Below are 115343 nucleotides of genomic sequence, written 5' to 3' on the forward strand. Positions count from 1 at the left end.
ATCAACCCCAAACCTTGCAATACACTGGATGAATATTATAACATAAAGTAGGGTTATAAAAGAAATAGCAATTAATGAACTCTTAAGTGCCTTATCAGGCCTTCTTATAAAGGGAAAGAGCAAAAACAAAACCTCAAAGCCCGACAGCGAAAAAGACTATCGCTAACCGATTTAATTAATTTTAATGGTTCAACCTTTAAAATAGGCAAAAGATTAGAATAGTCGCTCTTTGGAAGGTAGATTAATATAACTAAAACTAGTGTGAAGGCAATCAGGAAAAAGGTCGCCTCAAAAACCTTGCTATGGGTTCTATACCATTTCGAGTAAGAATCATTGCCAAAATCAATATTGGAACCATGATATATTCAAGAGGTGTTTTAAAAAGAAGATACATTTTAGTAGTTTCACCAAATATCCTTATCTCCATCGCAGTAAAAACTATATAGTAAATAAATACCGGAAAGGCAAGAATGGTTCCTAAAACCTTTCCAAATAAAAACTTTAAAGTTTCAACCAAGCCAAGATTTGAATATTTTTTTCCAACATCACAGATAAAATAAATTATCAACATGCAAAATAATCCGCCTAAAATTAAACTGATCCATCCGTTTGTTTCAACATCCTTTGCAAGGGTAGCCGGTAAAGTAAAAATTCCAACCCCAATAGGAGTTAAATAAACAATAAGACCTACCTGAAATGCAGATATTTTATCATCATTGGGAACCATCTTCATCACCCTGCCTTATTAAATCATTAGGGTCAAAATGCATTGGCCTTCGCTTTAAATACTTAAGAGGAAGCTTAATCGTAGAATCCTGCATGTCTTCAAAGTAAAAGGGAGCCATCGGTGCAAGAAATGGTGTTCCAAAGCTTTTTATGTTAACTGTATAAATTAAAGTCCCTATATAAGCAAGAACTATTCCGTAAAGGCCATAAATTGACGCTGCTATCATGAATATAAACCTCAAAAGCCTAAGACCCGTTGCAAGCTCATAGTTAGTTATACTAAAGCTTGAAATTGCAGTTATCGCAACTACTATGACCATAATAGGGCTTACTATTCCTGCAGATACTGCCGCCTGACCAATTACAAGACCACCAACAATGCCTATTGTTGAACCTATAGGCCTTGGCAGCCTAACTCCAGCCTCCCTTAAAAGTTCAAAGGTGATTTCCATTAATATTGCCTCAATAAAAGCTGGAAAAGGAACTCCCTCCCTCGTTGCTGCAATGGATAGGGCAAGTTTTGCAGGTATTATCTGTGGATGAAAGGAAGTTATAGCTATGTATAAAGCTGGTGACAATATAGATAATCCGCCAGCTAAAAGCCTTATAAACCTTACAAAGCTTGAGATAACTGGTCTTGAATAATAATCCTCCCCTGACTGAAAAAAGCATTCATAGTAACAGGAATGATTAGGGCAAAGGGGAATTGTCAACTAAAATCCCTACCCTCCCCTCATAAATTGCCGCTGCAACAACATCTGGTCTTTCCGTCGTTTGAGCCTGAGGGAAAATAGAAAAGGCCCTCTCTTCTATAAGCTGCTGCAGATACCCGCTATCTATAATGGCATCTATATTTATTTTATCAAGCCTTCTATTTAGCTCATCCAAAACCCTTTTGTCTACGATATCATCTATATACATTATTGCAATATCCGTCTTTGATCTTACCCCAAGCCTCGTTTGCTTTATTTTAAACCTTGGATCCCTTACCCTTCTTCTTATGAGGGCGGTATTTATTCTAATAGTTTCAGTAAAACCATCCCTTGGACCCCTTATTACCGTTTCTGCTGAAGGTTCTGCAACGCCTCTTGTTGGAAAGGCCTTAGTTGCAATTAATAGGGCCTTCTCTGTATAATCTATTAAAAGCCCTGTATCACCGCTTAAAACCTCCATAATAAGGTCTTCAACAATGTCAACCTCTTTAAAGTCAGTAACAGCCATCGCATTGTCCTTTGTAACCTCAAAAAGCTTACTTTTAATCTCATCAAAGCTTGGCGGAACTTCCCTTGAAGATATCATAAGGGGCATTAGGACAAATTCATCTAAAAGGAGCTTATCTGCCATCCCATCAACGTAAAACAAAAACATCCTTATCTTATCGTCTCCACCCACTTCAAATTCCCTAAAAACAACATCATCGCAATCCTTAAGGATGGTTTTTATAATCTCTATATTTTCATTTAAGTTTTTACTAATCTTTGTCTTAGAATCAGGGGTATATGTATATGTAACTTCCCTTTTTCTTCTCATAAAAATCACTCCATCAAGGAAGTATTTTGGTTACAATATAAAGGATAATTGCTATTGCTATAGAAAAAATAGCACAATACTTTGCAAATTTTGCTTCATAATGCAAGGCTTTTTGTTATAATCCAAACTGTCATAATATAAAAAACACTTGAAATTAAAAATAAGACAAAAGTATTAAAATTAAATTGGTCTTTAATAAATTCTATAACCGCCTTCACGTTATCATCTCCCTCTTTTAGTTTTCCAAACTACACAAAAATATGCAAAAAGCTGATGGCAAAAGCCATCAGCTTATGTATCTATTTACAAAATCTATATCCTCTTTTTATCAACATCATTCCCTATCTCGGGGTATTTTGTAAATATTGCCCTTCCTTTAACCTCAAACATATCACAAATCTTTTTTCAACAGCAGGAATTGTTAGAATGCCAAGGGCAAGCCTTAGTAAAAAGGATAATCCTAAAACTTTTCCCATCTTCAAGGGCTTTTTCTAAAGGCTATAAGCTCCTCCGCCTTTTTGTTGCCCTTTCAACAACGTTTGGGTTTAAAAAAACTATGTTTCCTCCTGTAAAGATTCCCTCCTTCATCTTTACATAGGTTCTTTTAACATCCGGATATTTTTCATCATTAAGGCTTTTATCTATTATAGGGTATCCAACATCTAAATTTTCTTTACTACACTCTAAAACAAAATCCCTAACCGCATCCCCCTTTATTAAAGGTATATCCGATGTGCAAACTAAAAGGGGCCTTTCGTAATCGCCTATTGACTTTACGCTATATTTTATGTTATCCAACATTTCGCCGTTGGATTTAATAAAACCATCAACAACATGCCCTATTTTATCCTTTAATATCTCATCTCCAACAACATATATATTGTCAACAACACCTGAATCCCTCAAGGCATCTATCACATATTCTATCATAAAACGTCCCTTAATCTCTAAAAGGGCCTTTGGTTTTCCATCCTCACCCTTATCCCCCGCAAGAATTAAAGCATTAACCATTAATTACACCCCTTCATTTACCGTTTTAACTAAAAATACATCCTTAATGTAATCCCTTAATCTATTATAACAAACCTTAGCCTTTTCTTCATCCTCAAAAACACCTATAACTGCTGAGCCGCTTCCCGTCATTATGCTTCCTTCTGCCTCAAACTCCATCATTATATTTTTAATTTCTAACAATATAGGGTATTCATTTAAAGTAACAGTTTCAAGGACGTTTACCATATTAGATGCCATCATCTTGTAATTCTTATTTCTTATGTATTCTACCATTTTATCTATGTTAGGCCTTTTATTGATTTCATCTAGTCTAAGCTTAGAATAAACTTCCTTTGTTGATATATTTATATTAGGTTTTGCAATGACTATATGTAGATTTTCTATCTTTTCAATAGGGCTTATGATCTCTCCTATCCCCTCCACAAGGCTTGTTCTGTTTACTATTGAGAAGGGAACATCAGCACCAACCTTAAGCCCTATTTCCATCATCTGCTCCTTGCTCATTTTAAGGTCATAAAGTTCATTTAAAGCCTTAATAACCCCGCTGCGTCTGAGCTTCCCCTCCAAGGCCTGCACCGTGGGGAATATTCTTTTAAGATGAATTTTGACTCCGTAGTCTACCCCAAATTTTTTAAAGATTAAATCCGCTGCCCTATAGCAGGTGTTAGACTCATCAAGGGGAATATCATTTTTATCGGAAATTATGATGATTCCGCTTTTTATTTTTTCTATAGTTAAATAATCATATAAGGATACGCTCTGATTTATCATCCTTAAAAGGTGATATCCATCATCCCTTTTACCAACAACATCGAGGGACAAATTAACCTTTGCAGGGCACTTTATTTCTATCCTCTCCACACCATCACCTCGCTTAGTTTAAAAAATTATATATTATTTTCTAAATAACTTCAAGGGACGGTTCATTACAAATTCGTCTTTAACAAATTTATAATAGTAATGAACCGTCCCTCAAATTATTTCATAAATGTCTTTTTAGGAACTATAATTTTCATTCCTGGTTCTATATAATCCGGATTTTCGATGTCATTTAGCTTTACTATATCCTCTACTTTAGTTCCATATTTCTTTGCTATCTTCCAAAGGGTGTCATGGGGCTGAACAGTATATATAACAAGGCTTGGCATGTTCTTTATCATTTCAGTTATGTCGATTTCATTTAAGGATTTTAATATATCATAAGCATTTTTCTTGTAAAGCTTCATATGGCATACAAGGTTAGCCTTTACGTTAACTTCCTTATCGGCAAACTTTTCATAGTTTAGGCTCTCAAGTTTAACCAAGCAGGTTGGAAGCATATCTATTTTTGCCATAGGAATATCTAAAGTAAACTTAAAGGGGAGTTCCTCTTCATATCCTTCAAATTCTGGCTCTTCCTTTGCCTTTATATAAACAAGATTGCATCTTAAAACACCTTCACAGGTAGCTTTATCCTCTAAAACCTTAACCTCGGTTATCACTGGCTTTGCATCGACATATTTAACTTCAACAATCGCTTCATCCTCAGGAACTGTTATTCTATCCTTTAAAACCTGTGAATCCGTAGCCTCATCATGGTATGAAAAGCATTTTATATTTTCCTTCTCAAATTCATACCTTGAATCAGACGAGTAGGCATCCAATATATTTTGTAGCTGCCTCGTTGAATAAACTTTAACATAAATTTCTACATTTGCCTGAACTGAAACTACCTTTCTTTCCCCTTCTTCGTTTTCTTGAACTTCAGCATAAACCTCTTTAACTTTACACATAACATCGATCTTCATATTTGGTTTTACTTCTTCAGCTACAACTTCATGGCTAAAGGGGATATCTTGCTCTAACATGAAGTATTCTCCATCCTTACTCTTTACAAGCATCCTTGCCTTTGCCGTTGCGTTGATTAAAACTTTGCCATCAAGAACTTGATATTCCCTCTTATAAACGAAAACCCCTGTTTTAACTATTTCTTCTATTTCCTTTTCAGAAGTTATTTCTGCCTTTATCATGGATTCTTCCTTTACATCCCTTAAATATTCGTCTATTTCTACGCTTTCCCTTAGCATCTGAACATCCTGTCCCTTGATGTCTACAATAGTTTCCTTTGTAGCTCTATTATAAACATGTCCTTTAAGATTAATAACAGCATTAACCCTTATTTTTTTATTTGTAGTAACCTGATATTCCATATGTTCTATTTCTGCTTCTACTTTTGGGCTGTGTTCATTTCTTGCGCCTGGAATTTGGATATTATGGGTAAAATTTGAGGATGCTTCAACTTTATATATGTTCCTTGTATCGTTAGAGGAATAATAAACTCTAAAGTTCATCCTCCCTTCAACTATTACCCTATCCTCCACAACCTGACAATTTAAAACTACAGCCTCGCCATCACAATAAAGAACTTTAGAAACATCTCCATCCCTTTCGGATATTACTATATCCCCATTAACCATAGTCTGGGATTGGCCTTCTCCTATAAGTTCCTCGTAATTTATTACATCCTTTACATATTCAACTGACAATTTAATCCCTCCCACCCTAATTTACCTAATATAATATATATTCGTAAAATTAAAAATATTACTTCTTTCTTTAAAAATGTTGACATAAAATTTTATTTCTTTATAATAATATTTTGTCGATAACCTTTGTTTATCCCCCTAAAAAATAGCTGCCAAACCCATAACCCCACAGAAAAGCCGCCTTTTGGCGGCTTTTCTGTTACAAAATAAAAAGAAGGCCAAAAGGCCTTCTTTTTATTTTTACATTGCTACATTTTTATTCTTGAATATTATCTGGACTGTTTGCGTCAATATATCTGAATAGCTGTAGGATATCGTTCGAGTTGTATTATCGCTTCCTTCGACTTTTACTATGAATATATGAGGATATGTTTTCTCAAGGATGCCTTCTTTTACGTAAACTTTTTGCGACCGTTGTTAGCCTTAACAACGACCCTCTCTCCAACATGCTCATCAATATCTTTTTTGATGGCATTTAAAAGATCTCTTCCTCTCATAAGAAACACCCTCTTTCCACTACAATATTTTACACCATTGAGGGTGTTTCGTCAATAATTAATTTAATTATTTTAACAAGTTTTTTACAATGTGTCAACAAAAGAATTAATGTCTTTTTCTACAATCATTCAAATATAACTCTCTTTTTTCTCTTTATTATTCATTTAATCTTTTTATTATTATCAACTATAGAGTTTGACAAGGATTCTATTAGAAATTTATCCCGTAAAACCCACAAAGGGCCTTATATATACAATCCGCGATTTTTTTATAACCATCCTCATTCAAAATGCCTCTATCCTCCCTGCCTGTCATATACAGGCATTCTAATATAATCCCGCTAACCTTGGATTCCCTTAAAATAAAATAGTCCCCAACCCTTACCCCTCTGTTTTTTAAGTTAATATCCTTATTAAGATTTTTTAATATAAGATTTGCAAGTTCTATAGCCTCCTCATCATCCTTATAACAATAGGCCTCACTTCCATTTACTGTGTCGTTATAAAAATGATTCATGTGAATTGAGATAAAAAATTTGGCCTTTCCTTGTTGATGATATCAACCCTTTTTGTAGGGATAGGTATTCATCCTTATCCCTCGTCATAACTACACTACAGGACTTTTTTCTAAATATTCTTTAAGATAAAGTGAAACTTTAAGATTTATATCCTTTTCAGCTATATCGGATATATTTCCCGTATCATCTCCACCGTGTCCTGGGTCGATTAGTATTTTTTTATCATTAAAGTTATTTAAGATATAATCCTTATTCAGTTTAAAAAGCTCTATCCCTGTATAATAGTATTTTAAAATATCCTCATAATTTTTCCCCATCTTTGCCATTGCATCAGCACCATCAAGACATAACCCAAGTCCAAGGCCCTCCCTATTTCTTTAACTCCGATGCTTTTTGTAGAAAATACAGCCTATTGCTTTTTAAATTCAATCCTTCTACAAAATCCTTACCACTTAAATCTTTGTTCATAAACTTTAACTTTTTTATTCTCCCCATGTCGTCCCTTTCAACCTCTTCTATAAGTCCCTCTACTTTTTCCTTATAGCTAGAAGAGGAAAGGTTAAAAAGCTCCATAATCCTTTTAACTTCAACTTCCACTTCATCCTTCTTTGCCCTGCACAAATCGCAAAAACCCTCCTTAAATATCCTATATGGTATCCTAAAACATCCTCTGAATTTGCAGTTGCTCCAGAACAATTTTTAGTATAATATAGGTCAACTATCCTGCCATTATATTTTGCAATTATTCCAGCAGTTTCTTTAATAGCCTCTATAAGCTTATTCTTTAACTTATCATCAAGTTTATCGAATTCACCTTTATTTAAACTTAAATCCTCCTTGCACCCCTCTAAATTCCTTATATTCCTTGCAATTTTGCTCCTTATTAAAACAGCAAGGGCCTTTAGGGTTTCCCTTTCATATTCATATAGTTCTTTAATTTTAGCAAATAAATATAAAGCTGCTTCTTCAAGTCCATAAACTTCATCTTTAACTTTAACTTTAATATCCTCCATATGACCACCCCTAAATCTTGTGGGAAGATTCTCTGTATTTTCCTCTGGTTTCTAAACCACCTATACCCTTTTCGCCGGTTATGGTGCTCTCTAAAACTTCATTTGGGGATAAAAACTTTGTTATACTGGAAAAGGCGATTTTTTCGCAGACAAAAACAGGATCCATCGCATGGATTAAAACCCTTGATGGGGAACTTGCAAAGTTGGCACCTGCCTCAATTAACACTTCATAATAGGATTGGCAGGCCCCTGCGAATATAACAAGGTCGTCATAGGAGGGTTCATAATCCCTTGCCCTTTTTACCGCCTCAGCAAAATATCTTGAATTTCTATAATTGTTTATATCCTTAAAATTCTGTGTCCCCTTTGCTATGCTGTCATGTCCTGTTAAAACCAATATGTCGGGTTTTACTTCCCTTAAAGGTCTATAACCACGTTAGGCTGCTCTGCTTCTGGAACAAACCTTCCAACGACATTTATACCAAGCTTTTTATAACCTCTAAGGCAAATATTTAGATATTCCTCATCCCCATCGATGTGCAAAACCCTTCCTGGCCTTCCTACTATCCCCTTTTCTTCTTTAACTTCCCCCTTTTGCCTTTAAAGGGAACTTTCCTGTTTAAAAGAATCTTTTTAATCTTTGCGTTAACCTTTCTATTAAATACCTCATCATATTCTGCAATCTTGTTAAGATCAGGCCTTAAAGGTCCTCCCCAAGGGCATCTGCAATTATCCTCAGCTCTATTCCTTTTAAAATATAAAGCTTTGTTCCATCCTCTCTTTTTACGATTTGAGTTATTTTAAAATACACATCCCCACCATAGGATTTTCTAACTACTATATCCCCTACATTTAACTCCTCCATAAACATACTCCAAAGATTTCTATAATACCATAATATGTAACAATCCTTTCTTTTGACAAAAAATCCGGGAAATTTCCCGGATCAAAAACTTTCTAAAAAGCTTATATACTTATCCTTCTCATCCAAAATCTCCCTTAGCTTCTTAATAAAGCTTGCCTCGCTCCAGCCTGGTTCTTTATAATAATACCTATTTGCAATCCTCCAAAATCTCTGCGGGAAGGCAAGTAGTGCCTTTAATACTTTTAATTCATCAACGCTAATAGGCTTTACGGCATTGTAGTTATCCACTATTAAATTAGCCTTTTCAAGGCTCCAATCTACCCTCTTTAGAGCCTTCACCATTAATGTTGCAAGGTCATATATTTGAATTTCCTCCTTGCAGTAATCAAAATCGACGATGTAAACATCCCCATTGTCTTTTATAAGTATATTGTGATAGGTAAAATCATGATGGCAAAGGACTTTATCGTTTAAGTCCTTCTGACATACCCTATTATAGGCATCAAGGTCTAATTTTTCTATCGCCTTTTTTGCAAGTTCTATATAAAAGTCTACGTTATCAAGATATAAAATATCGAACTCCGTCTTTTTCTTGTTTTTCCTTGCGATATCCTTCATCTTGTTTAAAGTTGTAAGCCTTTTTCAAAGGTATAGGGAAGTTTGCCAATATCATTTCTTGCCTTTAAATTATCCTCTGGAACAAAATTCCTTGCAGCAAGATGAAATTTTGCTAAAGTTTTTGCTGCAATCTTTAAATCCTCATCATTTCTAAAATCGCATTCCCTTCCATCTATCCATTCAGTAACCACATAAAGATCTTCATTTACTATGGCATAGGGAAGGCCCTTTAGGGATAATTCGTTTTTATCAATTTTATCAAAACCGTTCTTTATAATATGTTCCTTAGCCTTATATATATACATAAGCTTATGCGGACCGTAATTTACCTTCTTTAAGCATTTGTTTCCCTTATTTGTTTTAATCAGATATACTCCCCTTTGGGGAATAAGATCCCTAATCTCAAATCCAAACTGTGTAGAAATTTCAGTTTCCCTAACCATTTTACCACCCCCTACTAATGTTTATGTTTTTTAACTTTTTTATGTATATTCACCAAATCAAAGATTTCTTCATAATATAAACTGTATATAATTAATAGGTGATCCTATGAAAATCGGAATAGACTCAAGAGCTTCAATTTGGTATAGAGGAACGGGGATTGGCACCTACACTTATCAGCTAATTAAAAATATATGCTTAATAGACAAAGAAAATGACTATCTTTTATTTCTTCCAAAGGACAAACTTGATTTTGAGCTTGATGAAAATTTTAAGGTTAAACATATTGAAAAAGCGATAAGGAAACCTTTTGGGAGGAGGTTGACGTTCCAAACATTTTAACCGATACGGGTATAGAAATTTATCATGTTCCCCAAAATGGAATAGGCCTTCCTTATGAGAAAACTTGTAAATTTGTAATAACCCTTCATGATGTAATTCCTTATAAAATGCCTGAAACCGTCGGACCCCAATATCTTAAAATATATCTTCAGGAGATCCCTAAAATAGTTCCCCTTTGTGATGGGATAATAACTGTATCAGAATACTCTAAGATGGACATCCATAAAACATTGGGCTATCCTTTAGACAAAATATATGTAACCTATCTTGCTGCAGAGGATATTTATAAACCAATTAATAAGGAATATTGCAGGAAAATTATTAAAGAAAAATATAGCCTTGAGGGGGACTTTATCCTATATGTTGGTGGATTTAGTCCAAGGAAAAATATAAAGGGACTAATTCAAGCCTTTAGCCTTATAAAAAATAAGATAAAGGGATTTAAGCTTTTGATCCTCGGCAAAAAGGGCGCTCCTACTACGATTACAGGGACCTTGCCCTTAGCCTCGGACTTAAAAATGAATGCCTTTTCCCAGGATTTATCCCTGTTGAGGATTTACCACTTTTTATAATGCCTCCTATATGCTAATTTACCCTTCCTTTTATGAGGGATTTGGCCTTCCGCCCCTTGAGGCTATGGCCTGCGGAACTCCTGTAATTGCTTCAAACACCACATCCATTCCTGAAGTTTTAAAGGAAGATGCCCTTTATATAAATCCTCAAAATCCCTATGAAATAGCAGAGAACATTTTAAAATTAATTGAGGATAAAAAGCTTTATGAAGATTTAAAACTTAGGGGACTATTAAGAAGCTCCTCCTACTCATGGAAGAAAACTGCAGTGGAGACATTGACGATTTATAGCAAATTGTCGAAATAAGGCTCTAAATTTAGGGCCTTTTTTTGTTTTGTAATTGAGGACAGAGCCAAAATATGCTATTATTATACTTAGATTTTAGGGCGGGGGATATTAATGGACCTTACATTAGTTCAAGAAACGATAAATAGGATAGAAGGAGTTTTAAATTGTAAGGTAGTTTTTGAAAATGATGAAATAAGTGAAATTCATGTCCTTGCAAACAGCTCAAGATCCCCAAAGCAGATAGCAAGGGACATAGAATCCACTTTATTTGCAAAGTATGATTATAAGATAGATAAGAACAAAATAAGCATTGCGGTAATTCAATCGGATGATATGGTAAGCCCTAAGAGGGTTAAGCTACATAGCGTATTGGTAAAAACTTTGCTAAATAAGATTGAATATAGCGTTATTTTAACCTATGATGGCATTGAATATTCCGTAGAAGGTTCAGGAATAAACACTCAAGCAAATAGAAAAAGCTCATCGCAAAGGCAACCTTAGAGGCTGTAGAAAAGATTATTGGACAAGAATACCTATTCGATGTGCAGGATGTTTTAGTCAACACAACAAACACTGTAACTGTGGTTACGGTAATAGTTAATGCGCTTGTTACAGGCAACGAAGAAGCACTTGTAGGATCTGCTATAGTAAGAAAGGATTTAAACGAAGCAATTGCAAGGGCAACACTGGATGCAATAAACAGACGAATTGAAAAGATAACTCAATAGTGTGCAAAAAGGCCGATTATATTTATCCTTTTCCTCTTTAGCGGAGCAACGCAACAGGCAATAGCGGAGCCCTGTTAGCCAAAACGCAAAGGGGTAATCTGCATGAAGAAAATATTACCTGCAATCATAGCTCTTTTAACACTTGCTTTAGCAGGTGGATCAGTGGTTACTTGGTGGTAAAATATAATCGGCCTTTTGTTTTAGGAGGGATAAAAGTGTTAAATAAAAAATCAATTATATATATAGTATCTGTTTTTTACTAAACATATATTGTTATTATTACGCTTATAAAATTAGTAGTTTTGTTGAAATAGACATATATGGAATAATAATTTTTTCAATTTTGGCTATTTTAACAGAGTCTTTATTGGTTACATACAAAAAACCGCAATAAGTTCTAGCTTTGCAGTATTTTTTGCCTCAATTTTATTATTTAACGTTTTTGGGCAATGGTTATAGTAAGCATTGGAGTTGCATTTAAAATTGTAAAAAAGATGATAAATATTACCATGTATTTAATATACCATTTTATAAAACTATATTTAATATATCTGCAATTTCATTATCAACATTTTGTTCTTCTTTTGTATTAAATTTTTTTCAAAATACCAATTATACTTCAATTTTATTATCAAGCATTCAATTTATATCAATAATTTTAACTTTTTCTTTAACAAACACATTACTTATGTGCCTTCTTCTTACATTGTTAAGCAATGATAATGTTTTTAAAACTTTCATTAATGTTTTAAAACTAGTTATCCTCGGCGTAATCCCCATGGCACCCTTTGGCTACCTTATAGCCTACTTATATACACGCTATAATTTACTTGGCATACTTCTTCTTATGATCCCTGTGTTATTTGCCCGATATACATATATTCTTTATGTTGAAACAAAAATTAAATACATGGAAACCATCGAAGTTTTGATGCACGCCCTTGAATCAAGGGACAAATATACAGAGGGGCACTCAAGAAATGTAGCAAGGATTGTTGAAATGATTGCAAGGGAGCTTAAGTTTAGTGAAAGCAAGATAGAAGAATTAAAGCTTGCTGCATATCTTCATGATGTTGGAAAAATTGGAATAAGCGACGCCATCCTTAACAAACCAGGTAAATTAACTGAAGAAGAATATAACATAATAAAGCAGCATCCTGAAATAGGATACCAAATAGTAAAGGACATTAAAGACCTTGGAAGAATACCGGAAATTATAAGATATCACCACGAAAGATATGACGGCAAAGGATATCCGGCGGGTAAAAAGGGCGAGGAGCTTGGAATTGACGTTTTCATCCTCCAACTTGCCGACTCCATAGATGCCATGATGACGGACAGGGTTTACAGAAAGGCCCTTTCACCAGAGGAGATTATGAAGGAACTTATGAAGAACAATGGCACTCAGTTTCATCCAAAGGTTGTTGAGGCCTATCTTAGAGCCTGTGAAAAGCAAAAATCCTGCAAAGAAAGAGGTTAGAATATGTTATTCATTCTTTCTGCCATCTTAGGAATTATAATTGGTCTTTTACTTAAGGGAGATATTAAAAGACTTGATGGTTCAGATTTAAAGGGAATATATATCCCAATCATAGCCTTTTCAATTGAAATAGTTTTATTTACCCTTGTAAGGAAGGGGATTATTGAAAGAGGACTCATAACCTACATATTTTATCTTCTGCAATTTATATTGATTTTCATATTTGCTTATTTGAATAGGCAAAACAAAGCCATCGTCACGATTGCCATTGGATTTTTATTAAACGCCCTTGCGATATTCCTAAACGGCGGTGCAATGCCAGTAAACCCAGATTCTGCCGTTGCAGCAGGTCTTTATCCATCAAAGGATAATATAAACATTACAAAGGAAGGTTTATACGTTCTTCAAAATGAGAAAACCTTGTTTTGGTTTTTAGGAGACATTATCCCCGTTAAATTTATAAGAAGTTATGTTGTTAGCATAGGCGATGTGTTTATATGCATTGGAGTTATATATTATATAATAAAAAGCATGAAAAGGGCTGAGTAATCAGCCCTATAACCATATCTTTTTAAAGCTTTTTAAAACCCTATCCTTATCATCCTTATATGCTGCCTTTCTGATAAGCTTTTCTACATATTCATCCTCATCCCATCGTTTTGTCCTTAGGTAGTAATCCCTTGAAATATCATAAAAATCCTTAGGGAAAAGAAGATAAGCATAAAGAATGTTTATTTCCTCCTTAGTTAATTTGCTTATTTTGTTATAATTATCCAATATTATATTAATCGTTTCGATTGTAAAGGCGTTATCCTTTAGAGCCTTATTTATAAAATTAGCAAGATCGTGAACCCTTGTGTCCAAAATACAAAGGTCAAAATCTAAAAAATAAACATTATCATCGTTTCCCATCAAAACATTATGATGGGCAAGATCATGGTGGCAGAATACATAGTCCTTTATATGCCTGCCCTGTGTCCCTTTTAAATAATCCACAGCCTCCTTAGATTTTTCAATATTTATATCCACATTTTCCAAAAATATTTTATCAAATTCGGTTTTATAATAGTGCATGTTAGCTATTTCCTTAAACTTTTCAAGATCCTTTATTCTATTTAATAATCTTTCCACCATTTTGCCAACCAAGCTTTTTTATCATAATAGCCTATATCCTTTGAGGCCTCATGAAACTTAGCAAGGGCCATCGCCACATTTTTTAAATCCAATGGGTTTTGATAAAGAGCCTCTCTACCTTCAACGCAGTCTAATACAACATACACCTCATCGTTATATATTAAATATGGCTTCCCTCCTTTGTAAGTCTAAAATTTATAACGTAGGGATAATTTTCTCTAATTTTATTTAGGGAATTATATATAAACTCTAAATCCTCTAAAGGATACTTAACCTTTTTAATATCTTTATCCCCTGATTCGTCGTAAGAACAAATACTGACCTTACGGGATGTGCCTCATCAACTTTTAAATTAAACTCATCAAACATCCTGTCATCTAAAAAAAGTCAGCAAGGAATTTTTGTCCTTTGGCATTAAATCCACCCCTTACACCCCCAAAGGTTGCATTGATTATCCCTTAAAAGCGCCTTTTCAAGTTTCTTTTCGTAATCTTTCTCCTTGCCCTTTAAATATTTTGAAACAAGCTTTAGGGTATTATATGGGAAGGACACATAGGCCTTGATATATTCAATTGAATTTGAGTTCAATGCCCTATACTTTTCATATTCAGATACTACTATATCAAAAATCTCTTTTTGCCTGTCTTTTGAATTCCCCTTTTATAAGCTTTGCTATATCCTCTTCTATCATATTGTAGCCTGAATCAAATATTTCAAATAAATATATTCCTCTTTTTGTTTTTATCGCTGTATTCTTTGAAATGGTATTAAGGCAAACTTCCCTTTTTTCATGCTCTCCTCTAATGCTGAAAGATACTGAATACTTCTAAAGGTTTTCATGACTTCCTTTGCCCTTTTATAAAATTCCTCCCAATATGGTTCAAGAGCAGCTTCAAAGGAGGTTTTATTTTCACTATCCTTGATTCTTTCAAAATCCTTTAAATACCTTTTATATCGCTCTGTTAATTTTCCCCACCTTACATTTATCTTAACCCCTGGGGTGGAACAAAGCCCTCCGAAGCTCCATGGAATTCAGAAAGGACTTTACAAAATTCCTTAATATTTTTCTCCCCATCTATCTCAAAGGGTCTTCCTTCAACCTTTTCCGTATCGATATATAGCTTTTTATTCTTTATGGTATATAGTTTTCCTTCCTTGTTATATCGAATTTCAATTAAATTTTTGAAACCCTTTTTATACAAGTATTCCTGCAAAGTCCTTACAAAAACAATCTGCCACTCTTTGCAATCAACTTCCCTTAACATCATCCCACCCCTAATGCCTTTTTTCTTTTCTTTATTTTGTCTTTCCATCATCCTTTGAATTTCCCTTTCTATCTCTTCCTTTTCTCTTTTTAATTTTTCATACTTTTTCTCAAGCTTTTTAAGTTCCTTTAGTTTTTTAATGTCTTCCTTAATATCCTTTATCCTTTTTTCCATTTCCTCACTCATACCATCACCTTAAAATATTGATTTAAAATTATTTAAAAATCTAAATCTTTCCTTATGGTCATCGGTAACCTTTAAAAGTTTTTTTAAGAAAAACTCCTCATTCCAGGGCTGCTTTTCAACATAATATTGAAGCCCTACCTGCCAAAAATCCTGAGGAAATTCCATAAAGCAATATATTAAATAAAGTTCATCCTTATTTATGGGGGTAAAATTTGAATAAATCGAAATTATATATTCTAATGTTTCCATACTCCAATTGCCGTATCTTAAACTTCTTATTATGATGCTTGCAAGGTCATGGAGATGGGAATCCATTATGCAGTAGTCAAAGTCGATAATATATATATTTAAAAAATTATCTATTAAAAAATTATGATTTGCACCTGTCATGATGGCAAAATTCCTTTAAAGCCTTATGGCTCTCCATTATCTCAAAATACTTTGATTCTTTGAGATTTTTTATAGCATCAAGGGCTTGTTTGTAATGGACATCGATATGTTTAAGATAAATGTCATCAAACTGGGTCCTTTCAACCTTTGAAACTATTATGGATTTAAAAAGTAATAGCTGATTTAGCCTTTTTTCAAACTTTTCAATCCATCTACCATAAAGGTTTCTTCCCTTAACCTTTTTATATTGAAAATTTCTTGATTTTATATGCAGCTCCCCTAATGTTTCAACAGCCCTTTTAAGTTCCACTAAATTTTTAAAATCAATATGCCTTGAGTTAGCCCAATCCGTTAAAAATGCAAAGCCTTCATTTAGTTCAATATAGTCATCACCATCCTTTGTTTTTATTATTGGAAGAACTTTTTTAAACCCATTGCTTATAAGGTGCATAATACAGGCGATAATAAACTCAAATTGTTCCTTGTCATACTTTGAGACCTTTAAGCAATACTCCCTCTCGCCTGAGGTTATTTTATAAACATTTTTGTATTTTTCTATATTTGAAACTTTAATACTATATTTATTTTCTATTAGCCTAATTAATTCTTCCATAAAGCTCACTCTCAAAAGCAATTCTATTTTATAATATGTAAATATTTAACTTGTGTGATTAAATCCATGCACAAAATTAACCTTATTGTAATATAAATAAAATATAAGCATAATAGGAGTGATTAAATGAGGATTGCAATAGATGCAAGGGGATATAATTGGTATGCTGGAACCGGCATTGGAACATATATTCAAAATATAATTAAGTATATATCGATTTTGGACCATGAAAATGAGTATCTTCTCTATTGGCATGGCGGAAACTATGATAAGGTTGTTAAGGAAAATATAAGGGCATGCATAACCTCAAGAAGGGGCACCGTTTTTTGAGGAACACTTTATCCCCCAAAACTTAGTAAAAAACAAAATTGACGTGTATCATCTTCCCCAAAATGGAATAGGATTTCCCGAAGAAAAAAACAAAAATAATAACCACCATCCATGATCTCATTCCTTATATAATGCCTGAGGCTGTAGGAAAGGGTTATCTTAAAAAGTTCCTAACGGAGATGCCCAAAATCATCCAAAAATCCGATCTTATAATAACCGTATCCAATTACTCCAAAAAAGATATCATAAGATTTTTTAACGTCGACGAATCAAAGGTTAAAGTGACCTACCTTGCAGCAGAAAAATATTTTAAGCCCCTTGATAAGGAGCTTTGCAGAAACTATCTTAAATCAAAATACAACATAAACTTTGATTTTCTTCTTTACCTTGGTGGATTTAGCAAAAGAAAAAACGTAAAATCCATAATTTTAGCCTATTCAAATCTTTTGAAAAATTTAAGCAAGGACATAAGGCTTGTAATATTAGGACAGGCAAAGGATGAAAAGGATGAGCTCGAGAAAATGTGTTTTGATCTTAATTTAATTGATAGAGTTGTATTTACAGGATATGTCCCCTACGAGGACCTTCCCTATTTTTATAACGCCTCAACTATTTTTTATACCCTTCCCTTTACGAAGGATTTGGCCTTCCACCCCTTGAGGCAATGTCCTGTAAAACTCCTGTAATAACATCTAATGTAACATCCATCCCAGAAATCGTAGGCGATGGAGCCCTTTTAATTGATCCTAAAGATATATACGCCCTTCAGAAAGCTATAGAAGAACTCCTTTCCAATGATAAACTTCGAGAGGATATTGCAAATAAAGGATATGACAGAAGTAAGCTTTTCACATGGGAAAAACCGTTAAAGAAACCTTAAATATATATGGTGCCTGTCACTTGACTTTTTGACATTTGGACATTTCTATTATTTTCCAATAAAAAGCACCAATTACTACATTAAGCAATTGGTGCTTTTATCATTTCTTTTCTTCATCTAACACATTTTTAACATCAAAAACCCCGGCCTTAATAAGCCTAAATATAATTTCCGAACGACATTCTATAATATCCTCAAGCTTATCTGCAACCTTTCTCATATCAAAAACTATATCTAAAAATTCTTTAACTTCATGAGTTTCATTTATAGTTATATTCTTTATTATACTTGCCGTATTGGCAAAGTTTACACATATATATGACAATTTTAAAAGAACATCCGTTAAGGGAGTCAACTCACATTCCAAAAGATTTTTCGTATTTTCATATTTTAAAATAAACCCTGCCTTTTCTAAATCTTCCCCCATAATTTACACCACAATTTTGCTATACTATATTTTATTCAAGGAGTGCCTGCCACTTGACTTTTTGACATTTGGACATTTTCATATTTTTCCAATTAATTTGATCCTAAATTTATAACTTCAATATATTATCTATTGATATTCCTGCTGAGATAACTCCCTTTTCATCCTCCCTTTTATGGCTATAAATTTATAAAGTTCGCCTGTATCTAGTCTTCTTGTTAAGGGATATATTTCATAGCCCTTATTGGATCTTACAAAGTCCATATATCTTTTATCTATCTCAAAGATATTAAGACCAATTGCATCTTTTGTAGTCCCGTATTCAAATATCCCCTTTTCATTAGCAAAATAAACATCGTTTATCCCAAGTTCCCTGCACAGTTTCTTGAGTGAATCGGCATCCTTAGAACCTTTATACTCCTTAATCTTTATTGCTATCTCCTGTAACTTTTTTGTTTGTCTTCGTCTATTGAATCTTCTAAAAAATTGTTGCTAAGATTTGATATATCAGTCATTACCTTATTTAAATTCTCAACCATCTCCCTTTGTTTTTGGAGCATTTTAGCAGTTAATTTTATATACTCCAAAGTTTTATCATGGGAGGTTTTTAATACATTTATCCTTTCCTTTGTAATTTCTACCGAATTCCTTACACCCTTTGAACCCTCTTTTATTTCATCAACCTTAACATCAAGGTTGTTTGATGCATCAAATATATCATTAAGAGCATCATCAACCTTTATGATAACTTCATTCATATTTTTCATTTTCTCATTGCTGCTATAGCTTATCTTCTGCATTTTTTCTATAGATTCTTTAATATCATTAGTTAAACTTTTTATATTCATATTAAAGCTTTTTACTTGATCCGATAGTTTTCTAACCTCATTGGCAACAACTAAAAAACCTCTACCATATTCTCCTGCTCTTGCAGCTTCGATACTTGCGTTCAATGATAAAAGATTTGTTTGATTTGCAATATCATCTATGCTTTTTGAAATTTCAAAAATGCTCTCCGATGTTTTTGTAAGTTCATCTGTAATGCTTAAATATTCTTTATATATTCCCACGATATCATTGAAATTCTTGATTATGTCCTTAATAGTTCTACTGCTTTCTTCGATAACCCTCATATTTTTATTTGAAAGTTCCTTAGTTTCATTTGAAATCCCTTCAATTATATCTATATTATTTATGATATTTCTTGACTCATCATCAATAAGATTTATACTTTTGTCATCTTCTTCCACAAGTTTTACTATCTCCTTTGAAAAATTTACTGTTTCATTTGATGAATTATTAATTTCGTTGGTTGAAATATATAAGTTCTTACTTGCTTCAGCAAGGTTTTTGATGTTTCCTTTAAATCCAACTTGGCATCAGAAATAACCGTCTTCTCAATAATCTTTTCCCTTCTCATTAATGAAAAAGTTAGCATAGTAGCAAAGACACAGGCAAATACAATGGCAGGGAAAGGTTCAGTAAAGAATAACATCATTTTAGCAAAGATACTTGTTAAAACAATTATTCCAACTAGTTTTACAAGCTCCATCCATCCCACCCTTTTCTTTTTAATGTAATATAATTATTCTACAAAAAGTAAAAATCCTTCTCAAAAAACTTAAACTTAGGTGCCAGGCACCTAAGTTTAAGTTTACATGTTTTTCCCTAAGGTTAACACTTTATTCATAAGAAAATCATAGTTCTTTTGTATTGCCCTTTGTATCAAATCATTTTCTTCCTTTGAAAGATGGTGCTTGTGATTTTCTGCAAAATAGTCTGCTGTTACCATAAACCAAGCTATATAAGGGATTTCTTTGGCATCATTTTTAATTGTAACATCTGTAAACTTCGTATCATGAATTATTGCAAATGCATCAATATGATTTTTAATTGAATTGATTAGCATGTTCTTTGCCAACATAACGTTCTTTGAATGCACACCTATAAAACTTGTAAATTGGCTTTCATTCCATTTCATAAATCCATATAAGAATTGATGTAATCTTCCGGTGTTTATCTCATCCCTTGAAGCACTAACTACACCGTTTACCACAGCTATTTCCCTTGCTATTCCCTCATTTTTATATGTTACATCCTTTACAATCACCTTATTAACCATCTTTGTAGTCTTTAACATTAAGTTTGCTGCTTCAATTCCATATCCATTTTGAATCAATATTGTTGAAAGTTCCTTAGCTCCCCAAAGGAACATTCCAAAATCCTTTAAATCAAATTTAACATTTTGTCTATCTCCCGAAAATACAAAAACATCATATTCTTCATCATAGGAGGCATTTATATAATCATAAACTTCCTTTGCTATTTGTGTTAATCTTTGCTTATCACTAGTTCCTGATAGATTCCATTGAACATTTAAAGCTAAAAGACCATTTCCCATAGTTCCATAATTTATACTTTGTAGGGACGGATCATTATAAAATTTTCCTTCTTTATAAAGGTTGTTTAAAACATAGCTTGAAGTTGAAAGGGCATTTTTGTAGCTCAAATCCTTAACATTCTTTTGGAAAGTTGCTGCATTCTGAACTATTTTCTTGTATCTTGCAAGATCAGCTACAGCTTTTTTATACTTTGCTGTTCTTCTTTCTGCCTTTTTAGCTGTTTTTATGTATCTTTCTAAATTATTAAGCGTAGATTTATATGATAAACCATAATTAAATTTTACATTATTTACATAGGCATCATAAAAGGCAATGCTCATTTGAGCGATTGAAGCAATATCTGCCTTATTTTGATTGTGATATTCATTATCAGTATAATCATAAGAAGAAACTATTGATCCATCTTCATTGAAAAATAAGTTTTGTGTAGTTTTAGCAAGTTCAACATAATAGGAAGCTACTTTGCTTCTTAACGCTAAGTTATTATCTTGAACATTATTTATAGATTTTAAAATTGATGCATAATCCGTAGCTGTAATTTTACCTTCTATAGGCAATAGTCCATCCTTTGTTACTGCATGGGGAAAAATATATTTTACATCCTTACCTTTAAAGTGTGCTGGTGGTGCAGCAAATACAACATTAAATACTAAAGTAAATATTAAAAGCGTTGATAAAACAATTTTTCTCATATTATCCCTCCATTTGTGATAATGATTTTCATATTCATATATTATCATTTTAATTTTATTATGTCAATATGATAATGATTATTATTTTGAATTATTTGCCCCTTCCAAAGCATTACTAATTGCCCTAATGAGCCCATTGCTAGTTAAAGTTGCACCGGAAACTATTTCAACCTCCGCTGATTGCTTTTCATATACTGCACTGATTATTTTTTTATAAACAATTTCAAATAGATTTTCTGTATCACTATGAGATAATATTTCAATATTATGAATTCTTCCATCCTTTACTGTAACCTTAACTTTAATTTCACCGTTTTTCCCTTCAGAACTTCCAATGTAAATTCCATCTTTATAGGTAATTTTCTGTTGAGTTTCTATTTGTTTCGTTTCTTTCTTATCGTCTTCCTTTACAACATTCTTTTGAATATTATTTTCCTTACCATTTTTTGTTTTTGTGCCTGCCTTTTCTTTTGTGTTGTTTATATTATTAGAATTATTAACTTTTTTATTATCGATTTTACTTGTATTGTTTATCTCCTTAGGATTATTGTTGGAAACAGGTTCATTTACTTTTTCCCTATTATTTTTTCTTCCATCACTTCTGTCTTTTTTGAATTTTCAACACTTATAACTTCCTCCTTTAATGTTTCATTTTTATATGATTCCTTTTTGAGCAGGCTAAATTGGTTATAAGGCTTAAGATTAAAACCATAATGATTCCTAATTTTTTAAACCTCAACCTTAATCATCCTCCTTTATTGTATATTTACTTAAATTATAAACAAAAATAAATTCATTGTAAATGATTATTATTATCATTATTAGTGAATTATATAACGGCTGCGTGTGCAACCGTTATATGAACCTTTCTAGCTCTTCCATATTTGAAATCTTCTTTACAAGGTCCTTTATGCTCTGGCTTCTATCCTTTGGACAAATTAAAACAACATCATCAGTATCAACGATAAGCATATCCTTAACGCCTATAGCTGCAATAAGCCTCTTTTCTCCTATAATCGTTGTATTCCTTACATCCAATACTGCAGCCTCGCAGTTGGATATTACATTGCCGTGTTCATCCCTATTTAAGAATCTTTCAAGGGAGGTAAAGCTTCCTATGTCGTCCCAAACAAAATTAGTTGGAATTACAACTGCCCTATGGGTTCTTTGCATAACGCCAAAATCTATTGAAATTCCGTCAATCTTTTCATACTCCTCCCTAATTACCCTCTCTTCATCAGGTGTCCCAATATATTCATAAATCCTCATAAGATTCTTATAAAGATCAGGAAGATATTTTTTATTTCCCTAAGCAGCCTATCACCACTTTTTACCAAAGTTGGTCAAACTTTCTTATGTTTCTATTGTTATTATAACACAATTTTTTAAATTAATAATATATGCGGTAATAATTTAATTTTTGTCGTATATATTTATAGTGAATAATTTTATGGAGGTATTAATAGTGAAATTCAACTCAAATTATTATGATAATTTTAAACCAACAGAAATTAGGCTTCTTCCTCTAAGCAACAAAGTTGAAGATGCACTGCCTGATATGGATATATTTGAAATTCAACAAAAGTATATTTTAGGAGAGTTAAAAAATCAAAAAATGGTGCCTTCTTATACCTAAATCAGGGAATTAATGCTAAAATTCGTTCTTTAGTCCTTTTTCAATGTAAAGCCTATATTATTGGTATGGGAGTAATAGAAGATGTAATTAAATATAAAGAGAAAAAGATGGTAAATATAGTGGAGAAATTAGATTTATTCCTGAATCATTGGTCGTTTTTTATCCATTAGATTTAGAGGAATTAAATAAGTTTTGGCCAGATTTAAAAGGGTTTTCTAGAGCAAAACAACATCTAGATGAAAATAACTTCTATCCATTTTATTTATATCTCCAAACTAGACATTTATTTTATTAACAACATTGGATTATAATTATTTATAAAGCCTGACCTAAATTCTGAATTAGGCCAGGCTATTAATTTAATTAATCAATCAACAACCCCATCATCAAAGAATTTCTTATTATTAATACTTTCTATTTAGAACATATAAAAGGGAACTTTAATCATAGTTCCCTTTTATAATCGCTATTTTTTATTTATCCTCATCAATGAATATATTAAAATCAAAAATATGCTAACATAAACCGACCAATCAAAATATGCTTTAAAAAGCTCAACGCTCCAATTATCATCGCCAATTATCAGCCTTGCTAAAAAATTATGAATAGCTATTCCATCATTAAGGCTAGGAATAGCAGAAGCTACAAAATTTACACCAAGGCATATTGCTGTAATAATGCTAAATAAAATTAAAGGGATTAGCGTTTCGAAAAATCTAAACTCATCCTTATATTGTCTTTTCATACAAAATACATATAATCCCCAAACTATCAGGGTCAAAATTATAAACCACATAATAATCTCCCTATACAATATACTCATACAAACTCAAGTCAGCTCAAAATATCATCCAATTTAAACTCTAGACCTTTAAATACATTACAGCATATACGCTCAGTGAACTACCCCCACTTATAGAAGTGGTGGCTTCGTGGTCAAGGTAACTTCTGTTACCAGATTACCCACGCTCAAAGGGCTGTTCCTTCCCCATATATACCAATCACATGGCTAATTTTAGCAAATTCTTGCTTGCATTTATATCTCTATCATGAACTGCACCACACTTTGGACATTTCCATTCTCTCAATGCTAAATTCTTTACATCAGGATTTTTATATCCACATTCACTGCATATTTGACTTGATGCATAATTTTGTGGTGCTATTATTATTTCTCTGCCATACCATCTTGCTTTGTATTCTAACATCCTTCTAAATTCTGCCCATGATACTTCTGTTATTGCTTTAGCTAATTTATGATTTTGTTGCATATTTTTTACCTGTAAATCTTCTAAAACTATCACTTGGTTTTCGTGTATAATTTTAGAAGATAATTTGTGAAGAAAATCTTTTCTTTGATTTGATATTTTTTCGTATAATTTTGCAAGTTTTTGTCTTGTCCTTTCATAGTTTTTACTTTGCTTTTGCTTTCTTGATAATGATTTTTGTATAATTTTAATTCTTTTTTCTGTTTTTCTTAACCATTTTGGATTTTCTACCTTTGTTCCATCAGATAAAATAGCAAATTCTTTAATTCCTAAATCTATACCTACTTTTTATCTATTTTAGGTAATTCTTTAATTTCTTCTTCTACAAGTATAGAAGCATAATATTTGCCTGTTGGCGTTTTTGATATAGTTACGGATTTAATTCTTCCTTCAAATTGTTTGTGTTGTTTTATTTTTATTTTTGTCTTTAACTTTGGAACTTTTAGATAACTACCTTCAAGTGTTACTGTTCCATTTTGATTATTTGTAGTATAAGACTGGTAACCTTTCTTTTTCTTGAACTTTGGAAATCCTATTTTTTATCTCTAAAGAAATTTTTATATGCTTTTTCTAAATTAAGTTGTGCGTTGGAAAGTGCAAGACTATCTACTTCTTTTAGAAAAGAATATTCTTTTTATATTGTGCAGGTGTATTGTTTAGCATTTCTCCTGTTTTTTATAGTATTCTATTTTGTCATGTAGCATTTTGTTGTATATAAATCTTACACAACCAAATACTTTAGCAAAATATTCTTCTTGTTCTTTTGTTGGATATATCCTGTATTTATAAGCCTTTAGCAAAATTACACCTCCTTCCTTTAATACTGATTATATCATAAAAAAGAATTTATCAATCAACATTCATCACCCACTTATAGAAGTGGGCGACTTCTGTTACTCTTTAGTTAAATGTATATTTCTGAGGTTCACCATATTGCCCTTCTTCATTTAATGTATATACAAATACGTTTTTAGATTCGGGATTAACTATCCAATACTCTTTAACCTTAAACCTTTCATATAAATAAAGCTTTTTACATAGTCAATTGAAGCATTTGATGGTGAAACAACCTCTATTATAAAATCTGGTGCTCCTTTGCAACCCCTATCATCTAATTTGTTTTTATCACACACCACTGAAATATCTGGTTGAACAACATTTTTACAGGAATATTCATTTTCACCTTCTTCAATCAATCTTACATCAAACGGTGCAACATATACTTCACAATTAAGACCCTTTTCAGCTAAAAAATTTCCTATAATCCTTGCCCCTTCGGTAACTATTTTTGATGTGCCCTTGAAAGTTCTAGTGCCATCGCAAAAATTGTCCATCTATAAGCTCTACCCTTGTATCTTTATCAAAACTCAAATAATCTCTATAGGTATGTATATCATTTCTTTCAGGAATTGCCATATAACCACCCCTAAAATGTTCTTTATATAATTTTACCACAACATCCCAACAAGCAAACAAGTATTTTTATATATAAAATGTCAAGTCAAAGGGCTAGCACTTATTGCATATAAATAAATAAGCATGTCTTTTGGTGATTTGATTATGCATCAAAAATTGTTGTTAAATCAAAAACGATGCGATTTTAATAAAGAAATTATATACTCAAGCAGTTCTCAATCTTATCAAATTAAAGCTTTCCCCAAATGCAGATGAAGTGGATTATATTATTAAACTTTTAAATGATGCAAAGGATTAGGAGGAAATATAGATGAAGGTTGCAGCAATATATTCAAGAAAGTCAAAGTTTACTGGAAAGGGCGAATCTATCGATAATCAAATCTCTATTTGTAAAGAATACCTTGAAAGAATGGGAATAACGGAATACTTAATATATGAAGATGAAGGCTTTTCGGGTAAAAACATAAAAAGGCCTGAATTTCAAAGGATGCTAAAGGATGCAAAGGCTAAAAAATTCGATGTCCTTATATGCTACAGGCTAGATAGGGTCAGCAGAAACATCGCAGATTTTGCCCACCTTATAGAGCTTTTATCAAAGCTTGGAATTGAATTTATCTCGGTTTCAGAGCAGTTTGATACCTCAACTCCAATGGGCAGGGCAATGATGTATATAGCCAGCGTATTTGCTCAGCTTGAAAGGGAAACTATAGCCGAAAGAATAAAGGATAATATGCTTGAGCTTGCAAAGAGCGGAAGGTGGCTTGGAGGGAAACCCCTACAGGATTTAAAAGCGTCCCTATTATATATACCGATAAAGACGGCAAACAGAGGAAGATGTTTAAACTTGAACCTATTAAAGAGGAACTTGAGCTTGTTAAACTTATATTTGAAAAGTATCTTAAGTATAAGTCATTAAGTCAGGTTGAAAAGTATCTTCTTCAAAACAACATCAAAACCAAAAGGGGAAAAGATTTTGTTAAGATGAAGATTAAGACGATACTTAACAATCCAGCTTATGTTAAAGCGACTAAAGAAGTTTTTGACTACCTTGAGGAAAAAGGGATTACAGTTATAGGGGAGCCTAATGGGAAACAAGGTCTTCTACTCTACAACAAAAGAAAAGGCAAAGGAGAGTTTAAGGATATGAATCTTTGGGTGTGTGCCGTTGCAAAACATGAAGGAATTATTGAAGCTAAAGATTGGCTTGAAGTTCAGCGCACCCTTGAAAAAAACAAAGAAAGGGCCCCAAGGCTTGGCAAATCAAAATCAGGGCTTTTATCTGGCCTTTTAAGATGTGCAAAATGCAGCAGCGTCATGAAGGTTACCTACGGAGTGTTAAATAAAAAGACTAATGAAAGGCCCTACTATTATACCTGCACTTTAAAGCTCAATTCAGGCAAAACAAGATGTGATAATAAAAATGCAAAGGGAGAGGAAATTGAAGAAGCTGTAATTGAAACTTTAAAGGGGCTTTGCCTTGATAAGAAAAAACTTTTAGAAGAGCTTTTAAAGTATAAGGAAAATCTTTCATCCAAATCTTTAAATGAAGAAATTGAAAGTATAAACAGCAAAATAAAGCAGAATGAAAAGGCCATCGATAACCTTACAAATACCCTTTCACTGACTGAGGATTCAAATTTGTCTAAGGTTCTTCTTCAAAAGATAGACTCCCTTTCAAAGAAAAACTTAAACTTAAAGAAAAAACTTCAAGAACTTAAAGATTCACATCAACTTGAAGTTACAAGAAAAAGAAAAATCGATGAGTTTGTAAAGTCTATGGAAAGGTTTGAAACCCTCTTTGAAAATTCATCCTTTGAAGAAAAGAAAATGCTCCTTAGGGATATAATAGAAACGATATATTGGGATGGGGATAGCAAAAGCATAGATATAAGATACAAAGAGGCAGGTGATTAACCTGCCTTAGTGATTTTCTTCAAGCCATTTTGTAATATATTGTGCAAACACTGCAAAATCGTCTAGTCTATTTTTTAATACATCAAGAATAATATCCTCATCAACCCTTGTATAGTCGTGAACAAGTATATTTCTAAAGGATGCCATTCCTACAATTTGTTTTGCAAACTGCTCTGAGATAACGCCTTGTTTGTATAAAGTTAATATAGTTTCCCTGTAACTATCAGGCCTTTCTAAGCCTAAAGAGGATATTATAATGTTTGCAATGTCAAGAACGCATTCTACACATATGTGTATTCCCCTCTCAATTCCCCAATATCTTATAATATCTTCCTTAAGATTTTCTTTATTAACCTCAAAGGATGCTTGCTTTAAATGCAATAAATTTTTCTGAAGCTCTCTAATTTTAAAATTTATCAAATCAACTATATTTCTTGTCACTTAAATCACCCCATTTTTCCTTAAAAACCATGTCCATTATTTCCTTTTGCCTTCTTCTGAAAAACTCCATATCCATATATTCGTCCATAGCCCTTGCTTCAAATAATACTCTTTCATCTTCGCTTACTTTATAGACATTTTTACCGTATTTTATTACCTGAAACTTTAAGACCTCATTTGCATCGTTTAATATAACAAGGTCGATATCGTCCCTTTTAAAAATATCCATAAACTCTCCTATCAAGTTTAATTTATCGAAGGATGAATATGCACCCATTAAAACTGCAATATCAAGGTCGCTATCCTTTTTATTGTTTCCCTTTGCATAGGAGCCAAAAATATATATAAGTTTTATGTCAAACTGGGAAAGTAATTTATCGATATTCTCCTTGAGAATATTTTCTACCTCTTGTAAATTACTTTGAATCATAAACTTCACTCCAAAAATATTTTCATAAATTTGTCTAATCTTCAAGAATACTTTCATACTTTAACCATGAATATAGCCTGATGCTCAATTGTAGAATAGCCATGACAGTAAAAACATAAAAATCCGTAAATAATCCCGACAAACCTGCTATACCAAATAAAACCGTAACTATATTTGATACTAAACCATTAACTGGTTTTTGCTTAAAAGAAATTCTCTTTGGCTCTCCTAGCAAAACATTCAGAGTGGTATGCATTCATAACAAGGAAATCATAAGCTACTACTAAATCATTTTTATCATTAATAAATCTTTTACAATGGTTGCATATAATAAACTTATTTTCTCCCATTTTAACCTCACCCATAAATTTATTTTGAATAGATTATAGTAGCATCATCAAATTCGTAAGTCAAAATCCTTTCTTTTAATTTTATTGCAATTTCTATGCGTTTTTCGAAAGCAATATCGCCAGTATTATTCCTGAAGGCAATCAAAACATCATATATTTTTTTATCTTTATCATAAGATACATTATGAAATGCATATAAAAGCCCTTGTTTTTTATGTTCATCAAAAGCTTCCTTTATCTTCACAAGCTTTTCTTTGTTTTGATAATGTGAGATATTGCCTGCTAAAGCATCCTTGATTACATTATTAATACACTTTTCTGGAGTTGTGTTTTTCAAAGTTAGCTTAAAACCAAGAATTAAAATATTTAATACAAGTAAAAGAATAAAAAACTTTATAATCGGCGGCATTTTCCTACCCATCCCATCACCCCACAGTATCAATCACTCAAATATTTTTTAACCTCAATTTTTGTATTTCCAGTTGATAAAATTATTTCTCCATTTTCATCATATACGTCTGGTCTTCCATATCTATCGTTTTCTAATCTAAAGACCGTTACTGTCTTTTCTTCTGGCCTTACCATCCAGTATTCCTTAACCTTAAACTTTTCATAGAGATTAAATTTTTCTATGGCATCTTTACTTGCAGTTGAAGGTGAAACAACCTCAACGATAATATCAGGAGCCCCGATGCAGTATTTTTCTTTTATCTTACTTTCATCACAAACAACAAAGACATCTGGTTGAACTACGTTTTTAGAGTCCATTGCCGACTCGTTGTTTTCTACAAGTAATACATCTAATGGCGAAATAAAAACGCTACATTCCTTTATTGAATTTTTAAGGGAAAAGTATATATTCCCAACAACTCTTTGATGAAGAACGGATGGCGATGCTAAAAGATAAGGCACTCCTTCTATTAATTCATATCTATGCTTTTCATCCCATTGCAGGTAATCCTTATATCGTAACATTTTTCACATTCATCACCCTTTACATTTTTTATTATTCTACAGCCACCATAACCTTTTTGTCCTCAAACACAATTGCCAGTTCTAAAATATCACTAATCCCTAATTCTATTAATTCACTGCTATAGTTTTTGTTTTTTATCTGCTCTAGTGCATTTTTGCTGCCATTTCAAGGGTTTCCTTTTTTCTTGTGTTTACCTTCTTAAATTCAATTACAATCCCTGGTTTTGATTTATCCTTTGGAATCATCATTATATCATATCTTCCTAATCCGCTTTCCCTGTTAGATTTTATATGATAATCTCCTCCATTGAAATTAACATTCCTAAGACCAATGCATGGAAAAACCTTTCGCTTTCGCCTTCTATATCAAAATAACTCGCGCTCTTTAGAACATATTCTCCTAAAATATCTTCAAATGTTTCTATGTCTTTATTAATAAGGCTATTTAGCATCAATTCAAACTTATTTATGCTTATATTATCCGTTATCCAAGATAAGATGACTTCCTTATAAAGATACTTAACCTCTAAATTTGGAATCTCTAAGTAGCAATAAATTTTCCCATCCTTAAGGTATTTTTGGCAAATCTTCAGATAGCCGCTGTAGAGAAGAAAGCTCCATACGCTCTCAGAACTTTTATCAACATCAGGGAGAATGATATTCTCGTCAATCCTTTTATATATTTTTTCACCTTTTATCAAATCCTCAAGGTCCTTTTTAACCTCCTGTCCACCTTTTGTTAGAAGCATTTTAACAATGTCGTTTGTGCTTGTATTAATCCAATAGGGTCTTAAGCCTTCATTGTGATTAGAGGTATAGTATAAAACAGACCAAGGATTATAAATTACATCCTTTCCAAAAAGATACCCGTTATACCATCCTCTAATATCATCCATCTTTGATTCTAAGCTGTAGTAATCTAAAATTTTTTCTACTTCCTTTTCAGTAAATCCAAAGTATTCGCTATACTGGTCATTTAGCATCGTATTGACCTTTAAATTGTTAAGACCTGAAAAAATGCTCTCCTTTGATATTCTCAATATCCCTGTTATAACCGCCTTTTCAAGGTATGGATTGTCCTTAAGCCCTCCACTTAAAAAATTTCTCATAAATTCAATGATTTCATCATAAAATCCATTTAGATATCCATTTTGAATCGGAACATCATATTCATCAATTAAAATTACTACCTTTGATTTATGGTGCCTATATAAAAATTCACTCAAACTCAAAAGACTCTTTGAAAGCTCCACATCGTCTACTTCTCTTTTTATTATTTTTCTTATCTCCTCCTTGTTATGTTCCGACAATTCGCTGCTATCAAGCAGATAGCTAAAGCCTTCATAAAGTTTACTTACAAGTATCTCGAGCCCCTTTAGTGTGCTCTCCCACCTTGAATACTTTTCATCCTTAAAGGTTAAATATATTACAGGGTATTTCCCCTGCCTTTCCATGATATCCTTATGCTCATATATCTTTAAGCCTTCAAATAAACTTTTATTGTCGCCATTTATATCAAAAAATATTTTAACATACTCATGTTCAAAGTTTTTCCAAAGCGCCTTGGTCGTGCAAACAATAGAACCTGAGCTCCATCTTCAAGTATTTCCTTTACAAAAAGGCTTTTATCTACAAAATAATATTCATCTATTATTAGGCTTTTAAAATCGCTAATTCCCAAGGGGATTCTTCTTTTCATAATATCCCTCCAAAAAGTGCCTTTTATATAATTTTACCATAATATAAATACAAATAAACAAGCATATTAATCCATAATATGACAGCCAGTTTATCGCACTTTGGTAAGTCGTGGGTCTGCACGCCATACGAACATACCGCTGTTCCACAGAAAATTTCCCTTTTCAATTAAGGAAGCGGCAACGTCTACGTTTGGCTTTTCTATAAAGCGTTTAACCTTGTAAACTTCTTCCTCTATGGTATCACCAACTTCTATATATCCGTAGCCTGATTCAGGCCTTGTGGGGTTTATTCCAAAGGTTACAAGATAATCCCCATCCTGTGCAACATCTATCGCCTTTACGATTGCCCTTTCAAACTCCTCCTGCCCTTCTATAACGTGGTCGGAAGGCAGAACAACCATTGTCGCTTCAAAGTCCCTCTTTAAAAGTTTTATTGCAGCAAGGCCTATGCATGATGCCGTTTCTTTGTTTAAGGGCTCTTTAAATATATTGGAGCTTTTAATTTTTAAAATTTCATTTATCTTTTCAACATAAATATTATTTGTAACGATACATATTCTATCATTCGGGATTATGTTAGAGATTCTTTCAACGGTATTTTCTATCATCGTCTTTTCGCCAAGGACCTTGAGGAACTGTTTGGGTAAATTTTTTCTTGATTTTGGCCAAAACCTAAGTCCTAAACCACCGGATAATATAACTGCATATATCATAAAAATCCCCCGCATATTTTTATAATATGCATCGGGGAATTTTGGTTACAGATTATGAATAAATATCTGAAAACTCGATATTGATTCTTTCAACATAACCATTGGTTATGCTTTTATCAACTAAACTTATATCTTTTGTTTCTATAGTCTTTGCAGGAAGAATTACAGTAAATTCGCTTCCCTCTCCTTCCTCGCTTGTTACAGCAATTTCTCCATCATGCATTTCAACTAAAGCTTTAACAAGGGAAAGACCTATTCCGCTTCCCTCATGATTTCTGCTTAAGGATTTATCTACCTGTCTAAACCTGTCAAATATTAATCCTAACTTCTCCTTTGGAATACCAATTCCAGTATCCTTAACTGATATTTTAACATACTTCTCATCGTTGCTTATATTTACAAATATGCTGCCTCCTGCATCCGTGAACTTAATGGCATTTGATATAAGATTTAGAAGTATCCTTTCTATTTTATCCGGATCCACAGCTATTACTCTTTCTTTTCGATCCGTTTTAAAAAATATTTTTAGCCCGAACCTTTCAACATAATCCGCAACTGATAACACAATGTTTTCAGCAAGCTTTATTATATCCACATTTTGTGGATGAATTTCAAAATAGCCTGAATCAATTTTGGTTATATCGATAAGATTATTTACAAGACGTAAAAGTCTATAGCAGTTTTGCCTCATCATCTTAACATACTTTGATAATTTCTCCTGGGTTTTAATATCTTCATTATTTATATAGATTTGCATAAGCTGAACAGCACCCAATATTACATTAAGGGGCGTTCTTAGCTCATGGGATATATTTGCAAAAATTCACTTCTTACCCTTTCAAACTCCATAGCCTCATTGAGCATCATTCTGTTCCTTTCAAGCTCCTTCTTTTGTCTTAAATCCCTAATTACAACTAAGGATACAATCTCCCCATCCAAATCAACAGGCGTTGCTGCAACTTCAACGTCAATGATATTACCATCGATATCTATTATCTTTTCCTCAAGCCAAGGTAAGGTTACTCCCTTTTCATAGGTCTCCTTAACCCTTTCTGTTACAATTTTCTTAAAATCATCATGCAAAAGTCAAACATAGAGCGGCCTACAAGATTTTCAACCTTTACTATTTCCATTGCTGCCCTGTTAGCATATAATATAAGTCCATTTTTATGGACGATTATAGGGTCCGGCATCAATTCAAAAACTTTCTATACTGCTCCTCCTTTTTCTTTAATTTTTCTTCGTATTTTACTTGAGCAGTTACATCAAATATATGCCATATTCTACCGTAAACATGTTTATCTTTATAAATCATCTTTGTGTAATATTCATAAACTTTGCCATCCTTGGTTTCAAGCCTTCCATTTCTTATCCCTTTACTTTTAAATATACCTTCTAATCTATTAAAAAAGCATCCGGATCCTTTAAATTATTCCTTGTAAAATCTAATATTTTTTCTGCAGCACATTGTTCATCTTCAATTCTAAACATTTTTTGAATAAGCTATTCATTTCTAAAATATTTTTATCATCATGGACACAAATTCCACCCTTTGTGGATTCTATGATGGCTTTAAATTTTTCTATGTTTTTGTCCTTTTCCTTTATTATTCTCTTTCTATCCTCTATATCCCTTAGAACACCATATAATCCGCTTAAGTTTCCCTCTTGATCAAAAAAGGACTAAAGATTGCCTCCATCCACACAAAATTCCCTGTTTTTATCCTCACCCTGCACTCTACCCTTTTGCTCTCACGGGTTTGAATAGCATACATTATTTCAGAAAAAGTTTTTTCAAGTCATCTTTATAAATATAGTCAACTATATTATTCCCTACTACATCTGATGGAGTATATCCTAATATTTTTTTATATTACGAGAAACGTAAATAATATTCCAAAAATTATCTATGAAGAAAAAACATTTTGCATTGCCTCCAAAAGTTCTTCAAGATATATGTTAAACATATCCCCCACCCCTATTTAATGTGTCAATATCTATAATTCTACTAAAATCTTCATTTTCCTTCTAAAAAATGTAAACAAATTGTGTCAAATTTATACAAAAGGTCGCTATCCATCGATAGCGACTTATGGTCTTATAAACATCTGTGTCCAGTATAGCCTTCCTTTAGAGTCTTTTGCAACTCCAACACCAATTTGAGTAAAATTAGGATTTAATATATTTCTTCTATGTCCAGCCGAATTCATCCAGGCATTCATAACCTCCTTTGGAGTCTTCTGTCCCATCGCTATATTCTCACCTGCAGCTCTAAATCTTATTCCAAACTTCTTCATCATATCAAAGGGTGAGCCGTAGGTTGGGGAATAGTGGGAAAAATATTTTTTATTTATCATATCCTGCGACTTTATCCTTGCAACTTTACTAAGCTTAACATTTTCACTTAAGGGCTTTAAACCTACTTTGGCCCTTTCAACATTAACAAGCCTTATAACTTCCCTTTCAAAGGCCCTTGTATCCTGATGAGCTTTTTCCTGTGCAAAAACCGCTGGATTTAAAGAAAGAAAAATCAACAATATACTTAGGATCTTAAATAGCCTTTTCAAAAATCACCTCCACGCTTATTTTGCGTAGAGGTTTTCTTTTTATGCGGATTTTGTAAAGCTAGTTCTTTTTATTTTACCCCAATTATGCTTTAATCTTCTAAACTTAAATATTCCTTCAAATCTATAAAGGCTTGTCAGCTGCCTATAGCCGAAGTTTTCTAAAATTGCATATAAAGTAAGCTTTAAAACCTGGCTAAGATAAGGATATCTATTAAAGGTATATTCCTCAAGCAATATAGCACCAACAGATAAAAGTATTCCATAAAGAACAGCTGCTGCAAAGAATAAAATAAAATATCTTACATTTAAAATACCAAAAATATATGAAAGAGGAACTAAAATATATCCAACAACTTCAATTATAGGGCCTAACATTTCAAAGAAGTAAAAGTAAGGATATGCATAAAGGCCTATCACACCATATTTTGGATTAAAGAACATTTCCTTGTGTCTAAAAAGGGAATCCATAAGACCTATCTGCCATCTTCTCCTTTGGCTTTTAAGGTCCTTTAAATTCTCCGGAGCCTGAGTCCAGCAAACCGGATCCGGAATAAATTTAATCTTATACTTTCTTTTTGTTTTCTCATGAACTTATGGAGCCTTACGATAATCTCCATATCCTCTCCAATAGTTCCTGTTGTATATCCCCCAACTTCAATCGCCACATCCTTTCTAAAGGCACCAAAGGCACCGGAAACTATAAGGAGGGAATTTAGTGCATCCCATCCCATCCTGCCTGTTAAAAAGGCCCTTAAATATTCAATGATTTGAAACAGGGCAATTCTGCTCTTTGGAAGATCGACTTTTTGTATAAGCCCCCTTCTAATTTTTGAACCATTAGCAATTCTAACTATTCCACCAACTGCAACAGTTTCCTTATCCTCTATAAAAGGCATTATAACCCTGACTAATGAGTCGGTTTCTAATATAGAATCCGCATCTATCGAGGCAAAAATAGGATATCTTGAAACGTTTATCCCTGCATTTAGAGCATCTGCCTTTCCACCATTTTCCTTATCTACTACTACAAGATTAGGAATATCCAAATTTCTATATACTCCCTTGATTTTTGTGTTTTTAAAAGGGTTCTTACTGGCTGATCGATTAATTTAAGTTCAAAGGATTCTATTAGTTTCTCTAAAGTATTATCCTTAGAACCATCATTTATCACAACCACTTCAAACTCCGGATAGTTAAGATACAAAAGGCTTTTAACATTATCTACTATGGTTTCCTCTTCGTTATATGCAGGAACTAGTATAGAAATAGGAATCATATTAGTGGATGTCGTATAATTTTGATAATCAGAATAGCGAATTTTTCTTATATACCTATATAAACTAAAGGCTGAGAGAATAAGTTGAAGAAAATATATAAAGTTAATAGATATAACATAATATATGATAAAAATATTAAATTTTAAAATAATCTCTCGAATCATTATCATCACCCTTTATATTTTTCTAAGATGTTTGCCACCTTTTCTTTTTCATAATTTTTATCGTCCCCTGCGATGTGTTGGGCTGCATATAGTATTATATCCTTTGCAAACCTATCTTCAGCCTTCATAACCTCATCGATTGCGTCAATACCACCGGGAATTTTGATAAGAGATATTGCTGCATTATATCTTACAAACCACACTTTATCGGATAAAGCTTTAACCAGTGGAATTACTGCCCTCTCATCCGAAAATCTTTCTAGAACCTTGGCAGCAACTGCCCTAACCTCCCAAGTTTCATCCTCAAGGCATTTTATAATTTCATCAATAAACCTAACATCCGCAGTATTTCCAATGAGCTTTATCGCTGCAATCTTTTTTCCTTGTTGTCCTCTTTTAAAAACTTTACTGCAATTTCATTTAAAGAAATGTCCATAAAGTTGGAAGCAGATTTTATAAAAATTGATGCAAGGTAATTATCCTTTGAGTTGAACATCTTTTTATAAACATACTGCTTGTCTCCTTCAAAATCATCTATTATCTCAATCAAGCTCCTTTCGGATAATAGTATATTCCCACTAAGACTTTCAAAGGCCTTAATAAAAGCTTCTTCATCTCCTATTTTAGAAAGGGCCAAAAAGCATTATATTTAACATCCGTTGATTCTATTTTTAAAGCTTCTAAAATTCCTTCTATTGCCCTTTTGCTTCTAAACTCCCCAAGCTTTTTTAAAGTTAGGGAGACTTTATATATATTTTTTGATTTTAAGTTTTGTAATTCTATATCTACAATCCCTATATCTTCTACGAGCTTTGTAAGCTTTTTAATAATTTCTCCTTTATAAATGTTAAAATAATATATTATTCTTTCTTCGAAAAGATCCATCTTTATCTTATCATCTATTATTCTTTTTATTTCTTTTACTTGATTTTCAGTTACAATTCCCTCCTCGAGATTTAAAACCAAGTTATCAACAAAATCAAAAATATGACCTTCGTATTTCCTTCTTAACCTATATTTTATTAACTCTATTGTTTTTTCAAAAATAAATAGGAATAAAGTATAAGAATAAAAATAGAAAAAACAACTATCGATGAAATAACAAATCTTTCCACACTATCACCACTAACCTATTAATTTTTTTATTCTAATATCAAGCTCAACGGGGGAAAAAGGCTTTGTAACATATTCATCGGCACCCGCATTTAAAGCCCTTTGGACATGAGATTCTGATTTATGCCCCGATAAAACTATAATCTTTACGTTTTTATTTAGTTTCCTTATCTCCTTAGTAAATTCATCGCCATTCATTCCAGGCATATAAAAATCAGTAATTATAAGATCTATGTCCTTATTGTTATTAAATATTTCAAGAGCCTCTTCGCCATTTTGAGCAGTCAAACAATCATAACCCTTATTCCTATATCTTTTACTCAATATAGATAAAATTATCCTATCATCATCAACGATTAATATTCTTTTCTTATTATATTCTGCTATTTGTTTTGATGTTAATACCCTTGCACCGCCCTCTTGTTTTGCCTTTATAAGGGCCTTTTCTGCAAGGCTAAAGAGCTCATCGATGTCCTCCATATCCCTTCTAAACTCTGCAATACCTGCTGAAAAGGTTAAGCTTACTCCATATTTTTCCCCAAGCTTTCTTATCTCCCTCTGCATTTTATCGGCAAGCATTAGAACTTCCAAAAGGGATCTATTAAAAAACATAAAGGCAAAGGAATCACCATGAACCCTGTAGATTATATCGCTATTTGCTGTAAGTTTTTGAATACCTGAGCACTTTCCTTTAGAATATCATTTCCTTTACTTTTCCCTAAGGATAAATTTATTTTAGCCATATTGTCAAAATCAAGGAGCATGAATAAAAAGGTATCCCCTGCATTTTTAACCTTTAAAAATTCTTTTTTGAAATAATATCGCCATGATACCTTGAGTAAACTCCGGTAAACACATCATAGATATTGTTTTTAATATAGGTATTAGAAAGTCTATATATATTTTTAAGTTTAAGTAAAACCTCATCCACATCAAAATTTTTTTCAATATAATCAACTACACCTAAACTTAAGAAATATAATTTTTCTTCTTTAGAACCTTTACCAAAGGCAACAACTGGCATCTTTTTAAGGATTTCTTCATCGTTTAATATATTTAAAGTAATAACTCCATGGCTTTTTAAATCATTATCGATCAAAATAACATCCGGTCTTCTAGAGTAAATATAATCAATAACTTCGAAATCATAGTTTTTAATAGAAACTTTAAAACCCTCTAATTTAAGGGATTTTATAAGCTCACTAAAGGAAGGTTCATCCTCTGTAATTATTAAAAATTCATCCTCCCTTAAAAAATATTTTTGTATTAGACTTATACAATCCTTTAAGACTAAATAGGCCTTGTCCCTATCAAAATCATTTAACAAATTTAATAGGGATATATGAACCTCAAATAATGCACTCTCCTCCGCCTCCTTTGAAAGGATTGTAATTCTATCTAAAAGCTCCTCCTTCTGGATTTTATCAAAATCTTCTGTTAATCTATTAAAATCTTTTAAAAATTCCTCAATCCTTTTCATCTTATCACCCTCAACACAACTCTTAGTATTATTATACTATTAAGATATAAAAAAGTATAGGAAAATCCTATACTTTTATAAAGTTTCTGGATCCTTTTTGAAGTAGACCCTTTTGTCCTCAGTAGCACTATTTTTTATTCTGTCTCTAACCGTTTCTATACAATGGTCTATATCATCAAACATCTTTTCATCTACAATATAATAGAAAAATAAATCCTCTAAATTTCTTGCTGTTTCTAAAATCTTTTTATTCAGCTCTAAAAACTTTTCAAACTTTCCACTTTTTATAACATTTTTAAGCTGTTCAAGGTCTATTTCAATCATCTCAATTACATCCTTAAGATCTTCAAAGACACCTGCTATCATAGGATATGGCTTTACCCTTTGAAGAAAGTATTTTTCCTTAGCGTTTATGTTATATGCATAGCTAATTTCATATCCTTCAATATTAAATTTCACAAAGCACTGCTTCCCAATAAAGCAGACAACATTTGCCCCCATTTGCCTTAGGAGCATCTCATGCATCGTTTCTTTAACATTAATCTCCTTCATACCCACACCCTCTTTTCTATCTTAATTGGAATAAAAGTAAATAGATAGTTGATATTATTATTGAAATAATCATAAGTGGAAAACCTATTTTAGTAAAATCCTTAAAGGTGATTTTATAGCCTTCCTTTTCCATAATTCCTGCAGTAACGACATTGGCAGAGGCCCCAATTAATGTTCCATTTCCTCCAAGGCATGCTCCAAGGGAAAGTGCCCACCAAAGAGGCATTATGTTCATACCGCCAATAGCCCCAAGTCCCTTTATAAGAGGTATCATTGTTGCAACAAAGGGTATATTGTCAAGGAAGGCTGATAGGATTGCCGATGCCCAAAGGATTACAAGTCCCGTAAATATCAAGTTCCCTTTTGTAAATTCAATTACAAGTTTTGCAAGCATAGAAATTACTCCAACCTTTTCAAGGGTTCCAACTATGATAAATAGCGATATAAAGAAAAATATAGTTGGCCACTCAACTTCAACTAAAATTTCATCGATTTCAATCCCACTAATTAAAAGAAGAATTGTAGCTCCTGAAAGAGCAACCGTTGAAGATTCATATCCTAAATGCTCATGGAAGAAAAATCCAAGTATTATAAGAAATAAAACAGTAAGGCTCTTTACAAGAAGTTTTCTATCTACAATTGCAGTTTTTTCATCTAATTCCATTATATATCTTTTAATTCATCTTCAACATGAAGTTCTTTTTATAAATTGCTCTAATTATATATACGCTGACAATTAAAATAACTATTATTGGTGGTGCTAAGTTAACTATAAAATCTAAAAATCCGATTCCTGCTTCTGAACCTATCATGATGTTTGGAGGGTCTCCTATTAAGGTTGCAGTTCCTCCTATATTAGAAGCCAAAACCTCCGACATAATGAAGGGGATAGGGCTTAGCTTTAATAGTTTTGATATAACTAATGTCACTGGAATCATAAGAAGGATGGTTGTAACGTTATCCAAAAAGCTGAAAGAACTGCCGTCATGATACCAAAGAGGATTATTATCTTCATCGGATCTCCCTTAACCATTTTAGCAGCCTTTATGGCAAGATATTGAAAAAGTCCTGTCCTTTTTATTATCGCAACCACAATCATCATTCCAACTAAAACCCCAACGGTGGTATAATCTATAAATTCGGTTGCATTACCTTGATCTATTATTCTAATAATAAGAAGAACCATAGCTCCAATCATAGCAGCAACTGTCCTGTTTATCTTTTCTGTAACGATGAGGACAAAAGTAATTAAAAATACTGCAATGGAAATCAATTGTATAGTGTTCATAATCTCCCTCCTTAGTGCCTGCCACTTGACTTTTTGACTTTTTGACATTTTGACATTTCCAGTTTTTGCTACATCTCCTTCTTTAAACAAAAAATTATACCCCTCTTGGGGGTATTTGTAAAGCAAATTATAGGTATTCTCTTTGTAATATTTCACCATCTACGCTTATTGTAACGACTTTAACAGGTATATTAACGCCTGCCCTGTCCCTTGCTATCCTTGCTGCCATAGCAATTCCGCTGCAGCATGGAACCTCCATCTTTACAACTGTTATCGATTCTAAATCGTTGTTTTTAATAATCTCGGTAAGCTTTTCTGTATAGTAGTCGTTATCGTCAAGCTTTGGGCATCCAACAACAACAGTTCTGTCCTTTATAAAGTCGTTGTGGAAGTTGCCATAGGCATAGGCTGTGCAATCTGCAGCGATTAAAGGTCTGACCTATATAGATACGGTGCAGATGGTGACACAAGTGCAAGCTGCACAGGCCATTGTCTTAGCTTTGATGCTACCTTTACGTTTTCATCCTTTACCTCTCTATTTATCTGCCTCATCATGCTTCCAGGGCATCCCCCAATGTGGTGATGAGCATTATGATGAGCAGGCTTTTGGTTTTTCCCGTGATTTTCATTTTCCATTCTGCTTAGATGCTCTTCAACCGCCTTTTCATCGAATTCATCGGCTTCCCTTTCTATAATCGTTATAGCACCCTGTGGGCAGTGTCCAAGGCATGCTCCAAGTCCATCACAAAAGCTATCCTTAACAAGCTTTGCCTTTCCGTCAATGATTTGAAGTGCTCCCTCTGCACAGTTTGGTATGCAAAGTCCGCATCCATTGCACTTTTCTTCGTCTATGTGAACAATTTTTCTAATCATAATAAAACCTCCCTTCAAATTCTAAGTAGATTATACATAAGCTTTTAAAAAATTTATGTGATTTATGTCATATTTACATAAAAAAGTAGCACTAAATAGTGCTACAAAAGTTCAACTATAAGAACTATTATTGCAAGGATGATTCTATAATATGCAAAGGGCTTTAAATCCTTCTTTTTAATATACCCCATAAAAAGCTTTATAACAAGCAGTGCTACGATAAAGGATACTAAAGTTCCTACAAAAAGGGTTATCCATTCTATTGAGCTAAAGGCAAGGCTGGATTTTAAAAGCTTTAAAACGGATGCCCCAACAAGGGTTGGAATTGCAAGGAAGAAGGAAAACTCAGCCGAAACCTCACGGGAAAGTCCAATAAGTAGCCCTCCTATTATTGTTGAGGCTGACCTTGACATTCCCGGCCATAGGGCAAGGCATTGAAACAATCCAACCAATGCAGCATCTGTATAGCCCATTTTATCCGTATCATTTATTCTTACCCTTTTTAGCCTATTTTCAGCAATAATAAGAAGTATGGCACCAAATATTAGGGCAATAGCAACCGATGTGGGATTAAATAGATATTGATCAATCTTTTCTTCAAACAAAAACCCTAATACTGCAGCAGGTAAAAATCCTACTACAACCTTAAACCAAAGGGAATAAACCCTTTTAGCCTGTTTTTTATCGTCAAAGCTTGGGAAGATTTTATTCCAAAAATAAAATATAACTGCAAGTATTGCTCCAACCTGTATTACAACGTCAAATACCTTTGCAAACTCACCTGTAAAATTTATATATTTGTTGGCGATTATAAGATGGCCTGTTGAGGATATAGGCAAGAACTCTGTAAGCCCTTCTATTATGCCAAGTATTATAGCCTTTAAAATCATGTTTATGCTCCTTTCTTCATTACTGAAACGGCTCTAAACTTTATAGTATATGAATAGCCCTTTTTAGTTTTAACCTTTGCAATATAAGCTTTATTTGTAGCCAGTTTTTCTATATTTTGCTTTATCATTGCAACTTTAACATATTTATCTGAAGTTCCTTCATAGTATTCCTTAATATAATTATTATTTAAAAGGAACATAAATGCATCATAATATTTTTTATTGTTAAGAAGGCTTTTATTTATTTCATAGTAATAGTTATCAATTTTAACCATAGCAAAGCCGCGTTTATCATTAGTTTTTGATTTTCCCATAAGTATTGCAGCAATATTTAACTGCATATCGGCATCCTTTACAAGAACGTCTGGAGTTATTCCTACTTTATTGATTTCTTTGTCAAGAGGAGAATAAAATTTTTGTATCGTAAGTTTTAACATTCCTCCATCGGAAAGGGGAACAAAACCTTGAACTGTTCCTTTTCCAAAGGTTTTGTTACCTACTATAAGCCCCCTTTTATAATCCCTAATTGCCCCTGTTAAAACTTCAGAGGCTGATGCGCTGTTTTCATTAACAAGGATAATAACTCTTTTGCCGTTAAAAATCTCCCTGTCCTGTGATTCTAATTCTTCTGTGTAGTCTTTACCCTTTAATAAAACTATATTTCTCTTTCCAACAAAATATCCACCTATTACCCTTGCAGTTTCCAAAAATCCACCTGGATTATTTCTTAAATCTATTACAAAACCATCTAAATCCGAATTTTTTCTACGTAATTCCTAAAGAAAGAATCTGTATCTTCACCAAAGCTTGAAATAGTTATATATCCAAAGTTATGCATTCTTTTAAATTCAACTGTTGGAAGAACTATTTTTCTTCTTGTCACTGAAAATTCTAAAACGTCTGTTCCTCTTTTTACCTTTAAATTAACTACTGTTCCTTCCGGACCCCTTATTAGCTTTACTGCGTTTTCTACTTGAAGGCCCGCAAGGCTTGTCCCGTCAGCTTCTATAATAACATCCCCACTTTTAAGTCCCACTTCCTTTGCAGGTGAACCTTCAAATACTGTCATTATCTTAATGCCTTCATCAACCCTTTCGATTTGAACTCCGATGCCTGAAAAGGTATTGTTTACACTGTTTATAAAATCATTAAATTCTTCTTTAGTAAAATACTGAGTATAAGGGTCATTAAGAGCCTTTATTACATCATAAACATTATCTGCCTCTAATGCGCTTTGTGGAACATCATCGACATAGTAATATTTTAAAATTTCCTTAACCTCATCAACCGGTGCTGCAAAGGCAGTTACATTAAAAGTAATAAAAATAATAACGCTTAATAGTCCAGTCCACAACCTCTTTTTCATATCATCCACTCCTTCAAGTGCCAGGCACTTAAGATTTAAGTTTTTAAAATTATAAATCTTTTTTGGCCTATAAGTCAAATCTTAATTTTAAGTGCCAGGCACCTTATTTTTAAGTTGTGATACAGCTGAAGCAGATATCCCTAAATAATCAGCTATTTCTTTTAAAGTATATTTATTTTCTAAAGCAGCTTTAATAAACATTTTCTTAAATTCAATTGCGTCTTTACGTTTTGAAGTGCCTTTTATTTTATCCCAAGAATCTTTTAATTTTAGCTCAGCTAAAATATCATCCAAAGTTTTCCTTTGATTGCATTGTTTATTTTTCAAAATATCTTTTTCTAATATTTTAATCTTTGTTCCATTTATAAAATTCTTGAAATTATCCACAAAAATTGTAAAGTCATTTTCACTACTTGAATCATCACCTTTTTCTTGTGTTATATTAACTAAAAACCTTATGGCTTGCTTTTTATCATCTGATATCATATTTAGTAATGTATCTTTTGATATAAAACTTTCTATGTTATATTTGTATATTTTAAAGCTACTCCAAGGATAATCCTCAGCTTTTTCTACGATTCCTGCCCTTATAGGATTCCTGCTTATATACCTAAAAAGCCAATAAAGATATGTTTCATCTTCAACAATTTTAGCATTATATCTATTTTCAAATACATGACCTCGTCTTCCATGCTTGTCGTTATAATATTTGCTATATACATTATTAATGTTATACATTACTTTGCTTAGAGGGGTTTCGTTACATTTTATCATCAAATGATAATGATTACTCATAATACAATATGCTAATACTTCATAATCAAACTTTATCAAATAATCCCTTAACTGAATAATAAAAAACTTTTTATCTGCGTCGTAAGCAAAAATATTTTCTTTATTATTTCCCCTATTATAAACATGATAAATAGCACCTTTGTATTCTATTCTCCTTGGTCTTGCCATATCAACACCTCCATCTCTGATTATTCCCAAAATAAAAAACTTAAACTTAAGTGCCAGGCACTTAAGTTTAAGTTTTTGTTATATTCTTTCCCTCGGTGTATAGTGGGTGTGTAAAAGTTTGTGGGCCTTTTCTCCGCCTATTTCACCCATATATTCCTTATACATCGCAATAACCGCAGGATTTTCATGGGATTTTCTTATTGGTTTATTTCTATCCTCCTCATATATTGCATTAAGCCTTGCCCTTACTATGTCAAGATTTCCATGATGATAGGGCTGTCCTCCTCCATCTATACATCCTCCAGGGCAGGCCATTATTTCAATGGCGTGGTAAAATCTTTTTCCGTCCCTAATATCCTCAAGAAGCCTTCTTGCATTGCCAAGTCCGTGGGCAACTCCTATTTTAAGTTCCATATCCTTTATCTTTACCGTCGCCTCCTTAAGTCCGTCCTCAAGTCCTCTTACTCCATGGAATTCAACTTTTTCTAGTGTTTCACCTGTTATCCACTCATAGGCCGTTCTTAATGCTGCCTCTATAACTCCTCCCGTTACGCCAAATATTACTGATGCTCCTGTAGATTCACCAAGTGGATCATCAAAATCCTCATCAGGAAGCTTTGTAAAATCTATTCCAGCCTCCCTTATCATCTTTGCAAACTCCCTTGTTGTTATTACATAATCAACATTTTTAATGCCGTTTTCCTCAAATTCCTTTCTTTGAATTTCATACTTTTTAGCAATACATGGCATTACTGAAACTACGACTATCTTTTCAGGTGGGATATTAAATTTTTCTGCAAAATATGTCTTTGCTATTGCCCCAAACATCATGTGGGGTGATTTACAGGTTGAAGGAATATCTAAAAGCTCAGGAAATTGATGCTCTATGAACTTAACCCAGCTGGGGCAGCAACTTGTCAATATAGGAAGTCTTCCCTTGCCGTTTAATCTTTCTATAAACTCCTTCGCCTCCTCAACAATCGTTACATCAGCAGCAAAATCAGTATCGAAAACCTTCCTAAATCCAAGCCTTCTTAATGCTGCAACCATCTTTCCTGTAACAATTGTCCCAGGCTCAAGTCCAAATTCCTCCCCAAGGGCAACTCTAATAGCCGGTGCCGTCTGGGCTATTACAAACTTGTCAGGATCGTGTAGTGCCTCCCAAACCTTTGCAACATAGCTAACCTCCGTTAAAGCAGCTGTAGGACATACCGATACGCACTGACCACAGAAGGTGCATTGGGTATCAATCATAGGAAGATTAAAGGCTGGTGCTACAACAGTTTCAAATCCCCTATCAACGGCAGAATAAATCCCACAGGTTTGAACTTCATTACACATGGTCTCGCAGCGTCTACACATTATGCATTTATCTGGATTTCTATAAAGGGCACCGCTGGAGCTATCCTTTGTATATGTGGACTTTTCGCCTTCAAATCTAATCTTTCTAATTCCAAGGTCTGCAGCAATCTTTTGTAGATCGCAATTTCCATTTTTCTCGCAAACAAGGCAGTCGGTGGGGTGATCCGATAGTAAAAGCTCCACCATTGTCCTTCTTGCCCTTATCGCCCTTTTGGTATTAGTCTTTATAACCATCCCCTCAAAGCATTCCGTCGCACATGCTGGGGCAAGATTTCTTCTTCCTTCTATCTCAACAAGGCAAACTCTGCATGATGCAGTTCTATTTACCATCTTTATGTCATGCAAATCAAGATGGCAAAGAGTTGGAATGTTTATGTTAACCATCTTGGCAGCCTGCAGGATTGTAGTCCCTTCCGGAACTTGAAGCTTTATATCATTTATCGTAACATTTACCATATTATACCTCCTTTCAAGTGCCTGCCACTTGACTTTTGACATTTGGACATTTCTATATTTTTCCATATTATTTCCTTGTTATTGCACCAAATCTACATGTCCTATAACATTCTCCACACTTTATACAGCCTTCCCTATCAATAACATGAACCTTTCTTGGCTCACGTGTATTACATTAACAGGACAAACCTTGGCACAGGCAGTGCACCCTACGCATTTTTCTGGAATTATATAGTATTTAAGTAGCTCAGTGCAGACTCCTGCCGGACAGGACTTATCTTTAACATGAGCAAGATATTCATCGTAGAAAAATTTCATAGTAGATAAAACCGGATTTGGAGATGTTTGACCAAGTCCGCAAAGGGATGAATCCTTAACGGTTTCAGCAAGTTCTTTTAGCATCTCTAAATCCTCCATCTCGCCTTTCCCTTCGGTTATCTTGTTTAATATCTCAAGCATCCTCTTGTTTCCTACTCTGCAGGCTGTGCACCTTCCGCAGGACTCATCGCAGCTAAACTCAAGATAAAACTTTGCGATATTAACCATGCAGTCATCCTCATCCATTACAATCATTCCACCAGAACCCATCATTGAACCTAGGGCGTTTAATGTATCGTAATCTATTGGTGTATCAAGATGCTCTGCTGGGATGCATCCTCCTGATGGTCCACCCGTTTGAACGGCCTTAAATTTTTACCTCCCTTTATTCCACCGCCAAGGTCGTAAATAATCTCCCTTAATGTTATTCCCATGGGAACTTCAACAAGTCCAACGTTGTTTACCTTTCCTGCCAGAGCAAAAACCTTTGTTCCTTTGCTCTTTTCTGTTCCAATTGAGCTAAACCATTCGGCTCCGTTTAAAATGATGGGCGGAACGTTTGCAAAGGTTTCTACGTTGTTTATATTAGTCGGCTTTTTCCAAAGACCAACCTGGGCAGGATACGGCGGCTTTACTGTAGGCTCGCCACGCCCACCTTCAATTGAATTTATAAGGGCAGTCTCTTCACCACAAATAAATGCACCTGCACCTATTTTTATCTCAACATCAAAGGAAAAGTTAGTACCTAAAATATTTTTCCCCAAAAGTCCCATCTCTCTAGCCTGGCTTATTGCAATCCTTAGTCTATGTATAGCAAGTGGATATTCAGCCCTAACGTATATATATCCAAACTGGGCACCTATTGCATAACCTGCAATTGCCATACCCTCTAAAACCGAATGTGGATCACCTTCAAGTATACTTCTGTCCATAAATGCTCCCGGGTCCCCCTCATCGGCATTGCAGATTATATATTTTACATCACTCTTTGACTTTCTTGTTGCCTCCCACTTAAGGCCTGTTGGGAAACCTCCCCACCTCTTCCCCTTAAGCCGCTTCTTTTAACAGCATCAATAACCTCCTCGGGTGTCATCTCCGTCAAAACCCTTGCAAGGGCCATGTATCCATCGGAAGCTATGTATTCGTTTATATTTTCAGGGTCTATCTTTCCACAGTTTCTAAGGGCAATTCTAATCTGCTTTTTATAAAAGGGGATGCTACTCTGTTCTGGGAGTCTTTCTTCTGTTTCAGGTTCTTTATATATTTTTTCTTCAACTATCCTTCCCTTTATAACATGTTCTCTAACTATTTTTCTTGCCGATTCTTCATCTACCTCTACATAGAAAATATTGTCAGGCATAACTTTAACAATAGGTCCCTTTTCGCAAAATCCAAAACATCCCGTCATCAAAACCCTAACCTCCTCCTGGAGGTTAGCTTCCTGTATACCTTCCCTTAAAACCTCTAATACCCTACTACTGTTAGACGCCTGGCATCCTGTTCCACCGCACACCAAAAGCTCCATCCTAAGTGGCATATTATCCCTCCTATCCTTTTAATACCCATTCACTAATAACTTCTCCATTTTTACGTGCCTTCTTACTATCTCCCTACCCCTTTCTGTATCCACCTTGCCGTAAAGAACTGGAGATTTTCCTGGAAATCTTACCTCTACAGTGGGCTCAGCATAGCAAAACCCCATACAGCCCGTTTGAACAACAACAGCGTTGTTTATATTTTCCTTATGAACCTCATCAACTATTGCGTTTATAGTATCCCTTGCCCCAGCTGCAATTCCACAGGTTGCCATGCCAACCAAAATCCTTATTTTGTTCTCCTCCGCCTCCCTGTTTTGCAAAACATCCTTATACTTATCCCTTATCTGCTTTAACTCTTCTATCGATTTGATCATCTAAAACCCTCCTTATTCTCTATACTCATCAAGTATCCCCTTAACTTCTTCTACCTTAACCCTTCCATAAACCTTACCATCCACCATAACAACAGGTGCAAGGCCACAGGCACCAACGCATCTTAAGGTGTCAACTGTAAAAAGGCCATCCTTTGACATATTCCCATCTTTTATGTCTAGCTCCTTTTTAATCTCCTCCAAAATTTTATCTGCCCCCTTAACAAAGCAGGCTGTTCCCATACAAACGTTTATAACATGCTTTCCCCTCGGCTCCATAGTAAAGTAAGAATAAAAGGTTGCAACTCCATATACCTTTGCCGCAGTAATCCCAAGCTTTCTTGCGATAAAAAGCTGAACATCCTTAGGAAGATACCCAAAAATCTCCTGGGCCTTATAAAGAACTCCAATCAGTGCCCCTTCCTTTTGTTCTAGAGAGTCTATATATTCCTCAAGCTGTCTTAACTTAACTTCATCAACATCATACTTTGCCATATAATCCCTCCTTATTATTGGCTATCATTAATTTATTTTTACCAAAACAGCATTAGTAATACAGCCTAATCAATAAAAACAGAGGTTGCCTAAAATAAGACAACCTCTGTTTTTAAAAATATATCAAAATCTTAAATCTAAAGTGCCTGGCACTCAAATGATAATACTCATTATTAAATTTGCAGCAATTCCCGCTACAAGACCTCCAATTGTGTGGGAAAGTATTGCTTTGTTTGTAAGGTCCCTTGATTCAAGGGCATCCATCATTGCAACATGGGTTGAAAGATAACCACTCCAGCACATTCCCATTGCGGTAAATACGGCAATTTCCCTTGCTCCAATAAGTCCCTGCTGTAAAAGCTTTGGAACAAGACCAATTGCAGCCCCAACCGCCCCAAGAGCAGTTATAGGAAAGGCTATGGATTCTGGGCTTTTAAATCCCAAAAGGGGCTTTAAAATAAAACTTAACTTTTCTCCAATCCAGGTTAAAACAGGGACTCCTTCATAGGCTGCACCTGTATATACTCCATTTTTAGGTCCATTTATTAGCATCATAACTAAGGTGCATATTACTATAACCCCAGGAATTATAGAAAGGCCCATATCGACTCCAGATTTGCCTCCGTCTAATATAGCCTCAAGGGCCCTTTGAAATGTGCTTCCGCTTCTTATTTCTCTAAACTTTGTGATATCAAATTCAGCATCTCCATCGAGGGCCATTTCCTCTTTTCCATACTTTTTCTTTGTAAAGTGCATCATAATTCTGACGCTTACCATACTTCCAATTATAGCACCGATGTTTCCAACAATTGCAGCTAAAACAAAACTTTGTCCCTCCGGAGCTTGGGCAATCATAAATGTAGTAACTATAAGCCCCATTCCAAAGGCTGTTCCAAGGTTTGTAAGGGCTGGAACTTGGTATTTTTAAAGTATCTTCTAAAGCCCTTATCCTTTGCAAGGGTAATAATTGCAGGATTATCCGATAAATATGTAGTAAGAACTCCTATGCTTGCAGCCCCAGGCATATCGAAAAGGGGCTTCATAAGGGGAGATAAAATTTTGTTTATAAGGGCTACAACACCAAATTCCGTCAAAAGTGCACCAAAGGCACCTGCCAAAACTGCAATGGCCATTATGAAAAATACGGTGTTTAAAAGTAGATCGTGGGCTGTCTTCATCATTGTGCTGAACATATTGGCAAGGCCCATTGTTTTTGCTAAAAAGCCAAAAAATAATAGAATGATTCCAAGAAAAATAAAGGATTCTTTGTTAACAGCTTTAACAATTTTCTTATCCACAATATCCCTCCCATCCTTCCTTATATTTCCCATTTTAGCAAATTACAAAGATCTAAACAATAAGACAGAAAAAGTTAAAATATTAACTTTTTGCAAAGATTTATTTTTATATCATTAATATGAAAACACAAAAAATTGTCCCCCACTTTAAAAATGGGAGGATTTAGTAAAGATCTATGACTAGATTTTATTTGTATGCAGGATCAAGGGTTGGGTAAAGCCTAAATGCTAAATCCATTCCATCAGTTCCTGGTTTACCTGCCCCTATCTCTAATTTATTATTTGCAGAATCATAAATATAACAAAACACATAATTTGAATTCATTTTGGGCTTTAAAGTGCTAAAATTTTCAATGAATTTGCTCAAGGACAAATTACTTCCAGATGGGAAAAAGTTTGCGTCATTTAGCTCTTTCCACTCTGTTGTCTCATTAAAAGTTATCCCTTCAAGCATCATCTCCTGTATCGTCGCTGCTATTGTATTTGCAGTTACCACATCCGCCATAGCCTTTGACTTTTTCATCGCCTTTGTAATCTGAGGAGTTACAATACCAACTAAAAGGGCGATGATAGAAATGACAATAATCATCTCAAGTAATGTAAAACCCTTCTTTTTCATCCTATTCCTCCTTTTAAGTATTAATTTAAATTTATAAAAGGTTTAAATATATAAAAATATATATATTTAAAATGAAATCACTTTAAATTTACTCCTCACTCCCTTCAATCTATTTTCAACTTGATTTTTTCCAATTTTTGCTTGTTTTAAACATGGATTTCAAAAATTTTTGTAAAGTTAATCAAAAAAATAGCACAGCGCATCCTAAAATGCACTGTGCTAAACATACGTTACATACTACTGATTGCTTATCTCAAGTTCATATTCAAAATCTTCTTTATAACCGTTCTTAAAGTTAATTACTGTTACTTTTATTCTATATTTTTCAACTGTTCTGTTGTTTCTATAATTTATTCTTTCACCTTGCTTTATACTTGACCAAGTATTGTCGTCTATAAACCTATATTTTACATAGAAACCATACTGAGCATCTGGATCGCTTATTGTTGTATCATTTTCATCGTCAAGCCATTCAAAACCTGTTATGCTTCTACCTTCTACCCCAAAGGAATACAAATCTGTATATCCTACAAAGGAGTATGTTGCATCTCCATAAGGATAAACCAATCCTTCAATAACATCTAAACCTATTTTTCTTAAATATCCATCATATAGATAAACCTTATAAACCTTTGAAGTATCTATGGCAAATCTAATTTCCTTTGATGCTGTAAATGTAGAAGGTTTCATAGCATAATTTTCATATCTTATACTTACCTCATATTCACCTTCAACGTTTGCTACTTCTTCTCCTTCCCATACTCCATTGTTTAAGACAAAGTTATATGTCTTTGGATTTCCATACTGACCACTTATCTTATCCTTTAATCTTATTGTTCCAACAACAGAAACAGTTGAATCAGTAAATGGAACCATAACCTTAACCTTATATCCTGTTGTTACTCCATTTATAGTCTTTCCTATTACACCTGCAAGATATGGTTCTGGTGGTGCAATATTTTCACCAAATAGTCTAAACTTAATCGTTTGTTTTGCAATTTCAGTTCCACCTTGAGTTAAGGTTACCACTAATTTATATTCACCTGTATTGTTTGAATCCTTCTGAATTGTTGATTCAATAGCCGAATTATCAACACTTCCAGCTGAAACCTGAGTTGCACCCTTTGTTAAAACATAGCTTGCATTTATACCGCTTGGAACATCTTTTATATCAACGTAATATCGGCATTGCCTATATATCTTGCAGTTAATGTGCCAGTTATATCATCGATTATGAAAGTCGTATAATCCTTACTATCAAGTATAACTTCTCCTCCTGCCTTTATAACCACCTGTGGCATTGGAACAAGGGCAACATATGCAATTTGTCCTGGCATTTTATTGGACATAGCCTTGTATCTTGCAAGGATATATGTTTTTCCAGTAAGCATGCTTGCTTGGCTTAACATCTCATCGCTTGACATCCAATCTATTCCATTTAGTGAGCATTCAATAAAGCTACTAAATCCTACAAATCTTCCGGATGTAAAATCGTATGATACATTTGGTTTTGCTTGGGCTATCATAATATATGGTTTTGATGGATCAAGGTAGCCCTTATTTGTGTCATAGTATGCAAGTTTTAGTAATTTATCCGTCGCATAGCCTTCAAATACACTTCTGTCTATTTCAAAGGAGAATAAACCGCTTCCTTCTGGTGTTGCTGTTATTGGTGATGCAGTATAATCCTTAACAACGGAATTGTCTGCATTGTATAGTCTATAACCTATTTTATCATTTATTCCCTTATATGTTACCTTATAAACCTTCTTATTGTTATATTCCATATATTCAACCTTAACTACAACCGGTGCCTCAGAGCTGTATGCAACGTCCGTAAATTTACTTAACGCCCTTCCTGCTCTTTTAACTGCAACTTTAATTACTCCACCCTCTTGATTTAGGTCTATCTTTGATATAACTGCCTGTCCTGTTTTGTCTGCCTTTGCCTTTCCAAGAGGCTTTGTCATATCATTTTCATCGTATACATAAACTTCATCTCCTAAAGCAAGTCCCTTTATAACTATACTATCTGCTTTACTTCCTTCATTGTTAGTTACAACAACATTGTTCATATTAACTGGTGCAGAATACATAACAGCTTTACCACTTACTTTAGTTCCGTATCCTACAACCTTTCCACTGAAGGTATATACTCCATCCTTTACACTATATTTTGACATATCCCAATTAACTAAAAGTTCCCTTATATCTCCATCGCTCATAATAGCAGTAACCTTATCGGGCAGCTCTATATTCTTAAGGTCAGTAATTTCAACGGGATCTAAATCATCAATTTTTACAATCTTATCGGAATACTTAATCTTTGCTATTGCCTCTGGCTTTGTTCCTTCAGGTGAGCCTAACTTATATCTATAAAGTTTTCCTGATTTTAAATAAAATACGTAATCCCCGCTATGTTTATTGCCGTTGCTAAGTCATCTATTATCTTTGTTCCACTTGATACACCCAGCTTATATATCTTTCTTCCATCTACATAGCTTGAATAGAATATGTCATTATTGGTTACTGCATTTATTACGCTCAATTTATCTTCAACACTTTTTGTAATAGTTCCACCCTTAGTTTTCACCTGAACCTCACTTGTAAAGTAAACCGGTGAAACTCTATTATATGATATAGTTTTATAAAGTTTTCCATCAAGCCCTGTTGCATAAACTATTCCATCATTTGTTAAGCTTAAATATCTTACCCCTGGACTTGTTTGGGAGGAAACCGTTAAAAACTTTGTTCTATTGTTTCCGTTTAAATCGATGGAATAAAGTCTTCTTGCATCTGAGGTATTGCTATAATAAATCTTATTTCTATCCCCATCAACTACTATATATGCAGCTGAATCATAGGTAAGCCTTTGTCCAGGATAACTTGCATTTGTGTTGAATTTGCTAAGTTTATATATCCTGTTTTTATCCTTGCTATTTGAATAATATATATAATCCCCCACCACATTTACATATGAAGACATAACATCATTTATCTTCTTTCTTCCCGTTCCATCTACATTTACTTTGTATATCTTTCCGCCATCAGATATATTACTGTAATAAATCCAATCATCCACAACATTTATATATCTTGCATTATCCTCAACTATTGGATACTCCTCAACTCCATATATATTCTTTTATAAATCTTTCCTCCATCTGCTAAATTAACATAATATAAAAATTCACCATCAGTTGCTGCAAGCCCAAGATTGCTTATATTCCCTGCAACCCTTGTTGGAATATTACCTAGAGAATAGGTTTTTAAGTTGATTAAAACAGGAAGCCCTGTAACGGAAGAAGAAACATCCTTTATCTCACCTTGTCCAACAAGATCCCCGCTTGCAGAATATAAATTTATATAAAAATCATCCCTGTTTGTTATTAATGTAAAGGACTCATTAGTAGCTCTTTTAACTGAAGGATCTATTGTTGAACTATCTGATACAACAAAATAATAGCTGTTTGGAACACCAACTATCTCTTTGATTACAACGCTGACAAGATTGTATCCCGAACCTGCTGCACTAAAGGATGTGTTTATTGTTATATATCCATATTTTGTGCTTCCAGGTTTATACTCTCTAAATATCCCACTTCCATCTGCAATATAGACCTTCCCTTGATCATCTGGACTATCTGAATAAAGGGTTAGTTTTCTTCCACATATAAGCATTATTTGTTCTTCAGTTGCAGCCCTTCCATCCTTATCTGTTATATTGCCTTGTGCATCTATTGAAAATATCTTGTTTTCATTTCCCTGAAGGCTTTGAAATTGATTTACCTCTTGAGGAAATTTGCTCACATAGGAACTTGTATATATTCTGTCGGCTATTATTATGCTATTTTTAGGCAAATTAACTGCTTTTGCAGCAAAGGCCATCTTAGGCAGCATCTCTATTAACATAATAACTGTTAAAATAAAAGCTACAAATCGCCTCATGACAACACCCCCTATGTTAGTTATCGGATAATTTTAAAAAAATTTACACTTTATTTATAATAAAATTTAAGCTAAAATTAAACTGAGGTGGTTTTATGAAAAAAGTTCTGCTCTTTCTTCTGTTTTTCTTGTTGTCCACAGATGTTTTTGCCTTTAATAAAATAATGACAAATATCTCACCTTACAAAACCTTTAATATAAAATTTAATCAAAAGCTTGACCCTAAAAACGATCTTTCAAATTCAATCAAAGTGGTTGACTCTAAAGGAAATAAAATCAACGTTGATGTTAAAATGGGCAGCAATCAAAAGTCATTACTTATAAATCCTCCAGATGGCGGCTACACTTATGGAGAAACATATTATCTAACCGTTGAAAACTTAAAATCATCTTTAGGTAAAACTTTAAAAAATCCCTATAGCTTAAAATTTACAATATCTGATTTAATTATAACAGGGACATACGATGTAACTGTTGGAGGATTTACCGCATATAAAAAATAACTATAAATGGATTAAAAAACTATAATGGAAGTGTAAAATACAAATACGATGTAGATACTAAGTTCTATAAAATAGGCGAAACTGCAAGCCTTATAATTCCAAAGGAAACTGTTATCGTATATTTTTATGATGAAAAGAACAACCTTTTAGGAAAAGCAACATTAAACGTTGGAAAAAGTGCAACATCCAAAAGTTTTGTCATAACAAAATAGGCATCCTACGATGCCTATTTTCATTCTATATCAATCACTTCAAAGTCATCTAGGTATTCATCAATACTATCAACATCCAAAATTGAGCAGAGGGCTCTTATTTGTGCATCATGAATTGATTTATAAAACTTATCCGTCGTCCCATAGAACTTTGGCATCAAGTATCTTAATGTTTCAACTCCTTCATAAAACATTTCCTTTGCAGAATCATCATATTCTGAAATATCATACAGCCCAAATAAAACAAACATAAAGCTGCTAAAGGTATATTTAGTTCTTGTATTAAACATATCGAACATCGGAAAACCATTTAAGCTTTCCTTTAACTCTCCCCTTAACGGTGCTAGGGCAAGCTTTGCAGCATTCAAATATTTTTCATCCTGAGTTTCATTATACATTCTAACTAGAAGAGATATACCTAACCCCTGCGTTAGAGAAGATGCCCAGCCTCTTTTCATTGATATATTTGATTCCTTGTAGTCAAAATCGTTTACCCAAAGACCATTATCATTTATATTATTAGCCAAAAATTCTGCTGCATTCTTTGCCCTTTTTAGATATTCACCATTTTGGCTTCTTTTATAATAGCTATAGTTTTGAAGCCCCCACTCTGCTATTAAAAGAGGATTATATTTATATCCATTATAATTTACCATAGGGATATTATTCTCATCAAACTTTATCCCACTTACTCTACTTATATTCTTTATATCTGCAAAAAAAGATATTCGCCATTGGTTTTATATGAATAATTTTTTACAATATTCTTTCCATCATCAAATATATAACTAAAATAACTCGTAAAATTGCTGGCATTATTCTTATCGTTTTCTGCAAGCTTTATTTCCTCCGTTCTAAATCTTAAAACAAAGGCTTTACTTGAATTGCCTGCAAAATCTTTAAATGAACCACTTGGAAGGCTTAAAACATAGTTTGTCCCAAAAGATAACGAATTATTAGGCCTTATCGTTGCCTTATTGCCGCTTAACTTTATACTAAACCCTACCCTTTTCCCATTGCCAATTAGTGATATGCTCTTTAAATTATTTAGTTTTACACCTTCATTAAAATTCAATGTAATGCTACTTCCAACTTTAACATTTTGAAGGCCATTCTTAGGATTAGAACTTACAACATAGGGTGCTACCTTGTCCTTTTTACGTATGAAACCTTCTTGTTTTTAGAAACTTTAGAACCGTCCCCTAATAAATCATATATGGAAATAGTTTTAACATTTTCAGGATAAGCATATTTTAATATATATTCCCTTCCGGCATATGTAATTGTATTAAAAGCCAGGATCATTAACAAAATCAAAGCTAAAACCCTTTTCACAAAAACGCCCCTAAGTAGTGGTATATATATTATATCGGATTTTCGTTAAATAAATAAAGTTTTCTTGTTATAATTTAGTATTCTAAGATCTCTCTAAATATCAAAACAGGCCCAAAGGCCTGTTTTGATTATATCTAATTATTCAGCTATTTCATACACATTAGATAAAGGCATCATATTTTCAATGCTGTCCCAAACAAAATATCTTATTCTAAGATTTCTTTGATTTGCAGGAATTTTCATCATAACTGTTAATATAGCATCTTTATTTGATTCAACACTCTGCTTTGCTGCACCGTAAATTATAAACCTGTTATCATCATCATATAATGCTACAATCAATGTTGCATCTTTTGTATTTTTAGTTCTATTTATTGCTTTTATGGTCACTTTAATATCTTGGCCTTGTATTACCTTTTCTGGTTTCTCTATCGATATTATTTCAAAGCTCTCATTTTCAGGCATTTCTATTAATACTATCTCTGCCGTATTTCTTACCCTTATTCTGTGTCCCTCTGCATCCTCTGATGCTAATCCTACAGCGCTTATCTTGCTTCCAATTTTAATCCTCTCATCCCATTTTCCTGCTTCGCTTCCTACATCTCCTGCAATATATCCTTCTACATATACCCTTGCTTCTCCTGAACCATCATCTAAGAATATATTTTGTCCTACTATTCTTGTAACTGCTCCTTCTACCTTCACAAGCCATCCTTCGTTTTCCTCGAGCATAGCCTCCCTAGTTGACATTAACTTAGGTTCAACATTTACTGTATTAGGATCTATTATTTCTATATCCTTCAATTCATTTGAAATTTGAAGTTCTGTATCTCCCATATATTGATCAACTTTTCCAGTAACTCTAACCTTTACCCCAAGAGGTATTTGCCTTGTTGAAACTCCAAATACAGTTATTCCTCCCGTTTCGTCTTGAACATATATAACATCAAAGAAGGAGTGTCTATTGCCCATCGAAGCCGATTCTGCTGTTACATAGCCTTCTACAGTAAATATCTTTCCTAAATTGTCTGGAATATTATCATTATTTATGTCTTTTCTTACTTCTAATATAGGTGTAATTACTTTCTCACCAGCAAGAATCCAATCCAAAATATTTTCAGTTATTGGAACATTAGCATATTGATTATCTCCGGTCATTTCAAAATCAGAGAAAAAGGTTGAACCTGCAACTATCAACTTTGCACCTGAGTTTAGTTTTTCTACTGCAAGAACATAAACCTCTCCCTTTTGAACTGGTTTTGCATCGTTTTGTTTGTCTGAATCCAAAATCTCTGTCGTGTCATGACCCTTTACAACAAAATCAACATTTGTTAGGTCAGCGTTATCCTTTGGTATTACTGAACATCCACTAAAGAAGCTATAAAGCTGATCTTGGGATACATTCTTTGTTAAATTAAACTTATCTGATACATACCTATTAAATAACAACCTGTAGTTTTGGCCATTGTTGTTTACATTGTCTATTACTTCATCATCATTAAATCTCAAGTTAGAGCCTATTGCCTCAAGGACTCTATTGCCCTGGTTCGCATTTTGATAAGATGGGTCAGTAACTCCTATGTCATTATAGTCTGCCCTTGATGTAATAATTACTGATCCTCCATTTTGAACAAATCTTTTAATAACCTCTATCTCTGCATCCGTATAATTTGACTTGTAAAGATTATAACTTGCGTTATCCTTGCTTTGAGGATCTGTCAATACTAATAACCTAACTCCTTCTAAGTCATAATCAGTTAATCCATCATAATCTTCGTAAACTATTACCTTTCTATCCTCTAACATAGACTTAAACTTCGTAACTTTTCCTTTGTAATCTCCACTTACATATTGATTATAATGTCCTGCATCGATTACTACCTTTACAGCATTTTCTGGTGCAATAAACTCAACTACAGTGCTAGATGTGAATGTTTTATCTACTCCTCCATAATTTATCGTGGCTTTTGCATAAATTGTGTATTTGCCTTCCTGGCTAGATGTCCAATTGATGCTTGCTAATCCTATTGAGCCAGCATTTAAATTTGTAATAATCCTTTCATCAATTTTATTTTCTTCCTTTATCTCATCCCTATAAAATTCAACTTTAACATTTGAAATTGGTGTAGATGAATTATTGTAAACTACCGCATCAATTGTCACAGGCTTATTAGTTTCAGCAAGTTTTAAATTTGATTTAACTGATGATAAACCAACAGGAACAACATCTGAAGTCCAAACCGGTGCCGTCACAGCAATATCTAAATCCTCTTGATCTACTCTAACATAGTAATAGCTGTATTCTGGATTTAAAGCAAAATTCCACTCTGCAGTGTTTGAATCAAAATATTTTGATGTAACTACTATTCCTCCGTTCGCTATAATTGATACCTTGCCAATTTTATCATTTAAATCAGGGTCCTGAATGCTAATGTTAAAATTTAGCTTATCGGGATTGTTTAAAATTGTCCCCATATATTTATTATTTACCTTATAAACTATCCTTAAATTATTGTCTTCCGTTGCATAAACGCGCATATTTCTAAAGGCATCATAGATATCATCCCTTGTTAAATTCTTTGCTAGAGCTACTGTTCTTGCTGTATTAGCTAATATCCAATTTCCTTTATGGTTATCCTGATTGTTTGTAGGTGCAAGATGCCACCCCTTATCAAGGGCTCTTGTATAGAATTCATAGCTTGGGAAATAACCGCTTGATCTTACTGCTCCTTCCCCGTTTCCGACTTCAATCAAGGTTATTAATTTATCTATATCCGGATCATAATATCCAAAATCTGCAAAATCACCATAAGTTGGGCCAGGATGATTAAATTGAGATATAGATTGAGGAACCTTTTTAAGTTCATCGTAATACATCTTAAGGTCAACTGCCTTGTTGTTTATTCTGCTGTTTCTTGATAAAAATCCTGGAGTATTAAAGGTGTTAATATGTCCCCAACCACCTGTCGAACCGCTCCAGGTCATTTCATATGCAGCTATTGCTACAAATTTTCCATCCTCATTATACTGGTCTGCTATTTGATGGAGCTGTCTCCATTCACTGCTTGCTGAACCATCAAGTATAGTAGCTTGCGTATCATTATCAAATGAATTAGAGTGATCAGTTATTGCAAAAAGTCTGCCTTTGCAACATTTTTGGCATAATCATATGCCTCTTCTGGAGTGCCTAACCCGTCTGAATAGTTCGTATGGGCATGAATTTGACCGAAGTATAAATTATAGGTTTCTTGACCAATATAAAAATTCCAAGTAAAATCAGAAGCATTTTTTAAAGAAGACAAATCCCTTATAAATATTCTTACTACATGTTCTCCTTCAGCTAAATCTTCAACTGGATTATATTCTAATTTAACAAATTTTTTAGGCTCAACGTCCTCATAGGTTAAATTTGCCTTGTCAGTAACATCTGCGTTATCTAAATATATTTTTAAAGTAGTTAAATCTAATCCACTGCTATCCTCAATTGTTGCGCTTATTTGTGGCCTTTTATTTTCAATCCACTCACCACTTTGCGGTGATATAATAGATACCTTAGGCTGAACATTATCAACTTCTTTAATAACTACCTTTAAAGGATTATTTATATCGCTTGGATAAGTTACAGTATTTCTTCCGTCACTTGCCTCTATATAATACTCAATACCTTGCGTTGAAAGTTCTGATTTTGGAATAACAGCAGTGTATAAATCATTATTCTTTTGCATGGTTATACTCTTATATGCAGTTTCTCCAACTTTTCTGTAGTATACCTTTGCACTTAATATTTGAATATCATCTGTAATATTCGCACTTATTATTAGGTCATTCGTGTTATCCGCCTCTGTAATAGGTGTGTGTGTAATTGTTGGTGCCTGTGTATCTGAATTTTGATCTAATGGAACTTGGTTTGGAGAAACAACGCCTGGTGTCGGTTGTTGTTTTTGTCCAAATAAAATCATGTCAATGCCTGTTTCTGGATATTTATATGTTGTGCTGAGTTTTATATCAAAATCTCCGGAATTATATGTTGCCCTACATACTTCTTCACCTGTATCCTTTGCAAGAACAATTGTTTTTGGTGGAGTATTGCTTATTCCTGATGTTATCTTAAAGTTTACAAATTGATCTTCTGTTAAATTTGTTCCGTAAAACGCATTAAATGCTGATAAGGTAGTTGTATTCGTAGCACAGATTACTAGAACCCCTTTAGGCTGGATAATTTTTGACACATCGATGTCAGAAGAAGGGTAAGTAAACTTATAATCCCTAATGTCGATTGGAGCATTGGAGTTGTTGTATACCTCTATGAATTCATAATAGTCTGTTCCTGAAACGGCCCTTACCATAATCTCTGTGATTAAAAGCTCTGGACCTGTTTGGGCAAAGACTTTATTCTTGAAAGCAAGATTGAAATTTGATAATACTAAAAGCATTACCATAAAAAGCGAAATTATATTTTTATGTGTTTTTCTAAAACTCATTTTCCCCCACCTTTCATGATTTTCAAAAATTGGAAAAAGATTAATTTTACAATTTAAAGGGAATAAAAAGGGTGGAATTTTTGCCACCCTTTTTATCTTTTATTTGTCGATATAATATAAAATTTTAATATTCAAATTCGATTGAAATAATATCAGAGTTTAATCCCTTTACATAAACAGTATATTTACCCTTATCTAACATTGTAGATACTTTACTGTAATTTTTACCTGCCTGAATCTGATCTATATATTTTATATTGCCATCCTGAAGAACTTTCATAGTAATAATATCGTTATCATAAGCACTTTTTACTAAGAAAGAAATTTTTCCTGATTCCTTCTTTACAATTAAAGATATGCCTGAATCTACAACCTTAATCTTTAGAGATTTTTTTACCTTTTGATCCAAAGTCTTTGCTGTAATTGTAGCCTCTCCGACTGCCTTTGCATTAACTTTACCATTTGAAACACTTATAACGTCAATATTATCAGAGTCCCATGTTATTCTTTTATCTGTAGCTGTTAATGGCTGAACAATACAGTTAAGATTTAATTCATCATTTTTATTTAAAACAACTCCTATCTCATCAAAATCAATTGATGAAACAGGTATTATAACAGGAGTGCCCCCTGTTGTCCCTCCAGTAGAACCACCTGATGAACCTCCTGTTGTTCCTCCTGTTGAACCACCGCTTGATTGATTATCCTCCTTGCTGTCTTTGTCTTTACTTGCTAATTGTCCCTCTCCACTTACTTTGACTTCATCCTTTTTACTTCCTTCTATCTTTTCTATTTTTGTTTCTTTATTTGTCAACACTTCACCTTTAGAAGAAGCAACTAAAGTTTTAACTTCTGCATTTACAAGTTCAACTTTAGATTCAGCCTTTATCTCTAATGTATCAACTTTTGCCTCTAATTTCACATTTTTGTTTGCACCAGTAATTTCGACTTTATTGATTTTTGCTTCTTTATCCGCCTTTATAGTTGCATTTGCCTCAATCTTTATAGCATCTTCTATGTTGCTATTTTTCTTTATTTCTAATGCTGAATCTTTAGATATAGTTAAATTCTTAATATTTGCTTCAAGTATAATATTTGATTTTGAATTTTCTGGAACTAATTTAATTTCTTTAATTAAGGAGTTTTCTGATGTTTTTATATAAGCACTACTTGTTACCTTTACTTCTGTATCAAAATTACCTCTAAATTCAACAATATTATCATCTATTGTGTTAACTTCAACACTCCCTATATTGGCATCCTTATTTTCAAATATTAATGCACTTTGAATAAAAACTTTATTTAAATTTGTTTTTGATCTGTCACAATTCTAACTTTATTTTCTGCTTCTACTTTAAGTGCATCAGCAAATACATTGTTTAAATATATACTTTCACTAGCTCCTGATAAAACCTCAATTTCTTTTGCTGAAATGTTATTTAAATAAGCTTTTCCATTTTTTCCCGGATCTAATACAAGTTTACCTTCAATTTTCACATTATTTAAAGTTACATTATCTCCTTTTACAAATAAATCATTAAAAACTACTGCATTATTATAAATAACATTATTTCCAGTTATATTTATATTTCCCTTAACAATTTGGAAATATTTTTCACTATTCGAACCATAATTCCCAGCCTTAGATATGTTCAAGTCTTTAACAAAAACCATAAATTGTTTATAAGCATAACCATCATATTTTGCCTTACTCTTTTCACCCTTTACATAGGCAAATACCCTATAATATCCATTGTCTAATTTTGGAAGTTTAACTGAATATTTTATATTGCTTTTTATGGGTTTTGAATATCCTTTCGTTAAATCGATCTTTTTCCCGGAAACTAAATCCACTAATAAGACATTATATATAACATTGCCTTTAACACCCGTAGTTGTTAAGTAAAGCGTAGGCGAAAATCCCTGGACATACTCCTGATTTAACCCTGTAATATTTACCTTAGTTTGTGCTGCAGCTGCACTTTTCAAAAATAAATTAGAAATTAAAAATGCAACCATTAGGAAAATGGGGAACAGCCTTCTTTTCATCCCAAAGCCTCCTTTTTAAATTATCAAATGATTGGAAGGAGACCTTCCAATCATTTGATTTTATATTCTAATACCTGTGATAGTGGGTTCATATCATTTTCATTATCCCATACAAATACCTTTAATGTGTAATCCTTGTATTCTGCCTTTGTTGACAAGTTAGCACCCATGTCTATTGTTTCATCTGGTTTTACATTATAGTTTCCAAATACAAGATGAACAAGTTTTCCGTTCTTATCATATACTCCTACTATTAATGTAACTGTCTTAATATTAACACCATTATTTTTGCTTTTACAATAACCTTTGCATCTTCTCCTGCTTTGAATTCTTTATCCTCTACAGTAAGCTGTATTGGAATGATGAACTTGATCTTGTAAACTGCTTCTGTTTCATCTTCTGCTATTACCTTAATTATAGCTTCACCTTCTATAGAATCTGCTTGCGTAATTTCAACTTTTGCTTTTTCGTCTGCAGCCTGAGCTGTTACTGTATAAGTCTTAAACGGATTTACTTCATAAACATATTCAAATTTTTCTGGGTTAAATCCTTCTAATGCTTCTCCATTAATGGATATAGAACTTAAGTTAGTATTATTTGATCTAGCATCAACTACAACGACTTTATATGATAATTCATAATCGTTGTTAAATATTAACTTAAATTCATTTTCTCCCTTTGTCATTTGTTTTAAGAATTCCTTCTTTAAAATTATTTGACCATTATCAACAACATAATCCTTGTCTTTTTCAAGTTGTAATTCACCATATTTAATATTTTGTAATTCAAATGTATTTTCATTTGGATATGCTATAGCAACTACAACATCCTCTGCTAAAGCCATATCAAAATACCCATCCTCAAGTATAACTGGCTTTTGAATATTCTTATAGGTTGTAATTTCTTTAACCGCTACATTTCCTGCATAGTCAACAACGCTTATTATAACCTTTCCTTCTCCATCTATAGCACTAACATTTATTGTATGCTCCTTAGCTGCGCCATCTCCAACTTCGCTTTCTACTGTATCAACTTGGTTTCCATTTACATATACTCTATATCCATAAACATTGTCTATTGCTTTAAACTTAAGTTCTAATGCATCCTCAACTAATACCCTATCCTTTGCTGGACTAATCATTTCAATAATCGGCTTTTGAGTGTCGCAGTAAACCTTATATACGTATTCATTCTTATTGCCTGCAAGGTCTTCTAATGTAAATGTTATTCTGTTTAGTCCTTCATTAAAGGTTAATACCTTTTCGAAGGCTCCTTCATTTAGTATAACATCGTCTCCATTTATCTTTAGATACTTTATTTCTTCAGTTACTGCTCCCATAATCCTTACAGTATTTGTATTATAAAGTGGAACATCCTTGAGGGCATTGCCAAACTCATCAACTGCTGTAACTGATGGTGCATCTTTGTCTACGACAACATCGATATGATCATTTACAACAACTTCTTCCTTCATAAATATATCAGGGAATATGCAGTTGTTACCTTTAAATAAACCTTTTACTTCATATTTTAATATATCATCTTGTAAACTAGCTAAGTCTTCAGAAGTAATTGTTTCTCCATTTATTATTATCTTTTCAATCTGATCTTTATCTAAAAGTTTAATATTTAATGTAACATCAGAAGAATTTGAAAGGATTAACCTATCAATTACAAAAGGTGATGCAACTACATCTACATATACTCTATTGTCTATGTCCTTTGCCTTTGCAAATACTTCAACTTGATTTACACCATATTTAGGTAAGGTGATTTCCTTTGCAAAGTTACCTTCATCGTCTACTGTAGCTACTTCATCATTAACTAAAACTGTAATCTTTTCCCCTTGTTTATAAATAACCTTTCCTGTAATCAATACAGTCTTTCCTGAAACAGGATATCCTCCATTAACTTGATTAACTATTATCGTAAGTCTTTCTATGACTTTAGTTAAAACTGCCTCTTTTGTTTCTATTTTACCAAGCTCATCAACTACTTTGATTTCAACCCTATTATCTCCTTCATTTAGTTTGACTGAATATACATGAACATTTTCTCTTAATTCATATCCTGTATAATTATCATCAAATAGCTGTCCGTTTACGTAAACCTTATATGGTGTTAGCTCCTTTACTTTAAATTCAAGATCATAATATTCTCTTGTATCGTTAACAACAACGTTTCCTTCCGCATTTGTTATTGTAACAACTGGCTTTGTTGTATCGATAACAAAGCTTGTTTCATTTTGTCCTATTACCTTTCCTGTTGCATCATAAGCATAAACCTTTAATGTGTAGTTTCCATCCTGCAACTCAACTGTATATTGTGTGCTAGTTTCTATTGACTTCTTTTCAACAACAGCTTGGCCTGTTAAATTGTCTATTACTTCAACCTCAAAATGATCAACTAAGTTGCTGATCATCTCATTTACTTCAAACTTAACTGTAGGGCTTGGATTGTTTGAAACAAAGTTTGGAACTTCAGTAAATCTTATAACATCGTTATCTATCTTTACTAAAGAGCCTGTTACATTTCCTACAAAGTCTATTGCATAAACTAAACAATCATTTTTAACTCCTGGTAATTCAAGTTGAACTTTAGTTTGACTTCCTTCTACAAACACAGGATTTTGATCAAATTCATTTCTAAATACAACATACTGGTATATTCCAACATTATCTTGGCTTCCTGTAAAGTCGAATTCAAACAAGTTACCATCTATCTTCTTTGCCTTTACGCTTAATGTTGGATAAGTATTATCTACTTTAAATGGAATCAAAAGCTCCTGCCACTTAGCATCCTTGTAGTCGACCTTAGCCATTGCCCTTAAGACATAATTTCCTTCCTTTGCTGGATAGAAGTTGCCCTTTCCATCATAGAACATTCCATCCCAGAGCCAGTTTGCGTAAATCTTTCTTGTTGAAGATGATGCATAGTTCTTTCTTATATTGATATCTGTTGCAACTTCCCTTAAAAGATTTTTATTTTCATCTAATATCTGGAGTTTAAATTCCTTTGCATTTCTTAAGAATGAAAGAACAGGAAGCAGACTTCTAAACATAGCATCTTCATTAGTTGATATTGAAATCTTTTCTGGGTCAATAATTGGGTATCCATAGTTATCTACTCCAACTTGCCCGAGATAATAACCTTCTCCATCGATTAGAGCAGCTTCACCATAATAAGTATCAGCTTCCCACATCGGTGAGTCTAATATTCTTGGCTCGTCCCACTTTCCATAGAATCCAACATAAGGAATTGTAAGGGTTGGGTTACTTGCACTCTCTAGGGTAATAAATCCTTCTACAAATATATTCTTTGATGTAGTTTCTGGAATTTGAACAGTAACTTCAATTTCCTTTGTCTCACCTGGGTCTACTGTGATTTCATTTTGGCTAAATGTTAATTCAGCACCTGTTAAAGGCATTGCATAAGGATAGATATATGGACCATATTTAAAATTTGTCATTACTCCATATTTATCGCTAACATTAAAGGTCAAAGCTTCAGTTCCAAAATTAGTTACTTTTATCTTAAATGTCTTATTACCTTCAAAGTCCTTAAGGGATATTACAGCCTTTCCATCTTCTCCAACAACATATGCCTTTGTGCTAAGAGCCTTATCTATTTGGATAAGCCCTGCACCCTGTTTTCTTGGAAGATATGGAAGCTTTGGTGTAGTTTTTGTTGATGGGTCTAAAAGCTGAATAGCTGAGTTTGTTAAAAGGATCTTTGCCCTTTCAACTAGTTCTCGTCCTGATAAATTCGGACTATTTTGCTTTAGATATTGAACAACCAATGCAACTGCACCTGATGCATGGGGAGCTGCCATTGAAGTTCCACTCATCATTTCATAAGAATTATCATTGACAGTTGAGTAAATTTGTCCTCCTGGTGCAGTAATATCTGGTTTGAATGTAAGGTCTGGTGCAAGTCCCCATGATGAGAAGTCAGACATTCTTCCAGCGTTTACATTTGGCGTGCTTGCAACCTTACCCTTAAATGAAACCTTTACTCCATTTTGAATAAGATTAAGTAGCTTTAATCCATCGCTTCTTTTTACAAATATTGCAGGAATAACTACTCTTGGGTCAGTTGCCATGTTTATATAAGTGTCTCCACCAGCTGCGCTGTTATAAACGATTACTCCAATAGCACCTCTTGCCTGTGCATTTAACTTCTTTTCTACAAATGATATTGCTCCTCTTTCTATTAAAGCTATTTTGCCCGTTAAATCAAGGTTTGCAACATCTGTAGCCATTCCAAGACCGCAGTAAACTAATTCATATTCTCCCTTTAAAACACCGTATGGGTCTACTTCAGAAGTTGTATAGCCTATTACACCCTGCTCTTCTCCTGCCTTGTAGTCCATTGCAGGAAGTGTTTGGATTGTATTTTCTGATGATGCAACCTGAAGTGTATCTGGGAAAAGCCCTGGGGAACCAACAAGACCAATATCTGGGTCCTGTGCATATGCCGGATAATTATATGTTGAATAGTATGAGTTTCCTGCTGAAACTACTACAACAACGCCTGCATCTGTAGCATTTTTAATTGCCCTTTGTTCTGGGTCATCAGGCATTATATATCCTGCAGTTGAACCTAAGCTCATGTTTATAACATCAGCACCATGTTTTACGGAATCATCTATTGCTGCTGCAATGTCATCGGTATATGCACCCCTAAGTTCTGGGTTATTTGAGAAAACCTTCATTGCAAGTAGCTGTGCTTCAGGTGCAACACCTTTAACGTCACCATTTGCAGCGACTATTCCACCAACGTGCATTCCATGCATGCTTGAGGTTGTATCAATAACTTCATCGTTTAAATCGGCAAAGTTATAACCATAAGGAACCTTATCAGTATAGAACTTTCCAGGACCACCTAATGATTCAACTAACTGCTTATTAAGTTTTGCCTTGCTTGGATCTGTAAGCTTCATATCCTTGTGCCTGTAATCTATTCCTGTATCAATGATTGAAACTACCATGCCTTCGCCTTTAAGGCCAAATTGTTGCCAAACTTGAGTTGCCTTTGTTATATCCCTTGCATAGTTTATATCTGGATAATAGATATTTGCAATTGTAACCTTTTTAACCCCTGGTATTTTCTTAAGCTCATCAATTTCCCCATAGCCAACTGTCATGCTAAATCCGTTAATAACATTCCTGTAAACATGTCTTATCTTACCATAGGCTTTTGCCTTTTCAATTACAGCAGCTTGGCTCTTTTCTACGTTCTTTTCAACCTTTGAAAGCTCCTTCATTGAAAGCTTTTGATTTTTAATTATTTCAACTGCTGAAGGATCTTTAAGCTCTACTATAACTCTAACAAGATCTTTATCGTCAATTTTATTTTCTGTTATATTATCATTGAATTCCCCGCCAAATTTCTGATAAAGTGCCCTTTGCTCATCAACATCCTTAACATTTACAAGGTTTTGCTTTACAAATTTCTTTACGTCGATATTTAGCTTCCCATTTTGTGCTTTTACATTAAAATTAAATAGGCTAAAAATAAGCAAGAAGGATAAAACATAGCTTAATAATCTTTTAAATCTCATGAAACCCCTCCCTTTATTTTGATTAAAGATGGATTTAATTTTAAACACCCCTTTATATTAAGTTAAAGCCATTTAGAGGAATCTAAATGGCATAACATCCTAATTTTAATTTAGTTAATTTTTCTATTGTTATGGTAACAAAATGGTAACAATTATGTTAATTTCTATTAATATCCATAATTACCTTTATGAATAATAATATTCTAAACTAACAAAAAATAAAGCATAACTTATCGCAAAATTTTCCAATAAGAAACTAAAAAATTTTATTTCAATGTAAAAATTTATTGAATTTTTTTAAGCCTTGTTAAATTCCCTTTTAGTTTTTCAATTGCCCTATCTTTAAGCCTTACAACAGACATGTAATGGCACCTTCTGTTATTTGCAATTTCCACCATAGATTTTCCATAAAAAAATGCTCTAAAATAACCTCTCTTTGCTTAGGGCTTAAATTATTTATAGCGTTGTATAATCTTTTTATATCTTCCCTTTTTATCCTTTCATTTTCTATGTCAACCTCGCTTGGAATTATTTCATAAAGATCTTCTCCATCTTCAGTTAGATCTTCATCTAAGCTAATATGCTCTTTTATTTTCCTTGCATATTCCCTTATAGAATTTAAAACTGCCCTTTTTACATAAGCCTCAAAGGGGACATTAGAATTTACATCGTAATTTTTATGCACTTTAATATGGTAATCCTTCCCTCCTGCATTGCATCATCAAAATCCGACGAATTTTTCATATACAAACTGCAGCACTTTTTCAAAAGTGGCTCAAAACTTTTAAAATTTTTTCCTTTACAGCCCCATCATATCTTGCTTTTATCACTAAATCCTTCATTCTATCCCCTCCCTTGCACTTTATTTTACGGGAGGATATAAAAAAATTAAAAGCGGGAAAATTGCATCACTGCAGCTTTTCCGCTTTAAAATTGATGAAAAATGATTTTTTGAGTATAAAAATGTTTTTCGGTGGAGAAGTAGAAACAATACAAGATTCTCTAAAATCAACCTTAGCTTGGCCTTTTTGTCATCCCCAATTTTAAAAATTTTTCTTACCTTAAACTTAATAACGCAAAAATCCCTAAAAATTAGCAAGGGCGGGCATCCTAAAATTTGCCCGCCCCAACTATTGACATAGAGCATAAAAGAAGGGCAAAAGCCCTTCTTTTATTATCTTGCTACATTAAGTTCAACGTTTACAAGTGGGTTAGCATTAGTATCTGCTAATGTTGAACCTACATACTTAACCTTTACAACCGCAGTCTGGCTAACAGCATTTGCAAGATTGATGTTGATCTTATTGTTGTTTACTGTTACGCTGCTTACAGTAACCTTTGTTCCATCTACATATACTTCAAAATCTGCAACTGCTGGAGTTCCAGTTAAGTTTTCACTAGCTGTAATTACTATTAAGTTAGGATCAGCAAGTAATGCTGAAGCTAGTTGTGGTCTTACATTTTCTTTTATAGTAACTTCTTCTGTCTTAGTAGTTACATTACCTGCAACATCTGCAAGTGAATAAGTGAATTGTCTTGGTGCTGTTAATGTGATTGATTCGTATGGTAATTCTACTCTTACAGTCTTCTTGTTGAGGTAGAAGTAAACCTTTGTTCCTTCTGGCATTGCATTACCATCAAGCTTAAAGTTTGCAACTGTTGGTAATGTTAAATCTTCGTTGCTTGTAATTTCAAACAATCTTTCACCAACTTTAGTAAATGTTAATGTAGGTGCAGTTGTATCCTTAACTGTTGTTGTAGCTGGGCCAACTTGGATTGTTGCTGTAAATGCAACATTCTTGTTTTCTTGCGCAGATAAGTCTTTTACTGCATTAGCTGCAAACTTAACTGTATAAGTTCCTATCTTTAATGTTCCATCATCATTTAACCACTTAGTTGGAGCAACCTTGATTGCTACAAGATCTCCCGTAGTCTTTCCATCTTTATCAAGTAAGTTTGCTTGTGTTAATGATATAGTTTCTGGATCATATACTATACCATCATTTGCAGTATATTCAACTATAACAGCATTTGCTCCAGTTGCAACATCTATCTTTTCGCTTAATACAACTATTAAGAACTTTCTATCTTCTGAAAGCTTGATTTCTTTGAATGCTGGAGCAACTTTATCCTTTTCAACGTATAGTCTATATACAATTGATGCATCTCCTGCATTTCCTACAAGGTCTGCATAACCAGCGTTTACTTGAACGTTAACATATCTGTAGTCATAACCACCAAGTAAGTTTTGTTCTGCTGTTTCATATATAAACTTTTCAGCATCTGCTTCTGTTGTTAAGTCAAATGAGCCTATTGTATTACCTGCTAAATCCTTAACCACTACTACGCCAAACTTGCCATTAGCATCAGGCTTTAGTCTTTCACTCATTGTAACTCTAATCTTTGTATTATTGTTAGCACCTGAAACTTGTTCAACATTAACAACTGTTGGCTTTACGTTGTCAACAGGGATTGTTATAGTAGCTACTGTTGGGTTTGGAGCTATCCAATTGCCCTTAATATCCTTTGCTCCAAATACCTTTACGTCATATGCCTTTCCAGCTTCAAATGAAGCATCGAGCGTAGCTGTTGCCTTCTTATATGAAGAATCTAATGTGAAATTAACTTGTGTTGTTCCAACATAAACTGTTCCAACAGTTGACATTGGTTCGCTAAATGTGATTGTTACTTTTCTTAAAGCATCAACTGTAGCTGTAGCTGTTGGAGCAGTTGTATCAGCTGCTATAAATGCAGTTGTGAACTTATCCATCGTCTTGTCAAGAGCTACGTTCTTAATTCCGCTTATTTCAACTGCAACTGAACTTCCGTTTGTAAATGCAGCTGCTGTTAATCTAACAGCCTTGCTATCTATCTTTTCAACCTTTGTTGGTGCATTACCGTTAACTTTGTAGTTTGCAGTATTTAATGCACTTGCAGCCCAATTTGTATTAGTATTGTCATCAATCATGCACACGTCTTGATTAAATACTACTAATATTTCCATTAAGTTATCTGACTTAACTTCCTTAACTGCAACAGGAAGTAACTTAATTTCTTCTTCATCAACCTTTTTCTTTTGGTCAGCTATTCTCTTTTCTAAAGCTGCCTTCTTGTCAGCATCAGTAACCTTTGCAACTGCATCAGCTGCTTTCTTTTCAAGGTCTCTTGCAGCCTTTACTTCATCAAGAGTTGTAAGCTTTGCAGCTTCATATGCTGCTACGGCATCTTCTGCAGCCTTTAATGTAGCTGCTACATCTTCGAATCCCTTCTTTGCAGCATCAAGCTTTGCCTTCTTGTCGTTGATTCTGTTCATTAGAGCCATTCTAACTGTTCTGTCAGCTATATCTTGAACCTTATCTACTGCTTCTGCATAAAGCGCTTCTGCTGCAGCGATTTCTTCTTGAGTTGTAAGAGCTGCAAGTTCAAATGCTTCAACAGCATCTGCAGCTGCTATTTGAGCCTTAACTTGTGCTGTTACAGCAACGATTTCTTGGCTTAATTCCATAAGCTGCTTTGAAATAGCTGCCTTTTGCTTTACGTTTGTAATTCTGCTCATGTGGATCTTAAGTGATCTGTAGTAGCTTTGTAAAAGCTTAAGATCCTCTTCGCTTTGTGATTGCTTAGTAATTGTTAATTGTGGTTTTAAATATTTGTTGATGTTTGTGAGTGCGATTTGGTAGTAGTCTACCTTCTTAGTAGCCGCACTCGCTGGTGCTAAGCCCATTGAGCCAACTGTTACGAGAACTGCAAGGGCTAAGCTTAGCATCTTCTTGGCTTTTGCCATATTTTCTCCTCCTCTCGAGAATTAAAATTTTATATATGATGAATAAAATCATCGACTAAGTTAAATTTTCCTTTATTGGATTTAAGTGTGACTATTTAATATAATATACCAAAAAGTAAAAATTTTCAAGGATAAAATTTACATCACACTTAATAATATATTCTACCCTTCCTTAAAAATTCCTGCTAAAATTAGGTAAATTTTTCAATCATTTTTTCTGTTTTTCAATTCATTCACTAATATTGACTTTGTTTTCTATGGAAAAGTTCCGTTCGATTAGAAAAAAATTTTATATTTTTATATCATTTCCTTTTGACCATATCTTAATCAGCTTTCATTTATATAGACTCTTTTTTATAAAAGAGTTCCAAATTTCAATGCAAAACTTTCCAACAAATAACGACAAAAAAGACATTTAAAAGCATAAAAAAATTGCTCGGCCTTTGCCGAGCAATTATTCAACCTCTATTGCGTTTACTGGACAGGAGCCTTCTGCCTCCTTTGCTGCATCCTCGCTGCCTGCTGGAACTGGATTTGCTATAACATGGGCCTTTCCGTCATCCTTCATTTCAAATACATCTGGTGCAATGGATGGGCAAAGACCGCAGCCTATACAGGTGTCTTGATCTACTTTTGCCTTCATACAAAAACCTCCTTTTTAGTTTTCTAAGGATTAGTTTTGCCCTTGAAGGCAATTTTATACCTTGCTTTATTTATATGCTATAAAAAATTCCCACTTTCCGTTATAATTTCCTTCGATAACATAAGCTGTTTTTAATCCTTTAGGATCTGTTACGGCTATTTCTGCCTCCACCCTGTTTCCTGAATATTTTTTGGTGTTTATTGCTATCAAATAATCATATTCCTTTGCCTGCTGAAGAAGAACTATGTTTATACCATTTCTATTGATTCCTTCAAATATGTTTTTTATATCCATTGATGTCAAATACTTTAAAGTCATAATCTCCTTTTTAAGGTCGATGGCAACGGTTATGTCCCTTTTGCCTATTTTGTCTAGGATAAGGTTTATAACTGAAACGTAGTAATCTGGAACGTTTTGGTTTCTGTTGGTTTTTAAAAGGCGTTTTATAAATTCATCTTCAATTGATGTAGAAATGTTAAAAAGCTTTCCCTCTTCATCATAGAGATTTGCAGTATTCTCGTCGTTAATCTTTGCGATGTATTTAAAGGTTGCTATCCTTTTGTTTTCAGAGTAAAAGTCGAATATAAAGTCGGGCTCTAAGTTTGAGTCCCTTTGGACTTCCTTTGCCCTTAAAACTTTATTTTTAAACCTTGTAATTGCTTTTTGTCTATTATAGTGTATCTTCCTGCATATCTTGTGTTGGTTACTACTATCCTTTCTATATCCTGATTTAAAAATTTATCCTTTAAAGCAGGATTTACCCTAGTGCAGGAGGTTAAAAAGAACAAGGATAAAATTAATAAAAATTTTTTCAACATATCACCTCCTAAGAGGCCCTTAAGTTTCTTTTTATCTTATCAAGATTTAAAAATATAATGGCAATTACAAAGGTTATTATGCTTATAAACTGGGAAGTTGAAAGGGGCCTACATTACCTCTAAAGTCACCCCTGAAAAATTCTATGATGAATCTTCCTATGCTGTATAAAAGGATATAAAGTCCTGCAACCTTTCCGTCGCTTCTTTCTTTTTTAGAGTAATTAAGAAGGATAAGAAAAATTATAAGGTTTCCAAGGCTTGATATTTCCTGTGTTGGAATTAGCTTAACTCCGTTTGGTGCAAAGGGCGACTCTTTAAAGATTACGCCAAAGGGAGAGTCCGTTGGCCTTCCGTAGCAGCAACCGGCAAAATGGCAACCTTGTCTTCCTATGCTCTGGGCAAGGGCTATCGAAGGCGCTGCAAGGTCAAACATCTTTAGAAAGTTTAAACCCTTCTTTTTGCAATATATATATCCCGCTAAAACCCCTCCAATTAGTGCACCGTATACCACAAAACCTGAGGTTAGCATATATATGATTGATTTTGGATTTTTAAAAACTGTTGGGGCTTCGGCTATTATATAAAGAAGCTTTGCACCAAGGATACCTCCTATTACTCCATAAAAGGCAAGGTCGTAAATTATGTTTTTATCATATCCTTTTTTTCTGCCCTATAGGCGGTTAAAAGGATTGCCGAGATTATTGCAACTGCCATTAAAAAGCCGTAGGTGTAAATTGTAATTGGTCCTATTTTAAAAAGTATTGGATGCATAAAAATCCCCCTTAGTAATAGATTCTTTCAATAATTGCAGCTATAATAAGGATGGTTATGGAATAGAGGACTATAAAAATTCCCTCCAAAAGCCTTCACCTTTAAACTCCTCAATTGACTCAAGCTCTGCCCTTTCGGCATAGGGGTTATAAAAAATGTTATGAAATCCAAATAAAGGATTTTTTCTCCTATACATTGCAATTTTAGGATCCTCGTCCCGTTTAAAAAGCTGCGGGATTGAAAAATAGAAGCAAAAATCCCAACAGCGTAAAGGGATATATATATGGATTTTAAAGGATTCATGCCTTTTATAAGGGAAAAAATTAAAGCCAAAAGCGAAACAATAGCCGACGTTATAAGGCTATAAAGTAAACTTTCCTTTATCCCCTTTAAAATGTATTTTTTCATACTTCACCTCCAGTGCCTGCCACTTGACATTTTGACTTTTTGACATTTCCACAAAATTCCTTAAGGTCAACATTTTATTATACTTAATTATTATACCCTAATTCATCTGATAAGTTAAGTAACAAATAAAAAAGCACGATATATTGCCAATGCAATACATCGTGCTTTATATTACGGAACCATTACCATTCCAGTCCATGGGTTGTAGATCATAATCCACATTCCCTTGCCATCGATTTCTATCCATTTTTTAAATCCTGTTGCCCCAAAGAAGGGCTGATCTTTTTGTTGTTTTCTCCTACAATTCCGTAAATTACGTATTCAATCTCACCTTCATCGTCATATTTTAATCCAAAGTAATAATAGCCCGTCCTTCTCATCCACATAAAGTAGTTAATATATGGATAAGCAAATATTAGATGATAAATAATGCAGTAGTAGGGCATTAACTTAGGTTCGAAATCCGGCCTTTCAAGGGGCACCTTCCACCATCTTGTATTCTTAAACTCGGTGTTGAGTTTAACCTCCTCAAGATCCTTTAATATTCTATGGAATACCTTTGCAAAGGCACCCTCCTTAATCTCCCTTGTGTTTTCTATTTCCTCAACTTTTTCTTCCTTCTCGCCTTCCTTTATCTTTTCAATTTCATTTTTGATCTTCTCTTCATATTCAATAAACTTTTTAGCCTCCTCATCAAGCTCCTCTTCCTTATCCTCCTGCCTTACAGGATTTTTAAGTTTTTCCTTCCACTCAATTCTCTCCTTGCCAATCTGTCCTGATAAGGGGTATTGATCCTCCGTCATAACGCAGGCAACGTTGAACCTGTCGATGTGGATGCCTGTGTCGGCAATGTCATCCTCCCTGTATTCCCACCAAACTTCCCCTCTTCCTGTTTCATCCACATTTATTTCTCCAAGCTTTGCAATGGCAGGGGGATTTTTAGTAGCATCGATAAGGCAGGCTGTGTATGGGCCCTTTTCTTGTAAAAGATTTTGAACATAAAAGGTAATCTTTGCCCTTCCGTTTTTATTTTCAATCTTTGCATAGCCCGTCGGTGGCCTGTCGATGGCAATCCCAAATCCCCTATCATCCTCTTGGAAGATTATAAAATATCTTGAATATGACCTTTTATTAGTCACCCTTTCCCCTCCCAAAAATTCATCAATATATTATATGCAAAAGGGTGACTTTAATTTACTTAATATAAGGTGCCTGGCACTTAAATTTTAGATTTTAGTTTTAAAAGGGTATTTGAAAGATTTGCAAATTCTTCAATGCTTAATGTCTCTCCCCTTCTTTTTGGATCTATATTTGACTCTTCAAGGGCCTTTAAAAGGATATCCTCATTTGCAATGGATTTAAGTGAATTTGAAAGGGTTTTTCTTCTCATGTTAAAGGCGCTTTTTATTATGTTAAAAAATAAATCTTCATCTAAAATATCAACCCTTTTTGATCCCTAATATCAAGCCTTATAACCATAGACTCCACCCTTGGAGGTGGGACAAAGCAATTGGGGGATACTTTACAAATCTTTTTATATCGCAGTGGTATTGGCAAAGGAGGGATAATGTGCCGTATTCGTCGGTGTTTGGCTTTGCAAGGATCTTATCTGCAACTTCCTTTTGAATCATAATAATCATTGAGCTAATTTTAACCCTCTCGTTTAAGAGCTTTGCAATTATTGGCGTTGTAACATAATAAGGAAGGTTTGCAACAACCTTTACGTTTTCTAAGTTTTCCTCTTTAATTATTTTATTAAAATCAACCTTTAGGGCATCGGCGTGGATTATCTTTATGTTGTCAAAATTGCCTAATGTTTCTTCAAGGATTGGAATTAGATTTTTATCTATTTCAACTGCAACAACTTTTTGCATCTTTTTGCCATTTCCTGAGTCAATGTTCCAATCCCAGGTCCTATTTCTATTACGTTGAGTTTTCATCAAGCTCAGCAGCATCGATAATCTTTTTTAATATATTCTCATCTATCAAAAAGTTTTGCCCAAGGTTTTTGTTGAATTTAAACTCAAAATATTTAACTATGTCCATGGTTTTACTCTTTAGTCCCATCTAATTTCACCTCTATTTTTTTAATGCCTTCTCAAACTCCTCTCTTGTTATGCCGTATCTATTTAGCCTTTTTAAAAAAGTTTTGGCGTTGCAGTAGCCTATTCCAAGCTCCCTTCCTAAAGGTCCCTTAAAAGGGATGATTTTTCATAACCTGTGAGTTTGTTTTTATAAAGATCCTCATAGGTAAACTCGATTCTATCTTCAAAGTATTCTGTTTTAACCTTTGAAAGGGCCTCCCTTATCGCATCAACCGATGCGTTTTCTATTCCAATATCTCCATCCTTTTCAGCAAATTCCCTTGGCAAGAATGCATGTTTTGCCTTTGGAAAAAGTTTTGTTAGTTTTTCCCTTATTTTTCACCTGAAAAGTCCGGGTCTGTAAATATTATTATTCCCCTTTTTCATAGGCACTTTTTATATCCTCAATTATTTTTTTATTTAGCCCAAAGCCGCTGGTTACGATGCAATCGGCATCAACGGCCCTTTTACGGCAAGAAGATCACCCTTGCCCTCTACTATTATTACCTCCTTAATCATCCTTGTCCTCCTTAAATTTATATTGCAAATTTAGTATAAGAAAAAATTTCATATTTTAAAAGTGTTTTATATAAATTTGGATAAAGTCTTAAAGTGCTGAATATAGAAAGATTTTAATGAAGAACAAAGGGGATGTGGTTTGTTTAAAAATGGAAATGTCAAAAAGTCAAAATGTCAAGTGCCTGGCACTTGACATTTTACCTTAAAATATAGACGTCAACGTATCTTGTTGACCAGTTTCTAAATTCCTTTGTCCCGGGCTCAAAATAAAGATCGATTATATTTCCCCTTATTCCTCCGCCAACGTCTTCAGCTATAGCAAAGCCGTAGCCTTCGATGTAGAGCCTTGTTCCAAGGGGGATAACATCAGGGTCTACAGCAACTGTTGAAAATCCGTTTGGATTTCTCCTTGCTATTGTTCCTGTTGCTGTTCTTCCAAAGCCTGGGTCTCCCGGACGCTTTCCGGTGCATTCATAGCTTGAGGTGTAGCTTGTTGCCTTCATCCTTAATTTTTTAACATAGGCAACAGGTTCACTACCTCTTGAAGGAACAAAAAGCCTAACGTTCCAACTTGAATTATCTTATCTATCGGCCTTCTTTTATGGCCTCTCCAACCTTCTTGGTTGATACTATCTTCCCATCCTCTATAACAACCTTTGTGGTTATCTCGAGGATACCATCCATCCCATTTTGGATGACCTTGCTTGTTCCCTTTAGCATATCGTGGTTAGGCTTTTTACCACCTTATAAGGGATAATTTTAGATGAAATAATGGTTTTTTCTTCAACTCTTGTTATTTTAACTTCCATATTAGGTTTTACCAATGAGTTTAATGTTGGCAAAACCTTGTCCTTTTCATTTAAAATTATCCCTTCGTTTTGAAGTAACCTTTCTACTGTCTCCTCTGCCGATTTTACTTTAAGCTCCTTCCCATCCACCTTGATGGTTACAGGAACAGCTCTTTTTATCGATATTGCTAATCCGTCTTTTACTTTGGAGTCTATATCAGGGTATATTTTGTCCTTTTCTCCTATGTAGATTCCAGTCTCCTTAAGCAAAGCCCCAACTGTCTTAGCATTTGATGTAACTGTTTTTACTTTTCCATCATAAAGGACAGTTACCTTCTTTTAGCCATGGTGGTGAAGGTAAAATAAGCAATTAACAGAACCACAGCTAAAATTATCGCCCGGGCTTTAAGTTTCATCCCTTTCATTAACTTACCTCCTTTCATGGGGCATGGGACTTTAAAAATTATAATCAAATCGACAGAATTTGTCAAATTTTGAATTTTTTATGAATAAAATATGAATAAGTCCGTTTCTTTCCCCATCCATGAAAAGAGGTTTAATTAATTTTATACTATAATTAAATCATTTGCAAGGAAAATATTGGATAAAATTATTTTAACATTTATTTCCATTTATGTCCATATCCTTTTATTAATTATTCCCATCCTAAGAAAATATATTCAAAGGTTTATATTATTATATGCACACTATTTTAAAAAGTTCCGATGCGTTTTTAGATGTTGCTTTATTTACCTCATCAAATGTCTTTCCCTTTATTTCGGCTATCTTTTCTATTATGTATTTTAAATAGGATGAATCGTTCCTCTCGCCTCTATGGGGGTGTGGTGCCATGTATGGGCAGTCGGTTTCAACAAGCAAATACTCAAGGGAATTTCCCTTACTACTTCAACTGCCTTTTTGCATTTTTAAACGTCACAACACCTGTAAATCCAAGGTAAAAACCGAGCTTTATAAATTCCCTTGCAAACTCTAAACTTCCTGAATAGCAGTGTAAAACTCCTCTTATTCCTTTAAATTCCTTTAAAACCCTCAATGTGTCATCGTGGGCCTCTCTATTATGGATTACAACTGGAAGATTAAGTTGCCTTGCAAGGTCGAGCTGCTCTTTAAAGGCCTTCATTTGCAAATTTCTATCGTAATCCCAATAATAGTCAAGGCCAATCTCTCCTATTGCAACAATCTTTCCCTCCTTAGTAAGGTCACCAATAAGGTTTATATTTAGATCCTTTGAAAACTCAGGATGAACCCCAACAGCACCGTAGAAAAAATCGTATTTTTTAGTAAGCTCAATCGTAGTATAGCAGGATTCTATGCTGGATGCACAGTTTAAAACCCTTTTTACTCCTTCATTTTTTATTTTTTCTATAACCTCATCCCTATCTAAATCAAAGGCTCTATCATCATAATGAGCGTGAGAATCGAACATAATAACACCTCCAGTGCCTGCCACTTGACTTTTTGACTTTTTGACATTTTCAAATTTTACCATATATTTGAGTGATCCAAAAGTAATATAAATTATACCATTATTTTACCCAAAAAGCACAGATATCACTTTACACGTATAATTATACGTATTATAATAATAGTGAGGGGGAATATTATGAAGGCTTTTTCATCAAGAGAAATCATCAAAATACTTCAAGATGATGGGTGGTTTTTATTTGAGGTTCGTGGGGATCACCATCAATTATGGGATGGAAAAGGATAATGATCCTATTCCTGAGCCTACATCATTAAACAAAATAAAAATCCAAAAGAATCAATCTATAATGTTAATAGAAGCATGGATGCCCCTCGTTAGAAGTGAAATGGAAAATAGAGCAGTTAAAAAGACGTTGACAATTCCAAAATGGCTAAATGATATTGCAGAACAGAAAAAAGTGAACTTTTCACAAATCCTTCAAAAGGCATTAAAGGAGGAGCTGGGTATTAAAGAAAAATTTTAAGGAGCCTTAAATGGCTCCCTTTATTTTACCTGACTTCCTGTTTCAATATCATCATCAACAGTTGCAAGGACTAATTTTTCCTTATCCTCTGTTGATGCTGCAAGTATCATTCCAAAGGATTCTACTCCCCTTAGCTTAACAGGTTTTAAATTTGCAACCAAAATTACCTTCTTTCCAACAAGCTTTTCAGGCTCATAATATTTTGCAATACCTGAAACTATCTGTCTTTCCTCGCCGCCTAAATCAACCTTAAGCTTTAGTAGCTTATCTGCACCCTTTATCCTTTCAGCCTCTAAAACCTTTACAACCCTTAAATCGATCTTGTCAAAATCTTCAATTGTAATCTCACTCTTTATTGGAACCATTTTCTTTTCCTCCTTTTGTCCATAGAGCTTTTCAAGCTCCTCAAGCTTCTTTTCAACGTCAATCCTTGGGAATAATAATTCTCCCTCTTTACCGAAACTCTTTCTAAATTCCCAAACTCTAATATGCTGTCCCAGGTTACAACCTTGCCTTCAAAGTTAAACTGCTCGTTTATCTTTCTTGAAGTATCCGGCATGAAGGATGATATTAAAACAGAAATTATCCTTATAGCCTCAGTTAAATTATATAAAACTCCCTTTAGCCTTTCCTTATTTGCATCGTCCTTTGCTAAAACCCAAGGCATAGTCTCGTCTATATATTTGTTTGCCCTTCTTACAAGACGCCAGATCTCATCAAGGGCTTCTGATACCCTAAGGCTATCCATTAAGTTTTCAACATTTTTAGGCACCTCAAGGGCAGTATTTTTAAGGTCCTCGTCAAATTCCCTTCAAATATTCCCTTTTCTATTGTGCCGTTGAAATACTTTTCGATCATAGTAAGGGTTCTTGAAACAAGATTTCCAAGGTCGTTGGCAAGATCTGAGTTTATTCTTTTTATGAACATCTCGCTATTGTAGTTTCCATCGTGTTCAAAGGATATTTCCTTTAAAAGATAATATCTTACGGCATCAACACCAAAGTGCTCAGTTAAAACAACAGGGTCTATAACATTTCCCTTTGACTTTGACATCTTGCCGCCATCAACAAGGAGCCATCCATGGCCATAAACCGTCTTTGGAAGAGGAATGTCAAGGGCCATGAGCATGATAGGCCAAATTATAGTATGGAATCTTACTATGTCCTTTCCAACAAGATGAACATCCGCCGGCCAGAACTTTTTGTAAAGACTATCATCGTCACTTCCATATCCAAGGGCTGTTATATAGTTTGAAAGGGCGTCTATCCAAACATAAACAACATGTTTTTCGTCAAAGCTAACTGGAATTCCCCAGGTAAAGGATGTTCTTGAAACACAAAGATCCTCAAGACCAGGTTTTATGAAGTTATTTATCATCTCGTTCTTTCTTTTTCAGGAAGTATAAAATCTGGATGCTCTTCTATGTATTTAAGAAGCTTATCTTGATACTTTGAAAGCTTAAAAAGTATGCCTCCTCCTTGGTCCACTCAACTTCCCTTCCGCAGTCGGGACATTTTCCATCAACAAGCTGTGTTTCTGTAAAGAAGGATTCACAGGGTGTGCAATACCATCCTTCGTAGTAGCCCTTGTAGATATCTCCCTTTTCATAGAGCTTTTTGAAAATATCCTGAACCGCCTTGATATGGTAATCATCGGTGGTTCTTATAAACTTATCGTAGGAGATATTCATTGTCTTCCATAATTCTTTAATTGAAACTACTATGTTATCAACATATTCCTTAGGAGTTACTCCCTTTTTCTCTGCAATCCTTTGAATCTTTTGACCATGCTCGTCGGTTCCTGTTAGGAAAAACACATCGTATCCGGTTAATCTTTTAAACCTTGCAAGGGCATCCGCAAGAACTGTTGTGTAGGTATTTCCAATATGTAGCCTGTCACTTGGATAATAAATTGGCGTTGTTATGTAATATTTTTCCTTCATAAATAACCTCCTTTCGAAATTGGCTGCCACTTGACTTTTTGACATTTTGACATTTCCAAATTTAACTAAAAACACCCCGCCCGTTTAGGGGCGAGGTGCCGCGTTACCACTCTAATTCACCTAAGCCTCGCGACTTAGGCCTTGTAAGGTCAGTGACCTTAAGATAACGGATAAACCGTGTATGCCTACTAAACTTCAGCATACAAGCTCCAGAGCCATCTTCACACGCTTTACATTACCGGCTCCCACCTACCCCGGCTCTCTTTAAATGCTACACGTGCTACTCTTTCCTTCACAGCTTTATTAATATTATGCTATTTATTCACAAGTTTATACAAAATACTAAACGTTGTCAACAGCTTACTAAACTGTTTTTTCTTTTGTTTTGGTTTGCTTAACTTTAACCTTTCTACTATTTTCCTTTTCCTCGTTTTTTACATAATCCTTAAGAACAAAAACATACATCACTTTATCATCGGATACAAAAATTCGTTAATTTTTTTAGTTTCTTTATGGAATTTATACATAATAGGCCTTTCAATTTCATCAGCAATTTTAGTTAAATCCTCTATTGTTTTAACCTTTATTATACTTTGACTGCTTTGGACATCTCCTTCAACTGCCACAATTCTATTTCCATGATTTTTTAGTATTTTGTTTACTGCCTTCGTATGTGCATCTTTTTCAACACCTTCTGTTAATATTAAAAGAAGAATTATCATGATTGTAGAAAATGCAATTGATATTTGTAAAAGAAGCTTGTATTTTTTATTAAATTCAATCCTTATAGTCTGTTCCCTTGTTATATCCCCCTTTTGCTCTTCAGGGATATTCTTTGCTATTTCAAAATAATTCGTGGCTAGAGGTATTATAATGGATGGCGACATTTTTGATTCAATAGGTTGTCCTTCAGCTGCTGTTCTTAAGTTAACATTCATATAGACAACTACTCTTGTTGGAACGGCAACTTTTGTAGTTTCATAAACCTTTGCAACAAGGGCATTAAAATTATCTATGTTAATGCTAATATTCTTTTCAACTTTATAAAAATTTGATTCTACTTGAAATTTTTCAGTAGGCAATAAAACATAATTTTTATTCCATACTATTTTTGTTTTTTCATTTTCAGCAACATATCCTTCAACTGATGCAATAACGTTGTATTCACCTTGAATTTTTGTTTTGCTACTCCCTTCAAAATTATATACAAACTTAGCAAGAATATTGTCAACTATCTCTCCAATATATACCTTTCCTTCATCCATAATTTTTGCACCATAAATTATATTAGGCTTTAGAGCTACTTTATACTGTGCATCTGATGTTGCTTTATAGTTATATATAGTTACCTTTTCTTTTTTGTTATAGGTTTTTTGTTCTATAGAATAAATATGACGATGAAGATAATAAAAGAGCTGAAAAAAAGCAATACCTACAATCCTTATTATTTTATTAATCTTTAACTTTTTCATACTCAACCACCCCTTTTTATTCCTATGTATATAATTCTATATTTGTTATAAAATTCCTGCAAAAGAAAAAGCCAGCAAAAACTGGCTTATTGTGCATTCCATTGTTTGAATTTTATCACCAAATCAAATGATAGCTTTGAGTCTTCATATCTTGTTACGTCACTCGGCATTTCTACAAAATATCCTGCTTTCAAACTATCTCCACTGCCATTTGTTAGTATCAAATAATCGCCAGGTTCTAATATTAGCGGCTTTTTAAGGCCATCCCAATTAGATAATTTATCTTTAAATTTTTCAACTAAATGGTTAACATTTCTTATATTATTAGATATATCATAAGATTTTATTTCTGACCCATTCTTATTATATTTCGTCAGTTTAACCATATATATTAACACGTTATCTTTATTAAGATTATTTGGATCATATAAATTTTCTATATATGCAGAGTCAAAAACAGCCGGTATAGTCCCTTTATTTTCTATCCTATAAGTAAATCCTGCTCCTGCACCTGGATATAAATTTGTTAAATTTACCTTTAATATATGGTCGTTTTGTGCATCCAATGTTGCCGTTATACTATTATATTCTTCTTCATCTATTTTATCATCATCCGTCCATGTGTTTCCACTCATTGGAATGAATGCTATATTAAAATCTCCAGTTTGAACAGTATTGCTAAAAGTAATACTCTCCGTCCAATATGCATAAGCAATACCTAAAAAGATAACAAATGATAAAATTAAAGCAATTAATTTTTTTGATGTTCTCATAACTACTTCCCCTTTATAATTTTTATGGGAATTTTATAATCTTATGGCAGGGTAAAAAACCCTGCCAAAACTTATATATTACTCTTCATTAACTTCATTAAATTGAGTAAATGTTGGAGTAACATTGAATTTAATGCTTCCATTTTCGCCAGTTGTCACATCCTTTGGCATTGAATAAGTTAGTTTAACTATTACATCTGTATTTGCTGGCACAACTTCGTCAATAGTTGGAATTGCTTCAAGAGCTAAAATATTGTCAAAAGTCTTAATTAATTCGTTTCCGTAATAAACTTTTGCCCCTATAGTAAAATTATCTTTGCTAAGATTTGAAATTGATATTGAATTTAACTTAATCTCCTTTATTTTAACAGGAATTGTGCTTAAATTCTTAACAACTAGTGTTACTTCCCCAATTGCTCCTGGGAAAAGGTTATTAAGTGCTACTGTAGCAATTTTCTTATCTTCAGAATATGAAACACTTCCAGTTGCAACTGCATTATTGTTGAAATTTGGACCAACTTCAATTGAACCTGCATTAGCAGTATCATATGCCAATTCAACTTGACCAGTTTTAACTGTGTTTGAGAATGTTACTGAATCAGTCCAATATGCATATCCTGCACCCATGAGCATTACTGCAACAGCAAGAATAAGAGCAAAAATCTTGACTTTTTCATTTAAAACTCCTCCTTTAAGGTTAAATTTTAATTTATACTACTTATACTACGGATCAAGGTTGGCCGGCCATTTACTTAATCCGTTTGCTTTCATCTTTTATTATAGACCCATATTTAAATTAAAAAACCCACCTAAAGTATAATTTTGGTGGGTATATTTGTGCTATTTTTCTACTACTTTCCTACTATTCATACTACTTTAGTAGTATTTAAAATTGAACTTTTTCAAGAGGAACCTTGTTTCTGCTCTTTAATAATAATGTTGGCCAACCTATTTTGGGAACCACCTTTATTATTTTCCCTTTGATATCCTGTGGTTTTACAAGTTCTGAATCTGCAACTGAATTATTATCCCCCTTTGTTCTATAGCATATAATATTATCCTTTTTAACTATTTCTATTATTCTATGGGAAATTAGTATATTCTCCCTCTTAAACTGTATTACATCGCCTACCTTTAAATCATCTATATTTACTCTTTTAATCAAAATAACATCCCCCGGTTTTATCATTGGTTCCATGCTTCCAGTTGCAATAACCGATGGGAAAATTGGAAAAACTCCAACGGTAAACCATATTAAAAGTATCGATGCAACGCTTGTTATAATCCAACCCCAAAGATCCTTTTCTTCTTGATGTTTTAGCAACTTCATTTCTTTTAAGTAATAGCCCTGAAGAGCAGATAGGCTAAATATAGGCACCATAACTCCAACAAGCGCCATTGTTATCCATTTTAGGTTTGGCAGAATAGGACTTAACCATTCAAAGGTTTCTATAAGTCCTTGATAAATAATTGAAGGACCTGCACCACCTATAAATACAAAATAAGTAGAGATAAGACTTTTTGAAAGATCAGGTGCAAAATCCTTTGCAAAGAACATCACAAAATCCTTAACATTTTTTAAATTTTCAAATTTGGAAAATGAAATACTAATAATTGTCATAAAAAGAGAAATAAGTATAAAAAACAAAAATTTTCTTTTTCACGAATGTATTAACTACATAGCTTCTTACAAGTTCCCTTGCAACAAGAATAGAAAAGATATAAAAAGATTATTTAAGATACCTAGGGAGTATGGCTATAGGGACTTTTCCCAAATCCATCTATAAGTCCAGCTAATGAATATACAATAATATATATAGCTGCAAAATTGAAGGCCCAATAATTTATATTCTCCTTCATTTTCAACTTGCTTTTAGGTCTTGGTCTTGGAAATGTTAAAATAACAAAAATAACTATTAGATGAACAAGAGGTTTCCAGTAAAACTGAAAAAGGGGCAGTTTTACATAGAATAATAGAGAAGAGCTTTCAAGTAAATAAATAATGAAAATAAAAAAGAGAGCAATTGAAGCTCTATTCTTTTGTGAAATATTTAGTTTCATAAACATCCCCTTAATTTGAGTTTGTTTCTTTCACCTTAGAATCAGAGTTTATATCCTCTGCTGTGGCATTGCTATTTTTGCTGTTTTCCTCAGCATTTTCTTCTTTTATTTCACTTTCTACTTCATTTATTATCTGAATTTCTCCGTTTCTACGAATTTCAACTGCTTGATTTTGGCTATCTTCTACCACTGTTTCTTCTATCTTATCCTTTTCTTCTTTCTTATCGTCATTCTTATATTCAGTTTTTATCTTAGGTTTAGGCGGCATCGGTGGTTTAACAACATTAATGCTGCCCCTTATTATTATCTTCTTCTGCCAGTAGCCATATCCTCCGGATATAAAAATCATGGATAAAAATAGGCTAATCAATAAAACTAAAAGTTTTTTCATAGTTATCTCCTGACTATTAAATTGTCCATAGATAAGCTCAAGTTCAAAATTATATTGGCCTTCCTTTAATGCACCAATTTGTATAGTTCCAAAGCCATTTTGTCTCCCGTATGTATCTATTATTCCAATAGGAAGTATGTTGTTTACTATAATTCCATCATCCTTAATAAAATTTATATCCGCCAACTTAATAGGAACGCTTCCCTTGTTTGTTATTTCGTAAAATATTATTGCTGATTCATGGGGCTTAAGTTTGCCGTTTATATTAATCGTATCCATGCCACATTCTACTGAAATTGTATCCTTTTAGAAATTGGTAGCGCTCCTACAAATTCAGGAAATATATTTCCTGTTTGAAGATGCATATTTATATCTAATCCCCCTTCCCAATATGCGTATGTAATTCCTAAAAAGTTCAAAGTCAGCAAAACAACTAATATAAATATAAATCTTGTTTTTTTAAATCCTTTTCTCATAATTCACCAACTCCTATACAGCATTACCAAATTTTAATATATTATTTATATACAAAGCTGCCTCTGTTCTATGTTTTAAATTTAGTTTTGCTAAAATATTAGTTATATGCTTTTTAACAGTGTTTTCTGAAATAAATAATTTTTGTGCAATTTCAATGTTGCTAAGTCCCTTACCAATTTCTATTAAAATTTCCTTTTCCCTTTCAGTTAGGGTATTAAGGAAATTGTTTTCGAAGTTTATATTAAGTATTTCCTGAGAATAAAACTTCTTGCCTCTTTCTACAACATGAATGGCATAAATAATATCTTCAATATATGCATCCTTTAAAAGGTAACCATCAACATCTAGATCCTTTGCCCTTTCAAAGTCTTCCCTATTCAATGATGATGTGAGAACAATAAATTTTGTTTCAATGTTTTTATTTTTGCTATTCGAATTAGTTCAAGACCACTTTCATTAGCCAATCTTAAATCTACAATAGCAATTTCAATTTTATTCATCGTAAGTATTTTTATTGTATCCTGAATGTTTGAAGCCTCATAAATTTTCTCAATATTTTTTTCAAGTTTTAATGCAGAAGACAATCCCACTCTAACAAGAGGATGATCATCAACAACAATTACATTCATACTATCCCCTCCAATTTTTGTTCTGCATTCTTCAATTTAATAAATAGTTTTGTGCCTTTTCCAATCTTGCTGTCTATTTCTATACTACCTTTTAATACGTCAACTAATGTTTTTATATTTTTTAAGCCTATTCCACTATTTCCCATAGCCTTAACATTAAATCCATTTCCGTTATCAGTTATTATTAGATTTACTTCTTCTTTGTTTATTAATAGATTAATATCGATTTTATTAGCTTTTCCATGCCTTATTGCATTAGATAATGTTTCACATATTATCCTGTATAATGCCTTTTTTGTAAAATACTTAGAATTTCAACATCACCTGATATATTGAAATTAATTTCAGCATTATTAATATATTTAATATCGTTTATATAATTATTTATTTCAACAATAAAGGAATCATTTGCATATTTGTTCCAGCTAAGGTCATATATAGTTTCACGAAGCAGACGCATAGTTGAGTCTATTGAATTTCTAAAGCCTATTAACTCTTTAGCCAGCTCCTTATCTAATCCTTCTATATTTTTATAAAATGAATAGAGTTTACAAGAAAGAGAGAAAAGCCTTTGTATTACATTATCGTGTATTTCATTTGCAATCCTATTTTGTTCCTTTGAAATCAACATTTTTTCCTTTACATCTTCAAAATAAATTCTATCAAAGGATAGTGAACTTAATTCCGATAAAAATTTAATCTGATCTATGTTTTCTTCTTTAGAATTTATTGCAAAACCTAATATTCCGTATGTTTTGTAATCTGCTCTAACAGCATTTAAAATAATTTCTAAATTTTCTACATTTTTAATAACTGGAGAAGCTGAATTTTTTATCTCGTTCATAAATTTTAAAATAATATCCTTTATGATAGATTTTTTTTCGTTTCATAAAATTTTATATCTTCATCATTGAAAAGAAGGAAAAAAGCATAATCCGTTTTAGTAACCTTTGTCGTAAACTTTAGTATTGTATCAATAAGTGTTTCTAATTCCTTCGAGCTTGTTAGATAATGAATATTTTGATATATTTCAAAAATATAGTCTATTTTCTGTTTTAGTTTGTTGTTACTTTTATCTAATTGTTTAATTTTTTCCGAAATTATTTGAAATGCAAAGCTTATAAGCACCAAACTTAAAATGTTGTTAAACTCTAGTGATATCAAATCTTTAAAGCTACTTTTAACATTGAAATGAAGATTAAAGTATGTAGTAGATAGCAAGTAAATTGATAAATTTAGCCATAATAATTTATTAGACAATCTTAATGCAGAAACAAGTATTGTATTTAACGAGAGCCATATAAACGGGCTCTCTAATCCACCAGACGGAATCAAAATTATTGCATTTCCTATTGTTTCAACTGTTAATAATATAAATACTTTATCTATGCTATCCTTAACTTTGCAAATTGTATAATTTAAAAGTATTTGGGAAATTGTAATGCAAAATAAAATAAAAATCTTTCGATAGAGAGAGTGATTAAAGTTCATAAAAAGATAGAAAATAGATGTAATAATCAAGGAAAAAACCTGTAGAAAGTAATTATTTTTACTTCATCTGGGAGATTAATTATTCTTTTGTATAATTTATAAAACATTTATCATCCCCCATTTGAAGACACTATTAAAAATTATATCCTTTAAAAAGTTGTTTTATTCATTATTTCAAAAATAGACCCGGATATAATACCGGGTCGGTTGCGCTACTAACTCCACATGCACCAAGCGCCCAAATAAAGTGCATGCTTCATCATTCCCACTCCAATAACACTATAGTATTATTAAAATAACACTTTTTAACCGCATTATTGATTATATCAATAACATATATTAATTTTTTGTCTATTTTGGTATGTCGAATATATATTTTTTATTACAAAATTTTACATTTAAGAAATAATTTTGATTTTATAATAAACATTAGAGTGGTGAATAAACTTCAATATTTTTTAATAAAAAGTACTTTTATTAAAGTGCCAACTTTACTAAGATATAATCAACCAAGCCATAAAAAGGCCTATAATAAAATGCTGAAGATATGTTTATATAACTTGTTATATGTCCTCTTTTTCTTCTAGTATTAATGTATCTTACCCTGCAATTAAAATAATTTTGATATGCTTTGCTATTTAACTCCTTAGAAATTAACAAGGATAGGCATATGAAAGATTTGCCCATCCCAGCTATTTACATAGTGTATTTATTTCAAATCAAAGGGTTTTAATAAAAGTTCGACTTCTTTGTCCATTTCCTTCATTTTTGTATATGTCCATCCTGAAACACTTTCAACATCAACTCCAAGTTCCCTTAAGGCTTGTGGGTTAAGTATAAACACTATATCCTTATCGTTTGTATCCATATCCTTTGCCCATTCTATCTTATATCCTTCGGCTAATTTCAAACCAAAATGTTCAAGCTCCTCATGATATCCTAATAAGTCCCTATGCTTATCTATTATATCCTCGAAGGTTTTTCCGCCATCCTTATCATTATACTTTATGCTTCTGTCGCTAAGGTCAAACTTAAAAATCAATTTGCCATCCTTTAAAGTTATATAATCTGGAAGAATATTGACATTAAGACCAGCATCTAAAAATGGTTTTGCATCTACTTCAAAAACTATATCCTCTTTATTGTCTTTAAAATCCTTACTCCATTCAAATGTTTCACCGGTTGGCAACGTAAAAACAAACCTATTTTTATTTGAAACAAAACCTATATCGTCTATATTTGTTTCGTAAATCTTGTCAAAGGATTTTTTACTATTTTTACCAATAACATCTGTTGCGCTGCAGGATGAAAGAATTAAAGTAAGAACTAATATCAAAACAATATATACTTTTTTCATAAGAACCCTCCTTTATATAATTTGAGCAGTCTATAGACTGCCCAAATTATATATTTTCAATCGATACAACATCATATCCAGCATCGGCTACTGCATCCTTCATCTTTGCATCGTCTAAATTTTCCCCTTCAACAAGAGCATATTTTCCATCAAGGCTTACTTCTAATACGTTAAATCCTGCCTCAAGAAGGGCGTTCTTAACATGCATAACGCAGTGGTTGCAGGACATTCCTTCGATGTTTAGCTTTTTTCTCATTTTTTCGCCTCCTTTCTACAAGTGCCAGGCACTTAAGATTTAAGTTTATTTGAATCTTTTAAGCCTTAAGGCGTTGGTAACAACTGAAACTGAGCTTAAGCTCATGGCTGCTGCTGCAATCATTGGATTTAGTTTTGGTCCTCCAAATATGGTCAATACCCCTGCAGCAACCGGAATTCCAATTACGTTGTAGAAAAATGCCCAGAATAGGTTCTGCTTTATATTCCTTATAGTTGCTTTGCTTAGCCTTATTGCCTTTACAACGTCTAAAGGTCATCCCTCATTAGAACGATGTCAGCAGATTCAATTGCAACGTCAGTTCCAGAGCCTATTGCAATTCCAACATCCGCTTGAGCAAGAGCTGGAGCATCATTGATCCCATCACCAACCATTGCAACAATCCTTCCACCTTCCTGAAGCTTTTTAACCTCATTTGCCTTATCCTGTGGCAGAACCTCAGCAAGAACCTTATCAACTCCAACCTCCTTTGCAATTGCCATTGCAGTTTTTTTATTGTCACCGGTTATCATAACAACTTCGATTCCAAGATCCTTTAACATCTTTATTGCTTCTTCGCTACTCTTTTTAGGCGAGTCTGCAACAGCTAAAACTCCAATCAACCTTTTATCATAAGCAATAAACATAGGGGTTTTTCCGCCTTCTGCATATTCCTCAAACTTTTGAATTCCCTTTGAAAGATCAATTCCCTTTTCCTCCATAAGCTTTTTATTTCCTATCAAAACTTCCTTCCCTTCAACAAAGGCCTTTATTCCATGACCTGCAATTGCAGTAAAGCCCTCAACATTCTTAAGAACCGTCCCCTTTTCTTCTGCACCCTTTACGATTGCCTGTGCTATTGGGTGTTCTGACATTTTTTCACAGGATGCAGCAATTGAAAGAACAAAATTTTCTTCCTCATCTATTGCAAAAAGATCTATAAGCCTTGGTTTCCCTTCAGTTATTGTTCCAGTTTTATCAAGGACTATGGTTTGAATCTTATGTGCTGTTTCAAGGGCCTCACCGGTTTTTATAAGTATACCGTTTTCGGCACCTTTTCCGGAGCCTACCATAATAGCCGTTGGCGTCGCAAGTCCTAAGGCACAGGGACAGGCAATTACAAGCACTGCAATAAATATTGTCATTGAGAATATAAAGCCCCTTCCTGCTATCATCCAGGCTATAAAGGATGTAATCGCGATTAAAATTACAACAGGGACAAAGTATCCTGATATAATATCCGCCATCCTGGCAATTGGTGCCTTTGAACCTTGGGCTGCTTCAACAAGCTTTATAATTTGTGATAGTGCCGTATCCTTTCCTACCTTTGTTGCTCTAAATTTAATAAAGCCGTTTTTGTTTATGGTTGCTGCAAAAACTTTATCTCCAACCTTTTTATCAACTGGAACGCTCTCGCCGGTTAGCATCGATTCATCGACGCTGCTCTCTCCTTCTATAATCTCACCATCCACCGGAATCTTTTCACCAGGCTTTACAAGGATGATATCCCCAACCTCAACCTCTTCGATTGGAATTATCATTTCCTTGTCATCTTGAAGTATCGTCGCCGTCTTTGGTTGAAGGCCTAAAAGCTTCTTTATGGCTTCACTTGTTCTTCCCTTTGTTTTTGCCTCAAGGTATTTACCAAGTAAAATAAGGGTTATAATGGTGGATGCTGATTCAAAGTATAAATCCTTTGCATATTCAGTATTCAATAAATATATTTGATAAGTTGCAAAAATACCGTATAATATTGCCGCCGATGTTCCTATGGCAATTAAACTATCCATGTTTGGTGCCCCTTTAATTAGGCTTTTAAAACCTACGATAAAAAACCTTCTTCCTGCATAAATAGATGGGATAGTTAAAATAAGCTGAACAAGGGCAAAATTTAAAGGATAATCATGGGGCTCGATTATTTTAGGAAGCTTTAGTCCAAACATGTGTCCCATTGCGATTATAAGGAGAGGAAGGGTGACTACGGCTGATATAATAAAGTTATTAAATAAGCTTTTAGCTTCCCTTTCCTTCCTTTCCTGATCCTTATCTATAGTTTTATCCTCTTCCGATAAAGGCTCATAACCTGCCTTTTTTATGGCTTCTTTTATTTGTGATAATCTAACCTTTGATGGATCATATTCAACATAAAGGTTTTCTGCTGCAAAATTAACCTCCGCCTTTAAAACACCCTTTAGTTTTTTACGGAAAACTCTATAGCCTTTGCACAGGATGCACAGGTCATCCCGCCTATTCCGATTCTAATATCTTTAAACTCCTTTTCCTCTTCTGCTGAATATCCTGCCCTTTCTATTGCCTTTATAATTTCTTCAACGGAAGTTTTAGTCTCGTCATATTTTACATAAAGCTTTTCAGCAGCAAAATTAAGATTAGCCTCTAAAACTCCATCAACCTTTCTTGATGCCCTTTCAACCGCCCTTGCACAAGCAGCACAGGTCATACCACCAATTTTCAAAACCTTTTCCATACCACACCTCCAAATCTTAAATTTAAGTGCCAGGCACCTATTATTTAAGTAATTTTTCCATTATGTCGATTATCTCATCTATCTTTTCCTCAGCCTGATCCTGCATAAAGGCTAATTTTACGCAGTTATTTAAATGATCCCTTAAAATCAGCATATTCGCCTTTTTAAGAAGGGATTGGGCTGCTATTATTTGGGTTGAAATATCAACGCAGTATCTGCCTTCATCTATCATTTTTAATATTCCTTCAATTTGTCCCTTAGCAGTTTTTAAATATTTTGCTGCTTCGTCTCTTTTGTGCATTTTCATCCTCCTCTCTCCCCACCTATGGGGGTGTCTATTAAAATTATAAGATATCCTCATTTAAGATTCAAGCAAAAATCATAAAAATTAGTGTTTTCCTTTTACAAATTCAAGATTAATCATGTCTCTAATTGGTTTAAAGTCAAGGAAGCTTTTTATAACTTCAAACTCAAAATCTACTGCCTTTTGTTTATCCGAATAATATAAAATCTTTTTATTTTTTATAACTCCATATCTTACAGATAAAGGTGCAAAGTTTAAGTTTACTAAGTCTATTTCTTCCGTCTTAAGATGTTTTGAAATGTCCTCCGATACTTCAAATTCTAAATTAATAATATCCTCCTTTGGCATTTCTTTGAATAATATCGCAATATCTATATCGCTAAGTGCATTTATATTACCATCATTCACCGAACCAAATAAGTATGCAACTATAATTTTATCATCATATTTTTTAATGACATCGCCTAAAGTATCAATATTTTTCAACGCCACATCAAAATCAACCTTTTTAAACTTAATCATAATCTTTCCCCTTATGCTAATAATACCACTTCCTATAAAAAATATAAACTACTCAAGCAAAGTCAAAATTCTGTTTAAAAAAGTCCAAGCTTAGTTGGCTTATAGATTTCAACGATGTAACCTTGGCCATATACGTCGCTGCTACCCACAGCCTTAAGTAATATTTCTAATGAACCGTCCCCATCCAAGTCAACGACATCTTCAACGTTTCTAACATAAAAGGCATATAGCCTTGCCCTTCTGTTCCCGAAGTTGTATATTTTTTTAAAATTTTTGTTGTAAAACTCTATCTTTTGAATCCTTCCCATCCTTAAGGACATGTTGTTTCTAAATATGCTGGATACTAAAAATCCATCGTTATATTTAAAAATATTGTTTATCCCATCCTTCTTTAAATCCTTTTTAAATTGAAACTTAAACCTACCACCTTCAAAGGTGTAGTGATAAAGCAAATTTCTATCGTTAGCCTTTGTAACTAAAAAATGCCTTTGTCTATATAAAAACACTCTGGAATTACATCCTCTCCTACCTTTCCGCTGTATATAAGTTTTATTCCATTAACATATTTAAAAATTTGCACATTTCCGTTTCTATCCAATAAAACCGCCTCATCAAGACCATCTTCATCAAGTTCACCACATTTTAGCATAAAAACATCAAAATTGGTTAACTTCTCCTTTTCTACAACCTTCCCTGTTTCATCAACAAGCACTATATCACCTATTGGTGATACACCCAAAAGCTCCCTTTTGCCTCTAAAATTTACGCTGCTTATATATTGCAGGGGCAAATCTATTCTATATAGAAACTCGCCAATGAGCCTGTTTCCATTAAAATTCAACCTATAAATCTCACTATATTTTAGCTTGTTTGAAAGCCTTAAAATGGATTTTTGCCCTCCTATATCGACTACTGCCGTATATTTTCTTCCTAATGTCTTTAAATAAAGTTCATCTGAGGATAAGCTCAAAATGTTATCCCCTTCAAAGCTTTGATAATATATATCAGAAGAAGCTATTTTCTTAAGTCCTATAAGCCCAACTTCGTTTAACAAAAAGAAGATGAATATTTTAAAAGGGATACTACAAATAAAACATAAATAAGGACAACAGCCCTTCCCCTTTCAGCTTCCCTTTTTTCATATTCAACATAGGTATCCGATGCAATATCATGAAGGCATCTTCCATCTTTATCTAAAAAGGCATAAAGGTATCCTATATAATAAAAGGCTGATCCAATTCTAAATATCTCCCTTTTAACAACATTTTTAATATTATTGTTATATATCTTAAGCCTTAAAAGCCTCATCCCTATGGTGCCATCTAAAAATGTGCAAGTTATTATCCTATAAACAAAAAATATTAAATTAGCAATGATAAATCCTACTACTCCAAGCTTTAAGAGAAAATAATAAATAACACCGAACAAAATATAATCAATAACAAAGGAGGCAAATCGGGAAAAAATAACGGCAAACTTCATAACATCACCGTTATTATTTTTCCCAATTTGCCCCTTTATATTTCCTCTAAAGAAGGTTTTACTATAGCTTTGTTTTTCCACCTTCCGCTAAAATAGTAGGAAAGGCTTAAAGTCATTCCAACCAAAAATCCAATTCCAATTGCATACCAAACTCCAACAAGGCCTATCCTTCTTGACAATACGTTTGCAAGGGAATTCTTACAAACCAAAGTGCCACAAGGGTTATTATCATTGCAACTAAAGTATCCCCAGAGCCCCTTACAACACCATTGGATACAAACATAAATGTGAAGGCGCAATAGAATAATCCTAAAATTTTCAGATATTGAACCCCAAGCTCTACAACAGTTTGATTATTTGTAAACAAAAGGATTAAATACTTTGGAATTACTTGTGTAATAAATAACGTAAAAAGTGATAATACAACTCCCATCAACATCGCCGCATTAAATCCCCGCTTTACCCTATCTATTTTCCCTGCCCCAAGGTTTTGCCCTGTAAAGGAGGATACCGACATTGAGATGCTCATCGTTGGCATAAATATAAAGGACTCAACCCTTGATGCAGCACCAAAGGCAGCCATAGCATCTGCACCAAACCTGTTTATAATAGCATTTAAGAAAACCCCTGCAACGGAAACTAAGGTCTGTTGAATTGCCATTGGAAAGCCAATTTTAAATATAAGTCCCATTATACCTTTATCAAATCTCAAATCCTTGAATTTCAACCTAAATATATCATGCTTTCTATACAAATAAACAAATCCCATAACAAAAGATATTCCTTGAGAAATAACCGCCGCATAGGCTGCCCCTGCAACACCAAGTTTTAAAACATATATAAATATTGGATCAAGAATAATATTTACAACCGTTACGATGATTAAAAAGTATAAGGGCGTTTTTGAATCCCCCATCCCCCTTAATATCGCACTAAGCCCATTATAGCCATACATAAAAAGCATGCCGGCAAACATTATATTAAGATAAACAGTTGCTTGATGCAGTATAACATCCGGGGTATCTATTAAAATTAATATTTTCCTTGATAGTAAAAGCCCTATTATAGTAGTAACAAAAGAGGCAACCAAGAGCATCAAAAGGGTATTATCGATAGTTCTTTTTACATTGTCCATATCCTTTGCCCCATAGTATTGAGAAATAATTATTGTAACCCCCATTGTCAGACCCATAACTAATGATATTAGCATAAATATTATAGGAAAGCTTACAGCAACAGCAGCAAGGCCGTTACTCCCCACAATCTGACCAACCCAAATGCTATCTACAGTATTGTAAAGGGCTTGAAAAAGATTACCAAGAAGCATTGGAATTGCAAATAAAAGTATATGCTTACCTTCACTTCCCTTTGTCAGATCCCTCATCCTATCACCTTCTTATGTAAATAATCTAGCACTATTTTATACCAAATTTTACTTTTTTGAAACAAAAATTTTTTCAAATCATCGAATTATCCAAACAGCAATTAAGGTGCTTATTAAATGAATAAGAAGACTTACAATAAGTGCGTGCCTTATCCTTTTAATCTCAACCACTCCAAAATATAAGCTTAATGTATAAAATATGGTCTCCGTTGAACCCATCATAACTGAAGCAATATTAGCCTCCAATGAATCCACACCATAGGTCCTGCAAATATCCGTTAAAACTGCAATCGAGCCACTGCCTGAGAGGGGTTTTATAATAAACATAGGCAAAATGCCCTTTGGAATGTTTAAAAAATTTGCTACTGGCTCTAAAATATTAACAAAAAATCTAATGCAGAGGAACTTCTAAATATATCTATAGCAAATAGCATAGTTAAAAGATATGGAGCAATCTTAAAAGTAGTCAAAAATCCATCCTTAACTCCTAAGACGAATTCATCAAAGAGGTTTACTCCTTTAATATATCCAAAAATTAATATAAAAATAAGCATAATAGCTATAAAAAGCATACTATCCCCCACAAAGATTACTTGAATATCCTTCTAAAAAATCTATCAAGGATAAGGGCAATTATTAAAGATATTAAGCTTGTTAATATAATAGGTGTTATTATGCTTGTCGGATTATTTGAACCAAGACTTGCCCTTAAGGAAATTAAAGTTGTAGGGATTATTTGCAGTGAAGCTGAGTTTATTATTAAAAATGTAACCATATAATCGGAGGCAGTATCCTTTTTAGGATTTATCTTTTGAAGTTCCTCCATTGCCTTAAGGCCAAAGGGAGTTGCAGCATTTGAAAGTCCAAGCATATTGCTGGTTATATTCATTATAATATTAAAAAAGCTGACTTTGACCTTTGATAGAGCCCAGGAAAAATAAATCTTAAAGGAAGGCTCAAAACCTTGGATAGGATTTCCACAAGACCGCTTTTTCAGCTATCCTCATAATCCCTGACCAAAAGGCCATAATACCAAGAAGAGCTAATAAAAGTTCCACAGACCTTTGGGAGGATTCTGTAATTACTTTAATTAAAGTATTATCCCCCTAATAATAAAAGAAGCTATTCCTAAAACAATCATAAAAAACCAAAACCTATTCACCATAACCCCACCTAATTCAACTGCTATATAATTTATATTCCATAAAGGATAATATATAACATAAAATATTCAATTCCTTTACAAAAACTTCACATTTTTAATAATTTTTATGTTATAATGAAATTACAGAAAATTTTTAAATTTATTTTTATAAAGGAGAGATTCATATGGTATTTAAGCCAGATGAAGTAAAAAGCTTAAGAAAGGGTCAGGTAGTAAACGTCGAAATAGACGGAAAGGTTATGCTGCTAAGGCGAAACTTCTGCGGAGTTTATGAGCTCTTCTCTCCAAAAATCAGCGTCACATCGAATACTTCGATAATCTTAACTTCTTCAAAATCCGCTACGCAAATCTTATAATGAAATTCCCGATAACAAATATAATGCTTCAGCGAAATGAAATATATGCCCTAGCTAAAAAGCTGTCTAAAGAGGAGCTTTTAAAATGGTTTAGTAGGTTTGGGAAGTTAAATTTTGAGGGAGAAAAAGTAATAGATGAAGTTGAAATAGAGTATTATTCCTGGATTTCCGATTATGATGGGGCTAAATGTGAGTTTTGTATTGCTGATATCGATGGAGAATACACCCTTAATATACCTAAAATGGCAAGCTAAAAGGATCCGTGAAATTTCACGGATCCTTAATTTACAAAAGAATAACAAACTCTGTTCCTTTACCTAATTCACTATATACAATTATTTCACCCCCATGAAGTTTTATAATCTCCCTTGCAATTGAAAGTCCGAGGCCTCCTACTCCCTTTTCCTTTGCTCTGTAAAATCTTTCGAAAATATAGGGAAGATGCTCCTTATCAATTCCTTCGCCATCATCCTTTATGCTAATTTTTATTTTATCACCTTTAGTAACATTGATTTCAATTTTTCCATCATCTTTTGTATGTTTAATTGAATTGCTTAAAATATTCAATATTGCCATTTCCATGTATTCAGAATCTATAAACGTCTCAGCATCAATGCCATCTAAAGTTATTTCCCTACTGCCTTTTATTATTTTTACCTTATCTATCACCTTTAAAAGAACATCCTTTATATTTATTTTTATCCTATTTAGTGTTACGCTGCCTGACTCAATTTTAGCCAAAGTTAAGTTTTCATTTACTAGTCTATTTAGCTTTTCAACCTCTTCAATTATTTCTTCTATATATTCCTTTTTTCTTCCTCAGGAACCAAATCGTCATATAGGGCTTCAGCGTATCCTTTAATAATACCAAGGGGAGTCCTAAACTCGTGGGTTACATTTGCAATAAATTCACGTCTTAATTTTTCAGTTTTCTCTAAACTTGCAGCCATGTCGTTTATAGTATTTGCAAGTTCTCCTATTTCATCCTTTGAATTTAAATCAATCCTTGTTTTATATTCACCCTTTGATATTTTTTCTGCCGCTTCTTTGATTTTTAGTATTGGATTTGTAAATATACTGCTTAATATAAATGCTCCTGCCATTGAAATTATCAGCGCTAATATTAAAAGCGTTGTAAATTGCCCCTTTAATCTTGCAACATCGTTTTTTACACTAAAAGAAGGAATATGGATAAATACTGCCCCATAATCTTTCCCATCCTTCATTGGATAACCAAGGGTAATTAGCTGACTTTGCCTTAGCATTATCTCATCTGTTGTATAAACAACCTTACCTCTTAAAACCTCTTTTAAATATTGAACTTCTATTTTCGATGTCCTTCCATACATATAATTACCGCTTTGAAAAATCATATTTCCTTTTTATCAAATATGCTAACTCTTCCTCCTATTGCTCTTGCAACACTTAGGGCAGCATCTTTCATTTTGATTATATCTTCAGGATAATATTCAGATACTTCTTTTGCATAATTAATTAATTTATTCCTCTCGTTAATTGAGTAAAATCTTGTAATCAAGTTGCCCTGAAGAAGGTAATTTGCAAGCAAAAGCAAAGTTAAAAGAAGGCTTGTGTATATAAGAAGTTTAAACCTTATTCCCTTCATTTTTTCACCTCAAATTTATATCCAAATCCTCTTACAGTCTCAATGTATTCTCTATATTCACCAAGCTTTTCCCTTAAGTTTTTTATATGTGTATCAACAGTTCTAAGGTCACCAAAATAATCGTAACCCCATACAGCATTTAATATTTGTTCTCTAGATAAAGCAACATTTGGCCTTTCATATAAATATAATAGCAAGTCAAACTCCTTTGGGGTTAATTCCACCTTCTCACCCATCACATAAACTTCCCTTGCAGCTTTATCAACTATAAAATCCTGAAGAATATCACTACTTTTCCTATTTACCCTTTTTAAAATCGCCTTTACCCGTGCAACGATTTCCCTTGGGCTTGCAGGCTTTACAACATAATCATCCACACCAAGCTCAAAGCCAAATATTTTATCATCTTCTTCGCCCCTTGCAGTGAGCATTATGACTGGAACATCGCTTCTTTTTCTAATCTGCCTTAGGACGCTCCAGCCATCCCTTTTAGGGAGCATAACGTCAAGTATTAAAATATCATAGACATTTTCTGCAAACTTTTCTAAAGCCTCTTCTCCATCCTCAGCTTCTTCAACTTTAAAGCCTTCCTTTTCAAGGTAAAGCTTTAAAACCTTCCTTAATCTTTCTTCATCCTCAACTAAAAGGATACTACTCATATCATCACCCCTAAGAATATCATAATACAAATTCTACTTCTTTTGAATTATCTTCACAAAATCTACACATTAGCAACATAATGTCATCAAAAATAGAGCCTATAATAAAACCATAAGATAAATCAAGGAGGTTGATTTTATGAAGATGAAAAAATTTTTGGTGGCACTTGCCGCTACAACTTTAATCGGCTCAACAGCCCTTGCCTTTGCTGCATCAAGACCAGTTGATATCGTGTCTAAACTTACTGGAAAGAGCACTGACGCTTTATATCAAGAAAGGCTTTCAGGAAAGACATACGGCACTATTGCAAAGGAAGCTGGAAAGCTTGATGAGTTTAAATCAGAAATGTTAAAGGTAAAAAGGAAATTCTTGATGCAAAAGTAAAATCAGGCGTTTTAACACAGGCTCAAGCTGATGAAATTTATAATGCTATAAAAAATAATCAAGCTACATGTGACGGAAGCGGCAATGCGAAAATAGGACAAAAATACGGTGTAGGATTCGGTCAAGGAATGGGAATTGGGCAAGGTAGAGGTCAAGGAAAGGGCTTAAGAAATGGTTTAGGCAAAGGTGCAGGATTGGGATACAGATTAAATCAAAATACAAGCAAGTAATAAAGATACCATAGAATATTAGGCTACCTCAAATTCAGGGTAGCCTAATATTTTATACATAATTCTATTAATTTTTCCTAATTTGTGCATTATAATATATATAAAATACATTAGGAGTGATTTTAATGGGTGAAGCAGCGAAAAAACAAGAAAAGTTCAAATACAAAGACTATTTAACATGGAAGGACGATTTTAGATGGGAAATTATAAATGGTATTGCCTATTGTATGGCACCTTCCCCATCAAGCCTTCATCAGCTAATTTCCGGTAGAATTTTCGGATATATATTTAACTATTTAATTGATAAAGAATGCCTTGTTTTTGCTGCTCCCTTTGATGTAAGAATTCCTCTAAACAATGAAAGGGATGAAGATATAGAAAATGTCGTTCAGCCTGATATATCAGTTATTTGCGATAAATCCAAAATCGATAAACGCGGCTGCCTTGGTGTCCCTGATATGATAGTGGAAATATTATCTCCTGTAACAAAGAAAATAGACCTGCAGGATAAATACTTCTTATATGAAAAAGCAGGAGTAAAGGAATACTGGATAGTAGATCCTATAAATAAAACCGTATTTGCCCACATATTAGGTGAAGATAAATCCTTTAAAAAAGCATCCTACTATACATCTACTGATAAAATAAGGGTGAGCATATTTGAGGATTTAGTAATAGATTTAGAAAAGATATTCGCAGGAATTGAGGATATAGAATATTAATTATGCCAGGCAATATTACCTGGCATAATTATTCTTAATAAAATCTATCGCTTCCTCCCTTGTTCTTATATTGCCTAAGAAGACCTCCTCATGTAGGGCGTCTAAGACTTCTCCAACAAATCTTCCCTTTTGGCCTGTAAGTTTTATTACATCCTCCCCCGATACCAGTTTTTTAGGAAGCTCCTTCTTTTATAGAGCCTGTCGATTAATTCCATACAAAAGTTAAAATATCTTTCCCTTTCACCACTTTCATCTAATAAAAGTCTTGTTGCAGTAACATCAAAGAGGGAGGCCAATATGACATCAAGGGTATTATCCTCAAAATCCCTAATGAGCCTATAAAGGGCCCTATCGGTTGCCCCCACTTTAAAAAGGCCAAGGATCCTCATATGGCCCTTTATCACGGCTGTAATAAGACTTCTTTGCTCTTTAGAAAAATTATATCTTTTATCTATATCCTGAAACTCCTCATAACCCGTTACATCGTGTCCCTTAAAGGTTATCTTTTCCCCTTCCTTCTTATAAGCCTTAGGTTTTCCAATATCATGCAGTAGGGTTGCAAGCTTTAATACGGTTTTTCTTTTTACTCCTGACATATCCTCTTCTAAATGCCTTTTTATATCTTCACCATGCTTTGTTTTTAAAACATTATCAATCATATCCTCAAAGGTTTTTAAAGAGAACATAGAATGGGTAAAGGAGTCAACGGTATGGTATTTACATTTGCCAACCAGCTTCATCCTTTTAAATACAGGAAATATTTCAGATAAAAGTGAAACTTCATCAAGCTCCCTTAATATCTGATAAGACTTTTCGCCATCTAATATTTTAAATATTTCATCCCTAATTCTTTCGCCGGAAACCTCATTTATCCTTTCGTGGTTTTTCTTTATAAGATTTAACGTATTCTCTTCGATCTTAAAATTGAGTTTTCCCTTTAATCTAAAGGCCCTTAACATCCTTAACGGATCATCTAAAAGGGCATCAGGGTAAACAACCTTAATTATTCCATCCTTTAAGTCCTTAATACCTCCTAAAATATCTATTATCTTATCATCCTTTAAACTTTTTGCAATGGCATTTATCGTAAAATCCCTTTTTTAAGGTCCTCTTCTATTGTTTTCCCCTTCATCCTGCAAAAATCTATCGTAAAATCGCCTATTACAACCCTTGCAACATCCTCATGCATCAAAAATACGTGCCCACCCTTTTCCTTTGAAAACTCCTCAGCAAGGGATAAAAAATCCTTATCTACAGCAATATCTATGTCAGATAACTTATATCCTAAAATTATATCCCTAACTGCCCCACCTACTAAAAAAGCTTTTACATCCTTTTCCTTTAAAAAATCATAAACTTCTCCAATTATATTCATATTCAACCTCCTACTTTAAAATTGTAGACATACCATTTCCATGAGACTAACTTTTCAAGAGCCCCGTGAATGGATTTCAAAAGAGCATCTCTCATAAGCTCTAGCAATTCTTGCTTTTCGACTTTTCAAAAGTCCGTAATTCTGCACACGGACGTGCAGAGCCGAATGGCCGACATGGAGGTCGGCTCATGAGGGTAGGACTTTGAAAACAAAGAAAAGCTTAGAATTGCTTAGCGAAATGAGCGAATGCCTGGGAAATCCTTCACGGGGCTAAACCAAGTAACTTTTATAGTATTGCTATTTTTTATCCATATAAAATGCTCCAAAGGGTGAATTTTTAACTTCAACGTATCCCTTTTCAACTAGTTTATCAAGGATTATTTTAAAGGCTTCAACGTTGGGTGCTAAATCACTTCCAACTTCACTTAAAACTCTAGTAAGGTCAGCCGGTGATATAGGAAAATGTCTTTTTATCTTATTATAAGCATCTTCATATTTCTTATTCAAAGCCTCATCCAGCTCATCAAAGGGGTTTTCACCATGGCAGGTTGTTGTTATAGCCATTCTAAACCTTATTGGAATAGTTCTTCCCATTATTGCAGAGGATACAAAGGCATCCCCCGAAGTTAAATATGGCAAACGCTTTGCCTCTTCGCTTGTTATATCAGTTTCCTCTTTAATAATATCTATATCTGAAGCCCTTACCGTTCTAAATACTATCTTTGTATTAAGCTGTGCCGTTATAGTCTCATCCAAAAGAGCTGGCCTTTGGGTGGCAAGGATTAAAAATACACCGTATTTTCTTCCCTCTTGAGCGATTTCTTTTATAATTGACTTTGAAGGCGTTTCATAGCCTTTAGGTGCAAAATTGTGGCTCTCGTCAAAGGCAAGGATAAAGGGTGGGAAAAAGTCCGCAGCCTCTCCTTTTTGCTTTGCATCCCTGTATTCTCTTCTTTTATAATAAAGGGTGCTTATAAGGTATGTGGAAAATACATTTAAAAGCTTTATAGGGCCTTGAACTACTATTGTCTTTCCGTTTAAAAGTCCATTTTCCACATCCTTAATATCCCTTGTAAATAGACCATCCCTGTAGAGCCTTTGAAGCCTCCATAAAACTCCGTTTAAAGATTGGGCTGGAACTGTTTTATATTCGCTAAAAACCTCCAGCATTTCCTCATACCTTCTAACGTCCTCATCATCACCCCTTGACTTAGCATCCTCAAGGAGCCTGTTTATCTTCGCTTCATTTCCTATTTCAAAGGCCTCCTTTAAAAGGGACAATCTTCTTTCGAAGGAAAAATAGGTATCCTTAAACTTGTGCATCCTTTCTATTACGCTGGACATAGCCTCCGTTAAAGTTCCTGCCGCAGCAGCTGAAATTAAATTTATAAGGTCCCTTGTTGAAAGGTCTTGGAATTTTACCCCAATATCGCTTCCTATCTGCAAGCATAAAAACTTATCATTAAAATCGAAGGAATACTTAGAGTGAAGATCGCTTTTTTAGAAAAGTCCATCTCATAATGGGGGTCTAAAACAACCGTTGGGATATTAAGCTTCATAATCTCCTCTAAAATAACCCTCATTCCAAAGCTCTTTCCTGAGCCTGAACCTCCAAATATCCCTATATGGGGATACTGATTCATGGATTTTATATCGAATATAAAGGGGACGCCATTTTGATTTGTAATTTTCCCATTCTCCAAAGTGCAAAAGGTCCTCAAGGTCTTCATCTATTGTATCTAAAAGCTCCTCCGTGCTTTTTATAACCCCTAACACAAGCCCCCTATCCTTGCCCTTTACAAGAAGGTCCTTTACCTCATTGAATTTTGGAAATCTTACCTTGCTTCCCGTTGTTACAGGATACATGGCCTCCTGGATTAGCCTTACCTTTGCTATGTAGATAGTATTTTCATCTATCTCGTAGCCTAAATTCTTTAGGGAAGCTAAAATATTACCATCCGCCATTTCCCCGTTTATATTAAGGGGAACGAACTTGTTATAGGATGTTGTTTCAACAACCTCTCCCCTTAAGGTTCCCTGAAGCTTATCCTCTATAATCAAAATTTGATTTATCTTAAAGGGTTTGTCCTTAGATACAACAAAAACCTCCTGCTGATTTGTAATTCCTGCAACCTGCATAGTAATTCCTCCTTATCTTTTATTTCTCTTTGGATTAAAAACCTCTCCCTTATATCTCTGTCTATATACGTCTCAACCAAAGCCTTTACCATGTCATCGGTAACCTTAACATCCTTATCAACTATATCAAGCCAAAGGGGATTCCCTCCCATCCCTTGGGGTTAGTGTATATAAAAGGTCCAAATACTTAACTGCCTCTTCAAACTGCTCCTCTAAAAAGTCAAGCCCTATAACCTGTGGATCCTTTGAAAACCTTCCATAAAGAGTTTTAATTCCCTTTTGAGTTTTTTCCGTTTTAATCTCTGTAATCTCTAGGACTTCCCCTTCATTTAAAAGTCCAAATAAAACCTCTCTATCATAAGCAACAGAAGAAAAACTTAATCTTTCCCTTATCTTTTCTGCTATATCCTTTGTCTTAACCTCCTCCGCAACTCCAATAAGGATTTTCCCTTTTTTATTGCCTTTTCCTTTAAATCCTGCCACTCTATTGGGCAATCTATCCCATAGTGCATTAAGGAACCATCCAAAAGGATTATATCCGACTTAAAATTTTCCACTGCATAGGAGGCAGCCTCAAGCTCTAGCCTTGACATTCTTGATCTTCTTCTTTGTTCGTCTTTAAGTTGGCCGTCCTCCTCTTCAAATAAAGGGGCATAAACATCCTGAAGAAAATAACTTTCATTTAATGTGGATTTTGCAAGGGCTTGGACTATCGATATGTAATGGGGATAAAGTCCACCAAAGTTATTTATAGAACCATCAACACCTATTATTCCAAAACCTTTAGTTACTTTCTTTATATCTTCATCCGACAATCTTTTTAACTTAAACTTATTGCTAAAATCATTTATAATGGATTCAACTTCCCTCTTGCTTACCCTTTCAACTTGTCCTTTTAGCCTTTCATTTATCTCTGAAAGTTTTACTTTAAAGCCTTCAAACATAATACCACCTCAATATAATTATATCAAAACTAAAATTTTAAAAAATGTTAAGTTATTCCTATTTTGTTCAAAAAATAACTTTTAATTTTTAGTAAAAATTTCTTTTACTCTATTGACTAATAATGGGAATGCTGTTATTATTTAATTAGAAAGTGTCGAATATTGTTGATAGGAGGAGAAAAATGAAATCAACAGGTGTTGTAAGAAAAGTAGACGAGCTTGGTAGAATAGTTATTCCAATCGAACTTAGAAGAACATTAGAAATAGGAGAAAAGGACGCCCTTGAAATCTATGTAGATGGAGAACATATTATACTAAAGAAATATCAACCAGCTTGCATCTTCTGCGGAGACGCAAGGGATGTTATAAACTACAAGGGCAAAAACATCTGTAAAAATTGTTTAGAAGAATTAAAAGCAGACAAGTAATCCCCTTTTATTTGGCATGCAGCAAGCCCCCCAAATATGCTGCATGCCTTTTGATTATAAGTCAAGGACCCTTCTGTAAACCTCCGACTTTGATAATCCCCTCTCCTTTGCCACCCTTTTTATTGCATCCATTTTAGAAAGCCCATCCTCCATATATAATTTAACCTGCTCTTCTATAGATATTTCCTTTAGGCTTTCCTCTTGCCTTTTTTAGCCTCTTCCTTTGAAAGCCCTTCCATTACAAGAACAAATTCTCCTAAAGGCTTTTTTCTTTAAAAATTTCAACAGCTTCACTCAAAGTGCATCTTATAATTTCTTCATATTTTTTAGTAAGCTCCCTACAAAGGGCAATCCTTCTATCTCCAAAGGTTTTATAAAGATCCTCCAAAGTCCTTATTAATTTATGGGGTGCTTCATAAAAAATTATAGTCCTCTCCTCGTTTAAAAGGGCATTAAGTCTTTCTTTTCTTCCCTTTTTATCTACCGGCAAAAAGCCCTCAAATACAAATCTTGATGTATTAAGTCCAGACACCACAAGACCATAAACAAAGGCAGTTGGCCCAGGAATTAAGGAAACCTTTATATCCTTTTCAATGGCCATTTTGACAAGGGCCTCCCTGGATCAGATACTCCAGGCGTTCCTGCATCCGTAACAAGGGCCATATTTTCGCCTTCAAGAACTCTTTTTATAATCTTTTCTCCGCTTTCGTATTTGTTGTGTTCATGGTAGCTTATAAGGGGCTTTTTTATGCCAAAATGGTTAAGCAGTTTCAGGGTCTGCCTTGTATCCTCAGCTGCTATAAAATCAACTTCCTTTAAAACTTCAAGAGCCCTTAATGTAATATCACCTAAATTTCCAATAGGAGTTGCAACAAGATAAATCTCCCCGACATCTTTCGACCTCCTTTTTAAGTGCCTGGCACTTAAGATTTAAGATTTTATCCCGTAAATCTTTAAAATTTCTTCGGTGTAGTTTCCTTTATCATCATATACGTATAAGGGTGCCTCGATCTTTAAAAAATCTCCACCAGCTTTAACTGCTTCAATTAAAACCATCGTTGGTGGTTTGTTAAAACTTGGATGAACAAACCTTATCCTCTTTGGAGTAAACTTATTATTATGAAGGCTTAATATTATGTCCTTTAGCCTCTCAGGGCGGTGAATCATATAAAGTCTTCCATATCCCTTTAAAAGTCTTGATGCAGAAAAAATAACCTCATCAAGATTTACAAGTATCTCATGGCGGGATATCGCCTTTTTATCCTCCGGATTTGTAAGACCTGTTGATATTTTTTATAAGGAGGATTTGTAACAACAACATCAAAGGAATTAACCCCAAGTGCATTAAAGCAGTCCTTAATATCCCCTTCAAATATTTCTATTTTATCTGAAAGATTATTTAACTCAACGCTTCTTCTTGCCATATCGGCAACTTCCCTTTGAATTTCAACCCCTATTATTTTGCTAGGCTTGTATTTTCCATACATTAAAAGGGGGATAATCCCTGTTCCTGTTCCAAGATCAACAACCCTCTCCTTATGCCTTGCCTTTGCAAAATCCGATAAAAGAACCGCATCTATACCAAAGCAGAACCAACTAGGGTTTTGAATTATCTTTAGGCCCTCAAGCTGTAAATCATCTATTCTTTCTCCATCCTTTAACATTCTATCACCTCAAGTGCCTGCCTCTTGACATTTTGACTTTTTGACATTTTCAAATTTTTCCATTAACTTAAATAACTTAATAATATTTTTTAACATAAAAAGCCCCACCTGTAAAGTGGAGCCTAATTTTACTTATTCAATGTAGAATCTATTAAATCTTTTAGCGTTCCCTCATCCATGTATCCAACATGCTGGTTTATTATTTCAAAGTTTCTGTCGATTATAAAGGTGGTTGGAATACCTCGAACGCCATAGATATTAGCAACATTCCCATCAAAGTCCATAAGGGGAACTATGTTATAGGAATTAGCCTTTAAAAAGCTCTCTACTGTTTTGTTATCCTCTCCAATATCCACAAAAACAAACTCAACATCCTTACCCTTATATTCATCCACCATCTTTACAAACCTGGGAAGTTCTGCTTTGCATGGCGGGCACCATGTTGCAAAGAAGTTTAAAACTATTACCTTCCCCTTATAATCAGAGAGCTTTATAGTTTTTCCATTAAGGTTTTCAAGGGAAAAATCTGAGGCAAAGTTTCCCTCAGTTTTTATTGTATCTTCATTTGTAATGGTATTGTCTTCAGTCTGTTTTTGTGGTTTATATAGCTTAAAGCTAATTCCAATAGCAACTATAAGAATGATTATTATACTAATGAGAATGGTCTTTCTATTCATAATCACAACCTCCATAGAAAACTCGATAATCTTTCAAAGTATCCCGTAAAGAGCATAATGCCTGTTGTTATCATTATTATCCCCGCAACTATTTTAACATATTTTACTTTTTTCATTAATACACCAGTTTTTATATTAAACCTTTGAATTAAATAGGCCATAATTATAAAAGGAACTGCAATTCCTAAAGAATAAACTAAAAGCAAAACCATACCATATATAAGCGAACTTTTGCTGGCAGCAATGGCAAGGACTGATGCCAAAATTGGTCCTATACAGGGTGTCCATCCAAAGGCAAGACCAACACCCAGCAAAAATCCCTTTAAAAATCCATCTCCTTTAAAATTAAACTCAAATTTTCTTTCCATCATAAGAAAACTTGACTTAATTATATCTAGGTAAAAAAGTCCCATTATAATTATTAAAATTCCTAAGGTTTTATTAAATGCTTCCCTATGGGATAATAAAAATTTACCTATACCACTTGCAGTGGCGCCTAAAAGGACAAAAATTACAGTAAAACCTAATATAAAGGAGAAAGAATTTCTAAGTATCCTTCTTTCCTTAGCCTCCCCGAAAGATAGGCAAGATATACAGGAAGCAAAGGCAAAAAACATGGGGATAAAAATGAAGCAACACCTTCTAAAAATACTATTCCAAATGTTATATCTCGCATTGTATTCCTCCTTCTCCCGGTGGGGTATATAAATATTGTAAAATAATTTTGTTAATTTTACAACCCCTATTCCAAATATTATCTATTCTTATTTTGTTTAATTTATTGTATAATAAAATTAGACTGACATGGGCATATAATATAGCTTATATTAAAATATTGTATATAAAAATTAAGTGCCTATCACCTAAAGGAGGATTTTTATGAAAAAGGTCGCAATAGTATTCAACGGTGGAACCATATCTATGAAGGTTGACCCAAGGATAAAGGCAGCTGTCCCAACCCTTTCGGCAGAAGAAATCCTTGCTATGGTAACTGGAATTGAAGGTTATGCAGAGATTGAGCCCCATACCTTTTCAAATCTTCCAGGTCCCCATATGACTCCCGAAAAGATGCTTGAGCTTTCAAAGTTTATAAAAAATCTTTTAGATAGGGAGGATATTACAGGTGTTGTAGTAACCCATGGGACGGATTCACTAGAAGAGACAGCATACTTTTTAGATCTTACCTTAAACTCTGAAAAACCTGTTATTGTAACTGGTGCCATGAGAAATAGCTCTGAGCTTGGATACGATGGGCCACATAATCTTGCAGCCTCCATTTGCACGGCTATATCAGAGGAAGCTAAAGGAAGAGGAGTTTTAGTATGCTTTAACAGCGAGCTACTATTAGCAAGCGAAGTTACAAAGGCAAATTCCATGAGTTTAAACGCATTCCAATCACCAAATTTAGGACCAATAGGAATCGTAGACAGCAATAAAGTAATATTTTATAGAAATACAAAGAAAAGCCAATATATCGATATTGAAAATGTAAATGCAAAGGTTGAGCTTATAAAGGCAGTAACGGGAATGGACTCCTCCTACATCGATTATTGTATTGAAAGGGGAATTGATGGGCTTGTAATAGAAGGCATGGGAAGGGGTAACGTCCCCCACTAATGGTTGATGGAATAAAAAGAGCAATAGATAGAAACATCCCCGTAGTCGTAGTATCAAGGTGCTTCCAGGGAAGGGTTTTAGATTCTTATGGATATGTAGGTGGTGGAAAAAATTTAAGAAACATCGGAGTAATATTCGGTGATAACCTTCCCGGGCAAAAGGCACGAATTAAGCTAATAGTTGCACTTTCTAAAACTAGAAATTTAGAGGAAATTAAAAAATATTTGAAATGGAACTTTATTAGGCTGTTTACAATTAAACAGCCTTTTTATTTCCATTTTCTTCATGAATAGAAATATTCTATATCTTGCATAGAAAAAACGAATAACAAATCAAGAAATTCTTGTAAATTCAGAGCTTGTCCATATTGTTAAAGTTATAACAATTTTTAGAATTTTATAAATTTTGAATTATTTTTATTGATATTATTCATTCCCTATGTTAAAATTTTAATATCAAACTAAAGTAAAGAGGGGGTTTTTGAATGAATCTAGCACAATTTGTCGACTTCCTAAACGGGCCTTGTATGGAGTAAGGCACTTATCTATCTTTGTCTTCTAGTTGGACTTTACTTCTCACTCAGAATGAAATTCTTCCAGGTAAGACATATCAAAGACATGGTTAAGTATCTTCTTGGCGGTCAAGACTCCGAAAGAGGTGTAACTTCCTTCCAAGCCTTTGCAATGGCAGTTGCAGGACGTGTTGGGACAGGTAATATAGCCGGTGTTGCAACGGCAATTGCAATGGGTGGTCCTGGTGCAGTTTTCTGGATGTGGGCTATCGCCTTCCTCGGTGCAGGTTCAGCTTACGTTGAATCGGTTCTTGCACAGATTTATAAGGAAGAAAGAGACGGACAATACAGAGGAGGCCCTGCATATTATATTGAAAAGGGACTTAAGATGAAATGGTATGCAGTTTTATTTGCTGCATCAACGGTTATAGCCTGTGGTCTATTACTTCCAGGTGTCCAAGCTTATAACATCGGTGAAAGTATAAATAACGCCTTTGGTATTAAGCCATATATAACTGGTATTGTTGTAATTACTCTTCTTGGACTTATTATATTCGGTGGTGTAAAGAGAATCGGTAAAGCTGCAGAAGTTATAGTTCCATTTATGGCTATTGGTTATATAATAGTTTCATTAATTATTGTAATCGTAAACATCAATCAGCTTCCAAGCGTTTTAGCTTTAATATTCAAAAATGCCTTTGGTCTTGATGCTGCCTTTGGTGGTCTTTTGGGTTCAGCTATATCTTGGGGAGTAAAAAGAGGTGTATACTCCAACGAAGCAGGTCAAGGAACAGGCCCTATGGCAGCTGCAGCTGCAGAAGTTTCACACCCTGCAAAGCAAGGTTTAGTTCAAGCATTTTCAGTTTATGTTGATACCTTATTCGTATGTTCAGCAACTGCATTTATGATCCTTATAACTGGAAAATACAACGTTCATAAGCCAGGTGGTGGTTTCTTCGTTGAAAACTTACCAGGTGTTCAATACGGACCTGCCTTTACTCAAAAGGCCGTTGAGACTCTCTTCCCATCCTTTGGTGCAGCATTTGTTGCAATTGCTCTATTCTTCTTTGCCTTCACAACACTTATGGCATACTACTACTATTCAGAAACAAGCCTTGCATACCTTATAAACGATGAAAAGCTTAGAAAAACTTTGATCAATGTATTAAGAGTAGTTCTTTTAGCATCAGCCTTCTATGGAACTATAAGAACAGCATCCTTTGCTTGGGCCCTTGGTGACCTTGGTGTTGGTATAATGGCTTGGCTCAACATCATTGCAATAATAATACTCCAAAAGCCAGCCCTTGCAACATTAAAGGATTATGAAGAACAAAAGGCAAAGGGGCTTGATCCAGTATTTGAACCTGAAAAATGGGGCATTGAAGGTGCTGATATTTGGAAGGATATAAAGAAAAATATGTAAAATAAAGGGTGAGTCCATCACCCTTTATTTTTATTCTTTTTGGTATAATTAACTTAAGGGGTGAGTTGCATGGGCGATAAAGCCAGAATTTACGAATACGTATCCTATGAAGAATTTGAAAAAATACAAAATGAGAATCCAAATAAATTGGAATATGATAATGGTTATATATATCTTATGACTCCTGTTCACCCTAATCATGATAGAGTAAAAAATAAAATTGCAAGTGAACTAATAAAATTTTTAGGATTTGAATCCTGCGATGTTTTTACAAGCGACGTTGCAGTTGTATTCGAAAGTAACGAAGAAAAATATGAATTTCAACCCGATGTCATGGTTTGTTGTGACGACAAATTTCAAGGTTCAAAATACAAGGGAATACCAAAATTAATAATAGAGATTCTATCCTATGCCACTGAATACAGAGACAAAGGCCTAAAGTTGAAGATATATGAAAAATTCAACGTTCCTGAATATTGGATAGTCGACATAAGGGAAGAGCAAATTATAGTTTATAGCACAAATACAAACGGAAAATATTTATCTTCAAATATTTATACAAAAAATATGATTGTTAAATCATCATTAGGAATTAATATAAATGTTAACGATATATTCAGCGTTATAAAATAAACTGTTTTCTGGCACTATATATTGATATCATCAATATACTGTGCTATTTTTATTGCCTTTTATAAAATAGCTAATATTTGTTAATAATAAAAAATATGTAGGAAAGGAGCTGATGAAGATGGATGGATTTTTCAAAAAGTAGGGGATGAGATTTGGTTTGAAGAAGTAGACAGGGATAGCTTAAAGATTTCCTACAAAGTCAAAGATATACTTTACTCTAAAAGATCAAAATTCCAAGACATATATATAGTTAACTCCTATGATTTTGGTAAAATGCTTGTAATAGATGGCGTGGTTCAGACAACCGAAAGGGATGGCTTCATATACAACGAAATGATCTCCCATGTTCCCCTTAGCATGCATGAAAACCCAAAAATGTTCTTATAATAGGGGAGGCGACTTAGGGGCAGCCTTTGAGGCGACTAAATATCCTGTTGAAAGAATTGATGTTGTTGAAATAGATGAAGATGTTGTAAAAGCATCCTTAGAATATCTCAAGGAAATTTCAAAGGATTTAAAGGATGAAAGAGTTAACTTTATATTTGAAGACGGTGCAAAGTTTGTAAGGGAAAAGGAAAATGAA

General features: G+C 33.6%; 128 protein-coding genes, 26 pseudogenes, 1 riboswitch and 1 other annotated feature (2 of these 156 cut by a window edge). Of the genes and pseudogenes, 23 read left to right on the plus strand and 131 right to left on the minus strand.

Annotated elements, in window-relative coordinates:
- The 12 genes and pseudogenes from PWK10_RS13660 to PWK10_RS13715 form a co-directional block, all read right to left on the minus strand.
- Positions 1-147, minus strand: the start of a protein-coding gene (locus PWK10_RS13660; RefSeq protein WP_274768286.1) for a GerAB/ArcD/ProY family transporter. The gene continues 363 nt to the left of window position 1, outside the view; 147 of the gene's 510 nt are visible here — the first part of the coding sequence; it begins with the start codon at positions 145-147; its stop codon lies off the left edge, out of view.
- A 124-nt stretch (positions 148-271) separates the two neighbouring features.
- Positions 272-727, minus strand: coding sequence for a GerAB/ArcD/ProY family transporter (locus PWK10_RS13665; protein ID WP_274766411.1), 456 nt, complete (start codon positions 725-727; stop codon positions 272-274).
- Positions 714-2256 (minus strand): annotated as a pseudogene (locus PWK10_RS13670) (spore germination protein). The gene PWK10_RS13665 and the pseudogene PWK10_RS13670 overlap by 14 nt, the downstream one beginning before the upstream one ends.
- Positions 2257-2754: 498 nt before the next feature.
- Positions 2755-3267 (minus strand): nucleotidyltransferase family protein, encoded by a 513-nt coding sequence (locus PWK10_RS13675; RefSeq protein ID WP_274766412.1) that lies wholly within the window; start codon positions 3265-3267, stop codon positions 2755-2757.
- A gap of 3 nt (positions 3268-3270) precedes the next feature.
- A complete protein-coding gene (gene ispE / locus PWK10_RS13680; protein ID WP_274766413.1) occupies positions 3271-4131 on the minus strand; it encodes a 4-(cytidine 5'-diphospho)-2-C-methyl-D-erythritol kinase in 861 nt (286 codons plus the stop codon).
- Between the two features lie 116 nt (positions 4132-4247).
- Positions 4248-5795 (minus strand): DUF3794 and LysM peptidoglycan-binding domain-containing protein, encoded by a 1548-nt coding sequence (locus tag PWK10_RS13685; RefSeq protein ID WP_274766414.1) that lies wholly within the window; start codon positions 5793-5795, stop codon positions 4248-4250.
- A 240-nt stretch (positions 5796-6035) separates the two neighbouring features.
- Positions 6036-6292 (minus strand): annotated as a pseudogene (locus PWK10_RS13690) (Veg family protein).
- Positions 6293-6503: 211 nt separating this feature from the next.
- Positions 6504-7136, minus strand: a pseudogene (locus tag PWK10_RS13695) (N-acetylmuramoyl-L-alanine amidase).
- 43 nt (positions 7137-7179) lie between these two features.
- Positions 7180-7383, minus strand: coding sequence for a hypothetical protein (locus PWK10_RS13700; RefSeq protein ID WP_274766415.1), 204 nt, complete (start codon positions 7381-7383; stop codon positions 7180-7182).
- Positions 7338-7823, minus strand: a complete 486-nt coding sequence (locus PWK10_RS13705; RefSeq protein WP_274766416.1) for a hypothetical protein — start codon at positions 7821-7823, stop codon at positions 7338-7340. Before PWK10_RS13705 ends, PWK10_RS13700 begins: the two co-directional genes overlap by 46 nt.
- A gap of 10 nt (positions 7824-7833) precedes the next feature.
- Positions 7834-8688 (minus strand): annotated as a pseudogene (gene yabG / locus PWK10_RS13710) (sporulation peptidase YabG).
- 81 nt (positions 8689-8769) lie between these two features.
- Positions 8770-9749 (minus strand): annotated as a pseudogene (locus PWK10_RS13715) (CotS family spore coat protein).
- 106 nt (positions 9750-9855) lie between these two features.
- Here PWK10_RS13715 and PWK10_RS13720 point away from each other — a divergent pair.
- The 5 genes and pseudogenes from PWK10_RS13720 to PWK10_RS13740 all read left to right on the plus strand — a co-directional run bounded on the left by PWK10_RS13720 (position 9856) and on the right by PWK10_RS13740 (position 13707).
- A pseudogene (locus tag PWK10_RS13720) lies at positions 9856-10968 on the plus strand (glycosyltransferase family 4 protein).
- A 93-nt stretch (positions 10969-11061) separates the two neighbouring features.
- Entirely contained in the window at positions 11062-11451 is a 390-nt protein-coding gene (locus tag PWK10_RS13725) for a hypothetical protein (protein ID WP_274766417.1), read from the plus strand.
- A gap of 41 nt (positions 11452-11492) precedes the next feature.
- Positions 11493-11678, plus strand: coding sequence for a hypothetical protein (locus PWK10_RS13730; protein ID WP_274766418.1), 186 nt, complete (start codon positions 11493-11495; stop codon positions 11676-11678).
- Between the two features lie 688 nt (positions 11679-12366).
- The gene (locus PWK10_RS13735) at positions 12367-13158 is read left to right on the plus strand and encodes an HD-GYP domain-containing protein (RefSeq protein WP_274766419.1); all 792 of its coding nucleotides are present in this window, start codon (positions 12367-12369) and stop codon (positions 13156-13158) included.
- A gap of 3 nt (positions 13159-13161) precedes the next feature.
- Positions 13162-13707, plus strand: coding sequence for a DUF5317 domain-containing protein (locus PWK10_RS13740; protein ID WP_274766420.1), 546 nt, complete (start codon positions 13162-13164; stop codon positions 13705-13707).
- A 6-nt stretch (positions 13708-13713) separates the two neighbouring features.
- Here the strand turns inward: PWK10_RS13740 and PWK10_RS13745 are convergent, their stop codons facing one another.
- From PWK10_RS13745 to PWK10_RS13765, 5 genes are all read right to left on the minus strand, one after another.
- The gene (locus PWK10_RS13745) at positions 13714-14292 is read right to left on the minus strand and encodes a phosphotransferase (RefSeq protein ID WP_274766421.1); all 579 of its coding nucleotides are present in this window, start codon (positions 14290-14292) and stop codon (positions 13714-13716) included.
- The gene (locus PWK10_RS13750) at positions 14274-14438 is read right to left on the minus strand and encodes a hypothetical protein (protein WP_274766422.1); all 165 of its coding nucleotides are present in this window, start codon (positions 14436-14438) and stop codon (positions 14274-14276) included. The genes PWK10_RS13745 and PWK10_RS13750 overlap by 19 nt, the downstream gene beginning before the upstream one ends.
- Positions 14439-15275: 837 nt before the next feature.
- On the minus strand, positions 15276-15743 hold the full coding sequence (locus tag PWK10_RS13755) for a hypothetical protein (RefSeq protein WP_274766423.1): 468 nt from the start codon (positions 15741-15743) through the stop codon (positions 15276-15278).
- Between the two features lie 9 nt (positions 15744-15752).
- Complete coding sequence (locus tag PWK10_RS13760; RefSeq protein ID WP_274766424.1) at positions 15753-16133, minus strand: hypothetical protein; 381 nt, start codon at positions 16131-16133, stop codon at positions 15753-15755.
- Positions 16114-16746, minus strand: a complete 633-nt coding sequence (locus PWK10_RS13765) for a hypothetical protein (RefSeq protein WP_274766425.1) — start codon at positions 16744-16746, stop codon at positions 16114-16116. Before PWK10_RS13765 ends, PWK10_RS13760 begins: the two co-directional genes overlap by 20 nt.
- Positions 16747-16872: 126 nt before the next feature.
- Here PWK10_RS13765 and PWK10_RS18915 point away from each other — a divergent pair, with 126 nt between their 5' ends.
- The 3 genes and pseudogenes from PWK10_RS18915 (at position 16873) to PWK10_RS13770 (ending at position 17956) form a co-directional block, all read left to right on the plus strand.
- Positions 16873-17076: a hypothetical protein gene (locus tag PWK10_RS18915; RefSeq protein WP_342455537.1), complete on the plus strand. Its 204-nt coding sequence runs from the start codon at positions 16873-16875 to the stop codon at positions 17074-17076.
- A 131-nt stretch (positions 17077-17207) separates the two neighbouring features.
- A pseudogene (locus PWK10_RS20045) lies at positions 17208-17306 on the plus strand (hypothetical protein); the annotation flags it as partial.
- A gap of 51 nt (positions 17307-17357) precedes the next feature.
- Positions 17358-17956, plus strand: a pseudogene (locus tag PWK10_RS13770) (glycosyltransferase family 4 protein).
- A gap of 100 nt (positions 17957-18056) precedes the next feature.
- Here the strand turns inward: PWK10_RS13770 and PWK10_RS13775 are convergent.
- The 7 genes from PWK10_RS13775 to PWK10_RS13800 form a co-directional block, all read right to left on the minus strand.
- A complete protein-coding gene (locus PWK10_RS13775; RefSeq protein WP_008908424.1) occupies positions 18057-18383 on the minus strand; it encodes a hypothetical protein in 327 nt (108 codons plus the stop codon).
- 129 nt (positions 18384-18512) lie between these two features.
- The gene (locus PWK10_RS13780; RefSeq protein ID WP_274766426.1) at positions 18513-18647 is read right to left on the minus strand and encodes a hypothetical protein; all 135 of its coding nucleotides are present in this window, start codon (positions 18645-18647) and stop codon (positions 18513-18515) included.
- Positions 18648-18817: 170 nt separating this feature from the next.
- The gene (locus tag PWK10_RS13785; protein WP_274766427.1) at positions 18818-19633 is read right to left on the minus strand and encodes a methyl-accepting chemotaxis protein; all 816 of its coding nucleotides are present in this window, start codon (positions 19631-19633) and stop codon (positions 18818-18820) included.
- A 26-nt stretch (positions 19634-19659) separates the two neighbouring features.
- Positions 19660-19935, minus strand: coding sequence for a hypothetical protein (locus tag PWK10_RS13790; RefSeq protein WP_274766428.1), 276 nt, complete (start codon positions 19933-19935; stop codon positions 19660-19662).
- Between the two features lie 102 nt (positions 19936-20037).
- Positions 20038-21477 carry a hypothetical protein gene (locus PWK10_RS13795; RefSeq protein WP_274766429.1) on the minus strand — a complete coding sequence of 480 codons (1440 nt, stop codon included), beginning with the start codon at positions 21475-21477 and terminating at the stop codon, positions 20038-20040.
- Between the two features lie 81 nt (positions 21478-21558).
- A complete protein-coding gene (locus PWK10_RS20050) occupies positions 21559-22011 on the minus strand; it encodes an FMN-binding protein (RefSeq protein WP_446715382.1) in 453 nt (150 codons plus the stop codon).
- Positions 22012-22332: 321 nt separating this feature from the next.
- The gene (locus PWK10_RS13800; protein WP_274766430.1) at positions 22333-22746 is read right to left on the minus strand and encodes a mannose-6-phosphate isomerase; all 414 of its coding nucleotides are present in this window, start codon (positions 22744-22746) and stop codon (positions 22333-22335) included.
- A 196-nt stretch (positions 22747-22942) separates the two neighbouring features.
- Here PWK10_RS13800 and PWK10_RS13805 point away from each other — a divergent pair, with 196 nt between their 5' ends.
- On the plus strand, positions 22943-23113 hold the full coding sequence (locus tag PWK10_RS13805) for a hypothetical protein (RefSeq protein ID WP_274766431.1): 171 nt from the start codon (positions 22943-22945) through the stop codon (positions 23111-23113).
- 466 nt (positions 23114-23579) lie between these two features.
- On the opposite strand, the gene PWK10_RS13810 is transcribed toward PWK10_RS13805, so the two are convergent.
- The 3 genes and pseudogenes from PWK10_RS13810 to PWK10_RS13825 all read right to left on the minus strand — a co-directional run bounded on the left by PWK10_RS13810 (position 23580) and on the right by PWK10_RS13825 (position 25715).
- Positions 23580-23858: a hypothetical protein gene (locus PWK10_RS13810; RefSeq protein ID WP_274766432.1), complete on the minus strand. Its 279-nt coding sequence runs from the start codon at positions 23856-23858 to the stop codon at positions 23580-23582.
- Positions 23859-24114: 256 nt separating this feature from the next.
- Positions 24115-25181: pseudogene (tnpB, locus tag PWK10_RS13815) on the minus strand (IS200/IS605 family element RNA-guided endonuclease TnpB).
- Positions 25182-25281: 100 nt separating this feature from the next.
- Positions 25282-25715, minus strand: a pseudogene (locus PWK10_RS13825) (Uma2 family endonuclease).
- 392 nt (positions 25716-26107) lie between these two features.
- Here PWK10_RS13825 and PWK10_RS18920 point away from each other — a divergent pair.
- The gene (locus tag PWK10_RS18920; protein WP_342455538.1) at positions 26108-26713 is read left to right on the plus strand and encodes a recombinase family protein; all 606 of its coding nucleotides are present in this window, start codon (positions 26108-26110) and stop codon (positions 26711-26713) included.
- On the plus strand, positions 26632-27711 hold the full coding sequence (locus PWK10_RS13830) for a recombinase family protein (RefSeq protein WP_342455539.1): 1080 nt from the start codon (positions 26632-26634) through the stop codon (positions 27709-27711). Before PWK10_RS18920 ends, PWK10_RS13830 begins: the two co-directional genes overlap by 82 nt.
- Positions 27712-27717: 6 nt before the next feature.
- On the opposite strand, the gene hepT is transcribed toward PWK10_RS13830, so the two are convergent.
- The 39 genes and pseudogenes from hepT to PWK10_RS14015 form a co-directional block, all read right to left on the minus strand.
- Positions 27718-28152 carry a type VII toxin-antitoxin system HepT family RNase toxin gene (gene hepT, locus PWK10_RS13835; RefSeq protein WP_274766434.1) on the minus strand — a complete coding sequence of 145 codons (435 nt, stop codon included), beginning with the start codon at positions 28150-28152 and terminating at the stop codon, positions 27718-27720.
- Entirely contained in the window at positions 28133-28582 is a 450-nt protein-coding gene (gene mntA / locus PWK10_RS13840) for a type VII toxin-antitoxin system MntA family adenylyltransferase antitoxin (RefSeq protein WP_274766435.1), read from the minus strand. Before mntA (PWK10_RS13840) ends, hepT begins: the two co-directional genes overlap by 20 nt.
- Positions 28583-28616: 34 nt before the next feature.
- Entirely contained in the window at positions 28617-28817 is a 201-nt protein-coding gene (locus PWK10_RS13845) for a hypothetical protein (RefSeq protein WP_274766436.1), read from the minus strand.
- Between the two features lie 134 nt (positions 28818-28951).
- Positions 28952-29353 carry a hypothetical protein gene (locus tag PWK10_RS13850; protein ID WP_274766437.1) on the minus strand — a complete coding sequence of 134 codons (402 nt, stop codon included), beginning with the start codon at positions 29351-29353 and terminating at the stop codon, positions 28952-28954.
- 17 nt (positions 29354-29370) lie between these two features.
- Positions 29371-29907 (minus strand): Uma2 family endonuclease, encoded by a 537-nt coding sequence (locus tag PWK10_RS13855; protein ID WP_274766438.1) that lies wholly within the window; start codon positions 29905-29907, stop codon positions 29371-29373.
- A 144-nt stretch (positions 29908-30051) separates the two neighbouring features.
- Positions 30052-30156, minus strand: a complete 105-nt coding sequence (locus PWK10_RS18925; protein ID WP_342455540.1) for a hypothetical protein — start codon at positions 30154-30156, stop codon at positions 30052-30054.
- A gap of 38 nt (positions 30157-30194) precedes the next feature.
- Positions 30195-31606: pseudogene (locus PWK10_RS13860) on the minus strand (AAA family ATPase).
- A 90-nt stretch (positions 31607-31696) separates the two neighbouring features.
- Positions 31697-32320 carry a mannose-1-phosphate guanylyltransferase gene (locus PWK10_RS13865; protein ID WP_274766439.1) on the minus strand — a complete coding sequence of 208 codons (624 nt, stop codon included), beginning with the start codon at positions 32318-32320 and terminating at the stop codon, positions 31697-31699.
- A 52-nt stretch (positions 32321-32372) separates the two neighbouring features.
- Positions 32373-33095 (minus strand): sensor histidine kinase, encoded by a 723-nt coding sequence (locus tag PWK10_RS13870; protein ID WP_274766440.1) that lies wholly within the window; start codon positions 33093-33095, stop codon positions 32373-32375.
- Positions 33096-33115: 20 nt separating this feature from the next.
- Positions 33116-33403, minus strand: a complete 288-nt coding sequence (locus tag PWK10_RS13875) for a PAS domain S-box protein (protein WP_274766441.1) — start codon at positions 33401-33403, stop codon at positions 33116-33118.
- Entirely contained in the window at positions 33376-33513 is a 138-nt protein-coding gene (locus PWK10_RS13880; protein ID WP_274768288.1) for a PAS domain-containing protein, read from the minus strand. The genes PWK10_RS13875 and PWK10_RS13880 overlap by 28 nt, the downstream gene beginning before the upstream one ends.
- Positions 33513-33635, minus strand: coding sequence for a hypothetical protein (locus PWK10_RS13885; RefSeq protein WP_274766442.1), 123 nt, complete (start codon positions 33633-33635; stop codon positions 33513-33515). Before PWK10_RS13885 ends, PWK10_RS13880 begins: the two co-directional genes overlap by 1 nt.
- A 774-nt stretch (positions 33636-34409) precedes the next feature.
- Positions 34410-34859 (minus strand): CAP domain-containing protein, encoded by a 450-nt coding sequence (locus PWK10_RS13890; RefSeq protein ID WP_274768289.1) that lies wholly within the window; start codon positions 34857-34859, stop codon positions 34410-34412.
- Positions 34860-34925: 66 nt separating this feature from the next.
- Entirely contained in the window at positions 34926-35447 is a 522-nt protein-coding gene (locus tag PWK10_RS13895; RefSeq protein WP_342455802.1) for a glycosyltransferase, read from the minus strand.
- Positions 35396-35932: a glycosyltransferase family 2 protein gene (locus tag PWK10_RS13900; protein WP_274766443.1), complete on the minus strand. Its 537-nt coding sequence runs from the start codon at positions 35930-35932 to the stop codon at positions 35396-35398. Before PWK10_RS13900 ends, PWK10_RS13895 begins: the two co-directional genes overlap by 52 nt.
- Positions 35911-36327 carry a glycosyltransferase family 2 protein gene (locus PWK10_RS13905; RefSeq protein WP_274766444.1) on the minus strand — a complete coding sequence of 139 codons (417 nt, stop codon included), beginning with the start codon at positions 36325-36327 and terminating at the stop codon, positions 35911-35913. Before PWK10_RS13905 ends, PWK10_RS13900 begins: the two co-directional genes overlap by 22 nt.
- 5 nt (positions 36328-36332) lie before the next feature.
- Complete coding sequence (locus PWK10_RS18935; RefSeq protein WP_342455803.1) at positions 36333-36701, minus strand: HEAT repeat domain-containing protein; 369 nt, start codon at positions 36699-36701, stop codon at positions 36333-36335.
- Entirely contained in the window at positions 36689-36877 is a 189-nt protein-coding gene (locus PWK10_RS13915; protein ID WP_274766446.1) for a hypothetical protein, read from the minus strand. Before PWK10_RS13915 ends, PWK10_RS18935 begins: the two co-directional genes overlap by 13 nt.
- Positions 36878-36945: 68 nt before the next feature.
- Positions 36946-37293: a hypothetical protein gene (locus tag PWK10_RS13920; protein WP_274766447.1), complete on the minus strand. Its 348-nt coding sequence runs from the start codon at positions 37291-37293 to the stop codon at positions 36946-36948.
- Between the two features lie 159 nt (positions 37294-37452).
- The gene (locus tag PWK10_RS20055; RefSeq protein ID WP_446715383.1) at positions 37453-37875 is read right to left on the minus strand and encodes a response regulator; all 423 of its coding nucleotides are present in this window, start codon (positions 37873-37875) and stop codon (positions 37453-37455) included.
- Positions 37852-38204 (minus strand): annotated as a pseudogene (locus tag PWK10_RS20060) (GGDEF domain-containing protein); the annotation flags it as partial. The gene PWK10_RS20055 and the pseudogene PWK10_RS20060, both read right to left, overlap by 24 nt.
- A 32-nt stretch (positions 38205-38236) precedes the next feature.
- Complete coding sequence (locus PWK10_RS13930; RefSeq protein ID WP_274766448.1) at positions 38237-38920, minus strand: response regulator; 684 nt, start codon at positions 38918-38920, stop codon at positions 38237-38239.
- A gap of 75 nt (positions 38921-38995) precedes the next feature.
- The gene (locus PWK10_RS13935; protein WP_274766449.1) at positions 38996-39472 is read right to left on the minus strand and encodes a hypothetical protein; all 477 of its coding nucleotides are present in this window, start codon (positions 39470-39472) and stop codon (positions 38996-38998) included.
- A gap of 16 nt (positions 39473-39488) precedes the next feature.
- Positions 39489-40760 (minus strand): annotated as a pseudogene (locus PWK10_RS13940) (SLC13 family permease).
- A 127-nt stretch (positions 40761-40887) separates the two neighbouring features.
- Positions 40888-41633, minus strand: a pseudogene (locus PWK10_RS13945) (ATP-binding protein).
- 101 nt (positions 41634-41734) lie between these two features.
- On the minus strand, positions 41735-42523 hold the full coding sequence (locus PWK10_RS13950; protein ID WP_274766450.1) for an undecaprenyl-diphosphate phosphatase: 789 nt from the start codon (positions 42521-42523) through the stop codon (positions 41735-41737).
- 2 nt (positions 42524-42525) lie between these two features.
- A complete protein-coding gene (locus PWK10_RS13955) occupies positions 42526-43230 on the minus strand; it encodes a S41 family peptidase (RefSeq protein WP_274766451.1) in 705 nt (234 codons plus the stop codon).
- Positions 43231-43271: 41 nt separating this feature from the next.
- Complete coding sequence (locus PWK10_RS13960) at positions 43272-43889, minus strand: S41 family peptidase (RefSeq protein ID WP_274766452.1); 618 nt, start codon at positions 43887-43889, stop codon at positions 43272-43274.
- A gap of 87 nt (positions 43890-43976) precedes the next feature.
- Positions 43977-44852, minus strand: a complete 876-nt coding sequence (locus PWK10_RS13965) for a transposase (protein ID WP_274766453.1) — start codon at positions 44850-44852, stop codon at positions 43977-43979.
- A 78-nt stretch (positions 44853-44930) separates the two neighbouring features.
- The gene (locus PWK10_RS13970; RefSeq protein WP_274766454.1) at positions 44931-46670 is read right to left on the minus strand and encodes an NADH-dependent [FeFe] hydrogenase, group A6; all 1740 of its coding nucleotides are present in this window, start codon (positions 46668-46670) and stop codon (positions 44931-44933) included.
- Between the two features lie 67 nt (positions 46671-46737).
- A pseudogene (gene nuoF / locus PWK10_RS13975) lies at positions 46738-48525 on the minus strand (NADH-quinone oxidoreductase subunit NuoF).
- A gap of 18 nt (positions 48526-48543) precedes the next feature.
- Positions 48544-48900 carry a (2Fe-2S) ferredoxin domain-containing protein gene (locus PWK10_RS13980; RefSeq protein ID WP_274766455.1) on the minus strand — a complete coding sequence of 119 codons (357 nt, stop codon included), beginning with the start codon at positions 48898-48900 and terminating at the stop codon, positions 48544-48546.
- 12 nt (positions 48901-48912) lie between these two features.
- Positions 48913-49392: an NADH-quinone oxidoreductase subunit NuoE gene (gene nuoE / locus PWK10_RS13985; RefSeq protein ID WP_274766456.1), complete on the minus strand. Its 480-nt coding sequence runs from the start codon at positions 49390-49392 to the stop codon at positions 48913-48915.
- Positions 49393-49545: 153 nt separating this feature from the next.
- Positions 49546-50723, minus strand: a pseudogene (locus tag PWK10_RS13990) (CD0519/CD1768 family membrane protein).
- Between the two features lie 154 nt (positions 50724-50877).
- Positions 50878-51309, minus strand: a complete 432-nt coding sequence (locus tag PWK10_RS13995; protein ID WP_274766457.1) for a type II secretion system protein — start codon at positions 51307-51309, stop codon at positions 50878-50880.
- Positions 51310-51546: 237 nt separating this feature from the next.
- Entirely contained in the window at positions 51547-52338 is a 792-nt protein-coding gene (locus tag PWK10_RS14000; protein ID WP_274766458.1) for a hypothetical protein, read from the minus strand.
- Between the two features lie 137 nt (positions 52339-52475).
- Complete coding sequence (locus tag PWK10_RS14005) at positions 52476-53642, minus strand: Ig-like domain-containing protein (RefSeq protein ID WP_342455804.1); 1167 nt, start codon at positions 53640-53642, stop codon at positions 52476-52478.
- A gap of 59 nt (positions 53643-53701) precedes the next feature.
- Positions 53702-54391 carry a DUF5050 domain-containing protein gene (locus tag PWK10_RS14010; protein WP_274766459.1) on the minus strand — a complete coding sequence of 230 codons (690 nt, stop codon included), beginning with the start codon at positions 54389-54391 and terminating at the stop codon, positions 53702-53704.
- Positions 54392-54420: 29 nt separating this feature from the next.
- Positions 54421-55257 carry a hypothetical protein gene (locus PWK10_RS14015; RefSeq protein WP_274766460.1) on the minus strand — a complete coding sequence of 279 codons (837 nt, stop codon included), beginning with the start codon at positions 55255-55257 and terminating at the stop codon, positions 54421-54423.
- A 95-nt stretch (positions 55258-55352) separates the two neighbouring features.
- Here PWK10_RS14015 and PWK10_RS14020 point away from each other — a divergent pair, with 95 nt between their 5' ends.
- The gene (locus PWK10_RS14020) at positions 55353-55760 is read left to right on the plus strand and encodes an Ig-like domain-containing protein (protein WP_274766461.1); all 408 of its coding nucleotides are present in this window, start codon (positions 55353-55355) and stop codon (positions 55758-55760) included.
- Positions 55761-55992: 232 nt separating this feature from the next.
- On the opposite strand, the gene PWK10_RS14025 is transcribed toward PWK10_RS14020, so the two are convergent.
- The 23 genes and pseudogenes from PWK10_RS14025 to PWK10_RS14130 all read right to left on the minus strand — a co-directional run bounded on the left by PWK10_RS14025 (position 55993) and on the right by PWK10_RS14130 (position 80662).
- A complete protein-coding gene (locus PWK10_RS14025) occupies positions 55993-56628 on the minus strand; it encodes a D-glucuronyl C5-epimerase family protein (protein ID WP_274766462.1) in 636 nt (211 codons plus the stop codon).
- 50 nt (positions 56629-56678) lie between these two features.
- Positions 56679-57137 (minus strand): Ig-like domain-containing protein, encoded by a 459-nt coding sequence (locus tag PWK10_RS14030; protein WP_274768294.1) that lies wholly within the window; start codon positions 57135-57137, stop codon positions 56679-56681.
- On the minus strand, positions 57116-57307 hold the full coding sequence (locus tag PWK10_RS14035) for a hypothetical protein (protein ID WP_274766463.1): 192 nt from the start codon (positions 57305-57307) through the stop codon (positions 57116-57118). Before PWK10_RS14035 ends, PWK10_RS14030 begins: the two co-directional genes overlap by 22 nt.
- Before the next feature lie 138 nt (positions 57308-57445).
- Positions 57446-60292, minus strand: a complete 2847-nt coding sequence (locus PWK10_RS14040) for a CARDB domain-containing protein (protein WP_274766464.1) — start codon at positions 60290-60292, stop codon at positions 57446-57448.
- A gap of 140 nt (positions 60293-60432) precedes the next feature.
- Positions 60433-61788, minus strand: coding sequence for a lamin tail domain-containing protein (locus PWK10_RS14045; protein WP_274766465.1), 1356 nt, complete (start codon positions 61786-61788; stop codon positions 60433-60435).
- A gap of 124 nt (positions 61789-61912) precedes the next feature.
- On the minus strand, positions 61913-62710 hold the full coding sequence (locus PWK10_RS14050) for an Ig-like domain-containing protein (RefSeq protein WP_274766466.1): 798 nt from the start codon (positions 62708-62710) through the stop codon (positions 61913-61915).
- Positions 62711-63090: 380 nt separating this feature from the next.
- A complete protein-coding gene (locus PWK10_RS14055) occupies positions 63091-63837 on the minus strand; it encodes a hypothetical protein (RefSeq protein ID WP_274766467.1) in 747 nt (248 codons plus the stop codon).
- A gap of 253 nt (positions 63838-64090) precedes the next feature.
- Positions 64091-69400: a S8 family serine peptidase gene (locus PWK10_RS14060; RefSeq protein WP_274766468.1), complete on the minus strand. Its 5310-nt coding sequence runs from the start codon at positions 69398-69400 to the stop codon at positions 64091-64093.
- A 349-nt stretch (positions 69401-69749) separates the two neighbouring features.
- A complete protein-coding gene (locus PWK10_RS14065) occupies positions 69750-70085 on the minus strand; it encodes an RNA polymerase sigma factor (protein WP_274766469.1) in 336 nt (111 codons plus the stop codon).
- A gap of 489 nt (positions 70086-70574) precedes the next feature.
- Positions 70575-73184: an Ig-like domain-containing protein gene (locus PWK10_RS14070; RefSeq protein ID WP_274766470.1), complete on the minus strand. Its 2610-nt coding sequence runs from the start codon at positions 73182-73184 to the stop codon at positions 70575-70577.
- Between the two features lie 454 nt (positions 73185-73638).
- Entirely contained in the window at positions 73639-73827 is a 189-nt protein-coding gene (locus PWK10_RS14075; protein WP_008909750.1) for a ferredoxin, read from the minus strand.
- Between the two features lie 66 nt (positions 73828-73893).
- Positions 73894-74145, minus strand: a complete 252-nt coding sequence (locus PWK10_RS14080; RefSeq protein WP_274766471.1) for a hypothetical protein — start codon at positions 74143-74145, stop codon at positions 73894-73896.
- A gap of 311 nt (positions 74146-74456) precedes the next feature.
- Positions 74457-74642 (minus strand): hypothetical protein, encoded by a 186-nt coding sequence (locus PWK10_RS14085; protein ID WP_274766472.1) that lies wholly within the window; start codon positions 74640-74642, stop codon positions 74457-74459.
- 85 nt (positions 74643-74727) lie between these two features.
- Positions 74728-75416, minus strand: a pseudogene (gene lgt, locus PWK10_RS14090) (prolipoprotein diacylglyceryl transferase).
- A 647-nt stretch (positions 75417-76063) separates the two neighbouring features.
- On the minus strand, positions 76064-76963 hold the full coding sequence (locus PWK10_RS14100; protein WP_274766474.1) for a hypothetical protein: 900 nt from the start codon (positions 76961-76963) through the stop codon (positions 76064-76066).
- 80 nt (positions 76964-77043) lie between these two features.
- Positions 77044-77214 (minus strand): hypothetical protein, encoded by a 171-nt coding sequence (locus tag PWK10_RS20065; RefSeq protein ID WP_446715259.1) that lies wholly within the window; start codon positions 77212-77214, stop codon positions 77044-77046.
- Positions 77215-77255: 41 nt separating this feature from the next.
- Positions 77256-77891: pseudogene (rsmA, locus tag PWK10_RS14105) on the minus strand (16S rRNA (adenine(1518)-N(6)/adenine(1519)-N(6))-dimethyltransferase RsmA).
- 12 nt (positions 77892-77903) lie between these two features.
- Positions 77904-78427: pseudogene (gene rnmV, locus PWK10_RS20070) on the minus strand (ribonuclease M5).
- A gap of 197 nt (positions 78428-78624) precedes the next feature.
- The gene (locus PWK10_RS14115; protein WP_274766476.1) at positions 78625-78930 is read right to left on the minus strand and encodes a 3D domain-containing protein; all 306 of its coding nucleotides are present in this window, start codon (positions 78928-78930) and stop codon (positions 78625-78627) included.
- Between the two features lie 82 nt (positions 78931-79012).
- Positions 79013-79147 (minus strand): G5 domain-containing protein, encoded by a 135-nt coding sequence (locus tag PWK10_RS20075; RefSeq protein WP_446715260.1) that lies wholly within the window; start codon positions 79145-79147, stop codon positions 79013-79015.
- Positions 79141-79365, minus strand: coding sequence for a ubiquitin-like domain-containing protein (locus tag PWK10_RS14120; RefSeq protein WP_274768296.1), 225 nt, complete (start codon positions 79363-79365; stop codon positions 79141-79143). The genes PWK10_RS20075 and PWK10_RS14120 overlap by 7 nt, the downstream gene beginning before the upstream one ends.
- A 72-nt stretch (positions 79366-79437) precedes the next feature.
- Positions 79438-79536 (minus strand): annotated as a pseudogene (locus tag PWK10_RS14125) (ubiquitin-like domain-containing protein); the annotation flags it as partial.
- Positions 79537-79911: 375 nt separating this feature from the next.
- Positions 79912-80662: pseudogene (locus PWK10_RS14130) on the minus strand (TatD family hydrolase).
- Between the two features lie 238 nt (positions 80663-80900).
- Here PWK10_RS14130 and PWK10_RS14135 point away from each other — a divergent pair.
- Positions 80901-81185 (plus strand): hypothetical protein, encoded by a 285-nt coding sequence (locus PWK10_RS14135; protein WP_274766477.1) that lies wholly within the window; start codon positions 80901-80903, stop codon positions 81183-81185.
- A 20-nt stretch (positions 81186-81205) separates the two neighbouring features.
- Here the strand turns inward: PWK10_RS14135 and metG are convergent.
- The 26 genes and pseudogenes from metG to PWK10_RS14265 all read right to left on the minus strand — a co-directional run bounded on the left by metG (position 81206) and on the right by PWK10_RS14265 (position 99079).
- A pseudogene (metG, locus tag PWK10_RS14140) lies at positions 81206-83127 on the minus strand (methionine--tRNA ligase).
- Between the two features lie 83 nt (positions 83128-83210).
- Positions 83211-83432: a binding site (T-box leader), on the minus strand.
- A gap of 159 nt (positions 83433-83591) precedes the next feature.
- Positions 83592-84599 (minus strand): DUF5305 family protein, encoded by a 1008-nt coding sequence (locus tag PWK10_RS14145; protein WP_274766478.1) that lies wholly within the window; start codon positions 84597-84599, stop codon positions 83592-83594.
- Positions 84600-84685: 86 nt separating this feature from the next.
- Positions 84686-85372, minus strand: coding sequence for a SipW-dependent-type signal peptide-containing protein (locus PWK10_RS14150; RefSeq protein WP_274766479.1), 687 nt, complete (start codon positions 85370-85372; stop codon positions 84686-84688).
- A 78-nt stretch (positions 85373-85450) separates the two neighbouring features.
- Positions 85451-86035, minus strand: a complete 585-nt coding sequence (locus PWK10_RS14155; protein WP_342455806.1) for a SipW-dependent-type signal peptide-containing protein — start codon at positions 86033-86035, stop codon at positions 85451-85453.
- 223 nt (positions 86036-86258) lie between these two features.
- Entirely contained in the window at positions 86259-87020 is a 762-nt protein-coding gene (locus PWK10_RS14160) for a signal peptidase I (RefSeq protein WP_274766480.1), read from the minus strand.
- A 95-nt stretch (positions 87021-87115) separates the two neighbouring features.
- Entirely contained in the window at positions 87116-87433 is a 318-nt protein-coding gene (locus tag PWK10_RS14165) for a hypothetical protein (RefSeq protein WP_274766481.1), read from the minus strand.
- Between the two features lie 10 nt (positions 87434-87443).
- On the minus strand, positions 87444-88103 hold the full coding sequence (locus PWK10_RS14170) for a hypothetical protein (protein WP_274766482.1): 660 nt from the start codon (positions 88101-88103) through the stop codon (positions 87444-87446).
- Positions 88104-88111: 8 nt separating this feature from the next.
- Positions 88112-88300, minus strand: coding sequence for a hypothetical protein (locus tag PWK10_RS14175; protein WP_274766483.1), 189 nt, complete (start codon positions 88298-88300; stop codon positions 88112-88114).
- A 13-nt stretch (positions 88301-88313) separates the two neighbouring features.
- Positions 88314-88682, minus strand: coding sequence for a LuxR C-terminal-related transcriptional regulator (locus tag PWK10_RS14180; RefSeq protein ID WP_274766484.1), 369 nt, complete (start codon positions 88680-88682; stop codon positions 88314-88316).
- On the minus strand, positions 88679-88930 hold the full coding sequence (locus tag PWK10_RS14185) for a response regulator (RefSeq protein WP_274766485.1): 252 nt from the start codon (positions 88928-88930) through the stop codon (positions 88679-88681). Before PWK10_RS14185 ends, PWK10_RS14180 begins: the two co-directional genes overlap by 4 nt.
- Positions 88927-89208 carry a sensor histidine kinase gene (locus PWK10_RS14190; protein WP_342455807.1) on the minus strand — a complete coding sequence of 94 codons (282 nt, stop codon included), beginning with the start codon at positions 89206-89208 and terminating at the stop codon, positions 88927-88929. The genes PWK10_RS14185 and PWK10_RS14190 overlap by 4 nt, the downstream gene beginning before the upstream one ends.
- Positions 89205-89774 carry a histidine kinase dimerization/phosphoacceptor domain-containing protein gene (locus PWK10_RS14195; RefSeq protein WP_274766486.1) on the minus strand — a complete coding sequence of 190 codons (570 nt, stop codon included), beginning with the start codon at positions 89772-89774 and terminating at the stop codon, positions 89205-89207. Before PWK10_RS14195 ends, PWK10_RS14190 begins: the two co-directional genes overlap by 4 nt.
- Before the next feature lie 20 nt (positions 89775-89794).
- Positions 89795-90451, minus strand: a complete 657-nt coding sequence (locus PWK10_RS14200; protein ID WP_274766487.1) for a hypothetical protein — start codon at positions 90449-90451, stop codon at positions 89795-89797.
- 162 nt (positions 90452-90613) lie between these two features.
- A riboswitch (cyclic di-GMP riboswitch) is annotated at positions 90614-90696 on the minus strand.
- 434 nt (positions 90697-91130) lie between these two features.
- Positions 91131-91778, minus strand: coding sequence for a hypothetical protein (locus tag PWK10_RS14205; protein ID WP_274766488.1), 648 nt, complete (start codon positions 91776-91778; stop codon positions 91131-91133).
- A 46-nt stretch (positions 91779-91824) separates the two neighbouring features.
- Positions 91825-92034 (minus strand): heavy-metal-associated domain-containing protein, encoded by a 210-nt coding sequence (locus PWK10_RS14210; protein ID WP_008907669.1) that lies wholly within the window; start codon positions 92032-92034, stop codon positions 91825-91827.
- 45 nt (positions 92035-92079) lie between these two features.
- Positions 92080-94516 (minus strand): annotated as a pseudogene (locus PWK10_RS14215) (heavy metal translocating P-type ATPase).
- A gap of 40 nt (positions 94517-94556) precedes the next feature.
- Positions 94557-94817 (minus strand): metal-sensing transcriptional repressor, encoded by a 261-nt coding sequence (locus tag PWK10_RS14220; RefSeq protein ID WP_008907671.1) that lies wholly within the window; start codon positions 94815-94817, stop codon positions 94557-94559.
- A gap of 87 nt (positions 94818-94904) precedes the next feature.
- Positions 94905-95342 carry a type VII toxin-antitoxin system MntA family adenylyltransferase antitoxin gene (gene mntA / locus PWK10_RS14225; protein ID WP_274766489.1) on the minus strand — a complete coding sequence of 146 codons (438 nt, stop codon included), beginning with the start codon at positions 95340-95342 and terminating at the stop codon, positions 94905-94907.
- Between the two features lie 74 nt (positions 95343-95416).
- On the minus strand, positions 95417-95848 hold the full coding sequence (locus tag PWK10_RS14230; RefSeq protein WP_274766490.1) for a hypothetical protein: 432 nt from the start codon (positions 95846-95848) through the stop codon (positions 95417-95419).
- Complete coding sequence (locus tag PWK10_RS14235) at positions 95818-96396, minus strand: hypothetical protein (RefSeq protein ID WP_274766491.1); 579 nt, start codon at positions 96394-96396, stop codon at positions 95818-95820. Before PWK10_RS14235 ends, PWK10_RS14230 begins: the two co-directional genes overlap by 31 nt.
- Positions 96390-96905: an RDD family protein gene (locus PWK10_RS14240; protein ID WP_274766492.1), complete on the minus strand. Its 516-nt coding sequence runs from the start codon at positions 96903-96905 to the stop codon at positions 96390-96392. Before PWK10_RS14240 ends, PWK10_RS14235 begins: the two co-directional genes overlap by 7 nt.
- Complete coding sequence (locus tag PWK10_RS14245; protein ID WP_274766493.1) at positions 96860-97003, minus strand: hypothetical protein; 144 nt, start codon at positions 97001-97003, stop codon at positions 96860-96862. Before PWK10_RS14245 ends, PWK10_RS14240 begins: the two co-directional genes overlap by 46 nt.
- On the minus strand, positions 96988-98208 hold the full coding sequence (locus PWK10_RS14250) for an MATE family efflux transporter (protein WP_274766494.1): 1221 nt from the start codon (positions 98206-98208) through the stop codon (positions 96988-96990). The genes PWK10_RS14245 and PWK10_RS14250 overlap by 16 nt, the downstream gene beginning before the upstream one ends.
- Positions 98209-98286: 78 nt before the next feature.
- Positions 98287-98535, minus strand: coding sequence for a hypothetical protein (locus PWK10_RS14255; protein WP_274766495.1), 249 nt, complete (start codon positions 98533-98535; stop codon positions 98287-98289).
- A 44-nt stretch (positions 98536-98579) separates the two neighbouring features.
- Positions 98580-98780, minus strand: coding sequence for a hypothetical protein (locus tag PWK10_RS14260; RefSeq protein WP_274766496.1), 201 nt, complete (start codon positions 98778-98780; stop codon positions 98580-98582).
- A 17-nt stretch (positions 98781-98797) separates the two neighbouring features.
- Positions 98798-99079 (minus strand): hypothetical protein, encoded by a 282-nt coding sequence (locus PWK10_RS14265; RefSeq protein WP_274766497.1) that lies wholly within the window; start codon positions 99077-99079, stop codon positions 98798-98800.
- A 458-nt stretch (positions 99080-99537) separates the two neighbouring features.
- Between PWK10_RS14265 and PWK10_RS14270 the strand changes: the two genes are divergently transcribed.
- Both PWK10_RS14270 and PWK10_RS14275 read left to right on the plus strand, forming a co-directional pair.
- On the plus strand, positions 99538-99729 hold the full coding sequence (locus tag PWK10_RS14270; protein WP_274766498.1) for a hypothetical protein: 192 nt from the start codon (positions 99538-99540) through the stop codon (positions 99727-99729).
- Complete coding sequence (locus tag PWK10_RS14275; RefSeq protein ID WP_274766499.1) at positions 99729-99983, plus strand: hypothetical protein; 255 nt, start codon at positions 99729-99731, stop codon at positions 99981-99983. Before PWK10_RS14270 ends, PWK10_RS14275 begins: the two co-directional genes overlap by 1 nt.
- A 31-nt stretch (positions 99984-100014) precedes the next feature.
- Here PWK10_RS14275 and PWK10_RS14280 read toward each other — a convergent pair whose 3' ends face one another.
- From PWK10_RS14280 to PWK10_RS14295, 4 genes are read right to left on the minus strand one after another with little or no spacing between them, the layout of a single operon-like run.
- Complete coding sequence (locus tag PWK10_RS14280; protein WP_274766500.1) at positions 100015-100470, minus strand: sensor histidine kinase; 456 nt, start codon at positions 100468-100470, stop codon at positions 100015-100017.
- A gap of 56 nt (positions 100471-100526) precedes the next feature.
- Positions 100527-101078: a HAMP domain-containing protein gene (locus PWK10_RS14285; protein WP_274766502.1), complete on the minus strand. Its 552-nt coding sequence runs from the start codon at positions 101076-101078 to the stop codon at positions 100527-100529.
- Between the two features lie 20 nt (positions 101079-101098).
- Positions 101099-101353: a hypothetical protein gene (locus PWK10_RS14290; RefSeq protein ID WP_274766503.1), complete on the minus strand. Its 255-nt coding sequence runs from the start codon at positions 101351-101353 to the stop codon at positions 101099-101101.
- Positions 101350-102012, minus strand: a complete 663-nt coding sequence (locus PWK10_RS14295) for a response regulator transcription factor (RefSeq protein WP_274766504.1) — start codon at positions 102010-102012, stop codon at positions 101350-101352. The genes PWK10_RS14290 and PWK10_RS14295 overlap by 4 nt, the downstream gene beginning before the upstream one ends.
- A 139-nt stretch (positions 102013-102151) precedes the next feature.
- On the opposite strand from PWK10_RS14295, the gene PWK10_RS18945 reads away from it, so the two are divergent.
- Together PWK10_RS18945 and PWK10_RS14305 are read left to right on the plus strand one after the other, a co-directional pair.
- Positions 102152-102397: a hypothetical protein gene (locus PWK10_RS18945; RefSeq protein WP_342455543.1), complete on the plus strand. Its 246-nt coding sequence runs from the start codon at positions 102152-102154 to the stop codon at positions 102395-102397.
- A gap of 355 nt (positions 102398-102752) precedes the next feature.
- Complete coding sequence (locus PWK10_RS14305; RefSeq protein WP_274766505.1) at positions 102753-103349, plus strand: Uma2 family endonuclease; 597 nt, start codon at positions 102753-102755, stop codon at positions 103347-103349.
- A gap of 146 nt (positions 103350-103495) precedes the next feature.
- Here PWK10_RS14305 and PWK10_RS14310 read toward each other — a convergent pair whose 3' ends face one another.
- The 7 genes from PWK10_RS14310 to PWK10_RS14340 form a co-directional block, all read right to left on the minus strand.
- On the minus strand, positions 103496-104308 hold the full coding sequence (locus tag PWK10_RS14310) for an HD domain-containing protein (RefSeq protein WP_274766506.1): 813 nt from the start codon (positions 104306-104308) through the stop codon (positions 103496-103498).
- Positions 104309-104430: 122 nt separating this feature from the next.
- The gene (locus tag PWK10_RS14315; RefSeq protein ID WP_274766507.1) at positions 104431-104724 is read right to left on the minus strand and encodes a hypothetical protein; all 294 of its coding nucleotides are present in this window, start codon (positions 104722-104724) and stop codon (positions 104431-104433) included.
- 297 nt (positions 104725-105021) lie between these two features.
- Positions 105022-106170, minus strand: coding sequence for an ATP-binding protein (locus PWK10_RS14320; protein WP_274766508.1), 1149 nt, complete (start codon positions 106168-106170; stop codon positions 105022-105024).
- Positions 106161-106367 (minus strand): helicase HerA domain-containing protein, encoded by a 207-nt coding sequence (locus PWK10_RS14325; protein WP_274766510.1) that lies wholly within the window; start codon positions 106365-106367, stop codon positions 106161-106163. Before PWK10_RS14325 ends, PWK10_RS14320 begins: the two co-directional genes overlap by 10 nt.
- Positions 106273-106863 carry a hypothetical protein gene (locus PWK10_RS14330; RefSeq protein WP_274766511.1) on the minus strand — a complete coding sequence of 197 codons (591 nt, stop codon included), beginning with the start codon at positions 106861-106863 and terminating at the stop codon, positions 106273-106275. Before PWK10_RS14330 ends, PWK10_RS14325 begins: the two co-directional genes overlap by 95 nt.
- Before the next feature lie 126 nt (positions 106864-106989).
- Complete coding sequence (locus tag PWK10_RS14335; RefSeq protein ID WP_274766512.1) at positions 106990-107346, minus strand: DNA double-strand break repair nuclease NurA; 357 nt, start codon at positions 107344-107346, stop codon at positions 106990-106992.
- Positions 107265-107807 carry a DNA double-strand break repair nuclease NurA gene (locus tag PWK10_RS14340; RefSeq protein ID WP_274766513.1) on the minus strand — a complete coding sequence of 181 codons (543 nt, stop codon included), beginning with the start codon at positions 107805-107807 and terminating at the stop codon, positions 107265-107267. Before PWK10_RS14340 ends, PWK10_RS14335 begins: the two co-directional genes overlap by 82 nt.
- Positions 107808-107989: 182 nt before the next feature.
- Here PWK10_RS14340 and PWK10_RS14345 point away from each other — a divergent pair, with 182 nt between their 5' ends.
- Positions 107990-108235 carry an AbrB/MazE/SpoVT family DNA-binding domain-containing protein gene (locus PWK10_RS14345; RefSeq protein ID WP_008907687.1) on the plus strand — a complete coding sequence of 82 codons (246 nt, stop codon included), beginning with the start codon at positions 107990-107992 and terminating at the stop codon, positions 108233-108235.
- Positions 108236-108289: 54 nt separating this feature from the next.
- Here PWK10_RS14345 and rsmI read toward each other — a convergent pair.
- The 5 genes and pseudogenes from rsmI to PWK10_RS14370 all read right to left on the minus strand — a co-directional run bounded on the left by rsmI (position 108290) and on the right by PWK10_RS14370 (position 111252).
- Positions 108290-109165: pseudogene (gene rsmI / locus PWK10_RS14350) on the minus strand (16S rRNA (cytidine(1402)-2'-O)-methyltransferase).
- Positions 109166-109899: pseudogene (locus PWK10_RS14355) on the minus strand (tRNA1(Val) (adenine(37)-N6)-methyltransferase). It lies immediately after the preceding pseudogene.
- A 128-nt stretch (positions 109900-110027) separates the two neighbouring features.
- The gene (locus PWK10_RS14360; RefSeq protein ID WP_274766514.1) at positions 110028-110576 is read right to left on the minus strand and encodes a TlpA family protein disulfide reductase; all 549 of its coding nucleotides are present in this window, start codon (positions 110574-110576) and stop codon (positions 110028-110030) included.
- 2 nt (positions 110577-110578) lie between these two features.
- Positions 110579-111169 carry a cytochrome c biogenesis CcdA family protein gene (locus PWK10_RS14365; RefSeq protein WP_274768299.1) on the minus strand — a complete coding sequence of 197 codons (591 nt, stop codon included), beginning with the start codon at positions 111167-111169 and terminating at the stop codon, positions 110579-110581.
- Complete coding sequence (locus PWK10_RS14370; protein WP_274766515.1) at positions 111100-111252, minus strand: cytochrome c biogenesis protein CcdA; 153 nt, start codon at positions 111250-111252, stop codon at positions 111100-111102. Before PWK10_RS14370 ends, PWK10_RS14365 begins: the two co-directional genes overlap by 70 nt.
- 203 nt (positions 111253-111455) lie before the next feature.
- Here PWK10_RS14370 and PWK10_RS14375 point away from each other — a divergent pair.
- The 5 genes and pseudogenes from PWK10_RS14375 to PWK10_RS14395 all read left to right on the plus strand — a co-directional run.
- Positions 111456-112486: pseudogene (locus tag PWK10_RS14375) on the plus strand (asparaginase).
- Positions 112487-112777: 291 nt separating this feature from the next.
- Positions 112778-114127: an alanine/glycine:cation symporter family protein gene (locus tag PWK10_RS14380; protein WP_342455544.1), complete on the plus strand. Its 1350-nt coding sequence runs from the start codon at positions 112778-112780 to the stop codon at positions 114125-114127.
- A 69-nt stretch (positions 114128-114196) separates the two neighbouring features.
- Positions 114197-114760, plus strand: a complete 564-nt coding sequence (locus PWK10_RS14385) for a Uma2 family endonuclease (RefSeq protein ID WP_008907694.1) — start codon at positions 114197-114199, stop codon at positions 114758-114760.
- Positions 114761-114967: 207 nt separating this feature from the next.
- A complete protein-coding gene (locus PWK10_RS14390) occupies positions 114968-115147 on the plus strand; it encodes a hypothetical protein (RefSeq protein WP_446715384.1) in 180 nt (59 codons plus the stop codon).
- Positions 115122-115343, plus strand: the 5' end (the start) of a protein-coding gene (locus PWK10_RS14395; protein ID WP_274766516.1) for a spermine/spermidine synthase domain-containing protein. 276 nt of this gene lie beyond the right edge of the window; the window shows 222 of its 498 coding nt (coding positions 1-222); its start codon is at positions 115122-115124; the stop codon falls past the right edge of the window. The genes PWK10_RS14390 and PWK10_RS14395 overlap by 26 nt, the downstream gene beginning before the upstream one ends.

This window comes from Caloramator sp. Dgby_cultured_2, from assembly GCF_028872215.1.
Lineage (GTDB): Bacteria > Bacillota > Clostridia > Clostridiales > Caloramatoraceae > Caloramator > Caloramator australicus.

Coding starts and splice junctions, on each gene's coding strand:
- PWK10_RS13665 (WP_274766411.1), bottom strand. CDS start 727: ATGGTTCCCAATGATGATAAAATATCTGCATTTCAGGTAGGTCTTATT.
- PWK10_RS13675 (WP_274766412.1), bottom strand. CDS start 3,267: ATGGTTAATGCTTTAATTCTTGCGGGGGATAAGGGTGAGGATGGAAAA.
- PWK10_RS13700 (WP_274766415.1), bottom strand. CDS start 7,383: ATGGAGCTTTTTAACCTTTCCTCTTCTAGCTATAAGGAAAAAGTAGAG.
- PWK10_RS13705 (WP_274766416.1), bottom strand. CDS start 7,823: ATGGAGGATATTAAAGTTAAAGTTAAAGATGAAGTTTATGGACTTGAA.
- PWK10_RS13725 (WP_274766417.1), top strand. CDS start 11,062: ATGGACCTTACATTAGTTCAAGAAACGATAAATAGGATAGAAGGAGTT.
- PWK10_RS13735 (WP_274766419.1), top strand. CDS start 12,367: ATGTGCCTTCTTCTTACATTGTTAAGCAATGATAATGTTTTTAAAACT.
- PWK10_RS13740 (WP_274766420.1), top strand. CDS start 13,162: ATGTTATTCATTCTTTCTGCCATCTTAGGAATTATAATTGGTCTTTTA.
- PWK10_RS13745 (WP_274766421.1), bottom strand. CDS start 14,292: ATGGTGGAAAGATTATTAAATAGAATAAAGGATCTTGAAAAGTTTAAG.
- PWK10_RS13755 (WP_274766423.1), bottom strand. CDS start 15,743: ATGAGTGAGGAAATGGAAAAAAGGATAAAGGATATTAAGGAAGACATT.
- PWK10_RS13760 (WP_274766424.1), bottom strand. CDS start 16,133: ATGACAGGTGCAAATCATAATTTTTTAATAGATAATTTTTTAAATATA.
- PWK10_RS13765 (WP_274766425.1), bottom strand. CDS start 16,746: ATGGAAGAATTAATTAGGCTAATAGAAAATAAATATAGTATTAAAGTT.
- PWK10_RS18915 (WP_342455537.1), top strand. CDS start 16,873: ATGAGGATTGCAATAGATGCAAGGGGATATAATTGGTATGCTGGAACC.
- PWK10_RS13775 (WP_008908424.1), bottom strand. CDS start 18,383: ATGGGGGAAGATTTAGAAAAGGCAGGGTTTATTTTAAAATATGAAAAT.
- PWK10_RS13780 (WP_274766426.1), bottom strand. CDS start 18,647: ATGGACTTTGTAAGATCCAATAAGGGCTATGAAATATATCCCTTAACA.
- PWK10_RS13790 (WP_274766428.1), bottom strand. CDS start 19,935: ATGGAGCTTGTAAAACTAGTTGGAATAATTGTTTTAACAAGTATCTTT.
- PWK10_RS13795 (WP_274766429.1), bottom strand. CDS start 21,477: ATGAGAAAAATTGTTTTATCAACGCTTTTAATATTTACTTTAGTATTT.
- PWK10_RS13800 (WP_274766430.1), bottom strand. CDS start 22,746: ATGAGGATTTATGAATATATTGGGACACCTGATGAAGAGAGGGTAATT.
- PWK10_RS13810 (WP_274766432.1), bottom strand. CDS start 23,858: ATGAAAAGACAATATAAGGATGAGTTTAGATTTTTCGAAACGCTAATC.
- PWK10_RS18920 (WP_342455538.1), top strand. CDS start 26,108: ATGAAGGTTGCAGCAATATATTCAAGAAAGTCAAAGTTTACTGGAAAG.
- PWK10_RS13830 (WP_342455539.1), top strand. CDS start 26,632: ATGTTTAAACTTGAACCTATTAAAGAGGAACTTGAGCTTGTTAAACTT.
- mntA (WP_274766435.1), bottom strand. CDS start 28,582: ATGATTCAAAGTAATTTACAAGAGGTAGAAAATATTCTCAAGGAGAAT.
- PWK10_RS13850 (WP_274766437.1), bottom strand. CDS start 29,353: ATGGGTAGGAAAATGCCGCCGATTATAAAGTTTTTTATTCTTTTACTT.
- PWK10_RS13855 (WP_274766438.1), bottom strand. CDS start 29,907: ATGTTACGATATAAGGATTACCTGCAATGGGATGAAAAGCATAGATAT.
- PWK10_RS18925 (WP_342455540.1), bottom strand. CDS start 30,156: ATGATGATTCCAAAGGATAAATCAAAACCAGGGATTGTAATTGAATTT.
- PWK10_RS13865 (WP_274766439.1), bottom strand. CDS start 32,320: ATGATATATGCAGTTATATTATCCGGTGGTTTAGGACTTAGGTTTTGG.
- PWK10_RS13880 (WP_274768288.1), bottom strand. CDS start 33,513: ATGCCGGACCCTATAATCGTCCATAAAAATGGACTTATATTATATGCT.
- PWK10_RS13885 (WP_274766442.1), bottom strand. CDS start 33,635: ATGATTTATAAAGATAAACATGTTTACGGTAGAATATGGCATATATTT.
- PWK10_RS13905 (WP_274766444.1), bottom strand. CDS start 36,327: ATGATTCGAGAGATTATTTTAAAATTTAATATTTTTATCATATATTAT.
- PWK10_RS13930 (WP_274766448.1), bottom strand. CDS start 38,920: ATGAAAAGGATTGAGGAATTTTTAAAAGATTTTAATAGATTAACAGAA.
- PWK10_RS13935 (WP_274766449.1), bottom strand. CDS start 39,472: ATGAAGGAGATTAATGTTAAAGAAACGATGCATGAGATGCTCCTAAGG.
- PWK10_RS13950 (WP_274766450.1), bottom strand. CDS start 42,523: ATGATTTTAAAGGCTATAATACTTGGCATAATAGAAGGGCTTACAGAG.
- PWK10_RS13960 (WP_274766452.1), bottom strand. CDS start 43,889: ATGAAAAAGAGGTTGTGGACTGGACTATTAAGCGTTATTATTTTTATT.
- PWK10_RS13965 (WP_274766453.1), bottom strand. CDS start 44,852: ATGGCAAGACCAAGGAGAATAGAATACAAAGGTGCTATTTATCATGTT.
- PWK10_RS13970 (WP_274766454.1), bottom strand. CDS start 46,670: ATGGTAAATGTTACGATAAATGATATAAAGCTTCAAGTTCCGGAAGGG.
- PWK10_RS13980 (WP_274766455.1), bottom strand. CDS start 48,900: ATGATCAAATCGATAGAAGAGTTAAAGCAGATAAGGGATAAGTATAAG.
- nuoE (WP_274766456.1), bottom strand. CDS start 49,392: ATGGCAAAGTATGATGTTGATGAAGTTAAGTTAAGACAGCTTGAGGAA.
- PWK10_RS13995 (WP_274766457.1), bottom strand. CDS start 51,309: ATGAAAAAGAAGGGTTTTACATTACTTGAGATGATTATTGTCATTTCT.
- PWK10_RS14015 (WP_274766460.1), bottom strand. CDS start 55,257: ATGAGGCGATTTGTAGCTTTTATTTTAACAGTTATTATGTTAATAGAG.
- PWK10_RS14020 (WP_274766461.1), top strand. CDS start 55,353: ATGAAAAAAGTTCTGCTCTTTCTTCTGTTTTTCTTGTTGTCCACAGAT.
- PWK10_RS14025 (WP_274766462.1), bottom strand. CDS start 56,628: ATGGTAAATTATAATGGATATAAATATAATCCTCTTTTAATAGCAGAG.
- PWK10_RS14040 (WP_274766464.1), bottom strand. CDS start 60,292: ATGACCTGGAGCGGTTCGACAGGTGGTTGGGGACATATTAACACCTTT.
- PWK10_RS14045 (WP_274766465.1), bottom strand. CDS start 61,788: ATGAGTTTTAGAAAAACACATAAAAATATAATTTCGCTTTTTATGGTA.
- PWK10_RS14055 (WP_274766467.1), bottom strand. CDS start 63,837: ATGAAAAGAAGGCTGTTCCCCATTTTCCTAATGGTTGCATTTTTAATT.
- PWK10_RS14060 (WP_274766468.1), bottom strand. CDS start 69,400: ATGAGATTTAAAAGATTATTAAGCTATGTTTTATCCTTCTTGCTTATT.
- PWK10_RS14070 (WP_274766470.1), bottom strand. CDS start 73,184: ATGGCAAAAGCCAAGAAGATGCTAAGCTTAGCCCTTGCAGTTCTCGTA.
- PWK10_RS14075 (WP_008909750.1), bottom strand. CDS start 73,827: ATGAAGGCAAAAGTAGATCAAGACACCTGTATAGGCTGCGGTCTTTGC.
- PWK10_RS14080 (WP_274766471.1), bottom strand. CDS start 74,145: ATGACTTTAAAGTATTTGACATCAATGGATATAAAAAACATATTTGAA.
- PWK10_RS20065 (WP_446715259.1), bottom strand. CDS start 77,214: ATGAGAAGAAAAACCCTTTCAAATTCACTTAAATCCATTGCAAATGAG.
- PWK10_RS14115 (WP_274766476.1), bottom strand. CDS start 78,930: ATGAAGGCAACAAGCTACACCTCAAGCTATGAATGCACCGGAAAGCGT.
- PWK10_RS20075 (WP_446715260.1), bottom strand. CDS start 79,147: ATGCTAAAGGGAACAAGCAAGGTCATCCAAAATGGGATGGATGGTATC.
- PWK10_RS14145 (WP_274766478.1), bottom strand. CDS start 84,599: ATGAAAAAGTTAAAGATTAATAAAATAATAAGGATTGTAGGTATTGCT.
- PWK10_RS14150 (WP_274766479.1), bottom strand. CDS start 85,372: ATGAGAACATCAAAAAAATTAATTGCTTTAATTTTATCATTTGTTATC.
- PWK10_RS14165 (WP_274766481.1), bottom strand. CDS start 87,433: ATGAAACTAAATATTTCACAAAAGAATAGAGCTTCAATTGCTCTCTTT.
- PWK10_RS14170 (WP_274766482.1), bottom strand. CDS start 88,103: ATGGATACGATTAATATAAACGGCAAACTTAAGCCCCATGAATCAGCA.
- PWK10_RS14175 (WP_274766483.1), bottom strand. CDS start 88,300: ATGAGAAAAGGATTTAAAAAAACAAGATTTATATTTATATTAGTTGTT.
- PWK10_RS14185 (WP_274766485.1), bottom strand. CDS start 88,930: ATGAATGTAATTGTTGTTGATGATCATCCTCTTGTTAGAGTGGGATTG.
- PWK10_RS14195 (WP_274766486.1), bottom strand. CDS start 89,774: ATGAACGAGATAAAAAATTCAGCTTCTCCAGTTATTAAAAATGTAGAA.
- PWK10_RS14205 (WP_274766488.1), bottom strand. CDS start 91,778: ATGAAAAAAGTATATATTGTTTTGATATTAGTTCTTACTTTAATTCTT.
- PWK10_RS14210 (WP_008907669.1), bottom strand. CDS start 92,034: ATGAGAAAAAAGCTAAACATCGAAGGAATGTCCTGCAACCACTGCGTT.
- PWK10_RS14220 (WP_008907671.1), bottom strand. CDS start 94,817: ATGCACAAAAGAGACGAAGCAGCAAAATATTTAAAAACTGCTAAGGGA.
- mntA (WP_274766489.1), bottom strand. CDS start 95,342: ATGATTAAGTTTAAAAAGGTTGATTTTGATGTGGCGTTGAAAAATATT.
- PWK10_RS14250 (WP_274766494.1), bottom strand. CDS start 98,208: ATGAGGGATCTGACAAAGGGAAGTGAAGGTAAGCATATACTTTTATTT.
- PWK10_RS14255 (WP_274766495.1), bottom strand. CDS start 98,535: ATGTTTATTATAAAACCCCTCTCAGGCAGTGGCTCGATTGCAGTTTTA.
- PWK10_RS14260 (WP_274766496.1), bottom strand. CDS start 98,780: ATGCTTTTTATAGCTATTATGCTTATTTTTATATTAATTTTTGGATAT.
- PWK10_RS14265 (WP_274766497.1), bottom strand. CDS start 99,079: ATGCTTGGACTTTCAAATGCTGCAACTCCCTTTGGCCTTAAGGCAATG.
- PWK10_RS14270 (WP_274766498.1), top strand. CDS start 99,538: ATGGTATTTAAGCCAGATGAAGTAAAAAGCTTAAGAAAGGGTCAGGTA.
- PWK10_RS14275 (WP_274766499.1), top strand. CDS start 99,729: ATGAAATTCCCGATAACAAATATAATGCTTCAGCGAAATGAAATATAT.
- PWK10_RS14285 (WP_274766502.1), bottom strand. CDS start 101,078: ATGTATGGAAGGACATCGAAAATAGAAGTTCAATATTTAAAAGAGGTT.
- PWK10_RS14290 (WP_274766503.1), bottom strand. CDS start 101,353: ATGAAGGGAATAAGGTTTAAACTTCTTATATACACAAGCCTTCTTTTA.
- PWK10_RS14295 (WP_274766504.1), bottom strand. CDS start 102,012: ATGAGTAGTATCCTTTTAGTTGAGGATGAAGAAAGATTAAGGAAGGTT.
- PWK10_RS18945 (WP_342455543.1), top strand. CDS start 102,152: ATGAAGATGAAAAAATTTTTGGTGGCACTTGCCGCTACAACTTTAATC.
- PWK10_RS14305 (WP_274766505.1), top strand. CDS start 102,753: ATGGGTGAAGCAGCGAAAAAACAAGAAAAGTTCAAATACAAAGACTAT.
- PWK10_RS14310 (WP_274766506.1), bottom strand. CDS start 104,308: ATGTTAAGGGCCTTTAGATTAAAGGGAAAACTCAATTTTAAGATCGAA.
- PWK10_RS14315 (WP_274766507.1), bottom strand. CDS start 104,724: ATGAATATAATTGGAGAAGTTTATGATTTTTTAAAGGAAAAGGATGTA.
- PWK10_RS14325 (WP_274766510.1), bottom strand. CDS start 106,367: ATGAATCAGTATCCCCATATAGGGATATTTGGAGGTTCAGGCTCAGGA.
- PWK10_RS14330 (WP_274766511.1), bottom strand. CDS start 106,863: ATGCAGGTTGCAGGAATTACAAATCAGCAGGAGGTTTTTGTTGTATCT.
- PWK10_RS14340 (WP_274766513.1), bottom strand. CDS start 107,807: ATGTTTGAAGGCTTTAAAGTAAAACTTTCAGAGATAAATGAAAGGCTA.
- PWK10_RS14345 (WP_008907687.1), top strand. CDS start 107,990: ATGAAATCAACAGGTGTTGTAAGAAAAGTAGACGAGCTTGGTAGAATA.
- PWK10_RS14360 (WP_274766514.1), bottom strand. CDS start 110,576: ATGAATAGAAAGACCATTCTCATTAGTATAATAATCATTCTTATAGTT.
- PWK10_RS14370 (WP_274766515.1), bottom strand. CDS start 111,252: ATGCGAGATATAACATTTGGAATAGTATTTTTAGAAGGTGTTGCTTCA.
- PWK10_RS14380 (WP_342455544.1), top strand. CDS start 112,778: ATGAAATTCTTCCAGGTAAGACATATCAAAGACATGGTTAAGTATCTT.
- PWK10_RS14385 (WP_008907694.1), top strand. CDS start 114,197: ATGGGCGATAAAGCCAGAATTTACGAATACGTATCCTATGAAGAATTT.